The sequence below is a fragment of the Fodinibius salipaludis genome, assembly GCF_002287075.1.
Taxonomy (GTDB): domain Bacteria; phylum Bacteroidota; class Rhodothermia; order Balneolales; family Balneolaceae; genus Fodinibius; species Fodinibius salipaludis.
The window spans coordinates 173,015-288,357 of record NZ_NSKE01000006.1; the positions used below are offsets into that span (position 1 = coordinate 173,015).

The 115,343-nt window shown below is 41.6% G+C and carries 105 protein-coding genes, 1 tRNA gene and 1 pseudogene (2 of these 107 running past the window's edge); 24 read left to right on the forward strand and 83 right to left on the reverse strand.

All coding sequences use genetic code 11. From position 1 onward, the window contains the following. From CK503_RS09660 to CK503_RS09700, 9 genes are all read right to left on the reverse strand, one after another. On the reverse strand, window positions 1–308 hold the start of the coding sequence (locus CK503_RS09660) for a GMC family oxidoreductase (RefSeq protein ID WP_095606606.1). It extends 1,405 nt beyond the left edge of the window; the window shows 308 of its 1,713 coding nt (coding positions 1–308); the start codon lies at window positions 306–308; its stop codon lies off the left edge, out of view. Window positions 309–355: 47 nt separating this feature from the next. Further along, window positions 356–1,153 (reverse strand): 3-keto-disaccharide hydrolase, encoded by a 798-nt coding sequence (locus tag CK503_RS09665; RefSeq protein WP_095606607.1) that lies wholly within the window; start codon window positions 1,151–1,153, stop codon window positions 356–358. A gap of 21 nt (window positions 1,154–1,174) precedes the next feature. Beyond that, window positions 1,175–2,671, reverse strand: a complete 1,497-nt coding sequence (locus CK503_RS09670; protein WP_095606714.1) for a glycoside 3-dehydrogenase — start codon at window positions 2,669–2,671, stop codon at window positions 1,175–1,177. 179 nt (window positions 2,672–2,850) lie between these two features. Then, on the reverse strand, window positions 2,851–3,798 hold the full coding sequence (locus CK503_RS09675; protein ID WP_095606608.1) for a sugar phosphate isomerase/epimerase family protein: 948 nt from the start codon (window positions 3,796–3,798) through the stop codon (window positions 2,851–2,853). A gap of 19 nt (window positions 3,799–3,817) precedes the next feature. Then, complete coding sequence (locus tag CK503_RS09680; protein WP_217988392.1) at window positions 3,818–4,981, reverse strand: Gfo/Idh/MocA family protein; 1,164 nt, start codon at window positions 4,979–4,981, stop codon at window positions 3,818–3,820. A gap of 231 nt (window positions 4,982–5,212) precedes the next feature. Further along, window positions 5,213–6,001, reverse strand: coding sequence for a carboxylesterase family protein (locus CK503_RS09685; RefSeq protein ID WP_095606610.1), 789 nt, complete (start codon window positions 5,999–6,001; stop codon window positions 5,213–5,215). A 26-nt stretch (window positions 6,002–6,027) separates the two neighbouring features. Beyond that, window positions 6,028–9,522 carry a methylmalonyl-CoA mutase family protein gene (locus CK503_RS09690; RefSeq protein ID WP_095606611.1) on the reverse strand — a complete coding sequence of 1,165 codons (3,495 nt, stop codon included), beginning with the start codon at window positions 9,520–9,522 and terminating at the stop codon, window positions 6,028–6,030. An 88-nt stretch (window positions 9,523–9,610) separates the two neighbouring features. After that, window positions 9,611–12,163: a bifunctional lysylphosphatidylglycerol flippase/synthetase MprF gene (mprF, locus tag CK503_RS09695; RefSeq protein WP_095606612.1), complete on the reverse strand. Its 2,553-nt coding sequence runs from the start codon at window positions 12,161–12,163 to the stop codon at window positions 9,611–9,613. Between the two features lie 26 nt (window positions 12,164–12,189). After that, window positions 12,190–13,812: an Ig-like domain-containing protein gene (locus CK503_RS09700; protein WP_141239915.1), complete on the reverse strand. Its 1,623-nt coding sequence runs from the start codon at window positions 13,810–13,812 to the stop codon at window positions 12,190–12,192. Window positions 13,813–14,068: 256 nt separating this feature from the next. Here CK503_RS09700 and CK503_RS09705 point away from each other — a divergent pair, with 256 nt between their 5' ends. From CK503_RS09705 to CK503_RS09715, 3 genes are read left to right on the forward strand one after another with little or no spacing between them, the layout of a single operon-like run. Then, window positions 14,069–15,505 carry a nicotinate phosphoribosyltransferase gene (locus CK503_RS09705; RefSeq protein WP_176466278.1) on the forward strand — a complete coding sequence of 479 codons (1,437 nt, stop codon included), beginning with the start codon at window positions 14,069–14,071 and terminating at the stop codon, window positions 15,503–15,505. Window positions 15,506–15,515: 10 nt separating this feature from the next. After that, window positions 15,516–16,130 (forward strand): bifunctional nicotinamidase/pyrazinamidase, encoded by a 615-nt coding sequence (gene pncA / locus CK503_RS09710; RefSeq protein ID WP_095606614.1) that lies wholly within the window; start codon window positions 15,516–15,518, stop codon window positions 16,128–16,130. Between the two features lie 2 nt (window positions 16,131–16,132). Then, window positions 16,133–17,224, forward strand: coding sequence for an NAD(P)/FAD-dependent oxidoreductase (locus tag CK503_RS09715; protein WP_095606615.1), 1,092 nt, complete (start codon window positions 16,133–16,135; stop codon window positions 17,222–17,224). Between the two features lie 19 nt (window positions 17,225–17,243). On the opposite strand, the gene CK503_RS09720 is transcribed toward CK503_RS09715, so the two are convergent. The 9 genes from CK503_RS09720 to CK503_RS09760 form a co-directional block, all read right to left on the reverse strand. Further along, window positions 17,244–18,734, reverse strand: a complete 1,491-nt coding sequence (locus CK503_RS09720) for a DUF5723 family protein (RefSeq protein WP_095606616.1) — start codon at window positions 18,732–18,734, stop codon at window positions 17,244–17,246. Between the two features lie 19 nt (window positions 18,735–18,753). Beyond that, the gene (locus CK503_RS09725) at window positions 18,754–20,457 is read right to left on the reverse strand and encodes a hypothetical protein (protein ID WP_095606617.1); all 1,704 of its coding nucleotides are present in this window, start codon (window positions 20,455–20,457) and stop codon (window positions 18,754–18,756) included. 748 nt (window positions 20,458–21,205) lie between these two features. Further along, window positions 21,206–21,293 (reverse strand) — tRNA-Ser (locus tag CK503_RS09730). A gap of 45 nt (window positions 21,294–21,338) precedes the next feature. Then, window positions 21,339–22,022 carry an energy transducer TonB gene (locus tag CK503_RS09735; protein WP_095606618.1) on the reverse strand — a complete coding sequence of 228 codons (684 nt, stop codon included), beginning with the start codon at window positions 22,020–22,022 and terminating at the stop codon, window positions 21,339–21,341. A gap of 96 nt (window positions 22,023–22,118) precedes the next feature. Continuing rightward, complete coding sequence (gene murQ / locus CK503_RS09740; protein ID WP_095606619.1) at window positions 22,119–23,048, reverse strand: N-acetylmuramic acid 6-phosphate etherase; 930 nt, start codon at window positions 23,046–23,048, stop codon at window positions 22,119–22,121. A 97-nt stretch (window positions 23,049–23,145) separates the two neighbouring features. Further along, window positions 23,146–23,502 (reverse strand): DUF4260 domain-containing protein, encoded by a 357-nt coding sequence (locus CK503_RS09745; protein ID WP_217988393.1) that lies wholly within the window; start codon window positions 23,500–23,502, stop codon window positions 23,146–23,148. Next, entirely contained in the window at window positions 23,499–25,010 is a 1,512-nt protein-coding gene (gene accC, locus CK503_RS09750) for an acetyl-CoA carboxylase biotin carboxylase subunit (protein ID WP_095606620.1), read from the reverse strand. The genes CK503_RS09745 and accC overlap by 4 nt, the downstream gene beginning before the upstream one ends. An 8-nt stretch (window positions 25,011–25,018) precedes the next feature. Continuing rightward, window positions 25,019–25,729 (reverse strand): alpha/beta hydrolase-fold protein, encoded by a 711-nt coding sequence (locus tag CK503_RS09755; protein ID WP_095606621.1) that lies wholly within the window; start codon window positions 25,727–25,729, stop codon window positions 25,019–25,021. Between the two features lie 99 nt (window positions 25,730–25,828). Continuing rightward, window positions 25,829–26,806 carry a phytoene/squalene synthase family protein gene (locus tag CK503_RS09760; protein ID WP_095606622.1) on the reverse strand — a complete coding sequence of 326 codons (978 nt, stop codon included), beginning with the start codon at window positions 26,804–26,806 and terminating at the stop codon, window positions 25,829–25,831. A gap of 171 nt (window positions 26,807–26,977) precedes the next feature. Here CK503_RS09760 and CK503_RS09765 point away from each other — a divergent pair, with 171 nt between their 5' ends. Continuing rightward, window positions 26,978–27,946, forward strand: a complete 969-nt coding sequence (locus CK503_RS09765) for a phosphoribosylaminoimidazolesuccinocarboxamide synthase (protein ID WP_255233376.1) — start codon at window positions 26,978–26,980, stop codon at window positions 27,944–27,946. Window positions 27,947–28,149: 203 nt separating this feature from the next. Here the strand turns inward: CK503_RS09765 and CK503_RS09770 are convergent. From CK503_RS09770 to rimP, 14 genes are all read right to left on the reverse strand, one after another. Further along, window positions 28,150–29,222, reverse strand: a protein-coding gene (locus tag CK503_RS09770; RefSeq protein WP_095606623.1) for an IS3 family transposase whose coding sequence is annotated in 2 segments (ribosomal slippage) — window positions 28,150–28,961 and window positions 28,961–29,222 — 1,074 coding nt in all. Because the reading frame shifts where the segments join, the coding sequence is not laid out codon by codon here. Window positions 29,223–29,387: 165 nt separating this feature from the next. Further along, window positions 29,388–29,600: an anti-sigma factor gene (locus tag CK503_RS09775; protein ID WP_095606624.1), complete on the reverse strand. Its 213-nt coding sequence runs from the start codon at window positions 29,598–29,600 to the stop codon at window positions 29,388–29,390. A gap of 61 nt (window positions 29,601–29,661) precedes the next feature. After that, window positions 29,662–30,276, reverse strand: coding sequence for a sigma-70 family RNA polymerase sigma factor (locus tag CK503_RS09780; RefSeq protein WP_217988394.1), 615 nt, complete (start codon window positions 30,274–30,276; stop codon window positions 29,662–29,664). A 78-nt stretch (window positions 30,277–30,354) separates the two neighbouring features. Next, the gene (gene holA, locus CK503_RS09785) at window positions 30,355–31,413 is read right to left on the reverse strand and encodes a DNA polymerase III subunit delta (protein ID WP_095606625.1); all 1,059 of its coding nucleotides are present in this window, start codon (window positions 31,411–31,413) and stop codon (window positions 30,355–30,357) included. 66 nt (window positions 31,414–31,479) lie between these two features. Beyond that, window positions 31,480–32,976: an amino acid--tRNA ligase-related protein gene (locus CK503_RS09790; RefSeq protein WP_095606626.1), complete on the reverse strand. Its 1,497-nt coding sequence runs from the start codon at window positions 32,974–32,976 to the stop codon at window positions 31,480–31,482. 87 nt (window positions 32,977–33,063) lie between these two features. Continuing rightward, complete coding sequence (locus CK503_RS09795) at window positions 33,064–34,323, reverse strand: M16 family metallopeptidase (protein WP_095606627.1); 1,260 nt, start codon at window positions 34,321–34,323, stop codon at window positions 33,064–33,066. A 185-nt stretch (window positions 34,324–34,508) separates the two neighbouring features. Further along, window positions 34,509–36,629, reverse strand: coding sequence for a polyribonucleotide nucleotidyltransferase (pnp, locus tag CK503_RS09800; protein WP_095606628.1), 2,121 nt, complete (start codon window positions 36,627–36,629; stop codon window positions 34,509–34,511). 149 nt (window positions 36,630–36,778) lie between these two features. After that, window positions 36,779–37,048: a 30S ribosomal protein S15 gene (gene rpsO / locus CK503_RS09805; RefSeq protein WP_095606629.1), complete on the reverse strand. Its 270-nt coding sequence runs from the start codon at window positions 37,046–37,048 to the stop codon at window positions 36,779–36,781. Between the two features lie 96 nt (window positions 37,049–37,144). Further along, window positions 37,145–38,080 carry a bifunctional riboflavin kinase/FAD synthetase gene (locus CK503_RS09810; protein ID WP_095606630.1) on the reverse strand — a complete coding sequence of 312 codons (936 nt, stop codon included), beginning with the start codon at window positions 38,078–38,080 and terminating at the stop codon, window positions 37,145–37,147. Between the two features lie 27 nt (window positions 38,081–38,107). After that, window positions 38,108–38,869, reverse strand: coding sequence for a tRNA pseudouridine(55) synthase TruB (truB, locus tag CK503_RS09815; RefSeq protein ID WP_095606631.1), 762 nt, complete (start codon window positions 38,867–38,869; stop codon window positions 38,108–38,110). An 8-nt stretch (window positions 38,870–38,877) separates the two neighbouring features. Then, window positions 38,878–39,258 (reverse strand): 30S ribosome-binding factor RbfA, encoded by a 381-nt coding sequence (gene rbfA / locus CK503_RS09820; protein ID WP_095606632.1) that lies wholly within the window; start codon window positions 39,256–39,258, stop codon window positions 38,878–38,880. Window positions 39,259–39,280: 22 nt separating this feature from the next. Next, window positions 39,281–42,229 carry a translation initiation factor IF-2 gene (gene infB, locus CK503_RS09825; RefSeq protein ID WP_095606633.1) on the reverse strand — a complete coding sequence of 983 codons (2,949 nt, stop codon included), beginning with the start codon at window positions 42,227–42,229 and terminating at the stop codon, window positions 39,281–39,283. 101 nt (window positions 42,230–42,330) lie between these two features. Further along, a complete protein-coding gene (gene nusA, locus CK503_RS09830; RefSeq protein ID WP_095606634.1) occupies window positions 42,331–43,584 on the reverse strand; it encodes a transcription termination factor NusA in 1,254 nt (417 codons plus the stop codon). Window positions 43,585–43,608: 24 nt separating this feature from the next. Continuing rightward, window positions 43,609–44,073, reverse strand: a complete 465-nt coding sequence (gene rimP, locus CK503_RS09835) for a ribosome maturation factor RimP (RefSeq protein WP_095606719.1) — start codon at window positions 44,071–44,073, stop codon at window positions 43,609–43,611. Window positions 44,074–44,291: 218 nt separating this feature from the next. Between rimP and CK503_RS09840 the strand changes: the two genes are divergently transcribed. Further along, window positions 44,292–44,774, forward strand: coding sequence for a DUF192 domain-containing protein (locus CK503_RS09840; protein ID WP_095606635.1), 483 nt, complete (start codon window positions 44,292–44,294; stop codon window positions 44,772–44,774). A 56-nt stretch (window positions 44,775–44,830) separates the two neighbouring features. Here the strand turns inward: CK503_RS09840 and fbp are convergent, their stop codons facing one another. The 4 genes from fbp to CK503_RS09860 all read right to left on the reverse strand — a co-directional run bounded on the left by fbp (window position 44,831) and on the right by CK503_RS09860 (window position 47,906). Further along, window positions 44,831–45,862 carry a class 1 fructose-bisphosphatase gene (gene fbp / locus CK503_RS09845; RefSeq protein ID WP_095606636.1) on the reverse strand — a complete coding sequence of 344 codons (1,032 nt, stop codon included), beginning with the start codon at window positions 45,860–45,862 and terminating at the stop codon, window positions 44,831–44,833. Between the two features lie 35 nt (window positions 45,863–45,897). Further along, entirely contained in the window at window positions 45,898–46,500 is a 603-nt protein-coding gene (gene coaE, locus CK503_RS09850; protein ID WP_095606637.1) for a dephospho-CoA kinase, read from the reverse strand. Further along, window positions 46,500–47,619, reverse strand: a protein-coding gene (prfB, locus tag CK503_RS09855; RefSeq protein WP_141239917.1) for a peptide chain release factor 2 whose coding sequence is annotated in 2 segments (ribosomal slippage) — window positions 46,500–47,558 and window positions 47,560–47,619 — 1,119 coding nt in all. Because the reading frame shifts where the segments join, the coding sequence is not laid out codon by codon here. The genes coaE and prfB overlap by 1 nt, the downstream gene beginning before the upstream one ends. 56 nt (window positions 47,620–47,675) lie before the next feature. Continuing rightward, a complete protein-coding gene (locus tag CK503_RS09860; protein ID WP_095606639.1) occupies window positions 47,676–47,906 on the reverse strand; it encodes a hypothetical protein in 231 nt (76 codons plus the stop codon). Between the two features lie 146 nt (window positions 47,907–48,052). On the opposite strand from CK503_RS09860, the gene CK503_RS09865 reads away from it, so the two are divergent. The 9 genes and pseudogenes from CK503_RS09865 (at window position 48,053) to galE (ending at window position 55,303) form a co-directional block, all read left to right on the forward strand. Next, the gene (locus CK503_RS09865; protein WP_095606640.1) at window positions 48,053–49,219 is read left to right on the forward strand and encodes a BtaA family protein; all 1,167 of its coding nucleotides are present in this window, start codon (window positions 48,053–48,055) and stop codon (window positions 49,217–49,219) included. After that, window positions 49,216–49,851 (forward strand): class I SAM-dependent methyltransferase, encoded by a 636-nt coding sequence (locus CK503_RS09870; RefSeq protein WP_095606641.1) that lies wholly within the window; start codon window positions 49,216–49,218, stop codon window positions 49,849–49,851. Before CK503_RS09865 ends, CK503_RS09870 begins: the two co-directional genes overlap by 4 nt. 38 nt (window positions 49,852–49,889) lie before the next feature. After that, window positions 49,890–50,528, forward strand: a pseudogene (locus CK503_RS16540) (tetratricopeptide repeat protein); the annotation flags it as partial. A gap of 281 nt (window positions 50,529–50,809) precedes the next feature. Further along, window positions 50,810–51,043, forward strand: coding sequence for a hypothetical protein (locus CK503_RS09880; RefSeq protein ID WP_095606643.1), 234 nt, complete (start codon window positions 50,810–50,812; stop codon window positions 51,041–51,043). A gap of 122 nt (window positions 51,044–51,165) precedes the next feature. Then, a complete protein-coding gene (locus CK503_RS09885; RefSeq protein WP_095606644.1) occupies window positions 51,166–51,447 on the forward strand; it encodes a VOC family protein in 282 nt (93 codons plus the stop codon). A 116-nt stretch (window positions 51,448–51,563) separates the two neighbouring features. Next, entirely contained in the window at window positions 51,564–53,210 is a 1,647-nt protein-coding gene (locus CK503_RS09890; RefSeq protein WP_095606645.1) for a PDZ domain-containing protein, read from the forward strand. A 150-nt stretch (window positions 53,211–53,360) separates the two neighbouring features. After that, complete coding sequence (locus CK503_RS09895) at window positions 53,361–53,729, forward strand: acyl-CoA thioesterase (protein ID WP_095606646.1); 369 nt, start codon at window positions 53,361–53,363, stop codon at window positions 53,727–53,729. A gap of 140 nt (window positions 53,730–53,869) precedes the next feature. Beyond that, the gene (locus tag CK503_RS09900) at window positions 53,870–54,223 is read left to right on the forward strand and encodes a taurine dioxygenase (RefSeq protein ID WP_255233378.1); all 354 of its coding nucleotides are present in this window, start codon (window positions 53,870–53,872) and stop codon (window positions 54,221–54,223) included. A gap of 72 nt (window positions 54,224–54,295) precedes the next feature. After that, window positions 54,296–55,303: a UDP-glucose 4-epimerase GalE gene (gene galE, locus CK503_RS09905; protein ID WP_095606647.1), complete on the forward strand. Its 1,008-nt coding sequence runs from the start codon at window positions 54,296–54,298 to the stop codon at window positions 55,301–55,303. 4 nt (window positions 55,304–55,307) lie between these two features. Here galE and CK503_RS09910 read toward each other — a convergent pair whose 3' ends face one another. From CK503_RS09910 to CK503_RS10020, 23 genes are all read right to left on the reverse strand, one after another. Beyond that, window positions 55,308–56,123, reverse strand: coding sequence for a methyltransferase domain-containing protein (locus CK503_RS09910; RefSeq protein ID WP_095606648.1), 816 nt, complete (start codon window positions 56,121–56,123; stop codon window positions 55,308–55,310). Window positions 56,124–56,148: 25 nt separating this feature from the next. Beyond that, on the reverse strand, window positions 56,149–57,264 hold the full coding sequence (locus CK503_RS09915; protein ID WP_095606649.1) for a DUF4837 family protein: 1,116 nt from the start codon (window positions 57,262–57,264) through the stop codon (window positions 56,149–56,151). A gap of 24 nt (window positions 57,265–57,288) precedes the next feature. Further along, the gene (trpA, locus tag CK503_RS09920) at window positions 57,289–58,101 is read right to left on the reverse strand and encodes a tryptophan synthase subunit alpha (protein ID WP_095606650.1); all 813 of its coding nucleotides are present in this window, start codon (window positions 58,099–58,101) and stop codon (window positions 57,289–57,291) included. A 41-nt stretch (window positions 58,102–58,142) separates the two neighbouring features. Next, window positions 58,143–59,330: a tryptophan synthase subunit beta gene (gene trpB / locus CK503_RS09925; protein WP_095606651.1), complete on the reverse strand. Its 1,188-nt coding sequence runs from the start codon at window positions 59,328–59,330 to the stop codon at window positions 58,143–58,145. A gap of 106 nt (window positions 59,331–59,436) precedes the next feature. Continuing rightward, entirely contained in the window at window positions 59,437–60,111 is a 675-nt protein-coding gene (locus CK503_RS09930) for a phosphoribosylanthranilate isomerase (RefSeq protein WP_095606652.1), read from the reverse strand. Between the two features lie 18 nt (window positions 60,112–60,129). Next, on the reverse strand, window positions 60,130–60,927 hold the full coding sequence (gene trpC, locus CK503_RS09935) for an indole-3-glycerol phosphate synthase TrpC (RefSeq protein ID WP_095606653.1): 798 nt from the start codon (window positions 60,925–60,927) through the stop codon (window positions 60,130–60,132). A 9-nt stretch (window positions 60,928–60,936) separates the two neighbouring features. Continuing rightward, on the reverse strand, window positions 60,937–61,977 hold the full coding sequence (gene trpD, locus CK503_RS09940; RefSeq protein ID WP_095606654.1) for an anthranilate phosphoribosyltransferase: 1,041 nt from the start codon (window positions 61,975–61,977) through the stop codon (window positions 60,937–60,939). Window positions 61,978–62,041: 64 nt separating this feature from the next. Further along, window positions 62,042–62,623, reverse strand: coding sequence for an anthranilate synthase component II (locus tag CK503_RS09945; protein WP_095606655.1), 582 nt, complete (start codon window positions 62,621–62,623; stop codon window positions 62,042–62,044). After that, entirely contained in the window at window positions 62,620–63,681 is a 1,062-nt protein-coding gene (trpS, locus tag CK503_RS09950; RefSeq protein ID WP_095606656.1) for a tryptophan--tRNA ligase, read from the reverse strand. The genes CK503_RS09945 and trpS overlap by 4 nt, the downstream gene beginning before the upstream one ends. A gap of 146 nt (window positions 63,682–63,827) precedes the next feature. Then, window positions 63,828–65,300: an anthranilate synthase component I gene (gene trpE, locus CK503_RS09955; RefSeq protein ID WP_095606657.1), complete on the reverse strand. Its 1,473-nt coding sequence runs from the start codon at window positions 65,298–65,300 to the stop codon at window positions 63,828–63,830. 307 nt (window positions 65,301–65,607) lie between these two features. After that, entirely contained in the window at window positions 65,608–66,438 is an 831-nt protein-coding gene (gene pssA / locus CK503_RS09960; protein WP_095606658.1) for a CDP-diacylglycerol--serine O-phosphatidyltransferase, read from the reverse strand. A 1-nt stretch (window position 66,439) separates the two neighbouring features. Further along, window positions 66,440–67,093 (reverse strand): phosphatidylserine decarboxylase family protein, encoded by a 654-nt coding sequence (locus CK503_RS09965; RefSeq protein WP_095606659.1) that lies wholly within the window; start codon window positions 67,091–67,093, stop codon window positions 66,440–66,442. A gap of 15 nt (window positions 67,094–67,108) precedes the next feature. Then, complete coding sequence (gene rseP / locus CK503_RS09970) at window positions 67,109–68,443, reverse strand: RIP metalloprotease RseP (protein ID WP_095606660.1); 1,335 nt, start codon at window positions 68,441–68,443, stop codon at window positions 67,109–67,111. 15 nt (window positions 68,444–68,458) lie between these two features. Next, on the reverse strand, window positions 68,459–69,610 hold the full coding sequence (locus CK503_RS09975) for a 1-deoxy-D-xylulose-5-phosphate reductoisomerase (RefSeq protein WP_255233379.1): 1,152 nt from the start codon (window positions 69,608–69,610) through the stop codon (window positions 68,459–68,461). Window positions 69,611–69,688: 78 nt separating this feature from the next. Further along, window positions 69,689–70,528 carry a histone deacetylase family protein gene (locus tag CK503_RS09980; protein WP_176466279.1) on the reverse strand — a complete coding sequence of 280 codons (840 nt, stop codon included), beginning with the start codon at window positions 70,526–70,528 and terminating at the stop codon, window positions 69,689–69,691. Between the two features lie 72 nt (window positions 70,529–70,600). Beyond that, window positions 70,601–71,365, reverse strand: a complete 765-nt coding sequence (gene pgeF, locus CK503_RS09985) for a peptidoglycan editing factor PgeF (protein ID WP_095606663.1) — start codon at window positions 71,363–71,365, stop codon at window positions 70,601–70,603. Beyond that, window positions 71,346–72,248: a shikimate dehydrogenase gene (locus tag CK503_RS09990; protein WP_255233380.1), complete on the reverse strand. Its 903-nt coding sequence runs from the start codon at window positions 72,246–72,248 to the stop codon at window positions 71,346–71,348. The genes pgeF and CK503_RS09990 overlap by 20 nt, the downstream gene beginning before the upstream one ends. 27 nt (window positions 72,249–72,275) lie before the next feature. Next, on the reverse strand, window positions 72,276–72,794 hold the full coding sequence (locus CK503_RS09995) for an SRPBCC family protein (RefSeq protein WP_095606664.1): 519 nt from the start codon (window positions 72,792–72,794) through the stop codon (window positions 72,276–72,278). 280 nt (window positions 72,795–73,074) lie between these two features. After that, the gene (gene tmk / locus CK503_RS10000) at window positions 73,075–73,680 is read right to left on the reverse strand and encodes a dTMP kinase (protein WP_095606665.1); all 606 of its coding nucleotides are present in this window, start codon (window positions 73,678–73,680) and stop codon (window positions 73,075–73,077) included. A 103-nt stretch (window positions 73,681–73,783) separates the two neighbouring features. Beyond that, window positions 73,784–74,494 (reverse strand): PspC domain-containing protein, encoded by a 711-nt coding sequence (locus CK503_RS16340; RefSeq protein WP_255233381.1) that lies wholly within the window; start codon window positions 74,492–74,494, stop codon window positions 73,784–73,786. Between the two features lie 81 nt (window positions 74,495–74,575). Beyond that, a complete protein-coding gene (locus tag CK503_RS10010) occupies window positions 74,576–75,151 on the reverse strand; it encodes a 5-formyltetrahydrofolate cyclo-ligase (protein ID WP_176466280.1) in 576 nt (191 codons plus the stop codon). A gap of 2 nt (window positions 75,152–75,153) precedes the next feature. Further along, a complete protein-coding gene (gene bshC, locus CK503_RS10015; RefSeq protein ID WP_176466281.1) occupies window positions 75,154–76,746 on the reverse strand; it encodes a bacillithiol biosynthesis cysteine-adding enzyme BshC in 1,593 nt (530 codons plus the stop codon). A gap of 29 nt (window positions 76,747–76,775) precedes the next feature. Beyond that, window positions 76,776–77,348, reverse strand: a complete 573-nt coding sequence (locus CK503_RS10020; RefSeq protein WP_095606668.1) for a bifunctional nuclease family protein — start codon at window positions 77,346–77,348, stop codon at window positions 76,776–76,778. 156 nt (window positions 77,349–77,504) lie between these two features. Between CK503_RS10020 and CK503_RS10025 the strand changes: the two genes are divergently transcribed. The 9 genes from CK503_RS10025 (at window position 77,505) to nuoH (ending at window position 85,505) form a co-directional block, all read left to right on the forward strand. Further along, window positions 77,505–77,879: an Mth938-like domain-containing protein gene (locus tag CK503_RS10025; protein WP_095606669.1), complete on the forward strand. Its 375-nt coding sequence runs from the start codon at window positions 77,505–77,507 to the stop codon at window positions 77,877–77,879. A gap of 176 nt (window positions 77,880–78,055) precedes the next feature. Further along, window positions 78,056–78,433: an NADH-quinone oxidoreductase subunit A gene (locus CK503_RS10030; protein ID WP_095606670.1), complete on the forward strand. Its 378-nt coding sequence runs from the start codon at window positions 78,056–78,058 to the stop codon at window positions 78,431–78,433. Window positions 78,434–78,454: 21 nt separating this feature from the next. Beyond that, window positions 78,455–78,937 (forward strand): NADH-quinone oxidoreductase subunit B, encoded by a 483-nt coding sequence (locus CK503_RS10035; protein WP_095606671.1) that lies wholly within the window; start codon window positions 78,455–78,457, stop codon window positions 78,935–78,937. A 5-nt stretch (window positions 78,938–78,942) separates the two neighbouring features. Next, the gene (locus CK503_RS10040) at window positions 78,943–79,449 is read left to right on the forward strand and encodes an NADH-quinone oxidoreductase subunit C (RefSeq protein ID WP_255233383.1); all 507 of its coding nucleotides are present in this window, start codon (window positions 78,943–78,945) and stop codon (window positions 79,447–79,449) included. 9 nt (window positions 79,450–79,458) lie between these two features. Beyond that, the gene (gene nuoD, locus CK503_RS10045; RefSeq protein ID WP_095606673.1) at window positions 79,459–80,748 is read left to right on the forward strand and encodes an NADH dehydrogenase (quinone) subunit D; all 1,290 of its coding nucleotides are present in this window, start codon (window positions 79,459–79,461) and stop codon (window positions 80,746–80,748) included. A 70-nt stretch (window positions 80,749–80,818) separates the two neighbouring features. After that, on the forward strand, window positions 80,819–81,370 hold the full coding sequence (locus CK503_RS10050; RefSeq protein ID WP_095606674.1) for an NADH-quinone oxidoreductase subunit NuoE family protein: 552 nt from the start codon (window positions 80,819–80,821) through the stop codon (window positions 81,368–81,370). Then, window positions 81,370–82,659 carry an NADH-quinone oxidoreductase subunit NuoF gene (nuoF, locus tag CK503_RS10055; protein WP_095606675.1) on the forward strand — a complete coding sequence of 430 codons (1,290 nt, stop codon included), beginning with the start codon at window positions 81,370–81,372 and terminating at the stop codon, window positions 82,657–82,659. Before CK503_RS10050 ends, nuoF begins: the two co-directional genes overlap by 1 nt. Before the next feature lie 85 nt (window positions 82,660–82,744). Next, complete coding sequence (locus CK503_RS10060) at window positions 82,745–84,484, forward strand: NADH-quinone oxidoreductase subunit G (protein ID WP_095606676.1); 1,740 nt, start codon at window positions 82,745–82,747, stop codon at window positions 84,482–84,484. 10 nt (window positions 84,485–84,494) lie between these two features. Further along, the gene (gene nuoH / locus CK503_RS10065; RefSeq protein ID WP_095606677.1) at window positions 84,495–85,505 is read left to right on the forward strand and encodes an NADH-quinone oxidoreductase subunit NuoH; all 1,011 of its coding nucleotides are present in this window, start codon (window positions 84,495–84,497) and stop codon (window positions 85,503–85,505) included. 67 nt (window positions 85,506–85,572) lie between these two features. Here nuoH and CK503_RS10070 read toward each other — a convergent pair whose 3' ends face one another. The 18 genes from CK503_RS10070 to CK503_RS10155 all read right to left on the reverse strand — a co-directional run bounded on the left by CK503_RS10070 (window position 85,573) and on the right by CK503_RS10155 (window position 108,177). Beyond that, window positions 85,573–86,682, reverse strand: a complete 1,110-nt coding sequence (locus CK503_RS10070) for an NAD-dependent epimerase (protein WP_095606678.1) — start codon at window positions 86,680–86,682, stop codon at window positions 85,573–85,575. A 203-nt stretch (window positions 86,683–86,885) separates the two neighbouring features. Then, on the reverse strand, window positions 86,886–88,070 hold the full coding sequence (rffA, locus tag CK503_RS10075) for a dTDP-4-amino-4,6-dideoxygalactose transaminase (RefSeq protein WP_095606679.1): 1,185 nt from the start codon (window positions 88,068–88,070) through the stop codon (window positions 86,886–86,888). A gap of 40 nt (window positions 88,071–88,110) precedes the next feature. Beyond that, the gene (rfbA, locus tag CK503_RS10080; RefSeq protein ID WP_095606680.1) at window positions 88,111–89,049 is read right to left on the reverse strand and encodes a glucose-1-phosphate thymidylyltransferase RfbA; all 939 of its coding nucleotides are present in this window, start codon (window positions 89,047–89,049) and stop codon (window positions 88,111–88,113) included. Next, window positions 89,046–90,239 (reverse strand): TDP-N-acetylfucosamine:lipid II N-acetylfucosaminyltransferase family protein, encoded by a 1,194-nt coding sequence (locus CK503_RS10085; protein ID WP_095606681.1) that lies wholly within the window; start codon window positions 90,237–90,239, stop codon window positions 89,046–89,048. The genes rfbA and CK503_RS10085 overlap by 4 nt, the downstream gene beginning before the upstream one ends. Then, window positions 90,236–90,937 (reverse strand): WbqC family protein, encoded by a 702-nt coding sequence (locus tag CK503_RS10090; protein ID WP_095606682.1) that lies wholly within the window; start codon window positions 90,935–90,937, stop codon window positions 90,236–90,238. Before CK503_RS10090 ends, CK503_RS10085 begins: the two co-directional genes overlap by 4 nt. 25 nt (window positions 90,938–90,962) lie before the next feature. Next, the gene (locus CK503_RS10095) at window positions 90,963–91,649 is read right to left on the reverse strand and encodes a NeuD/PglB/VioB family sugar acetyltransferase (RefSeq protein WP_095606683.1); all 687 of its coding nucleotides are present in this window, start codon (window positions 91,647–91,649) and stop codon (window positions 90,963–90,965) included. Window positions 91,650–92,097: 448 nt separating this feature from the next. Next, window positions 92,098–92,907 carry a nucleotidyltransferase family protein gene (locus tag CK503_RS10100; protein ID WP_095606684.1) on the reverse strand — a complete coding sequence of 270 codons (810 nt, stop codon included), beginning with the start codon at window positions 92,905–92,907 and terminating at the stop codon, window positions 92,098–92,100. Then, on the reverse strand, window positions 92,900–95,089 hold the full coding sequence (locus tag CK503_RS10105; protein ID WP_095606685.1) for a non-ribosomal peptide synthetase: 2,190 nt from the start codon (window positions 95,087–95,089) through the stop codon (window positions 92,900–92,902). The genes CK503_RS10100 and CK503_RS10105 overlap by 8 nt, the downstream gene beginning before the upstream one ends. Then, window positions 95,037–95,687, reverse strand: coding sequence for an AMP-binding protein (locus CK503_RS10110; RefSeq protein WP_095606686.1), 651 nt, complete (start codon window positions 95,685–95,687; stop codon window positions 95,037–95,039). The genes CK503_RS10105 and CK503_RS10110 overlap by 53 nt, the downstream gene beginning before the upstream one ends. A gap of 35 nt (window positions 95,688–95,722) precedes the next feature. Beyond that, window positions 95,723–97,030 carry an NAD(P)H-dependent oxidoreductase gene (locus CK503_RS10115; RefSeq protein ID WP_095606687.1) on the reverse strand — a complete coding sequence of 436 codons (1,308 nt, stop codon included), beginning with the start codon at window positions 97,028–97,030 and terminating at the stop codon, window positions 95,723–95,725. 24 nt (window positions 97,031–97,054) lie between these two features. Further along, window positions 97,055–97,597, reverse strand: coding sequence for a dTDP-4-dehydrorhamnose 3,5-epimerase (rfbC, locus tag CK503_RS10120; RefSeq protein WP_095606688.1), 543 nt, complete (start codon window positions 97,595–97,597; stop codon window positions 97,055–97,057). 60 nt (window positions 97,598–97,657) lie between these two features. Continuing rightward, entirely contained in the window at window positions 97,658–98,869 is a 1,212-nt protein-coding gene (lhgO, locus tag CK503_RS10125; RefSeq protein ID WP_095606689.1) for an L-2-hydroxyglutarate oxidase, read from the reverse strand. Window positions 98,870–98,882: 13 nt separating this feature from the next. Continuing rightward, window positions 98,883–99,683, reverse strand: coding sequence for a glucose-1-phosphate cytidylyltransferase (gene rfbF / locus CK503_RS10130; protein ID WP_095606690.1), 801 nt, complete (start codon window positions 99,681–99,683; stop codon window positions 98,883–98,885). 253 nt (window positions 99,684–99,936) lie between these two features. Next, window positions 99,937–101,655: an ABC transporter ATP-binding protein gene (locus CK503_RS10135; protein ID WP_095606691.1), complete on the reverse strand. Its 1,719-nt coding sequence runs from the start codon at window positions 101,653–101,655 to the stop codon at window positions 99,937–99,939. 120 nt (window positions 101,656–101,775) lie between these two features. Then, a complete protein-coding gene (locus CK503_RS10140; RefSeq protein ID WP_095606692.1) occupies window positions 101,776–102,303 on the reverse strand; it encodes a hypothetical protein in 528 nt (175 codons plus the stop codon). Between the two features lie 72 nt (window positions 102,304–102,375). Beyond that, window positions 102,376–104,721, reverse strand: coding sequence for a GumC family protein (locus tag CK503_RS10145; RefSeq protein ID WP_095606693.1), 2,346 nt, complete (start codon window positions 104,719–104,721; stop codon window positions 102,376–102,378). A 53-nt stretch (window positions 104,722–104,774) separates the two neighbouring features. Beyond that, on the reverse strand, window positions 104,775–106,658 hold the full coding sequence (locus tag CK503_RS10150) for a polysaccharide biosynthesis protein (RefSeq protein WP_176466283.1): 1,884 nt from the start codon (window positions 106,656–106,658) through the stop codon (window positions 104,775–104,777). A gap of 280 nt (window positions 106,659–106,938) precedes the next feature. After that, window positions 106,939–108,177 (reverse strand): DegT/DnrJ/EryC1/StrS family aminotransferase, encoded by a 1,239-nt coding sequence (locus CK503_RS10155; RefSeq protein WP_095606695.1) that lies wholly within the window; start codon window positions 108,175–108,177, stop codon window positions 106,939–106,941. 599 nt (window positions 108,178–108,776) lie between these two features. Between CK503_RS10155 and CK503_RS10160 the strand changes: the two genes are divergently transcribed. After that, window positions 108,777–109,508 carry an outer membrane beta-barrel protein gene (locus tag CK503_RS10160; protein WP_095606696.1) on the forward strand — a complete coding sequence of 244 codons (732 nt, stop codon included), beginning with the start codon at window positions 108,777–108,779 and terminating at the stop codon, window positions 109,506–109,508. 438 nt (window positions 109,509–109,946) lie between these two features. On the opposite strand, the gene CK503_RS10165 is transcribed toward CK503_RS10160, so the two are convergent. The 6 genes from CK503_RS10165 to CK503_RS10190 all read right to left on the reverse strand — a co-directional run. Next, window positions 109,947–110,585, reverse strand: coding sequence for an acetyltransferase (locus tag CK503_RS10165; RefSeq protein WP_095606697.1), 639 nt, complete (start codon window positions 110,583–110,585; stop codon window positions 109,947–109,949). Continuing rightward, entirely contained in the window at window positions 110,585–111,205 is a 621-nt protein-coding gene (locus tag CK503_RS10170; RefSeq protein WP_284697547.1) for a sugar transferase, read from the reverse strand. Before CK503_RS10170 ends, CK503_RS10165 begins: the two co-directional genes overlap by 1 nt. Beyond that, window positions 111,183–112,205, reverse strand: coding sequence for a sugar-transfer associated ATP-grasp domain-containing protein (locus CK503_RS10175; RefSeq protein WP_095606699.1), 1,023 nt, complete (start codon window positions 112,203–112,205; stop codon window positions 111,183–111,185). Before CK503_RS10175 ends, CK503_RS10170 begins: the two co-directional genes overlap by 23 nt. Before the next feature lie 221 nt (window positions 112,206–112,426). Next, window positions 112,427–113,566 (reverse strand): hypothetical protein, encoded by a 1,140-nt coding sequence (locus CK503_RS10180; RefSeq protein WP_095606700.1) that lies wholly within the window; start codon window positions 113,564–113,566, stop codon window positions 112,427–112,429. A gap of 15 nt (window positions 113,567–113,581) precedes the next feature. After that, entirely contained in the window at window positions 113,582–114,466 is an 885-nt protein-coding gene (locus tag CK503_RS10185) for a polysaccharide deacetylase family protein (protein WP_095606701.1), read from the reverse strand. Further along, window positions 114,463–115,343, reverse strand: partial view of a carboxylate--amine ligase gene (locus tag CK503_RS10190; RefSeq protein ID WP_095606702.1) — the 3' portion only. Its footprint extends 328 nt past the window's final position; 881 of the gene's 1,209 nt are visible here — the last part of the coding sequence; the start codon falls outside the window, past its right edge — the gene reads right to left on this strand; its stop codon occupies window positions 114,463–114,465. Before CK503_RS10190 ends, CK503_RS10185 begins: the two co-directional genes overlap by 4 nt.

The window sequence follows — 115,343 nt, forward strand, 5'->3', positions numbered from 1 at the left end:
AGCATGCGCCCGCGAAACCAGTCGAAGTTCGTATTTTCGGTTGTCGTATACGGTTCACCATCAATATTCCACCCGCCAAAGCAGGCATCGAATTCACCGAAGGGTTGACGCTCAGTGCCGGCACCACGTCTGGGAGACTCGTAAGGCCATGTAAACATCGCAAAGTCTTCCGAGTCGAACCATCCACCGGCCTCCAACATCAAAACATTTGCTCCGGCCTTTGTAAGCTCATGGGCAGCCATCCCACCACCGGCTCCCGATCCAACGATACAAACGTCATACTTCTCTTGGCTTTCAATGATCTGCATAAAAATAATTCTAAATCAAAAGGTTATTTTGGGAAAGAGTTGGATGTTCAATTCTCCATCTCCTTAATTTTAATATTTCGAAACCAGACATCATTACCGTGATCCTGCAAGCCTATATATCCCTCTTTGGCTACATCAGCAAATCCTTCATAATCGGCGAACTTACTGTTTTCTACCATTTCTTTCCAGTCATCAGTCCATAGATGATATTCCAGTATCTGCTCTCCATTCTGGAAGTGAACAACCGTTCCCTGGTACACCAAGATTCGCGCTTCGTTCCATTTGCCGTGCGGCTTAGTGTTTTGCGGATCAGCAGGCATCATATCATAAAGCGCACCCGCCTTACGATTTCCATCTTCGCCAAGTCGGGCATCAGGATGATTTTCGTTATCCAAGATCTGCATTTCTGGGGCTGACTTCCAGATAGGTTCGCCATTTTCACCGCATTGTTCTTCGGCCAGATAGAGGATACCACTGTTTCCTCCCTTTTCAACCTTCCACTCGAGCTTTAGCTCAAAGGCACTATATTTTTTCTTGGTGATGATATCCCCACCACCACCGGCTTCACCAGCTCCAGATCCGATCACCTTTAATGCATTATTCTCTACCGTCCATCCACTATCGGGGAAAGCTTCCTTACAATATCCGCGCCACTGCTCACCTGGATTTTCTCCATCAAATAACAGCTGCCAACCATCTTCCTTTTCTGCTTCTGTCAAGGTATTAACCGCCGCTTCTTTTTCATTTTCTTGACTCATCTGATCATTTTCTTCTTCTGAAGATTGGCAACTGCTTAACAATAGTCCCAATCCAATTATAACTATTAACAGTTTATTCGTTGTCATGACAATATTTTTAATTTAAAGTTAATAATTCCATCCTTTGCGATACGAACGTTTGATATAACTCCTTGCCGCTTCTTGAGCATTTATCGTGTCATAGGAAGTTTCAAACTTGGGATCTCCATCTACGACTTCAAACTGATCACTGCTTACCACGCTAATTTCATCATCCTTGCCGATATTGGTAATTTCCATATTTTCACCATCCCATTGCAATGTACGTTTTAGGTCCTGCAATCGCACGGCCAAGTTCCCCATTAAAACAACTTCTGTAAGCGGCCCTGCGTATTCAAAATTTGAACTCGGCATCGTCCTGTCACCCTCTGGTTCCTTACATGCACGAACCCAGTCCATTTCATGGCCGCCCTCCATTGCATCGGGGATACGCCGAAACTGTTTTGAAACTTTGGGAGGATCATTTTCACGTCCAATTATGTAGGGGTCCAATGCATAGGTGCTGCAAATAAGCGTTCCTTTGGAGCCGACAAACATAGCTCCGCCCCCATTATCGCCCATTGTTTTACCATCAGGAATACCATCGGGACGTTCAGGCATCAGTCCACCATCATACCAAGTAAATTCAACCGGGGGCATCTCGATATTACCTTTCCCTGGCCGACGCGGGAATTGATAGATTACTTTTTCGGCCCGTGGGGCGCTCTCAGTATTGATCTGCGTAGAGCTGCCCTCAATTGTTCCGGGAGCTCCTAACTGCAATGCCTTAAATACCGGATCAATAATGTGACATCCCATATCACCCAAGGCACCTGTTCCATAATCCCACCAAGCACGCCAGTTCCAGGGCGTATACGATGGATGATAGGGTCGCCACGGTGCGGGTCCCACAAACAAATCCCAATCCAAAGTTGGAGGAGTCGAGGGTGTCTCTGTTGGCCGCTCCAGTCCTTGCGGCCAAATGGGACGGTTAGTCCATGCATGAACCTCTTCAACCTCCCCAATTTCTCCGTTCCAAATCCACTCACAGATTTTTCGGATGCCGTCGGCTGAATTGCCCTGATTTCCCATTTGAGTAACAACACCAGTTTCGCGAGCTATCTCAGTCAGTTTACGAGACTCGTATACAGAATGTGTCAACGGCTTCTGCACAAAAACGTGCTTGCCACGCCGCATAGCCTCTGCCGCAGCCACATAGTGCGTATGATCCGGAGTAGCAACCACAACAGCATCAATATCATCCCCCATGTCATCAAACATGCGGCGGAAGTCTTTAAATTTCTGTGCATCCGGAAAATCATTAAAGGTATTGGCCGCATAATCCCAATCTACATCACACAGAGCTACGATATTTTCGCTGCTCATACTATTAAGATTACCCCTTCCAATTCCGCCAACGCCAATACCGGCAATATTGAGTTTATCGCTGGGTGCTTTACCTCCTATTCCCGAAACAATTGAACTGGGTAAAATAGTAAACCCGGCAGCTAAAGTACCGGATGTTTTTAAGAAATCTTGCCTTGAAATACCGTTATTTCCCGAATGATCATTATTATTCTGATCCATAAGTAATAAATAAATTGTCTTATCATTGAATTTTCCCATCACCTATCTACTGATAGGTCCTCAATTTTGGAATAATATATCCGGGGGGGGATCAGTACTTAAAAAATATTGCCGCAAGATTCAATTAATAATAAGTCTTGAAAAATAATTTTATCACAGATAAATAACTGAACAGAAAATTACTGAGAGAGTTTTTTACCAACTTTCACTAATAAGTCTTTTGTCGCTTTAATGCCCTCGAACTCACTGAGTTTACTGCCCTCATATTCAATACCAAAATGTGCAGTGTAATCAGCATCGCGGATAATTCGGCCCATCTTCATAAAATTGATGGTAGTCTCTCGTCCCGTCTCATCAAAATCATAACTTTTGGCACTAACTGCCTTGGCAAAAGGCACCATTTCCTTAACCCCATTGTATCGATTGTACTCTTCAATGCACGGGGCATCCCCTCCCTTTCCATCTTTTCTCTGGATACAAAAATTACCAAAGTCAGGAAGCGTACCACAGTTTTTCATTCCAACCTCTCTCATCACATCAACCAGCCATTTCCCATCAGAGGAATATCCGCCGTGATTTTCCACGAGAATATTAATATCAAAGTCTTTCGCAAATTCGGATAATCGTCCCAAGCTATCGACGGCAGCTCGTTTTTGGTCAGCACGGTTTCCGTCCCCAAAGAGGTTCACGCGGATAGAATGACACCCAAGATGTTGTGCCGCCCTAACCCATTTGTAATGTTTTTCAACCGCACTTCGGCGCTCCTTTTTGTTGGTACCGGCAAGATCCCCCTCACCGTCAACCATTATCAATAACTGATCAACCCCCAAATCAGAACAGCGGGAGTTCATCTCATTAAGATATGAGATATCCTCAGCCTTATCGGCAAAAAACTGGTTTACATACTCCACCGCACTAATTCCAAACTCCTTTTTAGCCACGACAGGAAATTCCAAGTGATCTATTTTCCCAGCTCTCAGTGTACGATGCAGGCTCCACTCGGCCAGCGAAATATTAAAGAATAGATCAGTTTCAGCTGTAGTTTCATAAATCGAATGCACCAACCCCGGAATACCAACCGATGCTGATGCAAAACTGCAATATTTTAGAAATTGTAACCTATTCATGTTATCCCCTTTATTTAGTTCAAGCTACATGATCATCTATTTTTACCCAAACGCCCTTTTTTCCACTTTCAATAGCTTTGCGGATAAAGCGTACCCCCTCCAAACCATCATAAACGGTCGGAAAATCGTAGGCATCCAAATTCACCTCATCACCATCTTCTCGACCAACAATTGCATCAGCTACAGCAGAATAAATATTCGCAAATGTTCCGATAAGTCCTTCGGGGTGTCCCGGCGGAATACGTGTATTATTTTTAGATAATGCTGATAAATACAGATTCCCCTTTTTATAGATTTCTTCGGGCTTGTCGGGGTATTTCATCCGCAGATAATTGGGATTTTCTTGTTTCCATTCCAGTGATGCTTCATTACCATAGATTCGAATATTTAAATTATTCTCTTCCCCCACGGATACCTGCGACGAAATAAGAACTCCGCGAACGCCCTCTTCGTAGTGCACCAGCATGTTCGCATCATCCTCGAGGGGACGTCCTTCTACAAAGGTATTAATATCGGCATAAAGTTCTTCGATCTGCAGCCCCGTAATATATTCCACGAGGTGTTCAGCATGCGACCCAATATCTGCAACCGTAGATGAAATGCCTGCCCGATCGGGATCGGTGCGCCACGAAGCCTGCTTATTCCCCTCCTCTTCAACTTTTTGGGACAACCATCCCTGTGAATATTCCACGACCACTTTTCGGAGATTCCCCAACTTGCCGGAATTAACCAAGCTTTTTGCTTCTTTCACCATGGGATAGCCAGAATAGTTATGCGTCAATGCAAAGATAGTATTGTTTTTTTCAACAAGGCGGCAAAGTTCTTCGGCCTCCTCCATGGTATTCGTCATCGGCTTGTCACAAACGACATGAATTCCAGCTTTGATAAATGATCTGCATACATCAAAATGGAGATGATTCGGCGTTACGACCACTACAAAATCAATGCGTTTCTCCTCGGGAAGATCCGCTTCCTTTTCGGCCATCTTCTGATAGGAATCATAAAGGCGGTCTTCTGATAGTTGCAACTCACTTCCAAATGCAACCGACTTCTGAGAATCGGATGAAAAGACTCCACTGACAAGTTCTATATTTCCATCCAAACGAGCAGCCATGCGGTGAACTTCTCCAATAAGAGCATTCGGTCCACCGCCGACCATGCCATAGCGAATTTTGCCTTCCATAAATATTTATCTTAGCTCATCTATTGTATGTTGAGCCTTGAAATAAATATGATTTTAATACTTTTCAAATTTTAAATACGATCTAATCAAAATTTGTACGATAATCGTAAAGGTTGACTTGAATTTAGTCCTACATAGATCACAAGTTTTTTGGATTTTATAATGCTCCAAGAGTTATACAATTGAGAAACTTTAGGGAGTATAAAACCAAGAAAATGGTTCCTATAAAAATTAATTATCAGAATCTCTCTCTTTGTTAAATAACCATTCATAAAGGTGTGGGTTGCTGTAAGCTTGAACCCAAGCTCCTACATGTCCCTCGTCTGGATATTCCGTATAACCAGGAGAACCACCCGCGATACGAATTGCCTCAACCATTGACCTCGAAAACTTTGGATGTACAACCTCATCCTCTGTCCCATGGAATACCCACAAGGGAATATCGACAAGCATAAAAGCACGGGACAAATCCCCTCCTCCACAAATGGGTACAGCCGCAGCAAACTTATTTGGGAATCGCTGTATCAGGTCAAACGTACCAAACCCTCCCATCGAAATTCCGGTTACATAAAGACGATCAGAATTTATGGAATACTTATTCTGAAGTTTTTTTAACAATCCAATCGTCAACCTCATTGGCTCGGTTGGAGTTTCACCCATCGAAGCCGTAAAAGTGGTAGTATCACGAGTTGTAATAAGCTGGGACCAAACCTCACCCTCCTGCATTTGCGGGGCAACAACAAAAGCAGGGTATCGCTCTCTGAATTTAGGCTCCGCAAAATGTGAAACGCCCCATTTTAGTTGACTGTAGTTATCATTGCCTCGTTCACCGGCGCCATGCAGAAATAAAACAAGCGGATAACTTTTTGTACTGTCATAATTAGCGGGTTTTAACATCCTATACTGTAATTCCTGTTCAGTACTATCGGTAAATGTTCTGGGCTCAAAATCAGTAATCTGAGCATTCGCAATACTGATAGACAGAAATAGAAATCCTATTACAACTACTATTCTCTTCATTTGTATTATCTGTAATTAGAAATGATTTACATATTTCGACGATATTGACCGCCCACTTCATAAAGCGCATCAGATATCTGTCCCAATGAAGCAACTTTTACCGTCTCCATCAGCTCTTCAAAAATATTACCGTTATTACGAGCCACTTCTTTCAGGTGTTGAATTGCTTCCTCAGCTTCATCCTCATTACGCTCCCAGAAAGCTTCAACTCCTTGAATCTGCTGCTCTTTTTCCTCTTTGGTGGAACGGATTAAATCGACCTCTTTTTCATCTTCCACACTTTCAGAATCTTCATTTTTAAAGGTGTTAACACCAATAATTGGCATTTCACCACTGTGTTTTTTGGATTCATAGTAAAGACTTTCATCCTGAATCTTACCCCGCTGATACATATTCTCCATTGCACCGAGTACGCCGCCCCGTTCCGTTAGACGATCAAATTCAGAAAGAATAGCCTCTTCTACCAAATCGGTCAATTCTTCAATAAAGTAGGAGCCTTGATTAATATTTTCGTTTTTAGCGGGTCCCATTTCCTTGTTGATGATCAACTGAATAGCCAAAGCTCGACGTACGGATTCTTCGGTCGGTGTAGTAATGGCCTCATCATAAGCATTCGTATGTAGCGAATTACAGTTGTCATAAATAGCCATCAACGCCTGCAGCGTCGTACGTATGTCATTAAACTGGATTTCCTGCGCATGCAGCGAACGCCCACTGGTTTGAATATGATACTTCAGCTTCTGCGATCGTTCACTTGCACCATATTTTTCTCGCATTGCTACCGCCCAAATGCGTCGTGCTACCCGACCAATTACCGCATATTCGGGATCGAGTCCATTGCTAAAGAAGAACGACAGATTATGAGCAAACTCATCTACATCCATGCCGCGTGATAAATAATATTCTACATACGTAAATCCGTTAGCCAGCGTAAAAGCGGCCTGTGTAATCGGATTGGCTCCTGCTTCGGCGATATGGTATCCCGATATAGAAACCGAGTAGTAATTGCGCACCTCATGTTCAGTAAAATACTGCTGGATATCGCCCATCATCTTCAACGCAAATTCGGTAGAGAAAATACAGGTATTTTGCGCCTGATCTTCTTTAAGGATATCGGCCTGAACGGTGCCGCGAACAACCGAAAGGGCTTCTTCTTTTATCTCCTCATATACTTCATCATCTATCAACTTATCACCGGTTATTCCCAGAAGTCCGAGGCCAAAGCCATCGTTGGTATCCGGTAACTCATTATGATATTCGGGAGCCTCTACATCACGTTCTTCAAAATACTCTTCTATTTTTTGCTGCGCCTCTTCCCACTTGTCATTTTCTTTAAGATAACGCTCCACCTCCTGATCGATCGCCGTATTCATAAACATTGCTAAAATCATCGGGGCCGGACCGTTAATCGTCATCGAAACCGACGTTTTGGGGGATGTAAGCTCAAAACCGGAATACAGTTTCTTCATATCATCCAGTGTACAAATACTCACCCCTGAGTTCCCAACCTTGCCATATATATCAGGGCGATGATCAGGATCTTCTCCATACAGTGTCACCGAATCAAAAGCCGTTGACAACCGGGCTGCAGGCATGCCTTCACTCAAATAATGAAAACGCTTATTGGTCCGTTCGGGGGTACCTTCACCGGCAAACATACGAGTCGGATCTTCTCCTTCCCGCTTGAACTCAAACACTCCGGCCGTAAAGGGATAGTAGCCGGGCAAATTCTCTTTAAGAGCAAACTTAAGTTGTTCCCCTTGGTGTTTCGTTTTCGGTAGCGCTACACGCGGAATTTCAAGTCCGCTCAGCGACTCGCGATACATTTTATTTTTGAATGTCTTATCACGAACCTGTACTTCTACATAATCCTGCTGATATTCCTCATAGAGATCATCCCATTGCTCAAGAATCTTCTTACAACGAGAGTCTAACTTGCTGAGCCAATGCTCCCGCATCGATTTTAGCTTCACTTTCAGCTCATCTTTCTCATCAGGATCCCACCGTTCAATCTGTTCGATGGTACCGGTTACATTTTCCAGTTTACTGGCAATATCCACCTGTTGTTCTGCCCAACTGTGATAATCACGAATTGTTTCCGAAATATCGGACAGATAGCGCTGACGCTTACCCGGAATAATCGCCTGTGTTTGAATATCTTCGGCCGGCTCGGGATTATTATATAGCTTTGTCTCCCAGCTGATGCTATAATAATTATTCACTTTATCAACAATGGCCTTAAACAACCTATTTACGCCCTCATCATTAAACTGGGCCGCAATGGTGGGATATACCGGCATTGCTTCGGGATCAAGATTCCAAGCGCCCCTGTTGCGTTTCATCTGCTTACGCACATCCCGAAGGGCATCGAGTGAACCTTTCTTTTCGAATTTATTTAAAACTACCAGTTCGGCCAGATCCAGCATATTAATTTTTTCGAGCTGCGTAGCCGCTCCATATTCGCTGGTCATCACATACAGCGGAATATCAGAGATATTTACAATTTCAGTATCACTTTGACCAATTCCGCTGGTTTCCACAATCACCAGATCGAAGCCGGCTGTTTTGCAGATCTCAATAGCTCCTTTAATGGCTTCACTGGTCGTTCTATTACTAGCCCGAGTTGCCAGGCTGCGCATATACACGCGCTCAGGATCAAGGCTGTTCATTCGGATGCGATCACCCAGCAAAGCTCCCCCCGTACGTATTTTAGAGGGATCAATAGAAATGACAGCAATATTAATATCTTCAAATTCCGTTAAAAAACGTCTGACAAGCTCATCTGTAAGTGAACTTTTACCTGCCCCCCCGGTTCCGGTAATCCCTATCAACGGAATAGGATTACCATTTTTCTGGGCAGGAATCATATTGCCTTTACCATCAAAGAGCTTATCGTCTTTAAATGTGATAATATCTTCGTGTTCGTTCTCCAGCGCTGAAATACAACGAGCAATGGCTTTAGGATCTTTTTGAGTAATATCCTGGGCATCAACTTCTTCAATTTTAGCAGTATCGTAATCACATTTTTCGAGCATATAGTTGATCATACCCTGCAGCCCCATTTCGCTGCCATCTTCAACAGAAAATATTCTGCAGACCCCGGCCTCGTGCAGTTCCTCTATTTCTTCTCCCACAATTACACCGCCACCGCCGCCAAATACATTAATGTGTGAAGCTCCACGTTCTTCAAGCAGCTCCACCATATATTTGAAGTACTCCATATGTCCGCCCTGGTACGAGCTAACGGCAATGCCCTGTACATCTTCCTGGATGGCGCAATCAACAATCTCTTGCACAGAACGATTATGTCCTAAGTGGATTACCTCTGCCCCACTGCTCTGCAAAATACGGCGCATAATGTTAATACTGGCATCATGACCGTCAAAGAGGCTGGCAGCCGTTACAAAACGAACATTATGATCAGCCTGATAAACTTCCGGCTGACTATTATCCTTCGTCTCTGAATGCTCTTTAGAATTGGTTTCTGTTACTTGATCTGAGGTCACGGTGTCTTCAGACATAATATTACTCATTTTCTGTTCGATGGGTTAGACGGAAAGGTAAGAAATTTAAGGAACATTATTTATTCCTTGATACCCCAAAGTTCGTCTACTTTTCACTCATGATACTATTGAATCCGCCGGAAACAATATTTGTCAGATTGGAAAGCGCACGCGGCATCGACCATCCCCCGGGACCCACCAGAAATTTAGGCTCCCAAGTGGGATTAAACTGGCTTTTATATCTCCTGACTTTTTTAAAGCCATAGATATTCTCACCGTAGGTATATACAAAATCTGCCAACTTATTCCATCCCGGGGAAAAGTCATGCTCATCCATTCCCGATAGCGGAGCCATTCCTAAATTGAACCATTCAAAATTCTCCTGTTTTCCCCAAAGCATCGTATGGATTAACATATAATCAATAATACCTGCTGGTGATTCCGGTCGATAACGAAGTAAATCGGTCGTTAACTCATGCTTGTGAGCCCCTTGCAGAATATTAGCAAATGCCAGCAGGTTTCCCCCCTTTTTAACAACTGCTATCGGAAACTGACTTAGGTATCCCTTATCAAAATAGCCCACCGAAAAGCCGCGTTCTTTTTGATCCCTGGCACTAAGGCTGGCATCTGAAATAGCCTTAAGTTCGGGTAAATATGCTGCAACTGATTCTTGTGGAATAATTTCAAAGCTATAATCCTGTTTTTCCAGCTCTCGATAGCCCGACCAAACCTTATTATGGATAGATTTTTCCGGATCAAAATTGGGCAGACTAATACGGGCTTCCTCTCCCAATTTATATAGCGTAAGTCCTAAATCAACATATTGTTCTAAATACTCCTCTCCCACCTGATAAAATAGCGGTCCATATCCCTGTTTAGAACATTCATCATAAAACTCCCAAATGAGTTCCTCCGCCTCATCGGCAGGCCCGACCGGATCGCCAAAAGTAACCCAATTTTGTCCTTCTCGAGTGAACATTATGAATGAAGAGTTCGCCTCATTTATTAATACCTCTTTATCTCCCAACAATACCAGGTTGGAATCCGAACTTGGGGACCTGCTGCTAATATCTTTTGCAATCAGAAGTTCCTTTTTACCGGGTTCTTTTGTCTCTTTATTCTTAGGACGAATTAACTTTAAAAGCCCCACAATAACAGCAAAACCTAATACAGCAACCATTGCCCGCATATATCGTGGCCCATCCCCCATCAAAGAAAACTGCCACCAAAGATCTTTCTGATATTCTACGTGTCCGTACGAAAACATGCCAAGCCAAATAGCACTGGCCAGCACCATCAGAATTAATGTAAACCAGCGGGCTGAAAAAAACTGATCCATCAATGATGTTTTACGGTGAAACTCATCACGGCAGGGTATCAACGCAATAAGCATTACTGATAATATCGACGCCTCCTCATAATCAGCTCCCTTCAACAGGGAAAACAAAATGCCAAACACAAGCAGCCCAATTGTTAAATGATACGCCCCATCACTTCGTCGCTGCAATCCACTGGCCAATACCAGCAACGCGGCCCCCACCAAGCTGGCCAAAAAGTGCGACATCTCGATAACCGGGAGCGGAATAAAATGTTGTAACCATTCCATGCGAGGCACTTCTGAGGGAACAGCTCCCGAAAAAAGAAGAATAGCACCACCTATAAAAACAGAAAAACTCATGACCTGTGGCACAACGCGCGGCACCCAATTGGCGGCCTTACGCTGCAATACTTTAACCTTGCGTCGGTTGACAATATACTCTTGATAGCCCAATACAATTAATGCCCCGAGCAGTGGCAGGATATAATATATGATGCGATATACCACCAGGATTCCCAACACTTGTGAGCCGGGCATAAAGTTGGTCAGATACATCAGCATGATAGATTCAAAAACACCAAGTCCACCCGGTACCTGACTAAATAATCCCACAATTTGTGCCAATAAAAACGCTCCTACAAAACTGAAGAAACTGATTCCCAGATCCGGCAGTAATACATACAGTACAGATGCTGCCAATAACCAATCTACCGATGCTATTGCTACTTGCTGGAATGCCAGTTTTGAACTGGGAAATTGAAATGACCAACTTTTAAAGGTGATCTCTTTTTTAAACTTATAACTCGCTACAATATAGGCCAGCACCATTACCAATAATATTGCTCCTAAAATGCGGAGTGATACAAACGGAAGTACTACATCGTTTGGCAATTCGGGCGTAGCAAAAAGCAGTGCCATACCGGCTACAGCACAAAAACCTATCCAGAGTGTAAATGCACTAAATGCGACAATCTGTGTAACCTGCATGCCCGTAAATCCCCATACCGAATAGATGCGATACCGAATAGAGCCGCCGGTGATTAAAGCCATCCCCATATTATGACTAAATGCATACCCTACGTAGCCCGCGCGGATAATCTTTCCGGCTCCCAGATCCTCACCGATATACCGTACACCGAGCCCATCATATCCCGTTAGTAAAAGATAGCTTAAAAAGGAAAGTACCAGCGAAAAAAGAATATACTGGTTGGGAATGTCCGACAACTGCGTCATCACTTCCGACATCTCGTACTGCTGCAGCTCTTGATCAATGAACCACAACGCAAAAGCGAAGAAAATGATGCTTATGAACGGCGTTAGTTTTTTGAGCTTCTTCTTCATCAAACAGAGAGACTACTAATTCTGATCTAATTGGGAAATTCGATGGTAAGATCGCCGGTCAGTCCTTTTTCTACCGGCACCTGTTTTCTAATATAATAAGGTTCGGGCTTTACGTACGGTTCAACCTGTCCGTAATCCCAGCGTCCGTTGGTGTTTTCATCGTGATAAACCATTATTTTATAACTGAGCGGTGGTAAATTATCGATTTCTATCTGGTCTGTAAACAAAGTATCCCTTTCAAAACCCGACTCCTCATTCTCAATACGCAATCGAACATTCTTCAGCGTAGAATCTTCCATCATGATATTCAACGATCCCATTTGTGAGGAATGCCAAATTTTCGGATCAAACTTGCGATAGTCTTCCACTCCGGGATCCCAAACCCGAACTTCATATGCCACCCCGTCTTTCCATTGGTCATCCGGATTAATACGCAATATATTTTGTTCGGTATCCACATTTGGCCACGATTCAATAAGGGAATCACCTTCGACAATTTTAAGCGAATCAGTAATTACGGATTCATCAATAGGTTTGGCATACGTAACTTCAAACGGTTCGCCGGGGTAATATCCGGAAACCGTATTTCTCTTTATGATCCTTTGTCGGGTCGTATCTTCTTGTGCAGAGCCGGTAAAAGAATCCGTGTAATCGGCAATGGAATTTTCCGATCCGTCAAAGATGCCTGTCGTAGTTAGGCTGTAACTCGATTCCGGCGCCAACGAATCATTGCTGTGAGCAAATAAAATATAGGGTTCGTTGGGTTGTACATATAGTGGCCAAACCTGACTGTATTCATTCCCAAGCGTATCTGTTATTACAATATTAGCGCTGTCAGACAGCGTAATATCCTCACTAAATCGCATTCTCATACGGTTTGAAGAAAATAAACCAACTCCTTGTATGGTCGGCTTTGTGGTATCTACAGAGGTAGAAAATAGCGTTCCAAGTGAATCTTTCCCTCCTTTCTCCAGCGTTATAAACTCTTTTTTAAAGGGTTGTGCTCTTTCCTGCTGCCGATCCCAAATTTTATTTCTGTTGCGGTCATCCACCCAAAAAAGTTTAAATTTCCCCTGAGGCAGATATGAGAATTGAAAGTGTCCCGATGTATCAGTAGAAGCAATATAATCGGCCTTTTTTGTTAAATCATAAGGCTCGCGATAGAGCAAAATACGCTTACCTTCTGACCTTTCTCCCGTCGCTGCATCAATGACATTACCGACAATCTCTCCTTTGTCGATTTCAGAGCCTGTGGAAACGGCAATCTTTTTAGGAGAAGACATTCCGTTATTGTTTGTATCGGTTAAATCAGTATCAATGGTTAATATAAGTGTCGTTGAATCAGGGATTTGACTATCGAATTCCACTTCAGCTGATTTCCGTCCCCAGTCAATATTATAAGAAATACCGATATCCGGCTCGATTACGATAGCTTGATTGAGAGAAGAGCGCTCCACAAACTCAGAAAAATGAAGCGTAATACTTTCTCCCCTGAAATTAGTAGTACCGGTTTCAGGTTCGGTCCGTATAATTTCGGGACCCTTTTCATCGGGAGGTCCCCCTGTGGGCGATGTTGGCGTTGCACAACTTGCCATCACAATCCCCACTAAAACCAATAAGGCGATAATCCAACCGCTGTTATAATTCACAAATATCAATGCTTACAGTTAGTAAAATTTCGGTGCAAAGATACAAATTTTCACTGCCTTTACAGATATAAAATCTTTGATCGTATTCCACCATAAATTAATCTATAAAGAAGCTGAAGAACAATATATACGACAATACAATATCAATGATCAACCAACTACAATATTAAGCAATCGGTTAATCAACTAAATTGTTACACCTTCTATATTCTATTAGTTATCTTTAGTTGGTTTTAATTGTAACTGTAAAAATATTATGACTTTAGTCAAAACCGACCATTCGACACTGCTTGAACGTCCTGCGCTATATACCGATTATTATGAGCTTACAATGGCTCAGGGATATCTTCTGGCAGGCAGACAAGATGAAAGAGCCAGCTTTGATTACTTTTTTCGTGACATCCCTTTTGAAGGAGGATATGTTATTTTTGCCGGTATTGCCGACCTACTTAAGACCTTGCAAAACTTTCGCTTTCACGAAGATGAAATAGCATACCTGGCTAACCAGGGGTTTCATAAAGAGTTTCTCAATTACCTCCGTAACTTTGAGCTCACCGCCGATATTTATGCAGCAAAAGAGGGAGAAATTGTTTTCCCCCGTGAGCCTATAGTCCGCATAGAAGGAAGTATAATTGAAGCTCAAATTTTAGAAACGCTATTATTAAATTTTCTAAACTTTGAGTCGCTGATTGCCACAAAGGCTTCTCGAATGAAATATGCCGCAGGGAATCGTAAAGTGCTTGATTTTGGTCTCAGGCGGGCACAGGGATACGGTGGGATCCAAGCAAGCAAAGCAGCTTATATTGGTGGCGTAGAAGCCACCTCAAACGTCTATAGCTCTTTTAGAGATAATATCCCTGCAAGTGGTACGATGGCACACTCCTGGATACAATCATTTGATGATGAGCTGACCGCTTTTCGCAAATATGCCGAATATTATCCGGATGATTGCATTCTTTTGGTTGATACCTATGATACTCTCAATATTGGAGTCCCCAATGCCATTAAAGTAGGTAAAGAGCTGGAAAAAAGGGGACATAAATTAAAAGGCATCCGATTGGATAGTGGAGACTTGGCTTACTTTTCTCGTCAGGCACGCAAACAGCTTGATGAAGCCGGATTGGAATACGTTAAAATAGCAGCATCGAACCAACTCGACGAGCGACTTATCAAGAGTTTGATAAGCCAGGAAGCCCCTATTGATCTTTTTGGCGTTGGCACCCGGCTTGTCACCGGTCAAAACAGTCCCGCTTTGGATGGCGTTTATAAACTAGCCTCTGTCAATGATGAACCAAAGCTAAAAATCTCTGAAAATATTGAGAAAATTACGCTCCCGGGACGCAAAAAAGTCATCCGATACAGCGGAGACGACGGCACCTTTTACGGCGATGGCATTGTTCTTGAAGATGAGGAAAATGTTGAAACGATATACCATCCCTACTACCCTGCCAAGCATGCAACAGTAACCACTTTCAATGCAGAATATCTGTTAAGTAAGGTAATGCAGGATGGGGAACTTACCATTGATATCCCTACTCCAAAAGAAAGTGCCACGTATGCTAAAAAGCGTTTAGCTAAATTAATTCCAGAGCACAAACGTTTTGATAACCCCCACATTTATAAAGTGGGCATTAGCAAAAAATTGATGGATTTACGTGATAATCTAACTCAAAAAATGAAAAATAAAAGGTAACAATCGAACTATGGAAGCACTTTTGATAATTGATGTTCAAAATGATTTTTGCCCGGGCGGTGCCCTTGAAGTTCCAAACGGTGAACAAATTATCCCAACAATTAACAAACTTTCCAGAGAATTTGATATCGTTATCCAAACTCAGGACTGGCATCCCAAAGGCCATTCCTCTTTTGCCTCATCCCACCAAGGAAAAGAACCATTTGAAATCATTGAAATGCCTTACGGTGAGCAAGTTCTATGGCCCGATCACTGTGTACAAAGCAGTCCGGGGGCTAATTTCCATCCCGACCTTGAAACCAAAAGATCTCAGCTGATTATCCGTAAAGGATTTCGAAAAGATATCGATTCCTACTCGGCCTTCTACGAAAATGATGATGAAACTACAACCGGACTTACCGGTTACCTGAAAGATCGTGATATCGATACACTCTGTGCCGTGGGATTAGCAACTGATTTCTGTGTGAAATGGTCGGTCATCGATGGCATCAAAGAAGACTTTAATCTTTATGTTGTCGAAGATGCTGTGAAAGGTATCGATATTGATGGATCAGTGGATCAAGCCTGGCAAGAAATGCTTGACAAGGGAGCCCAAAAAATTAGCTCCCAAAAATTGCTTAACTAAATATGCCCCACCAAACAGACTATTGTATCCTCGGAGCTGGTATTGCAGGACTTTCCCTGGCTGATGCTTTATCAGCACACGACCTAAACTGTGTTGTCGTTGAAAAAAATACCCCCGGCTCGGGCGCTTCGGGTACGACCGGAGGATTGGTTAATCCCGCAACCGGCCGAAGAGCTAAAAAAACATGGAAGGCTGAGCAATGCTACGATGCTATTGCTGCTAACCTGGAGAAAGTTCAAGCATATTCGGATACTAATTTTTATCAGAATAACGGCTTACTGCGCCCCGCCCTGCTGGAAAAAATGGCGCGAAAAATGAAAGAACAACACGAAAACACTACTTGGCCTGAGGGCTGGTGTCAATGGAAATGCAAGGACGAAATTCAGGAGATCCATCCGGGCATAAAGTGTGTCGACGGAGGGTTATGGCTGCCCATCGGTTTAACAGTAGATATTGGATCTTATATAAAAGCGTACGGCCGTTACTTAAAGGATAATGGACTAAGTATAATTTGCGGAGAACAACCTTACCCCATATTAGAAGATGATTACTGGCTTCTTGAACTCGAAGAGATCACGATAAAAGCTGATCATCTTGTTTTTGCTACCGGACATACAATTGCCACCTCTCCGTTTTGGGATTGGATACCTCTCGAACTTATAAAGGGTCAAGTTGCCAAGTTTAAAAAAGAAAGTGGCCACCTCTCTTTTTCCCACTCGATTTCGAGCCTGGGATATATTGCCCGTTTAGATGAAGAAGGTACATTTATTCAGGGCAGCACCTACGAACATGATTTTAATCACCTAAATCCCGATGAAGAAGGGGAATCGTATCTTAGAAAACGAATGCGGCGTACGCTTCCTCAACTCGAAGAACAATCCACACTCGTTGATCAATGGGCCGGGGTTCGTACTTCTACGCCCAACTATAAACCTATTTTAGGGGTACACCCTGCCTATTCTAATCTTCATCTGTTCTCAGGGTTGGGTTCAAAGGGATTGCTTTTCGGGAAGTTTCTTGCAGAACATTATGCGGACCATCTTATCAATGGTACCCCCTTATATCCTGAGGTAGATATCAATCGGTTCACCTAAAACAAGTACCTTGCGAGTTTTAAAATCGAATTACTAAACCACTCCAGGCTCCACCAATACCCGAGCCCCGGCTTTCGGAGTTAGGCACTGTTAAACCGGCCACCGTAAATTCGAAATTACGCAGCTCAATTCCCGTACCAACAGTAATACTTGATGAAGTTAACCCTCCTGTTCGATATCCTGCTCGCAACGGAATAGCATTAAACAGCTTGTATTCAGCTCCAAGCCCTATAGCCAATCGGGAACTATTCATTCCTGTTTCGTATAATCCCTTCTGTACATCAAAAGCAAATCCCAGCTTGCCGGCTTGTAACTGTGCCCCAAAATTGAGCTTAGTAGGGAGCTTTTCAGTAATTTCCTTGTTCCCGGACGGTTCATAATTCTGATAAATTTCTTTCCTTACACTATCGGCAAAGTTGTCAGATAGCCCATCCTCAATGTCGATTCCATCCCAGGTAAATGTTTCATTGGCCGAAAATTGACCGGCATTACTGTCATAAGTAATACTTCCGATATCTGTGATCGAAAGACCAACGCGCAGTTTCTTTGCGCCACCAATCCAGGAAAAAGCACTTTTTAACGGTCCGGCTAAATCCATTTCTACCGTTCCGCCAACATCCACTCCAAAACCGGAACCCTGCGTTTCGGTAAAGCTTGTTCCATCCGGATCTACAAAATCACCAATTTCGCCTTCAAAGTTAGGATCTTGTCGGGCTTGATAGTAATCCTCAAATTGACCGGTCAACTCTCCTACCGTGGTAAATGTATAGGAGAAGTCGTGTATTACTTCGCTATTGGTAACTTGTAATGTAGAGTTAAAATCAATGCTTGAAGTATAATGCGGAACAAGATACTTGGGAGCCACACCCGCAAATACTTTTACATTTTTACCAATCCCCGGAAGCGAAGGAAGTTCTAACAGCTGCAAAGAAAGTCCAGCCGAAAGTTCGCTAAACGCTACCCCCTTGCTGCTAAAATTAACGGGTTCGGGCTCAGAAAAACGCTCTTGACTTATTCCCCTAAGCAGTATTTCAGAAAATCCCCTGTTTATAGATCCTGAAAAAAGTGCCCGATTCCGAAAGGCCAGACTGAAAGCCACTTTTTCACCGCGCCATGCTCCGGCAAGTGGTATCACATCAATTTCCAAGCCCATAGCTCTGCTATTCCCCATGGCCGAGCCGAACCACTCATCAAGTGCTTCGGATCCTACAACATTGCCTGAAGTAAAGTGTCTGTTATATACCGAAATATTCATCAACGGTCCCCCTGCTGTTGCAGACAGACCTCCCAACAAGCCAATAGAAGTTGAGGGTTTGGTATCCGCATTGAGCATGAGGTTAGCGGGATTCACAAAATTGGCGTGATAGGTGTCGAGATATGCGGTACCGGTACCTCCCAAACCCAAGCTTTTCGCGGAATAATGTCCCGACTGTGCTTGCGCTAATGATCCCCAACCGATAATTACTCCTGCTACAACAAGAACTGACAATAATTTTTTGAAAAACTTCATAATACAGATCCCTTTTCCTTTAATTAATTGTTGAGGTTATGCCAGCTCTCACTCTCACTTTAAAGGAAACGGCGTCGTTCTCCCTTATACTCACTGACTCTTGCTGGGGGGTATTAATTGTGATATCCAACACCATAAATCTGGTGCGGTGTAAATCACTCATTTCACTCTCAGAAAAGCTGATCTCATGTTCGCTTTGGGCTCCATCAGAAGCAAAACCATCCTCATCAGTTGAAGCCCCATTTACGGCAATATCATTTTTAGATGTAATTTCATTTCCATTCGCATCCAACATCCTCACATTAAGAGTTAAATCAAGCGGCAGGCCATTTGTATAGTTGATCGTAATCGCTGCTTCAGAAAGTTTGCGATCTTCATCCTCCTCAGGTAGATCACTTAAGTCAGCATCCACTGTATCCTGATAAGTAGCATTATCAGCCGAGAAGTTAAATGGTATTTCTACTCCTAATGAAGGATCAAAAATAACCGGATTTACGATTGTCCCTTCCACTTGCTGTTCATTTATGCGCGCAACTCCAACAAATCGAATAGAAGTAGGCAGATTACTAAAGAATGCCGGCGTGTTGGCATTGTTGGCATTAAACTCATTGCTTCCTTCTTCTCCCTCACTTGGACTTGGATCTTCTACAGCATCGAGAGAAAACTTAATGACCTGATCTGCGGTTGCCGGTTCCCCATTAACCGTAAGGGCATCCGGAATTTCCGAACTTGTTACCTGTTTATCCGAGTTTTCATTTCCTTTTAAATAAACAGGCTCGCCATTCGATTTGGTGCCGGCAATTACAGCATAAATGGTTGTATTTACTCCCAGGTTTGAATTATACAGGGTGCCTAAAATGGGGTTGGAAAAAGCAATATTAGAAATATGATCAGAGATCTCACTTATCCCATCGATATTAGTAATTTCTGCTTCATTATCATTAAAAATATCCAACTCACCATCGCCAGTAGCATCCGCATTAAGCAGTACATTTTTAGGAACAATATATCCCTCTGCCCTGCTGATGCCTAAACTTTCAAATCCTATTTCGGTTGAAATATCACCACCTTGCGCCGAAGAACTATTGGTAGATACGGTAATTTCAAAATCAATCGCGTTATCTGTCCCGGCATAGATCCGATGATCTGCTAAACTAACAGCATTCGAAATACTCTCACCCGGTAAAATATTATCAATAGTAATAGCCAAAGAACTTCCATTAGGATCTTGAACTTCAGGAAAAGTAACTTCCAGGTCAATAGAAACATCAGTATCGTTAGTAATCCCTACTGTTAATTCCCCACCATTCATTCCAACAAAATGGTTGGCATCCCAGAATTCAAAAGCGCTATTATCAATAGACGAACTCCCATTGGCAGTCACCGTGTGGGATCCTGCAGTTGGAGGAACAGTTAAATTAACAACTTCTATTGACGGTACATTAACTACCGGAATGGCATTGTTCAGGTCCCCAAAGTTAAAACTCTGTTCTTTAACCACACTTACCAATCCATCTTCATCAGTGTCGAATATATTTTCAAAGTCTTCTGAAGTAGTATCAATCAACGCTTCATCAGCTCCCAAAAACGGGTACGTTTTTTCCATTGTTAATGGAACTTCGAACTGATTGTTAACCTGGAAATCAGGAGATTTTGGTTGTTCACAGGACCAAATAGAAAATGCCAATAATAAAATAAGTGCAATGGGAAACGAATTTTTCATCTGTCCTAACCTTCTGTTAAATGATATAAATTATAATATGCCGCCCTGTTAAATCGAGATACCCCAATTCCCCGGTATAACGCTGAATAATCAAACTTTAGCTCGTAGAAAGGCTACCAACAATATCACGAATGCTGAACCTAATCCCAACATTATATTTGACTATTTATTATCTGTGATAAACAACATTTATTACAGCGCTTCCTAACTCCATAGGACAATTCCAAAACACACTCAGCGCCATTGCTAAAGATAGCAAAGTAAAGATGCTTCACTGATACAGTATTATCGTCCTATTCAGCAATAGTCTTAAATACAATTATCATCCAAAGACTATTTTTAATTGTTACTTTTCCTGGCTATTCAAAGTATGTTTGGTAAATTTAATAGCAAGCTTTCAGAACTTATCGTAGGAAGATTGTTTTCTTTTGAACCAACCTAATAGATTATCGTAATGATTTACCTCCACACGAGAAGAAAACTGCTCATTTTTACATAGCGCAAAACTAAATTCTTACGTCAACAACAAGTGCAGCTAACCATACATTAATTAAAATTATACTCCCTCATGTTAGGCACCCGATTCCAAAATTAGAACAGCGAACTACAAAACTAACGTATCGAATACATAGAAATGTGTTTCCCAATTCATTAACTTTTTTGAAATAATTCCTGTATAAGCCGAGATAGGATAAAATGGGGAATTAAAGAAGATTTTGCCCTCCATTGTTCATGAAAAGCAAAAATGCGGAGAGGGAGGGATTCGAACCCTCGGTACGCGCTAGACGCACACACGCTTTCCAAGCGTGCGCCTTCGACCGCTCGGCCACCTCTCCAATAAAGAGTCGCAAATATAGGTTAATTTTTGTCTGATATCAATGTTAAAATCCAAAGGTAAAAATTTGTTTGGAGTATGCCTTTACGGGCTGTCCGTTATTTTTTGCCGGACGAAATCTCCACTCCAAAGCAGCGGTAAGCGTCGCCTCTGTAAGTCCATAGTTAATGCGATCAACCGTTCTCTTTTCTCCCGTCTCTTGATCATGCACCACAATTTCAGTAATACTGGCTTCTTCAACTTTTCCCTCCGTATCTACTAAAAAGTTCACCCATATTTCAGCTTTAATATCTGCTTTTTTTGCGGCTTCGGGAACCGTCGGTTCGACAATATGAATAACCTGTGGTGCTACCTGCGGACTTGATACCGGCTCATCGGCATCACCCTCGCTGCCAATCATCTCAACAGAAAGAGAATCAGAATATTTGCTGACGTTCAAGTCCCCTAATTCAATGGGATCCTCTTCTATTACTTCATCTGTGGGTTCGGGTATGGGAGTTTGCGGCTTGGGTGGAGGCGGCGGACTGTTTTGTTGTTCCGTCCGTACAACATCTTCAAGAGCAATGGCCTCATCCGAAAAATCAACTTGCTGGTTTGATGTACTCGACTCACTGACCGGCCAAAGATTGAAAACCGCAATAGCTAACAGCTCTACAACAACTATTGCCGTCAAAATACGAATCCGATATCCGTTTTCACTGTCTTCGATATATTTTTTAAAGTCAGACAAATTTTTTGCGGATATCTATACTATTTATAACGGTAAGAGTTGTTTGTGTTAACGAATAAACATAGTGTTACCATTCATTCATCATTCCAATATCAGTCACATTTTCCCCTCTTCTAATGCCTTTCGGATGAAGCCATTATGATCTTCCAACTTCTTTTCTGCTTTCTTTTTATTCAATCCTCCCAATGCCATAACCAATGCTGTTTTAACGTGTCCGTCCGCCGAATGCAGTAGTTTTTCCGTTTCTTTATAATCCAGATCGGTAAACATCATAATAATCCGCTTTGATCGCTCATGTAATTTCTGATTGGAAAGCTGTAAATCGACCATCACATTTTCATACACTTTGCCCCTCCGGATATTTGCACCTGTAGTAATCATATTCAGCACCATCTTTTGAGCGGTAGCACTTTTCATGCGGGTGCTTCCCATAATTACTTCGGGACCAACGGGCACGTCAATTAGCACATCCACATCGAGAGAAATCTGAGAACCCGGTACCGTCGTCACAAATATAGTGTGGCAACCTTCTTCGCGAGCAGCTTTTAGCGCACCATGCACATACGGCGTACGTCCGCTGGCAGCCAATCCACAAACAATATCAGTTGATTTTACATTTATATCTACCAACGCCTTGCGACCATTTTCCTCGTAATCCTCGGCTCCTTCCTGGGCCTCAAAAACAGCTTCTTCACCGCCGGCAATCAATCCAATAACCTGCTCCGGATCTGATCCAAAAGTAGGTGGACATTCGGCGGCATCCAGTATTCCCAATCGTCCGCTGGTGCCGGCTCCTGCGTAGATCAAGCGTCCACCTTTATCAAAAGCTTGTTTTACCAGATCTATAGCCCGAGCAATTTGCGGTAACTTCTTTTCAACTTCATTCGCTACCTTCTTATCCTCGGCATTAATGAGGCGAGCTATTTCCAGCGAATCCGCAACATCTATTTTACCGGTATTGGGATTCCGCTGCTCCGTATCCAACTTTTTTAACTGATCAAAAAGCTCTTGGTCTTCTTCTTTCACGCTGTAATTATTGTTTTAAAATGATTGCTAAACTATAACCCGCTTAAGTTAAGTGGATTTGGGGATAACAGAAAAAGACTTTATCACCTGTATAAATTTATGATCTACCTATTTTGCCAAGATGAGTATCTCGAAAAGAGTTGATATGCTTTAATCCATAACCAAAAAGGCGATCCATCGAGGAGTGAGCAAATAGTATAATCCCCGCTAATTCTGTAGCTGGGGATTCCATAACAAAACCAACGATATAAACCAGCAGAGCCAGTCCTTTATGATGGGCAAGATTGTAAAAATATGCACCGATTTTGTTATTGATTGCATATCCAATCATACTTATATCAGGTACTAATAACAAAGCAGGAAACCACCACCAAGCAAAATCAGTATTCCAAAATAAAAAACCGGCGAATAGAAACATCACCAGCTCTTCACTCTTAACAAGTGATTTCATCATCTCTTCTTGCTGCGGTGTTTCCACCATTTTGAGTAAACCCCATTTGGGGAGTTGCTTTTAAGCTTCTGCTCCTCTTCCTGACCACTGTCTTCCATTTTAAGCAGTGCGGCAGCCAGCGCTTTTACTTCGCTCTCATCAGTAATTGCAGCATCGATCTTTTCCCTGCTGAAATAATCCGGCACGAAGTGCGTATCGTAATCACCGGAAGTAAACGACTCGTGATTAAGCACATATTTACAAAACGGTATTGTTGTTCTACAGCCTGCAATCTCATATTCATCAAGAGCACGAAGCATTCGCTTGATAGCATGATCCCGATCGTTACCATACGTACACAGCTTAGATATCATGGGATCATAATTAATCGTGATCTTCTGCCCTTCTTCTACTCCGGAATCTACGCGTACTCCATTTCCTGATGGAATACGATGTTTGCTGAGTGTACCCGTACTCGGCAAAAAGTTATCACGCGGATCTTCAGCATAAATTCGGCATTCAACAGCATGCCCATTCATTTGTATCTCATCTTGTGTCATAGGAAGCTCTTTCCCTTCGGCTACTAATATCTGCAGTGCTACCAGATCCAAGCCCGTAATTAATTCGGTTACCGGATGCTCTACCTGTAGACGCGTATTCATTTCAAGGAAATAGAAATTACGCTCGGCATCTACCAGAAACTCAATTGTCCCCGCTCCCACATAGTCCACAGCTTCGGCAGCAGCAATGGCGGCTTCGGCCATTTCTGATCGTAATTCGGGCGTTAAAATAGAGCACGGTGCTTCTTCAATCACTTTCTGATGGCGGCGCTGAATCGAACACTCCCGATCAAAAACATGAAACGTATTTCCATGTTCGTCAGCAATGATCTGAAACTCAACATGCCGGGGCTCAACCAAATACTTTTCAATATATACGCGATCGTCTCCAAAGGAATTACGTGCCTCCGACTTCGCAGCTTTAATACCAGATCGAAATTCATTCTTATTATTCACAATACGCATTCCTTTACCCCCACCGCCGGCCGCAGCTTTCACTAACACGGGATACCCAATGTCATCAGCAATTTTCTCGGCTTCCTCAACATCTTCGAGCTCTTTTTTTGTGCCGGGAGGAAAAGGAACATCCGCCTTACTCATAATTTCACGAGCTTCGGTTTTATCCCCCATCAAACGAATAGCCTTTGGCTTAGGACCAATAAAAATGATCCCTTCTTCTTGACATCGTCTGGAAAAATCAGCGTTCTCACTCAAAAATCCATAGCCGGGATGGATGGCATCGGCCCCGGTATCTTTCGCCACCTGGATTATTTTATCAATAACCAAGTAACTTTCGGATGAAGCAGCAGGACCAATATGTACCGATTCATCGGCTTGTAATACATGCGGTGCATCAGCATCAGGCGTCGAATAGACCGCTACCGTCTCTTTGCCTAACTCTTTACAGGTTCGAATTACACGTAAAGCAATTTCGCCGCGATTAGCGACCAATATTTTGTTAATCTCTGCCATAATTATCTTTAAATGATGTGCGTTTTTAACATTTGTGGCCACAAATTCCATTCGTCTCCTCCATCGGACCAAACATCGAGGTCGTGATCTAAAAACTTCATCCGCATCACGTTATCCATACGTACTGCATCGTTGATCCGTTTATCCCCCTCATAACTTACCAACCGAAAATCGATATCCTGAACTTTATCAAGAAGAGACTTTTTATTCAGATTGGGCACAAAGTCCATCGGATTACTGTAGTAAACATCGTCATCATAATAATCATCCATAAAGGGGCTAATATCATAAATGCCGCTTATCCCAATAGATTTCCCAAATACTTCTGGATATTTAAGTGCGGTAGTAATGGCATGGTATCCGCCAAAATCCACACCGGCGATAATTATAAATTCTATGCTGTTTTGGTCCTTGATAAAAGGCACCACTTCCTCAACAATAAATGATTCATACTGCTGTTGGCGAATAATACGCTGTTCAGGAGATGCATCTTTATTTAACAGAGCTTCATTATCAATTGAGGATAATACGAACAGCTGATTAAATCCGTTTTTCAACTGATATGAGATGGAATCAGTCATTCCAAATTTTTCCCATTGTCTGCAAGTAGCCCCTCTTGTTGGAATCCCTATTACCGGAGTTCCTGAGTCTCCATAAACAGCCATCTCCATGTCCTTCCCCAGACTGGGACTCCTCCATTTCTCGATTTTAGCTTCCATTCGTCTCTATTTTGATTAGCTCGGCAATAAAATTCGAATGGAATATAACAGTTCCTATTGATTAGTGTAAACGCAGATGCCCCTAATTTTTAAAACGAATTAAGATTGAGCTATTTTCATCTGGTAATAAGCTTTGGGTAGAATAGAAAACTTTTCTGTGGCATTCAGATACGCTCGTTTATTGAATACATCATAGTTATTCTGCTCAATTTTATCGAGAATACGGGCGTAATTTTGACGTGCTAAATAAACGGGAAGCCGACTGTCACTGCTTAACAGGTCTATCCCCTTTTCTGATCGCTGATAATACCTGCGCGTTCGCTGAATCTGAAAGTCCAGCAAATCGATGACGTTTTCTGTCTGCTGATAATCAAACAATTCTTCTTCCGACACATTAAAACGATCCAGATCTTCTTGTGGCAAGTAGATCCTGTTTCGGCGAAGATCTTCTCCAACATCCCGCAAAATATTCGTCAACTGCATCGCAATACCCAAGTCTACCGCATAGCCTAAAGCTTCTCGCGATTGATATCCAAAAACCTCACTGGTCATCAATCCCACAATAGATGCAACTTTGAACGAATAATCGTATAGTTCATCAAAGGTCTCATATCTATTCTTGAAAAGGTCCATACATACCCCTTCCATGAGCTCAAAAGGCATTTCTATCGGGATATGATGTCGACGAAGTACATCAGAAAATGCGACAAGAATATCATGGTCATGAGCTCTCCCTTCGTAAGTATCCTTCAGCTTTTGTTTCCAGAGCTCTAATTTTTGGCGAATATCTTCTTCACTTAATTCTTTTTTTTCCAACAGATCTTCAGCCTCATCCACTAAATCATCGATATACCGGCACAAGCTGTAAATTGCAAAAATTCCCCGTTGCTTATGATTCGGTAAAAAGCGTGTCGCCATATAAAAGGTTTTGGCATGGTGACGCGTAATTGCCCGACACTGACTATAAGCCTCCTTTAACCGTTTATCATCAAGCTCATCTATAACGGACTTGTGGAAAGAAGTCCGCTCATAGATTGGCTTAATTAAGGTGTACGGTATGCTAAAAATATCTCTCATCTTTTGTGCAATAACATTTATCGATACACTACCTTAAATGTCAATTTAGGCCTAAATAGTTCCTGATTTTTTTATAGCATAAAATTTAAAATGATCTAATAATTACATTTCTATTCTTCTCAAGTTTTTATGATTTTCTACTGATCTCTTTTATTAAAAATTATTATACCCGTGGATAATACTTCTCAAATCAATTCGAAAGCACTAAGAAACTGTATCACCAAAACTGATGTCCCCGACTATCCTGAACCCTATCGCGGCAAAGTGCGCGATGTGTACGAACTTGGGGATAAAAAGCTTGGCATCGTAGCCAGCGACCGTATTTCGGCCTTCGATCACATCATGAAACAAGCCATCCCCTACAAAGGACAAATTCTTAACTCACTGGCCGCCTTCGCTTTTGACAAAGTGGATGAGTTAGTTGCCACTCATGTCATTGACGTACCACATCCCAATGTCACGATCGCAAAAAAATGTGATCCTATTCCCATTGAAGTTGTGATTCGGGCATGCCTAACTGGACATGCTGCCCGCGTTTATAAATCGGGGAAACGAACGTTGTGCGGTGTTGTACTACCCGACGGTATGGCAGAAAACCAAAAATTTGGGGAACCTATATTAACTCCTGCAACCAAAGCCGAAGAAGGTCACGACGAAGATATTTCAGAGAAAGAAATATTAGAACAAGGGATTGTTGATGAGAATATCTGGCAAGAAGTACGAGAAAAAGCTTTTAAGGTTTTTGAACGCGGTCAACAGATAGCCAATAAGCAGGGACTCATTCTTGTGGATACCAAGTATGAATTTGGACTCTATAACGGGGAAGTTACCCTTATTGATGAAGTACATACTGCCGATTCCTCGCGGTACTTTTATCGGGATGGATATGAGGAGCGACTTAAAAAAGGGGAGCCGCAAAAACAACTTTCCAAGGAGTTTCTAAGGGAATGGTTGATGGATCATGATTTCCAAGGCAAAAAGGGCGAAACACTTCCTGATCTTCCTGATGAGTTTCGTATCAAAGTATATAACCGCTATACCGAACTATATGAAAAGCTTACCGGCAAATCATTCAAGCCAACTCCTATTGATATGGAAAAGTTTAATGGAGAACTAAAGAAAATCCTTGATCGGTATTGATAGCAGTTACCCTCTCGAATGGAATTGAAATAGTGCCGATGAAACCAAAGAGTTCTTTTTTTTGTAAGTAAAATATAGATCTCTTTCGACGTTTGCTAACTATAGCTTTGGGTATAATCTGGGACAAGATAGAAACCCAATACTGTTTTAAGCATCTGTAAGCTTCCCCATTTTTCGGACCATTCTAAAGTAGAGAGTTTCGGTTAAGTTAACACTTCTATTGGTGTTTGGTACCCCAGCGATTTGTGGGGTCGGTTGTGGTTATAGTCGTATTTCCATTGGGCCACTTTCTGGCGTACTTCGCCCAGCGTTTTAAAAATGTAGGCGTTCAGCAGCTCCGTCCGAATACTGCCATTAAGTCGTTCGACATAGGCATTTTGCGTTGGTTTGCCAGGCTGGATAAAGGCCAGGGTTACGTTGTTATCTTTACACCAGTTATCTAATTTTTGGGAGATAAACTCCGGCCCGTTGTCTACCCGGATCATCTCGGGCAGCCCACGGGAGTCTTTAAGGTTTTCCAGCACGCGGATGACGCGCAAGGCTGGCAATGAGGTGTCGGTTTCGATCCAGAGCACCTGTCGGTTATAATCGTCGATTACGTTCAGCATGCGAAAGGTACGCCCGTTCCAGAGACTATCATGCATAAAGTCTAGGCTCCATACTTGGTTGGGCTCCTCTGGTTGGAACAGCTGCTGTTTGGCCCGTGCCGGCAATCGCTTCTTAGCTCGGCGCCGAATATTGAGCCGAAGAGCTGTATAAACCCGATATACCCGCTTGTGGTTCCAGCGGTGGCCCATCGCCCGCAGGCGGTAGTAACACTGCCAGAAGCCAATGGCCGGATGCTTCTCGGTTAACCCAAGCAGGGCGTCGATGATCGGCTGATCATTCTTCGGCTTTCGCTTATAGCTATAGGTGCTGCGGGGAATTCCAACGGCTTTGCAGCTCTGACGTATGCTTACCTTGTGACGCTGACGCATATAGGTAACCATTTCCCGCCTAACGACAGAGCTTACAGCTTTTTTTCTACGGCATCTTTCAGGGCAGTATGCACCAGACTTAGGTCGGCATACATACGCTTCAGACGAGCGTTTTCGGTCTCCAGTTCTTTAATTCGAGCCAACTCACTTACGCTAAGACCGCCGTATTTGGCTTTCCAGTTATAAAAGGTGGCGCTACTGATCCCATGCTCCCGGCAAATGGCTCCCACTTTTAGCCCTTGTTCTTGTTTGTTGAGGATCGAGATGATTTGGGATTCGCTAAAACGTGATTTTTTCATGATAGAAAGTAGTGAATTTTCTCTACTTTCAAACGGTCAACTTTCAGGGAAGCTTACACATCACCTAAGAAACAATATTAATTGTTAGGATAACCAAAAATGGTCTGCAGCAAAGCTGCAGATCGAGATGGTATTCCAAAAATACCGCTAAAATGTTCTTCCGAGTTACGCGGTTATTGAGGGTATAGTAATTTTATCCGCAAAACGAGCCAAGGCTTTTTTTCCTTTCATTGCCTTCTGGACAAATTGTCTCTCATCTTTATTTTGAACAAGATAGTCCTCAAAAGACTGTTGCTCTGCCTTATTTAAGTTACCATCCAGATAATCGGTTAAAAAATCAGTGAGTACGGCGTCATTATCAAATGCTGTGGGTTTCATAGTAAAAGGGTAATAGATTATTGTACAAGTTTAATACCTTATCTATTACCCTCTTACTGTATTATGCAGAAATTGTTTCCGGATAGACGTAATTTTCTAATAATTCTTGCAATTGTGCCCTTCCGCGGTTAATACGAGACTTTACCGTACCCATGGGTAGATCTGCAATTTCGGAGATCTCTTCATACGATAACTGCTGAATATCCCGAAGGATAACAACTTCTTTAAAGTCATCACTGAGTTCTTCTAACGCCTTTTCAAGCTGATCCATACACATTTTTTCGTGCAGCGAATCATCCGGTAAAATATTAGTATCCTCCAATTTCATGGGGCGATCTTCTGAGTCATCCGGATCCTTGTGGATTGTCACCTTGGTCATACGCTTTTTCTTTTTATACAAGCTTTTAGCCAAGTTTATAGCAATCGTGTACATCCAGGTAGAAAATTTTGCAATCCGCTCATACGAATGACGGCTGCGAAATACGCGAAAAAAAGTCTCCTGCACTAAATCTTCACAATCCTGATGGTCATGAGTATAGCGATATAAGAAATTATGAAGACGATCCTGGTATCGGTCTACTAAAATATTGAATGCCTGTTCATACCCGGATTGAAACTTTTCCATTAAATCCTCGTCCGACATCTTGCGAAATTCGGCTCTTGAAACAGCTTGCATAATAAACCCCAAATTTTGTTGCAGTTAATAATTGCGGGGATCATCAGTGTTCCGCTAAGCGGAATAATAAATAAAGTACTAACCGATGATCCGTTTGATCATCAGGAGAAGTATTGTCGAGGGGTCCATCTTGGTAAAGCCTTTCGAAGCCCTATCGGCATCCAGAAGTGCTTCAAATATTCTTGGCATATCGGCCAGTTTAAAAGCTGAAGCGTCTTTCCAAAGCTTGTTGAAGTACCAACTGTTGTTGATACCTAAGGTATTTTGAACTTGTTTTTTGGAATTACCCTGTCCAGTTAAACGCCGAATTTGCCAGATGTTTGAAAACACATTGTAAAAGAACCCCACGGAACGAATAATTTCTCCCGTGTTCGCTTTAGAGTGTTGCAACATCTGTTCCGCAATGAACAGGGACTCTTCTAAATTTCGCTGGAATATGGCGTCTTTAAGCTCAAACACCGAATATTCACGATAAAGGCCGATTATTTTTTTAATATCACTCTCTGTGATGGTATCGGAAGTGTCCACAAAAGTGCACACTTTATCTATTTCTGTGGACAGTAACTGCAAACTGTTACCCACATACTGCGCCAGCATCTGGGCTGCCGGCGGCTCTATCTTTTTGTTATGGTGTTTTTTAGCCCAACTTATAATCCAGTCAGGTAGGCGGTAGTCGGGTACTTCTTCAAATTCATGGAATCCGGCGTGCTTCTTAAAAGCTTTGCCAATTTTTGAATGGCCGTGTGGCTTTTTCGTATCTATGCAAACGAAAAGAGTTGTAGGATTGGGTTGTTCCAAATATGGGATCAAATCATTGATCTCCCCTTGGTACCCTTCGGCTTGTGCCCCATAACCACCCAGTTCTTTAAAATTTCGCAGTATAACTACGCGCTGCTCGGCCATCATGGGATAGCTTCGAATGATGGACAACACCTTTTCAGGCGTAACATCGCGTCCATAGAGCAGGTCAAAGTTAAAGTCTTTTTGATCATCCGGAATTAATCCTTCGACCACTTCCTGCAGCTTATCCAGAAAGAACTCTTCTTCCCCATAGAAAAAATACACGGGCTTCCTGTCCTCGGATTTCAACTCCTGGAGGATCTCGGAATAGAGTTCTATACTGGTCTTTTTAGCCAATTTGTTTTTAGTTATTTGTTATTAGTTAAAAGGAAACCCTAATCCCCAATAACGATTAACAATGCACTACGGAGTAAGTCGTCCCATCATTCGTGGGAAAGGAATGGTTTCTCGCACGTGATCCAAACCACAGAGCCATGCAACGGTTCGTTCTAATCCCAAGCCAAAACCGGAGTGCGGCACCGATCCGTATTGGCGCAGATCCAAGTACCACTGGAAAACATCTTCCGAAAGTCCGTGCTCGGCAATACGTTTTTTGAGTGTTTCCAGATCTTCTTCTCGTTTACTTCCGCCTATAATTTCACCGTATCCTTCAGGGGCCAGCATATCACAAGCCATCGCCAATTTCTCATCCTCGGGATCGCGTTTCATATAAAATGCCTTAATTTCCGCAGGATAGCGATGTACTAAAATAGGCGTATCATATTTCATCGTCAGCAAGGTTTCGTCACTGCCGCCAAAATCTTCTCCCCATTCAAAATTAAGTGCTGATTCTCTCCAATCGGGAATATTTCGCAAGTCTTCTTCAATCTCATCGAGTCGTTTTCCGATCTCAATAACCCGTTGATCGATCTGGGCTTTACGCCATTTTTTAGCTTGTCCGCGCTCTTTTTCAATCTCATCACGCTCTTCTTTCAGATCTTCTGCCTCCTGCTTGCGATCTTCAACCATTTGATCAAGCATAGCGGCCATATCGTCGCTCTTAAGCTCCTCAACAGCTTCAGTATAGGATATTCTCGGGAAGCCGTTTTCTGCCGTTTTGCGAAGCTTAGAGGTATCACGCTCCAAGATTTCAAGTTCTTTCGGACGACGATCCAATACACGCTTAACGATGAATTGAACAAAATCTTCAGCCAGATCCATATTCATATTCAGATCATAAAACGCCATCTCCGGCTCAATCATCCAAAACTCGGTCAGGTGACGACGCGTTTTACTTTTTTCGGCTCTAAATGTCGGACCAAAGGTATAAATCAATCCGTGTGCCATTGCCATCGCTTCACCATAAAGCTGACCGGATTGTGTCAGATATGCCTCATCGTCAAAATATTCAGTTTCAAAAAGGTTGGTTGTGCCCTCTGCCGCATTCCCGGTAAAAATCGGGGCATCCATCTGCACAAAACCACGCTCCTGGAAAAAAGTATGAATGGCATAAATAATTTCATTGCGCACACGCATAGCTGCCCACTGCTTTTGACTGCGCAACCAGAGGTGACGATTTTCCATCAAAAATTCAACACCGTGCTCTTTGGGTGTGATAGGATAATCTTCTGCAACTTGGTAAATATTGAGATCAGTAACCTGCAGCTCATGTCCCCCAATACTGCGCTCATCCTCGACCACTTTTCCCGTTATTTCAAGAGACGTCTCTTGACGGAGTGCTTCAGTTTGTTCCCATGCTTCTTCACTAACGGCATCTTGCGCCACTACGCATTGACATATGCCGGAACCGTCTCGCATTTCAACAAAATAGAGACTTCCACTGCTTCGGTAGTTATACACCCATCCTTTGAGCGTTACTTCTTCATCAACGTGTTCAGACAAATTGTTGATATAAACCATGTTTCAACGAATAATTTTGTTAATACTTTCGGATAAAATAGTGCCCTCGAAACTAATCATTTCTAATCAGACTCGAAACGAAAATTCCTATACCTCAGGCAACAGAAGTGCCTCAGAAAATAAATTATTATCAAAGAAATCTTGGGCAAAATCCTGAACCTGATCGGCCTCAACGGCATCAATCTTTTCCTGAAGCTCATCAAGGGTAACAAAACGATCAAAATAGATTTCGCTTTTTGCCAGCCGGGACATACGGTTACTCATACTTTCAACCGAGAGCATAAGCTTGCCTTTAAGCTGTGCCTTTGCTTCAGACAATTCTTTTTGGGGGATGGGATCCTGTTTTAATTTATCTAATTCTGCTTCAATCAGTTCTCGAACATGATCCACATAATCTTTATCCGTCCCCACATAAATGCCATATAATCCGGTATCGCTATACGATTGATTAAACGAAGTAATCGTATAACAGTAACCGTATTTCTCTCGCACATTTTGATGCAATCGAGAGCTCATTCCACCGCCTAACACCGTGTTAGCAAGCAACAGCCTAAATTTATCATCATGATCATAATGCAAACCTCGACGTCCGGTAATTAAATGCGTTTGCTCAATCGGCTTGGTTAACTCCAAATAACCAGCTTCATAATCAGGGAGCGGTGGATTTTCATCAACGGTGTTTTTCGGCTCTACTTCGCTGAAATAATCCTGAACAAGTTCGACCACCCTATCGTGATCCACATTCCCAGCCACAGAAACCAGCAGATTGTCGGGCTGATAACGCTCATCCATATAGTCGTAAAGATCCTGTCGCTCAAAAGCAGAAACCGTATCCTCAAACCCAAGCGTAGAATTTCCCAACGGATGTCCCTTAAAAACCTGTCCGCTAAACTGCTCAAACAAATAATCATTGGGGCTGTCACGATACATTTTCATCTCTTCTATAACAACCTTCTTCTCCTTTTCTATCTCATCTTCCGGAAATGAAGGATGTAGAACCATATCCGAAAGCACATCCAGTGCACGCTCGAGCTGTGTATTGAGGCACCGGGAATAATAGCAGGTATATTCTGATGAGGTGAAAGCGTTCAAATATCCGCCAACTGACTCCATGCTCATAGCAATATCCAGCGATGAACGATTATCAGTTCCCTTAAAAAGCATGTGCTCTAAAAAATGAGTCACACCAGCCATATTATGGGTTTCATTTCTACTGCCGGTCTTTGCCCAAATGCCAACCGCAACACTTTTCACACTGTCGACATGTTCAGTGACAATTTTAAGTCCATTCTCTAACGTTGTCTTATTTACAAAATCAATTTCTTTCATATTCTGTGTTGAACTCATATAAACAAATCCATTAATAAATTATCTTGATCCTTAGCCCTGATGCAGATCGTAATTTTGTTGATTGGACCCAAAGCAGAGCATCAGGGCCGGATAGTATGCTTGAAACTGCTAATAAAACAAAACGCCATCCCGAAAATCGAGATGGCGCAAATGTACAATTTATTTATAAAGAACTGAGGTGATTAATTCTCATTTCCGTCCTTAGGAATCAACGCCTTTCGTGAGAGACGAAGCTTTCCACCGTGCTCAACTTTGAGCAGCTTAACTTCGAGCTCATCACCTACAGAAAGTACATCACTTACATTGTCAACATGTGAGTGATTGATTTCTGAGACATGGAGTAATCCATCTTTTCCGGGCACGATTTCAACGAAAGCACCATAATCTTTAATGGCTTTCACCGTACCCTGGTAAGTGGCTCCTTCATCGAGGTGACCGACAATACCTTGAATACGTTTTTTCGCTTCCTCGGCATTCGACAACTTATCAGCGCTGATAGTAATTTTTCCTTTACCGCGCTCTTCATCCTCTTCAACCCAGATTTCAGTATTGGTTTCTTTTTGAAGAGTTTGGATAACTTTTCCTCCTGGTCCAATAACAGAACCGATATCATCTGCTTCGATCTCCATCTTAACAAATTGGGGAGCGAATTCAGAAATCTGTTCTCTGGGCTCAGAAATAGTTTCTTCCATTTTATCAAGAATGTGAAGACGCCCTTTTCGAGCCTGCTCAAGTGCCTCTTCAAGCTTTTCAAAAGAAATTCCACTTACCTTCATATCCATCTGGCAAGCCGTGATACCATCTCGGCTCCCGGCTGTTTTGAAGTCCATGTCGCCCATGAAATCTTCTTCACCACGGATGTCAGAAAGGACAACTTCGTTGTCTTCACCCACGATCATTCCCATTGCAATTCCGGCAACGGGCTTTTTAAGGGGGACACCTGCATCCATAAGCGCCATTGATCCACCGCAAACAGACGCCATGGAAGAAGATCCGTTCGATTCTGTGATATCTGAAATTACTCGGATCACATAACCAAACTCATCAAAAGAAGGCATCAATTTACTGATTGCACTTTCAGCCAAGTGGCCGTGTCCTTTTTCTCGTCGACCGGGTCCTCGCATAAATCCAGCCTCACCAACACTAAAGTTGGGGAAGTTGTAATGAAGGAAGAATTTCTTATCCTCTTCAGTCAGAAGAGTATCAACAGCCTGCGCATCTTTTTGTGTACCGAGTGTTACAGAAACAAGTGCCTGTGTTTCACCACGGGTAAAGATGGCCGATCCGTGCGTACGAGCCAAGTAATCTACCTGTGTCCAAATATCACGAATATCTTCCGGAGAACGTCCGTCAATACGTTTCTTTTTCTCAAGAATCATATTGCGAAGCTCTTCCTTCTCAATCTTGCTTAGGATATCTTTAATCGTACCGCCTTCGTCAGCGTATTCTTCTGTTTCCGTAAGCTCTTCAACTACACTATCTTTAATTTCTTGAAGGCCTTCGCTGTACTTCTCTTTACCGAGTCCAACATTAACATGCTCTCGAATACGTTCTTCGGCCAGTTCATGAACCTTGTTTTTAAGATCTTCATCAACAGGTTCGGGCTCAAATTCACGCTTTTCTTTACCGAATTCTTCGCGAAGTTCTTCCTGAAACTCACAGAGCTTCTGGATAGATTTGTGAGCTTCTTTTATTGCCGCGAGCATATCTTCTTCTGAGATCTCTTCCATCTCACCTTCCATCATGATGACGCTCTCTGCAGTACCACCGATAATCATATCGATGTCGCTGTCTTTCATCTCACTGATGGTAGGATTAATAATAAATTCACCATCAACGCGACCTACGCGAACTTCAGCAATAGGTCCGGCAAAAGGAACATCAGAAATATGCAGTGCAGCAGACGCCCCAACTCCACCGAGCACATCTCCGTCGTGCTCTCCGTCAGAAGAAAGTACTTTACAAACAATCTGAGTATCGAAATTATATCCATCAGGGAAAAGCGGTCGAAGACTGCGATCAATCAAGCGACTTGAAAGCACTTCCTTATCATTTGGTCGCCCCTCCCGTTTGATAAATCCTCCTGGGAATTTACCGCCTGCAGAAAAACTTTCTCGCAGATCAACGGTCAATGGAAAAAACGGTTTATCAGTAGGTTCCTTTGAACTTACTGCTGTACATAAAACCATGGTATCGCCCATGCGAACTACAACTGCACCATCGGCCTGCTTTGCAATACGACCGGTTTCAATAGATAACGTTTTGCCCGGTGCAAATTCTACACTTTTAAAATCTTCTTTCATCGTAATACGGTATTCAATTCAAATTTAAAGTAATAAACAAAGCTTTGCGTAATGGTTTCAAAAACTTTGTATTTGCTTAGGAGGGAGAATACCTGCACAATTATGCAGGTATTGTAAAAAAGCACGTTTTAACAACGTGCCTTGCAGCATTACTTACGAATTCCTAAATCACTAATAAGCTCTCGATAAGTTTCAATTTCGTTATCTTTAAGATAGTCGAGTAGCTTTCGTCGTTTCCCTACCAATTTTAACAACCCTCTTCGAGAGTGGTGGTCTTGCGTATTTTCCTGAATGTGATCAGTAAGATCATTAATACGCTCAGTTAATATTGCAATCTGAGCTTCGGTAGATCCGGTATTCTCCTTTGATCCACCATATTTCTTAACAAGTTCCTCTTTTCGCTCTTTTGTTATCGCCATGTGTTAATTAAATTCTTTTTGTCTTTTCTACAACTGTGTATAACGTTCTTATATTAGCAAGCAAAGATAAGCGTTCAAACCGTATTTTGCAATATTTTAATGCTTGCCAAGCAGTTCCTGTGCCCGATTTTTATCAGATTTTAGCTGCCCAATTAATTCTTCCTTACCACTAAACTTTTTCTCATCCCTGATACGGTTAAAAAATCGTACCTGTACTTCTTTACCATAGATATCCTCATCAAAATCAAACAGATGAACTTCCAGCGTCTGCTGTTCTCCATCAAATGTAGGGCGGGTACCAATATTCATCATTCCATCAAACCAGTCACCGTTAATACGAACTTTTACAGCATATACCCCATCTTTGGGGATAATCTTATTAGCATGTTCCGGCTTTATGTTCGCGGTAGGAAAACCAATTTTCTTACCTCTCTTATCACCATGCACCACAGTACCATTAAGACGATACGGGCGCTGTAGAAATTCTATGGCCTGCTCTACATTTCCATCTTCACTTATCGAATTCCGGATAGCGGTGCTGCTTACTGTTTTTTCTCCTACTTCGTGTTTGGACACTACATAAGAATCGAAATCAAGTTTAGCACCGAGCCTTTCAATGGTTCCGATTGTTCCCTCTCTATTCCGTCCGAAATGATGATCATACCCGATCACAAATTCACTTACTCCAATTTTTTTGTAGATAATATCACGAATAAACTCTTCAGAGCTCAGTAAAGAAAAGTCGCGATCAAAGGGAATAACAACCATCCGATCAATACCCAACTCCTCAAGAATTTCGCAACGCTCTTCCAAGGTTGTCAAAATCTTGATACCATCATCCCCAGGATTAATTATATTTCTCGGATGGGGATCAAATGTAACCAAAATGCTACGGGCATCCTTTTCTTTAGCCTTAGCTACAACAGTATCAATAATAGCCCGGTGGCCAGCATGAACTCCGTCGAATGTTCCTACCGTTAGAACTGTATTTTCTTCGCGTTCAACGTTATCTAAAAAAACAAGTTCGGACATTGTTGTTATAAATTTGATAACTTTATGTTAATGGAGATCAATATTTGATGCATAATTGTTAACCGAAAAAATTCCTTCCATTTTTTCAACCGTTAGTGCGTCTTCATTCTTATACTTACCGATAGCTATTCGTCGCAATCCGGTCAAATGTCCAGCTGTATCCAATGAGTTTGCCAAATCATCGGCAAGTGTTCGAATATACGTTCCTTTACTACACTTTACATGTAACTGTAACCGGGGTAAATTACATTCCAATATTTTCATCTCTTCAATAATTACTTGCCTCGGTTTCCGCTTAACCTCTTTCCCTTTTCGAGCCAGTTTATAAAGCGGGTCTCCCTCATGCTTCAGTGCAGAGTACATGGGTGGTATCTGGACAATCAATCCCGAAAAATTCTTATCTAACGATTCCTTAATGCTCTTTCTCGATAGATGATTAAAAGATGCACGGACGTCAGGTGTTGTTTCTGCATCAAGACTTGGTGTTGATGAGCCGAATGTTATTTCAGCTATATACTCTTTATCAGCTTCCTGGAAAGATGAAACCGTTCGCGTACCATCACCGCAGCATAAAATAAGTAAGCCTGTTGCCATTGGATCAAGCGTACCGGCATGACCTATTTTGCGGATATCCGTGCACTTACGCAAAAATTTAACAACCTGAAAGCTACTCCATCTTTTAGGTTTTTTGATGAGAAAGGCAGCCCCTTGGTTATAATCAAAATTGGGATCAGGTAAATTGTGATTGGAAAATATTGGCAACTCTTCGACGGGAATCGCTTTTGGCATGAACGGGCCTACTCCTCATCGTCTTCATTAGTCTCCCGCTGCTTTCGCTCTTTACGGATTTTTTGAAACAGCTTTTCCATCTTCTCAACATGTTCGGCTGTTTTATCATTGATGAAGTGTAATTCAGGAATCCGACGTACCTGATGACGAATTTTAGAAGCTAACTCTTTGCGTATGGCCGCATTTTGTTCTTCCAGATAGGCAAAAATAGCATCCTCATCTTTACCGGGCGCATACACACTCAGCAGTACCTTGGCAATAAGGAGATCAGGAGTAACATCCACTTTTGTGACTGTTATAAACGATCCACTCTGTTGATAATTCTTCTGTATAATCTTGCCAAGATCGCGCTTTATTACAGCGCTCAGCCGTTCTGTACGAATACTCATAATCCAAAATTAAGTTAATGCGTTAACTGTCATCACTTTTTACATCTTCGAGACTTCGGCGTTCCTCAACAACCTCATAGTTCTCGATAACGTCACCAACTTTAATATCATTATAATTTACAATACTGATACCACATTCGTACCCACTCTTCACTTCTTTGACATCGTCTTTAAAGCGTTTCAGGGCATCAATTTCACCGTCGTAGATCACAACGCCGTCGCGTACCACACGAACCGGATTATTGCGATTAATCTTACCGTCAGTAACATAACATCCGGCAATGGTTCCTACGCTGGAAACTTTGAATATTTCTCTTACTTCGGCATTACCGTAAAGTCGCTCACTAATTTCGGGTGAAAGCATACCCTCCATCGCATCTTTAACTTCATCAACGGCATCATAAATAACGCTGAAGAGTCGAATGTCAATTTCTTCCTCTTCGGCCACTTTACGTGCATTGGAAGTCGGGCGCACCTGGAAGCCAATGATAATTGCTTCGGATGCCGAGGCAAGCAATACATCGGATTCGGTAATGGCTCCGGCCCCGGTATGAATTACATTAACAGAAACCTCCTCGTTGCTTAGCTTCTGCAGCGCACCAGAAAGTGCTTCAATCGAGCCATCAACATCAGCTTTAATGATGAGGTTAAGATCTTCAATCTCACCAAGAGCGAGACGACGTGAAAGGTCATCAAGACTCATATGCTTAGATTGACGCAGTTCCTGCTCGCGTTTAATCTGTTGTCGCTGATTGGCAATCTCCTTAGCCTTCTTCTCATCATCAAGGGCAACAACCTTGTCACCGGCTTGTGGGATATCATCAAATCCGGTTAACTGTAGTGGAGTAGAAGGTCCTGCTGATTCAATTCGTTCTCCATGCTCATTTTCCATTGCACGAACCCGACCAAAACATGGTCCGGCTACAAATGGATCGCCAACTTCAAGCGTACCATTTTGTACAAGAATATTTGAAACAATTCCTTTTCCTTTATCAACACGAGCTTCAAGAACAACTCCATCAGCATTTCTATTGGGGTTAGCTTTCAGCTCCATCAATTCAGCCTCAATAAGAACCTTATCCAATAGATCAGGTATTCCGTCTCCAGTCATAGCTGATACCTCTGCAACCTGGTTCGTGCCGCCGTATTCTTCAACAAGCACATCGTGTTCAGCCAGCTGCTGCTTAATTTTATCCGGATCAGCTCCGGGCTTATCCATCTTGTTAATTGCCACAATGATAGATACTCCAGCTGCTTTCGCGTGATTAATCGCCTCAATCGTCTGGGGCATCACCGCATCATCAGCAGCGACCACAAGAATTACGATATCCGTGGCCTGTGCACCTCGAGAACGCATAGCAGTAAAGGCTTCGTGACCCGGTGTATCAAGGAACGTAATGGGGCGTCCATCGTCGGTTGTTACTTCATAAGCACCAACGTGCTGTGTAATACCACCGGCCTCACCTTCGGCAACCTGCGACTTGCGAATATAATCAAGCAAAGAGGTTTTACCGTGATCAACGTGACCCATTACCGTAATAATAGGAGCACGAGGTTCAAGATCTTCGGGATCATCTTCTTCTAATTCAATTTCTTCAATTGCATCATCGGCGTCGACAAATTCAACCTCATAACCGTATTCCTCAGCAACAAGCTCAATCGTGCTGGCATCCAATCGCTGATTGATCGACACCATCATGCCAAGATCCATGCAGGTCGTAATCACATCATTGGATTTTACGTCCATCAGCTCAGCTAAATCACTGACCGTGATAAACTCAGTAGCTTCAATAACCTGATCTTCAAGCTCCTCGAGCTCCTGCTGTAACTGTTCTTCTTCCTCGCGTTCCTCTTTACGCTGGCGACGGCGCTTCTGACGTTTACTACCAACCGTTTCGGACGACTGCATTTTTCGCAGCGTCTCTTTCATTTTCTGTTCTACATCTTCCTCATCAACACGGCTTCCACGCTTACGACGCTTCTTCTTACCTTTCTTTTTACTTTTCTTCTTATTGCGTTTGCCAGACTTTTTATTTGAATCGTCATCATCTTCCTGACGATCTTTTTTGCGCTTACGCTTTTTACGACGCTTGGGCTTACTGTCATCAATCTTAACTTTACCGACGACCTTCGTTCCTTTTAATCGTCCGGCATGCCCCCGAATTACACCACGCTCCTCTTCATCGTCATCTTCTTCGTCGTCCTCATCCTCTTCCTCATCTTCAGTATCTTCATCCTCGTCCTGATCTTCTATCTCTTCATCTTCTTCAGTCTCTTCTTCTTTGTCCCCCTCTTCATCATCAAAATCTTCATCTTCGGGCTCCTCTTCTGAAGTATCTTCTTCGTCTTCAATATCTTCATCAGACTCAGCTACTTCTTCAACCTGCTCTTCTTCTGTATCTGATTCTTCAACTTCTTCTGTTTTAGTCTTCGAAGCCTCTGGCGCAGGAGATCCTTCATCGACCTGATCTTCCTCCTCGGAATCATCTTCTTCAACCTCAGCATCAACTTTTACATCTTCTTCCTCATCAGCCTCTTCTTCAGCCTGGTCTTCTTCTTCAGATTCTGATGCTTCAACTTTTTCAGGTTCTTCCTCAGTTTCCTCTTCTTGAGGAGGCTCTTCGTCCTTAGGTTTGATTCCTTCTATTTCTTCCTCTTCCTGAGGCTCAATTGGCAAGTCGTCATCTTCAAGGGGTTCCAGATAGTCCTCAACAGAAATACTTTGATTGCGACTGGCACGAATTTGATTTCGACGATTCTCATACTCCTCTTTCGCCTTCTCGTGCTCCTTACTTTTCGCTTTGTCAACACCATAAACCTCTTCCAGCGCCTCGTACATTTCGGGCGTTATCTTGGAATTTGGTTTATTGTCAACATCAAAGCCCTCATCTGATAACGAGTCTACTATAGAGGTGGTAGAGACATTAAATTCAGATGCTACTTTGAATAATCTTCTTGTCTTCTTGGACATATATATTTGTTTCTGAAAAAGTACGTTCGTTATTATCTGTTACACTAATCGGGAACCCTGTAGTATAAGGTAAAACAGGATTCTTGGAAATGTAAGTTCAATTATTCTTCATCTTCGAATTCATACGCAATAATATCGATGATGCGCTCGGCTTCATCTTCGGTAATCTTACCTTCCGTCCGCCGAACAATTTCTTCCTCATCCAACTCTAATACTTGTCTTGCCGTATCACAACCAATCTCGTGGAGCGTTTCAATAACTTCGGGACCAAAATCGATTTCAAACTCTCCGAGATCGATATCGTCCTCTTCTTCCACTTCGCGATACACATCAATCTCACAATTGGTAAGTTTTGAAGCCAGTCGAATATTCACACCGCCTTTACCGATAGCTTTTGAAACTTCATCCGCCGGTACCAAAACTTTTGCATGTTCACCGTCATCACTCAATTCAACGCTTAACACTTTCGCCGGCTGCAGTGCTCGCTTAATAAACTCATGCTTGTCATCGGTGTAATTGATGACATCAATATTTTCGTTCTGGAGCTCACGCACAATAGCATGAATTCGAACTCCTTTCATACCCACACATGCACCAACAGGATCAACACGCTCATCGTGCGAAACCACAGCTACTTTTGATCGGTCACCGGGTTCACGAGCAATGCGTTCCAAATCAATAATTCCATCAAAAACCTCGGGAATTTCATTTTCGAACAACCGCTCTAAAAATAGTGGCGAAGTTCGGGAAATAATGACCGAGGGATTTCCATGATAACGTTTAACCTCTTTTACAACAGCACGGATGGTATCCCCTTTGTGATAACGATCTTTATAGATCTGTTCATCTTTGGGAAGAGTAAGTTCTACGCCATTGTGATTCACCAACATTTCATGGTTTCGAATCTGGTAGACATCTCCCAGAACTATTTCTCCTACACGATCAGAATACTCTTCAAACACATTATCCTTTTCGATCTCACGGATGCGTTGAGCCAGTTGCTGTCGGGCCATCATTACTGCGCGCCGTCCGAAATCGCGAATGTCAAGCTCCTGAGCGTATTCATCATACAACTCAAGATCGGGATCTTGTTTCTGGGCTTCCTCCAGCGTAATCTCCTGTACTTCATCTGTAAGTTCTTCTTCAGGTACCACTTCACGGATATGGAGAATCTGAACTTCGCCGCGATCGGCATTCAAAATAACTTCAAAAGCTTCATCAGAACCATACTTCTTGCGAATCATGGTTCGAAAAACATCTTCAAGGATTGAAAGAAGAAGATCCTTATCAATATCTTTGTCTTTGGCAATCTCAGCAAAAGATTGAATAATCTGTTTTGAAATATCGTTTGACATCAGTTAGCTCCTGTCTGCTTAAAATTATTTAAATGAAGGAATTATTTTTGTTTCTACCAGGTCGTCAAATAAAATTTTCTTCGTTGACTCATCATCATCTATACCAACTATAACATGGTCATCGTCAACCTCTTTCAAAATACCTTCAACCTTGTTGTATTCACCGTCTTTTTTAAACTTAAACTTTGCTTTACGTCCTACATTTTTAGGATATTGACGACGATCAACCAGCGGCCGACTTAATCCCGGTGATGAAACATTAATGCGATATCTGCCAGAAAATACATCGTGTGCGTCCATCAAAAAACTGAGCTCATTACTCACTTCCGCACATTCGTCCATGTTCACACCGCGATCTTCGGCATCTATCGACACCCAAACTTCGGGTGTATCTCCGCCTTTGATCTCAACATCAACAAGAAAGAAATCAGTTGTTGATAAAACTGATTCTGCAAGTTCTGAAATCCTATTTGTAACTTCGTTTTGCACGATTTTCTTAATTTTAGGTACAAAAAAAAGTGAGGACCTCTCGGCGCTCACTTTTAACCAAACAAAGATACCGTTAATACGTCTAAAAAACAACTAGCCTGGGAACTCTTTTCCCATCATTTCATCTATTGCAAAGTAACCGTTAACTTTTTTCTAACGCATTGATCAAACTTTACTATACTTATAACCACAAATAATTACAGCAAATTTTTACTGAAATGAGAATCATATTTACACTGATAACCGTTCTGTCTTTATCCCTTATATTTTCCAGCTGTTCGGAACAAGAAAAAACAGAGGACAACAGCCAAAATAAGGGGCGCACACTTACTTATGGAAAATCGGTTTCCTTTTTAGATACCAAGGCAGATACCCTGACAACCATTGAGGTTGCAATAGCAGATAGCGATAAAGAACGCAATCAAGGCTTAATGGATGTTCGAGACCTCCCCTCGGATAAAGGGATGCTATTTATTTTTGATGAAAACCAACCCCGTAGTTTCTGGATGGCTAACACTCCCCTTTCGTTAGATATTATGTTTGTAAATGCAGACTTTGAAATTGTACGCATCCATCAAAATGCCGAACCGTTTTCAGAAAAAAGTTTTGAGTCCGAAGAGCCTGCAAAATATGTTATAGAAACAAACGGCGGGTTTTCTGTTTCACATGACATTCAAGAAGGGACAAAAGTAAGCTTTTAATATATAATCCCAGCAGTTGTTCCGGGATCATATATTATTTAAATCATTATATCAGCTTACGCTTTAATCGTTTCTTGCTTGTACTCATCAAGAAACTCTTTCACTTTCAAAACATTCTCTTTTGATCCGATAAAAATGGGGGTCCTTTGATGGAGACTCTCAGGCTCAATTTCTAAAATTCGCCCGTTACAATCGATAGCCATTCCTCCCGCCTGCTCTATCACAAAACTTAACGGATTGCATTCATACATCAGCCGTAGTTTCCCATTCGGATATTGACTGCTGTTGGGATAGATAAAAATACCGCCCGTTATCAAGGTTCGGTGTACATCGGCCACCATCGATCCAATATATCGCGCTTTGTAAGGCCTACTCGTCTCTGAATCCTCAACCTGACAATACTTTATATACTGTTTGAGTCCCTCTTCCCAAGAATGATAACTACCCTCATTCACACTATATATAGTACCATAATCAGGAATTTTTACGTCATCATCTGACAAAATAAACTCACCGATACTGGGATCGAGTGTAAACACCGAAACTCCTAATCCAGTTGTATATGCCATCAATGTGCTTGATCCATACAATACATAACCCGCCGCCACCTGCTGTACTCCGGATTGCAAAGCATCTTCCTCACTCAGTTTATTGGTATCAGGATTCTTCCGCATATAAATGGAAAAAATACTTCCTATCGAAACATTCACATCGATATTTGAAGATCCATCCAGAGGATCCAGATAAACAATATATTTCCCCCCGTCATTATCGAGCTCAACAATCCCGTCATTTTCTTCGGAGATAACCATACAGGTAATTTCCGATCGGTTTAACGCCGAAATAAGTTGCTTGTCAGCAAACATGTCCAGCTTTTTTACCGTTTCACCATGAATATTAGTCGATCCTTCCTCTCCCAATATATTTGTAATTCCTGCCTTATTAACCTCTCTTGATATTATTTTCGCTGCAAGGCCAATGTCGCGCAGGAGTTGAGATAGTTCTCCCGTAGCTCCCGGAAATTTATTCTGTGCTTGAATAATATATTCTTCCAGGGTAATGACACGATTTGTTTTTCGGTCTACCATTCCTTCCCTCTTTTGCTGATCATTATTTATGATTTTTATGCTTCACGCTCAGTTAAAAAACTCTGGTATACAATTTCGGCTTTCTTTTCCAGTTCCTCAAGTGTTCCATTGTTACGGATAACATAGTCCACCCGCTCAGTCGATTTCTCGAAGTTTCGCTGTTTTTTTATTCGCTGTTTTATTTCTACCTCAGAGCTGTTATCCCGCTGTTTTACACGCTCAATTCGATGATCTTCATCAGCTAATACCAGCACAGTATAGTCCAGCGAACCAGGCTCTAAATTTTCCAGCAACAAAGCGGCTTCATAGACAAAAACTTCGTATCCCTGTGCTTCAGCTTCCTCCATCTTTTGGGAAGCAGCTGCCGGTAATTTCGGATGAACAATAGCATTCAATTCTTGAACACGTCCTTTTTCAAACGCTTCATTCGCCAAATGTTCGGTATTCAATTCTCCATCGTCCAAAAAAGATTCTGATCCAAAACGATCGACTAACTGCTGCTTTACTTCGGCATTGGTTACCATCACCTGTTTGGCAAGGTCATCGGCATTGAGAACATAAGCACCCAGCTGTGCCCATATATCACATACAGTTGACTTCCCACTGCCAATACCTCCGGTAACGCCTACAGTAATCATTATTCCGTTTTATCCGATGCCGAAATAGAGAGCAGATACTCGTTAATAAACTCATCGAGCTCGCCATCCATTACTGCATCAGTATTAGAAGTTTCGTGATCGGTACGATGATCCTTTACCATATTGTAGGGATGAAATACATACGAACGTATCTGCGATCCCCACTCAATATCCTTTTTTGAATTTTCGAGTTTCTCCTTTTTACGCTCTTTAATCTGCTTTTCAAGTTCGTAAATTTTCGATTTCAGCAACGTCATTGCTTTTTCGCGATTCTGTTTCTGGGATCGCTCCTGCTGACATTCTGCAACTACACGCTGCTCAGTTCCATCAGAAAGTTCTCCTTCCCAAATAAGTCGAACAGCGGTTTCTGTTTTATTCACATGCTGACCACCCGCGCCGCTGGCACGAAAGCGCTGCAATTCAACTTTACTTTCATCAATATCAACCTCAATAGTATCATCCACTAAAGGAGACACAAACATTGAACAAAATGAGGTGTGTCGACGAGAATTACTATCAAAGGGAGAGATACGAACCAGCCGATGGACCCCACTTTCAGCTTTTAAAAACCCATAAGCGAACTCTCCTTCAACTTGTATCGTGGCACTTTTTAATCCCGCGACATCACCCTGCTGATATTCCAATACAGAAATATCATAATCGTGTTTCTTTGCCCACCGGGTATACATGCGATACAACATTTCGGCCCAATCCTGGCTCTCCGTACCGCCGGCTCCCGGATTAAAGGTGAGTACGGCGTCACGATGATCATCATCACCACGCAACATGTTTCGCAGTTCGAGTTCTTCAATACCTTTTTCCAGCTTTTTGACCTCTTGCTGCAGCTCATCGCCTATATCTTCACCCTCATCCAAAAATTCCTGATAGACCTTGATACTCTCGCGCAGCTCATCCAGACGATCCCAACTTTTAACCATACTCTTCTCATGGTCCAGCTTCTTCATAATCCGACGGGCTTCATCGGGATCATTCCAAAAATTAGGATTCTGTGTCTGCTCTTGCAGTTCTATGATATTTACTTTTCGCTGATCATAGTCAAAGATACCCCCTGAGCGCATCTACGCGCTCAAATAATTCAGCCAGATGATCCGAATTAATCGTTGTTGTATTCACAATAATCCTTTTTTACGTCCAAATTTAAAGTTTTACTATAATTACTTTCGTCCCAATTTACTCAGGATATATCCTAAAGCAATACCGCCTACAAAACCAATAAGCACCCCTTCTTCGGGATGGGATCGAACATAACGCCGGGCCTCACGATAATCTCTGTTTATCTCGTCTTCAAGCTCTGCTCGCTCTTTCTTCAATCGATCAATCAATTTTTCGTAGCCTTTAATTTTTTCGCGTTTATTCTCTTCCGATTTCTCTTTGTTATCAGCCATAATTGTGATCTTTATTATAAGTTTACTCAAAGATACAAATTCTGCATCGAATCACATTTTTAAATTGTATTTTCTAAATCTACCTAAAACTCATTACATAGTGATTCATACAATTTACATATGGAACTTATAGTTTTAGTAATTCCATGAAATCCATAACTAACATTGTACAAGAGCTACAGCGCCGTTTTTTCGATACCGTAACCTCCGATAACCTGGTGTATAATACCTGCTGGGAAGATCCCCGGATCGATCGAGCACTGTTAGATCTCAATTCCAAGAGCAGAGTACTTATGTTGACCAGTGCCGGTGATAACGCGTTGGATTATCTGCTTGATGATGTTCAACATATACAATGTGTTGATATTAATCCTACTCAAAATGCGTTATTGGAACTTAAAAAAGCTCTTTTCAAGAATGGCAACTATACTCTTTTGTGGAACTTTTTTGGGGAAGGACAAAAAGCCGGAGCTAAACTCATCTATCATCAACAATTAAGGTCATTATTATCAAAACAGGCACAGCAATTCTGGGATAACCATATCCAAAACTTTAGCCCCAAGTCAAATAGTGACAGCTTTTATTTTAGCGGTACCTCAGGAAAAATTGCTCGTACTGTCTATAACCAAATTCAGCGGAAAAGGTTAACATTAGCTGTTGAAAACCTTTTGTCGTCCAACAGTTTAGAAGAACAAGCATATTATTTTCGCGAAATTGAGCCACAGCTCTGGAATCCCTTTTCAGAATGGCTTATTGGTCGCCACGCTACCATGACTATGCTTGGCGTCCCGGCCAGTCAACGCAAGATGATTGAACAGCAATACGAAGATGGTCTGCCGGAATTTATTCGCCAATCTCTGCGACAAGTATTCACAGAACTTCCCATCGGGGAGAACTATTTTTGGCGGGTTTATCTTACGGGACACTATGCCCCGGACTGCTGTCCCAACTATTTGCTTGAAAAACACTTCAGGGCTTTACAAAAACGTATCCACCGGATTGAAACACATACCTCTTCCCTGCTGCATGCCCTGCAAAAAAGCAACGAAACCTACTCTCATTTTGTGTTGTTGGATCATCAGGACTGGATGGCATTTACACAACCTGATCAACTTGCCAACCAATGGAGACTAATATTAGACCACGCCCAAAATGGCGCCCGTATCTTATTTCGATCGGCCAGACCTGAGCCTGACTTCCTGCCAGATTTCGTCTTTGGTAAGGTTAGCTTCCATCCAGACCTAACAGAACCTCTGCACAAAAAAGATCGTGTGGGAACCTACGAATCAACACATCTTGCTACCGTATTATGAGCAATACATCAGAAAACCCCATCACAGAGGTACATACAAAAAATATTGCTCAATATTATCGGTTTCATTCCCATATTTATGATGCTACCCGTTGGAGTTTTTTATTCGGACGAAAGACATTGGTTGAGGAGATTCCTTCTTTGCCGACCAATGCACGCATTTTAGAAGTTGGATGCGGAACGGGCGACAATCTTATCCAACTAAAACAGCGATTTCCTAACACACAAATTACCGGTATCGACATCTCCACTGATATGCTCGGAAAAGCTCGGACAAAGATTACAGATCCTGCTATCAGCTTAAAAAGAAGGCGTTATGGAGCTATAAATCTAAATGAAGAACCGTATGATCTTATTTTACTCTCTTACTCACTGACCATGATGGGAGCAGGATATCCACAGATAATAACAGAACTAAAAAATGATCTCAGCAAAAATGGATATCTTGCCATCGTCGATTTTCATACTTCTCCCCTTCCCTGGTTTAGAAAATGGATGAAAATAAATCATGCGGACTTTTCCGGTGAGCTGTATCCCCTTTTAAAAGAAAGCTTTTCGTCAGTACAAACAAGTTTTCATAACGCCTACCTTGGGCTTTGGAACTATTTCCTGTTTATAGGAACACAAAATTAAGTACTATTTAAGAATGAGTTCATCTAAAGCTTTTCTTATCTTTGTCGGCTATGAATAAAATTGAACAACAGATCGCACAAATAAAAGAAGAGCTGGCAGAATCGCCCAATGACGGCGAACTGCTTAACGAATTGGGCATTGGATATCACATGCTTGGGGATTATGATGAGGCCATAGACTATTATCAACAGGCTCTTAATCAAAGACCGAAAGCTGTCAAGATTCATTTTAACCTTGCCAATACCTTTTATGAGAAAAAGGATATTGAAAAAGCGATCAACCACTATCTAAATGCGCTGGATATTAAGCCCGATTACGTACCGGCGCTGAATAATCTTGCTGATATTTACGAGTTGGCAAATGAGGATGAAAAAGCCCAAGAATTATTTGAGCATATTACTGAAATAAATCCCGACGATCCCATGGGATATTTCAATTTGGGTAATCATCATTTGCGAAATAATGATAGCTTGGAAGCGGGACGCTGCTATAAAAAGGCAATAGAACTGGATCCCGAATTTCACGAGGCCTATAACAATATTGGCTTTTTGCTGAAACATCTTGAGCAGTACGAAGAGGCTATTTCCTATTTTGAGCAATGTCTGGAAATTGAACCCAATTATGAACCGGCAAAAAAAGATTTAGAAGCCTGCAAAAAAGTGCTGAAAAATTCCTGAGTTGGAACAATATAGCTCATCCCTTCTATAAGAATAACGTTACTAAATTATTCTCTTTATGTTTTATAACATTATTAATTACTACCACTGCTTTTGCACAAAACCGACCTACTGACAGCAGTTTTGGGCTTCAAGCATCGTTACAGGGAAATCAAACCAATCTACAGGTTCCCATCTGGTTAAACGACAATGTTACCATTGCCCCTATTTTTGGGATCAATCATCAGCAAGATAATTTCACTTCTCTCAACCTGGGTGTAGCACCGCGCTTTTATCAAGATATGGGATCTGACTTCGCCACTTATCTTGGTTCACGTGGTATTCTGCAGCGCACATCACCCGAAGTGGGTCCCGAAGACACTGATTTTTTACTTGGCGCAACCGGCGGTGGGGAATATTTCCTCGGCAATCATTTCAGCCTTGGAGTCGAAGCACAACTCAATTTTTTGGTCAATGATAACGGCGGTGACCGCCTCTCAACCGGTGCTGCCTTTATGGGGACCTACTACTTCTAACCAGATCTGACTTCGACATCGAAAAGCCGCCTATTTTGGGGCGGCTTTTTTTATTTTGGATACATTAGATGTTAGCATAGAATAAATTTGAACCTTCCTACATTATTTAACTCTTTATCATCATGAAAAAAGTTATTGGCATCGGTGGTATATTTTTCAAATCAGAAAACCCTACTAAACTTGCGGCATGGTATAAAAAACACCTTGGTCTGCCGATTGATGAAAGTTACGGCGGTTATACCTTTGACTGGAAAGATGATGATTTACGAGCGTTGATAAAGGTTTTGAAATCAGAAGGCATTCAAATATCAGGAAAAATTGAAGATACGGAGTTTGGTCTTTTTGGCTGGATTATCGATCCTGAAGGAAATAAGGTTGAGCTTTGGGAGCCAGTGAAAGAATAATACATCTTGGTATTTCTAAATCTATTCTCACCTTCTCATAAGTACATAGACTTTGCAGCTTTGGTTGTTTGTTACTTAGTTACTGCAAATCGCTTACAACTTAATTTTAGCATTCCATGAAGAAACTTTCCGTTCCCTTTCTTTGGATAACCATTACTTTTTTAACCCTCACCCCAGTTGCGGATGCTTTTGGCCAAGATGACGACACTCGTCTTTTAAGAGAGCCAACCATCAGCGAAGATCGCATTGTTGCGGCGGATATCCCTGAAGCGGATTACGCAGGTCTCCTTTCCGGTCCGGAAAATCATGTATTCTATCAGCAGGAAGGTACACTGCAACGATATAACGTGCAGGAAGAAAAATCTGAGGAATTTATCTCTTCTATCCAGGAGGCCAAAATTTCGCACGATCGGAAAAATCTGCTATATCGCAGTGGTGAAACCTGGGGCATTGTATCTACCGTGGGCAGTCCACAAAAACCGGGCGACGGACAAATTGATGTCAGTGATGTTCAGGTACGTGTTAATCCACAAGACGAATGGCAGCAAATTTTTCGTGAAGGATGGCGATTCCAACGCGACTTTTTATACGTGGATAACGAACACGGTGCGCCCTGGCAAAAAATCTATGAGTGGTACAAACCTTGGGTTGATCACATTCGACATCGTTCGAATATGAGTTACCTTATCGATATTCTCGGCGGCGAAATATCGGTTGGCCACTCGTATACTTACGGCGGTGATTATCCCGATCTTGATCAAGTTTCCATAGGATTACTTGGAGCTGATTTGGAAAGGCATGAAGGGCGTTACCGCATCAAAAAGATATATAGCGATGAGAACTGGAATCCCAACTTACACGCTCCTCTTGCCCAACCCGGAATTGATGTGCAAGAAGGCGACTATATTCTCGCTGTAAATGGCCGTGATCTTCAGGCGCCTTCCAACCCCTTTCGACTGTTTGAAGAAACAGCAGAGCGGAATACGATTTTGACTGTAAGCAGTTCTCCAAATATGGAGGATACACGAAACGTATCAGTTAAACCAGTCTCTGACGAGAGTGACCTTCGTCTCCGTAACTGGATAGAAAGCAACCGTAGAAAAGTTGATGAAATGTCTGACGGCAAACTTGCCTATGTGTGGCTTCCAAACACCGGCCAAGGTGGTTTTGAAGCATTTAACCGCTATTATTTTGCACAACAAGATAAAGACGGTGTGGTCATTGACGAGCGTAATAACGGCGGCGGTTCTGCAGCAGATTATATGATCGATGTTATGAATCGAGAGTTATTAGGATATTTCAACAGTAAGGTTGGTGATAAATATCCTCCCTTCACAACTCCTATGGCCGGCCTGTGGGGACCAAAAGTTATGTTGATCAATGAACGTGCTGGTTCAGGTGGTGATTTGTTGCCATATATGTTTCGAGAAAAAGAAATCGGTCCTCTTATTGGCACGCGTACCTGGGGCGGTTTAGTTGGCACATGGGATACGCCGCAATTTATTGACGGAGGTGGCATGATTGCACCACGCGGGGGGTTTTTCAATACAGACGGTGAGTGGGATGTAGAGGATGAAGGCATTAGTCCCGATATTCAGGTTATGCAAAAGCCAGCCGCTGTAATAAACGGAGGAGATCCCCAACTACGACGCTCGGTTAATGAAGCCTTGAATTTGCTAAAAGATCACAATGTCGAACTAAAAGAGGAGCCTGCACCACCTAACAAATGGAGACGAGCAGACAAAACTGAGGGATGGAATTGATGCTTGTCACTAAATAAATTAAAAGCCCGGCTGATTGCCGGGCTTTCTTATTGAAATTTATTACTCCGCAAATCAGCAAGCTCTATAAGCATTAGTAACTGTAATTTCCTACCTTTACCTTTCATTATTATTGAAGTAAATAACTTAACTATGCAATTTTTTAGTCGAAAACTAATTAAACCCGAAGACTTAAACGCCCATGGAACGCTTTTCGGCGGGTCGGTACTAAGCTGGGTTGATGAGGAATCAGCGATATTTGTTACCTGTCAGCTCGATAAGGGTAACATTGTCACCAAATATATGTCCGAAATTGATTTTGTGAGTTCGGCCGGACTCGGTGATATCATCGAAATTGGTATGGAAACAGTAAAGTTCGGAACGAGCTCAATAACAGTCCGTTGCGAAGTGCGTCACAAATTTACAAAAGAAACCATTATCAAAATTGATAAAATCGTATTTGTGCATCTTGTGGATGGAAAACCAACACCACATGGAGTCAATGAAGCTCAAAATGAATAGCTTGGTTATATTTCTCTAAATGAAAATGTGATAATATTTCAGCTTATCTGATTTCATTTTGTTAATTTTCGGATCACTATTATACAAACAGTATAAAATACGTTAGTAAAAGCATTATCATCTAAGACAGGAAATTGTACATGAATTATAAGTTTATCGATCCCGATAAAATTAGCAATATGCTTTTTAATGACTCAGAATATGTCGCCGAGTTTTGCGAAGCCGGGGTTACTTCTTTTAATGAGTTTATTGAAAACTATTGCACCCATTTGTTAGATCGAAACATGGCCGATCTCCGAAAGGCTGGTCACAAGATTAAACCCGGTGCTCAGATGATGGGAGCCGATGAGGTCGTAGACGAATATGAGCGTGCCAAAATCCTGCTCAACGATAATGCTGGCGATGAAGAGCTCGAGGAATCAGTTAACAAAATGAGTGATATTTGTTCAACTATTAAAAAGGAATTAACCCACCTTGCTGATGCACAGACATGATATTTTTTGCTTAAGAGTATCGATATTTCAGGCAGAGCATTCTAATTTTTAAAACTCAAACCTAACTACATAGTGAGTATTTTAGTTACCGGCGGTGCTGGATTTATAGGCAGCCATACCGTTGTCGAATTGTTGAATAATAACGAAGACGTCATCGTTGTTGATAACCTTAGCAATAGTAAGAAGGAAGCTCTTAATCGGGTCGAGGAAATTACTGGTAAATCACTCACTTTTTATAAGACCGATCTTCTTGATAAAGAGGGCTTAGAGAGTATTTTTAGTGACCATGAAATTGATTCGGTCATCCATTTCGCCGGTTTTAAAGCCGTAGGAGAATCGGTAGAAAAACCACTGATGTATTATGACAACAATATCACGGGCACTATTTATCTCTGCGAGGTAATGAGAGAGCATAACGTAAACAATATTGTCTTTAGCTCTTCATCAACTGTTTACGGTGATCCCGAAGAAGTGCCCGTAAAGGAGCATTTTCCCGTTTCAGCCACCAATCCATACGGACGCACCAAGCTTTTTATTGAGGAAATTTTGCGTGATCTACATACTGCTAATAACAGCTGGAATGTAGCCCTACTACGGTATTTTAATCCTGTAGGAGCTCATCCCAGCGGAAAAATTGGTGAAGATCCTAACGATATTCCCAATAATCTAATGCCATATATAACACAAGTTGCTGTAGGAAAACTCGAGAAACTTTCTGTTTTCGGCGATGATTATTCCACACCCGATGGTACCGGCGTCCGCGATTATATTCATGTCGTAGATCTGGCAAAAGGACACCTAAGTGCGCTTAAAAAGCTGAAAGAAAATCCCGGAGTGGTCACCTACAATCTGGGGACCGGAACCGGTTACAGCGTGTTAGATGTCGTAAAAGCTTTTGAAAAAGCTTCAGGAAAAGATATTCCCTACGAAATAACCGACCGGCGGGCCGGCGATATTGCCATAAATTTTGCCGATCCATCCAAAGCCGAAAAAGAGTTGGGGTGGAAAGCTGAATACGACTTAGTAGATATGTGTCGCGACTCGTGGCGCTGGCAATCGCAAAATCCTGATGGATATTAATTCATTAGGAATCGAAATCTCTTTTAACCGCCAGAAAGATGACGTGATAATCCACCGAAATCTTTCCTTCTGTTGAAGAATCCCAATGCTCAACAAGGAGTGACATCTCTTTTGATGTCAACTGTCGCCCCTGTTTCAGGGTATCCATTCCCAACTTTTTAAATTCACCAAAAAAGTCTTTAGCACTTTCATACTCACGGGTAATGGTATCCTCATAATAATCAACCTGCGCGGGGCCAACAGACATTTTGATGACCATCTCTTCCACATCAGGTAACTCGTTAGCTGTGAACGGCAACCCCAGCTTCTGACAAAATTTTCTCCATTTGGGGAAGCTCTCATTACCGGGAAAAGAAGCTAATAACAATCCGCCCGGTTTCGTAATTTCCAACCATTTTGCCAATGTTTGAGCCGGATGATCAAACCAGTGAGCCGTAAATCCACTTATTGTTAACCCATAGTGCGGCTCATCAAATTCAGGAACCTGCTCCGCATCCGCTACTTTAAACGTTAGATTCTCATAGTCAGCAAATTTGTTGCTGCAAAACTCGATCATCCCCTCCGACAGATCTGTAACTTCAATTACTCTATCAGGATATAAATCAATTACTCCCTTCGTTACAAATCCTGTTCCGGCACCCAATTCGATAATCGGTCCTGCGGGAATAATATCTCTCCACGGCTCTAATGAGGCAATAAGGCGCTCTGCCACCTCCTTTTGCACGTATGCATGTTCATCATAATACGAAGCGGCGTTACTGAATGAATCAGCTATTTCTCGTTTAACGTCGTTATCAGTTACTGCACGTTGGTCATCCATATACTAACTTCTACTACTAAAAATCTTATTCCTCTGATGCTATATTTTCCTGATCTTGGTGCCAGGTCGAGTCGCTTTGGAAGGTGCGAATCATAGCCCTGAACTGCCGTACAAAGTTACGTTTATCATATTTGGGAGCAAATTGGGCAAACTCAAGCATAAACAAACGGTCCGACTCTTCATCATATACCGTCAAATTAACAAACGGTCCGGCCATGGCATCATTAGTCATCGTCCACACTCCCAACGTTTCAAATGCTAAATCATCATTATACATAAACTGCTCCGTTTCATGAGGACGGTTATATGCAGTCGTAACATACGATTCTTCGCGTGACCCGCGAACCCATTGTTCATTCAGGGAATCTCTTTTGGCATTAATCCAATCTTCATCAATATGGCTTGCATCATCAATCTCTCGCCACCAACTCCAAAACCAGCGATCATTTTCAGGCAACGGACGCCGCATCGTCATAAAGTGCTGTTGAACACCATTCTCCGTATAAGTGGTATCAATATTTTTAATCCAATCGTGCTGAATACGAATCTGCCATCCCTCATGCTCCCACAAGCTATCAGCAAGAGCAACCTGTTCACCACGATCATAAATCTCCTCGGTGTACCGCTGTATCTCCTTATCAATTAAATTATCCGTTAATGTTTCTTCGGAATTTCGTATCTGCTCTGCAAGAGTTGAATCTGACTGACCGGATAAAAGCATAAGCCACTGATCGCGATACCAGTGATTCTTCAATGGAAAGGCAAATGACTCACCCTCCCGCACTTGACGTTCAATTTCATCACTTAGTAACGCACGAATTAATTCTCCGGTATTCGTAGTGTCATCAATAGGAGCAGCTACAATCAAATTACGATATCGTTTAAGCTGTTCTAACTGTTGATTCGAATTAAAATCCTGAAAACGAAGGTCAAAGCGAGGAGGTTTTCCGGGAATCGTCTGAATCCATCCACCAAACGTTTCACGCAAAGCTTCCGCCGTCTCACTTTCATACTGCGTCGAATCCATTATTACGACGACTTCACCAAAACTGCCGCGAGCTTTTTGCCTATAATCGCCCTCACAGCCGACCCAAACGGCCACAAGAAGAATAAGTACTGATAGTTTTAATATTGATTTCATAGCCTCAATAATGACATTAAAATTTTACTCTTTACCATACTTTAACCTTCTAACAAATGCAAACACCTCATCCTTCCATCCTTCTTCCGGATAATGTTCCCGGATAGTATCAATTAATGCGCTCCCAACAATAAAACCGTCCATATCGGCCGCTATACGCTGGGCATCTTCATGCGATTTAATCCCAAAACCAACCATTTTGGGATTTTTGGTTACATTCTTCTTCACGCGATCAATAAACTTCTGGACAGACTTCGCTACCTCATCGCCCTCACGTGCTCCTGTAACGCCTGTTACCGACACACAGTATACAAATCCCTGCGATTGTTGATCAATCTTTCGCATACGCTCATCAGAAGTATTCGGAGCAACCAAATAGATTATCGGCAATCCCTTTTTCTCGGCTTCCTCTTTCAAAATACCCGACTCTTCTATCGGAATATCCGGGATGATCAACCCATCTACTCCAACATTAGCGGCATCCCTACAAAAAGCTTCTACGCCATATCGCAAAACCGGATTGATATACCCCATCAAAATAATGGGAATCTGTGATTTCTCCCGCACTTGCTCTACAATATGCAGGATTTTCTTCATCGTGATCCCCTGCTCAATCGCAACATTGCTTGAATATTGAATAGTGGGTCCGTCGGCCAAAGGATCACTGAACGGCATACCCAGCTCAACTAAGTCCACTCCGTTTTCTTCAAATCCCAAAATAAGATCAACAGTGGCTTGTGGATCGGGATAGCCTGCCGTTAGAAAAAGGCTCATGATCTTTTCAGAGCCATCGTGACGTTCAAAAAGTTGTGCTATTCTGTTTTCTGTCTGAATCATTAAGAACCTATGTTTATAGCTAATTCCGGGTTATCTGTGTTCTAAATATTTCTTGAGATAGTGCCCATATCTTTATCACCGCGACCGGAGCAGTTCAATACTACAATTTCATCTTTGGATGTCTTAGGCATCAGCTCTTCTAAATACGCTATCGCGTGAGCCGTTTCGAGTGCCGGAATAATGCCTTCGGTTTCAGAAAGGAGTTTAACTCCCTCCATCGCCTGATCATCTGTGATGGCTTTATACTTCACGCGCTTGGTTTTATGCAAATACGAGTGCTCGGGACCAATGCCCGGATAATCGAGTCCGGCTGATATCGAGTGAGCCAGCTGAATTTGTCCTTCAGAATTATGCAACAGATAGCTCATAGATCCATGCAGAACACCGGGTTGGCCAATGGTAAGCGTTGCAGCCGTTTTATCCGTATCGGCACCTAATCCAGCGGCTTCAAGTCCATACATTTGCACCGATTCATCTTCGATATAGGGATAAAAAATGCCTATCGCATTCGATCCTCCTCCCACGCAGGCCAGCAGATAATCCGGGGCTTCCCGTCCTTCGGCCTCGGCCAACTGCTTGCGGGTTTCATCCCCTATCACGCGGTGAAAGTTGCGCACCATCTTAGGATACGGATGAGGTCCCACGACCGATCCAATAATATAAAATGTATCTTCAACATTGGTCACCCAGTCACGAATGGCTTCGTTGGTGGCATCCTTCAGGGTCTGTGAACCACTGGTAACAGGACGTACTTCAGTGCCAAGCAATCGCATTCGCTCAACATTCAATTTTTGACGCTCCATATCCTCGGCTCCCATATACACGATACAATCCACACCAAACTTAGCACAGGCTGTGGCGGTAGCCACCCCATGCTGCCCGGCCCCTGTCTCGGCAATAATGCGATCCTTACCCATACGCTGTGCCAGCAGAATCTGCCCGATAGCATTATTGATCTTATGCGCCCCGGTATGACACAGATCTTCTCGCTTGAGATAAATCTTTGCTTTCCCATAATGATCAGTCAATCTATTGGCATAAGTCAGCTTTGTGGGACGCCCCACGTATTCATTTAGTAGCTGATGGTATTCTTTCTGGAAGATGTCATCATTCCAGGCGTCCTCGTAGGCTGCTTCCAATTCCTCTAACACAGGAATCAAAATTTCCGGGACAAACTTGCCTCCAAAATCACCGTAATACCCTTCCTTCGTCGGTAAATCGTACTTCATTGCTTCCTTATGTTTTTTAGATCCTGAAACAAGTTCAGGATGACACTTTCTGTTAAATTTCTGTTCTCACTCAATACTCATCACTCACTACTCACACTACTCAATACTACAATTCTCCAACCTCCTGCTTTTCCCAGATATCTCGCATCTCTTCCATAAACGCATCCACCTTGTCAAAATCTTTAACTCCGGCTTTAGCTTCCAATCCGCTCGAAACATCCACTGCATACGGATGAACCTGCTTGCAAGCCGATCGAATATTTTCAGGATTCAACCCCCCGGCCAAAAAATACGGCACGCCCCGGGAAACCTCATCCAAAATAGACCAGTCAAACGCCTGTCCCGTTCCACCCCACTTTCCATCCACTTTCGTATCAAAAAGCAAATATTCAACATGATCCAAAAAAGGCTCAATACGCTTATTCAAATCCGAGCTTGTATCTCCCTCCTCCACGTGAATAGCTTTAATCACCGACTTATCTACCAATGAGCAATAATCAGGATTTTCGTCACCATGCAACTGTACAAAATCGATGCCCGTCTGACGTGCAATCATATTGACATCGTCCAGCGGCTGATTAACAAAAACACCTACGCACTCAAGCCCGTGCAACCAGTTAATCATCGCACCCGCCTTTGCAGGCGAAACATAGCGGGGGCTATCTCCATAGAACACAAACCCCATATAATGTGCCAGTGCCCCCGAAACAAATCGGGCATCTTCCAGCGTGGTAATTCCACAAATTTTTACTTTCGTTCGTTCTTCCGGATCTGCAAACATTTACTCAACGTTTTTATCTTAAATTAATTTCTGTAATTCCGATTTCATATTCTTGACCGCTTTGCCGGGATCAGGTTGACGCATAAAGTACTCCCCAATCAGTGCTGCATGGATACCCTCAGCAAAAAGTAGATTTAAATTTTCCGGGCTGCTTAACCCACTCTCAGAGACAAGTACCATATCCTCGGGAGCCTTATGCAGAAGTTCAATACCGCGATGCAAATCTACTTCAAAAGATCTCAAATCACGATTATTGACGCCTAAAATATCAACATGCTCAAAGTTAACATATTCGATATCTTCTTCAGAATAACATTCGACCAAGGCCTGTAAGCCAAACTCTTTTGTGGCGTGTAAAAGTTCGTCAAGCTGACTTCCCTCCGTAATCGTTGCAATCAATAACACCGCATCCGCGCCATAAGCCTTTGCTTCTTTTACCTGATAGGGATCAACAATAAAATCCTTTCTTAGTAGTGGAATGGACACTTCTTCAGAAGCAATTTTCAAGTATTTAAGACTCCCTTTGAACGCAGGCTCGTCAGTCAACACAGAGATAGCCGAAGCCCCTCCCTCCTGGTATTGCCCCGCTATTTTTTGCGGATCAAAATCGGGACGAATCAATCCTTTCGAGGGAGATGCTTTTTTAATTTCTGCTATAATAGCCACATCATTTTCGATCTGCAGCGCCTCCCCGAAATTTCGGGGAGGCTGCTCAAAAAGCTCCATATCTCCAAGATCATTAAAACTTACCTTATCCTTTCGTTTTTTAAGATCAATTTTCGTCTGTTCAACGATTTCTTCTAAAATATTGGGCATAATATATACTTATTTCGCAGCGTCATTAGAAGCTTCAACATATCTGTCCAGTGCTTTTTTTGCTTTGCCGGATCGCAGACTTTCTTCCGCCAGTTTACGTGCTTCGGTCAGGTGATTCACTTTACCGGAGGCGTGAATTCCAAACGTAGCATTCAACAGAATAACATCCCGCTGGGGATCGGTGGATTTATTATCTAAAATATTACGAATAATATTCGCATTGTATTTAGCATCACCGCCCTGCAAGGATTCTAAATCCGTCCACTCAAAATCAAGCGATTTAGGATCGAAGGTCGTCGACTCTTTCACCATATTGTGATTGAGCTCGTAAATCTCCGACTGAGAGGCCAAACTCACTTCATCCAAGCCATCATGGGCATTTACCGTATAGGCAAAGTCAGTATCCAGATTTGCAAGGATGTGGGCGATTTCCCGGGCCACCTCCCTGCTGTAAGCACCGATCATCTGACGCTTTACTCCGGCCGGATTTAGCAACGGTCCCAGAATATTGAAAAAGGTTCGAATGCCCATCGTGCGACGGGCCGGCATCACGTGCTTCATGGCAGGATGGAAATTGGGAGCAAACATAAATACGAGTCCCGCCTCTCCAAACACTTGTTCAACCTGCTTTTTATCTAAATCGATTACCGCGCCGAGTTCTTCCAAAACATCAGCACTACCACTTTTGCTCGAAACACTTCGATTGCCATGTTTGAGAACCGGAACGTCGGCACCGGCCACCACAAACATCGAGGCCGTAGAAATATTGAACGTTCCGGAACTGTCTCCGCCGGTTCCACAAAGATCGACCGCACCATCTACATTTACCTCCGGCTTTATAGCTGCTTCACGCATCACACGCACAAAAGCAGTAAGCTCTTGAGTGGTTTCACCCTTGCTCCGCATAGCGGTTAAAAAAGCGGCCACTTGCTCATTGGGAACCCCTCCCCTTACAATTCTTTGAAGTGCACTTTTGGCCTCATTTGAATCGAGATTTTCCCGACGAATTAACTTATTTAATATTGAGCTGAATTCTATAACCTTCTGCATTTCAAATATTTAATGAATTTATCTTAACACAGTTAACTTTTAATTAGCAATATCCTTTAAGAGATTATTTTGCTATTTCATATTTCAATGCAAGCCAGTTTTTGATGATATTGGGTCCTTCTGTTGTAAGGATGCTTTCGGGATGAAACTGGATTCCTTCAAGTGGATATTCACGGTGTCGCAGTCCCATAATCACTTGATCATCACTATGAGCTGAAATTTCCAACTCACACGGTATACTATCGGGATCGAGCACCAATGAATGGTAGCGAGTAGCAGTGAAATTATCCGGGATATTCCCAAATACTGATTTACCATCGTGCTTAATGGCGGATGTCTTTCCATGCATCAATTTTGGAGCGTGAATAACCTTGCCGCCAAACACTTCTCCAATCGCCTGGTGACCAAGACAAACGCCTAAAATCGGCGTCTCATGCCCCAACTCTTTAATGATCGGCTCCGTAATCCCTGCATCAGCAGGACGTCCAGGACCAGGCGAAATGAGTATCCTGTCGGGATTTAACTCTTTTACTTGCTCCACGGTGAGATCATCATTACGGATCACTCGGTAGTCATCCGTGTACTCCGCCACGATATGCACCAGGTTATAAGTAAAGGAATCGTAATTGTCGATGATTAAAATCATTGTAAAGCTTCTTTAAGCTTAATTTTATCAATCCTACTAGATAATTTATCTATCCTCGCTTTATGACTATTTGTTGTGAAATAATGTCCCCTAAATAAACCAACAGCTTCACGTACTGGTCCCATAACCTTTTCAGCTCTTTTTCTTGCTTTTCTTCCACCTTCAACTAGAATTTCAACTACCGTATCCAAATCCTGTTCCAGTTCTTTACGCCGTTCTCTGGCTTCCGCGAAATATTCTTCAATCATACCCAACAACTCTTTCTTAGCATGACCGTACCCATACCCCCCGGCCCGATACTTCTCAGCGATCTCATTCTGTTTCTCTTCATCGGCAAACAGTTTGATCAACGCAAACACATTACAACTTTCCGGATCTTTGGGTTCATCCAACGGCGTGGAATCAGTCTCTATCGACATCACTTTTTTCTTTAGCTCTTTGCCCTCATCAAAAATACCAATGGTATTGCCGTAGGACTTGCTCATCTTCTGTCCGTCTATACCGGGCACCACCGCCACAGATTCCAAAATGTATGGTTCCGGCAGCTTCAAATATTCATCGCCATAATTGTGATTGAACTTACCGGCCAAATCGCGACAAATTTCAATATTCTGCTTCTGATCCTGTCCCACAGGCACCAAGTCAGCATTGTACATTAAAATATCTGCTGCCTGCAGGATCGGATAGGTAAACAAACCTATATTCGGTTTCAGTCCCTGTGCTACCTTATCTTTATATGCTACACCTTTCTCCATCAGACTAACGGGACAAAAAGTGCCTAAAATCCAGGCCAATTCCGCATGCTGAGGTACATCACTCTGGGCAAAAAATGTCGCTTTATCAGGATCCAATCCCAATGCCAGGTAATCGAGTGCTACATCGATCGTATTCTGATAAATTTCTTCACCGTCATTGATGGATGTCAATGAGTGATAGTTCGCAATAAAATAAAAGGCATCGCCCTCTTCCTGCATCTGTATATGCTGACGCAGGGCTCCAAAGTAGTTGCCTAAATGAAGTTTTCCTGACGATTGTATACCTGATAATATTGTTTTCATTGGTGTTTCGTTTTCTAACTTTATTATTAATTCTTTTAAAGTTTCGTGTCATCCTGAATTCATTTCAGGATCTATCAATATTATTCTTTCAAATGCTGAAACCCCGATTAGTCGGGACGCGGCAAGTTCAGCATGACATTTTTAAATTAATCCGTTATCGACAAGGCCACGCTTAATGCCTCTACCAGCGCATCGGCCTTATTTTGGGTTTCCACATATTCTTTTTCGGGATCACTGTCGGCCACAATACCAGCCCCCGCCTGAATATACACTTTTGAATCGGTAACAAGCATGGTACGAATCACAATACAGGTATCCATATTGCCCGAAAAATCAAAATAACCCACGGCTCCCGCATAAGGACCGCGTTTTGTTGGTTCCAGTTCATCAATGATTTCCATAGCACGAATTTTCGGTGCCCCACTGACCGTGCCCGCCGGGAAGCAGTGTTTAAGTGCATCCACTGCTGTTTTTTTATCAGCCAATTCGCCCTTCACATCCGATACAATATGCATCACATGCGAATATCGCTCGATCACCTGCTCGCGGACCGGCTTGACGGTAGCAGGTTTACACACGCGCGATAAGTCATTACGTCCCAAATCAACCAGCATTACGTGCTCGGCAATTTCCTTGGGATCGTTCTTAAGATCTTGCTCAAGTTCCAAATCCTCTTCAGGAGTTTTCCCACGCGGACGTGTACCGGCAATAGGTAGGAGTTGAGCCGTCTCATCCTGCACGCGGACCAAAACCTCAGGCGACGATCCGATCAATCCAAAATCATCAAAATCCAAAAAGAACAAATACGGCGAAGGGTTCACCATTCGCAGGGCGCGATACAACATAAAGCGATCTCCACTGAAATCCGTTTCAAATCGCTGCGATAACACCACCTGGAATATATCTCCTTCATAAATATATTCTTTGGCCTTCTCAACCATGGCCTCAAATTCATGCTGTTCGATATTGCTGGTCAGTTTATCCAGATTAATTGAAAAGGAAAAGGAATCCTCCGATCGTCCCGGCTTATAGACTAACTCCTCCATCCGATCAAGTGACTGCTGCGCTTCATCATATAATTCACCAACTGATTTATCTGGCTCATCCGTGAACACCGTTTTGATGATGATCACCTGCTGCTTAACGTGATCGAAGGCGTAGACTTCATCATAAAACGCCCAGATGGCTTCAGGAATATTTAAATCGTCGGGGGGCGTTTCTCCGAGCTCCTCTACTTCACGAACTGTATCATAGGAAGAAAATCCGACGGCTCCACCGGTTAAACGAGGCAAGTCAGGCAACTTGGGTTCGCTATGCTGCGTCGTTAGTTCTTTAAGTGCTTCAAAATACGGTTGGTCGAGGACTTTTTTGTGAGCATCTCTCTGCAAGGTTACCTGTTCCCCGTCGTACTCCAAAACTTGGTAGGGATTGCGACCCAAAAAGGAATACCGTGCAACTTGCTCCCCTCCTTCTACTGACTCCAACAAAAAAGGATACTCAGCACCTTTTCGCAGTGATAAAAAGAGGGAAACTGGCGTCAGAACATCAGCCATCAGTCGCCGATAAACAGGCACAGCTGTGTAATCTTTTGTTAATTTTTTAAACTTTTCTAAATCCATTTTAGATTATTTTATATCCTGAAACCCCGATTAGTCGGAACACGGCAAGTTCAGGATGACATGAAATTCATAACACTATCTAAAAAACAAAAAAGCCCACTCCAGTTTCCTGCAGTGGGCTCTATAAAATTCTTTTCCTCAATCTAACTCATAAAAATGCCACTGCCTGCGTATGTTGCTTAACAGGCCACCACCAACTGATATTTTTATGAGCAGATTTTTTCATAACGATCTGAAGATAGTATCCGACGAGGCGAAAATCAACAAGTTTATTTGGGAAGCGTAACATCTATAAAACATAACTGAATTAGTTTATGTTCTCCTCTAAAAACTCATCATCCCCAAAGGCCTCTTTCCAAAACAGGTAGGCCCCTACTAAAATGCCTTTCAGAACAAAGATAGAAAACACAATCATTAATCCGACTTCCTGAAAGAGCAGAATTAGTATCCCATAAACAATAAAAAGAGAAAACTTTATTTTATGTTTCCGAACTGACTGTTTGTCAAAACTTGGCATTTTATCAAAGGGAATGGTGCTAACCATCAAAAAGGAAAGCAGTACAATCAGTGGGATTAAAATAGCGTTAATTCCGTATTCAAATCCTTCAAATAACTCAAGTTGATTATAGAAGGTGAGGTAAAAGGCAGCGATCATTATCGCCTGTCCCGGTATGGGAAGCCCTTTAAAAAAGTCTTCCTGACTTTCCTGTACATCCACGTTGTATCGGGCCAGTCGTACCGCACCACACAGGGGCGGCAAAGCACTAAGAATAATGCCCACAAATGGAAGCTCAGCCAATCCAAATGAGTACAACAGAAATCCCGGCGCTACGCCGAATGAGACTACATCACTGATAGAGTCGAGCTCAATACCAAATTGGCTTGTAGCATTAGAAAGGCGTGCCATAAATCCGTCGAGAGCATCAAAAAGTCCCGCAAAAACAATAAGCCAGGCTCCAAAAAACAGGCGCCCTTCGGCAATACTGATGATCGCCAAAAAACCACAGAACAGATTCATCAAGGTAAAGAAACTGGGGATCACTGTGCGGGGAATCTGTTTCCTCGACCGACCATTTTTTCTTTTTTTACGCTTTCGGCGACGGCGAAATCGCTTCCATTTCTGTATAGGGTATTTCATCTTATGGATTAATAGTAGCTAAAATTGTTTTTCCCGCCACGGCTTTTTCTCCTTCCGAGACATTTACCTCTACCTCCGGCGGAACAAGTATATCCATTCTGGAACCAAACTTCATCATCCCAAATCGCTTTCCAATCTCGAGCTTATCCCCTTTTTCAATATGATAAACAATTCTTCGTGCCAGAAGCCCGGTAATTTGCCGAAAAAATATTTTTGTCCCGGAGGGATGTTTAACTCCAAAGTCAGCACGCTCGTTCAATTCTGAAGCACGATGATCATAAGCGGCAAGAAACATTCCCGGCTCGTATTCAAGATATTCCAACATTCCGGCTACCGGTATTCGGTTTACATGGACATTAAGGGGCGACAGAAAAATACTTATCTGGGTAGCGGAGCCTTTTATATATCGATCTTCATCAACTTTTTTAATTTGTACAATATTCCCGTCGGCGGGAGAAAGTACCACATTTTCATCTGCAGTAATTTCGCGATCAGGATCACGAAAGAAGTATAAGATAAAAGCTACCAGCAGTGCCATTGCTGTATACAGCAGGTAGGCCGTCCAGTGGGGCTCGATATATCGAGCGATACCACTTACGATAAGAGCAAAAATAAGGGTTACGAATATACTTGTATATCCCTCGCGTGCAAACATATATAAATAATTTAATTAGCCGAACTGTCGCAGAATATCGTTAAAGGTAACAAAAATAAAGAGGGCTATAATCAGCAGAAAACCGATTTGTTGAAGTGCCATTCGTACTTTGGGTGATGGTTCGCGCCGGGTAATTCCCTCATAGATTAAAAACACCAAATGACCGCCATCAAGTACGGGTATTGGTAAAATATTCATAATCGCCAGTGTTATACTCAAGAAGGCCGTAATATTCCAAAACCCAACAAAACCACCGGCGTCCGTCGCCTGTTTTGTGACGCTGGCAATAGCAACCGGACCACCCAAATTGTCACGCACCGAAATATCACCTGAAAACATCTTGGAGAATCCCCCGAAAATTCCAGAAACTGTTTCATTCGTTCGATCAACACCTACATCAAGAGATGCCAATAAACCGTAATTAAATCGATCAACCTCAAAGACATCCATTGAAGGTGCATATATTCCCAACTTATTATCAGTACCAGGTTGGATGGCAAATTCTAATTTCTGGCCTGAGCGGTCAACAAGAAGTGATACCGTATCTTTTGAGGAGGATATTTCCTGAACCAAGTGAGACCAATGCGAAACCTTTTCTCCATTAATCTGTATGATGCGATCCCCAGCCTGTAATCCTGCCTTATCAGCAGGTGTCCCTTCTGCAACTTGACTAATCTGGCTGGGATAAACATTAGCAAATGTAATTAAACCCTGTTGTCCAATCTCATCAAGTAAGCTATCGACCACAGCAATATTAACCTGTTCTCCATCTCTCATAACCGTGTAGCTAAGCGAAGATGACATCATTCTATCTGGAGAAAACAGATCCTGAAAATAAGGTACTTCTTCCCCATTCACGCCTACCAGCTTGTCACCAGATTGAAACCCCACTTGAGCTGCCAAAGAGTTTTCCGCAACGTAAATACTGTCTACGCTATCAAGCTTAACCTTCGTTTCCCCATTCGAAAAAGCCAACCCTGCATAAATTAGCACACCCAAAATCATATTAAAAATGACTCCCGCCGTAATTACAATCATCCGTTGCCACACCGGCTTACTCCGGTATTCCCAGGGCTTGGGTTCCTCATCCAGGTAGTCATCGTCCATGCTTTCATCGATCATGCCCGAAATTTTTACATATCCGCCCAACGGAGTAGCACCTATGCAGTAATCGGTCTCCCCTTTTTGGAAACCCCAAATACGAGGCGGAAATCCGAGCGAGAATCGCTCTACACGCATCCCAAATAATTTCGCCGCCAAAAAGTGTCCCAATTCATGAAAGAACACCAAAATTAAAAGAGCTGCGGCAAAAATTCCCAGCGTTGACAATAAACTTATAATCCATTCCATGAAACAAAGTAGTTCTTAAACAGTTAATGCCAGTTTTCTGGCTTGTTGATCTATATTTTTCAGTGATTCTAACGTAACAGATCCCGAATTATTTAATTGATCCAAACACGATTCAATGACTCTCGGGATATCAATATACGTAATTTCTTTATTCAGAAAGCGCTCTACTGCTATCTCGTTGGCCGCATTCAATATGGCCGGGGCCAATCCGCCCTCTTCGATAGCTTCGATAGCTAAACGTAAGCAGGGAAACCGATCATAGTCAACCGGTTCAAATGTCAAATCAAAGGCTGACTGCCAGTCCAATCGCGGAGCATCAAGAGCTACACGTTCCGGATACGTAAGCGCATACAAAATAGGAACCTTCATTGTTGGTGGCCCCATCTGTGCTTTGCTTGATCCATCCGTAAATGTTACAACCGAATGGATTACACTCTGTGGATGCACAACCGCTTCAATTTTATCCAGCGGCATGTCAAACATCCAGTGTGCTTCAATTATTTCGAGTCCCTTATTCATCATTGTGGCCGAATCGATGGTTATTTTTGCCCCCATCGACCAGTTGGGATGATCGAGCGCATCATCCACCGTAATATCCCGCATCTGTTTTTTTGACCATGTGCGGAATGGTCCGCCACTGGCCGTAATAACCAGCTTTTCTATTTTGTCAAGCGGTTCGCCCACCAAGCACTGCAACATCGCACTATGTTCAGAATCTACCGGGATGAGCTGGCTCCTGTCATCTTTAATAAGCTCATTGATGATTTCTCCGCCAACCACGAGTGATTCTTTATTGGCCAGGGCCACTTTCTTTCCTGCCTTTAAGGCCTCAATAGTAGGCTCAAAACCTGAATATCCTACCAAGCTATTTAGAATCACATCGGCATCATCAAGTGTAGCAAGGTCAAGCAGCTGCTCATACCCAACAAGCAATTCTGTTTCTGAGGGCATTCTTTTATCTAATTCATCAGCATATTGCTCGTTGGCAACCAGCGCATATCGGGGGTGAAATTCCCGAACCTGTTCTAACAGCTTTTGCCAGCTGCTGTTACAGCTAATCCCCAGCACATTGAAGCGATCCGGATGCTCCCGAACTATTTGCAATGCCTGTTCACCGATCGATCCGGTGGAGCCCAATATGACAATATTCTTCTGTTTCAAAAGCACTAATTCAGTTTCAAAATAGCTCTGAAGATAGATAAAATGAGATAGAACTCAGAATCATTTATCCCGTAAAAAATTCAGTCAATACTCCATTTCTTTGGCCGTTCTATACATCAACGCATGGGCCAAAACAGTCTCTTCAAGAGTAGGGGCATAACCTCCCGAAAGTAGCAAAACAAGAGGCAGGTCCTGGGCCACCACTTTTTGAATCACTATTCGGTCGCGACGTTGCAGTCCTTTCTTTGATAAAGACAGCCGGCCAAAATGATCGGTTTCCAGCGGATCAATTCCACCCAAATAAAATACCAAATCGGGATTAAAATCGTCAAAAATGGTATCTAAAGCATCCCCCAACGTTTTTAGGTATTGGTCGTCCTTGGTGTTATCGGGTAACCCAATATCAAGCGTTGAGGGTGGCTTCTTGAACGGGTAGTTCTTTTCGCCATGCAGTGAAAATGTAAACACATGAGGATTATCGTTAAAAATAGCGGCCGTTCCGTTCCCCTGATGCACATCACAATCGATAACTAAAATATTTTTGGCCCACATTGATTGCTGCAACACCTCGATCGCTACGGCAACATCGTTAAAAACACAGAATCCTTCTCCGAAATCAGTCATTGCATGATGAGTACCACCAGCCAGATTTCCAGCTATTCCATCCTGTAAAGCCATTATCGCTGCATTGATCGTGCCCTGTACTGCCAATCGCGATCGAATCGCTAATCGTTTTGACCACGGTAATCCTAATTGACGTAATTTCTTTTTTCCAAGATCTCCATTCATAATTCCATTCGCATAATCCCGGGTGTGCACCATCTGTAAATTAGCCATATCCACCATCGACGGGGAAACGACCTCGGAGGAATCAATAATATTTTCTTCCAACAGATAGCGATGCAAACCCTTAAATTTTTTCATTGGAAAAATATGTTCCTCAGGAAGAGGTGCATAATATCCCGGTGCGTAAGAAACTCTCAATATTCTACGGTATTACTCTGAAATTTGTATTAAAGCTAACATTCGTCCGCTTTTATTTCCTTCTCGACGATAGGAATAAAATTTTTCGGCTTCACCGATAGTGCATTCCTCACATATTTCTATCTGATTACCGGGTATGCCCTTATCCAAAAGCTGATGCCTTATAAAGCTTTTCAAATCCACATGGGGTTTTTCAAAATCGGTATTGTTCACAAACTGATCAGGAAACTGATCGGCAACTTCGATCCCAACCTCAAAATTTTTTAACGATAAACAGGGACTTACAAATGATTTTATTTTTGATGCTTCCGCTCCCTGTTCTTTCATTTTTTTAATTCCTCGAGGAATAATATCTCCCACAGCACCGCGCCAACCGGCATGAAGTGCTGCTATCACCTTATTTTCGGCATCCCACAATAATACCGCAGCACAATCCGCCACCTGTATGGCCAGTGTTAAGCCCGGTACCTTAGTTACCAACCCATCCGTCGAAGGATATGTTCCTCCCTCGGTAACAAATTGTACCCTATTACTATGCACCTGGTCAGCATAGGCCACCCAATCGGAATCAATATCTAAGCTACTGAGTAAAGCTAACCTGTTCCGGGCAACTTGCTCTTTATTCTCCGGAGTATTAAAACCCAGATTCAATCCTGCAATGGCTTGACCCGGGCGTTCGAACTCTTGGTTTTTAAGCGTAAACCAAGCTCGTATATCTTTTTCATCTCGAAGAATCCGGGGAACAATAACAGAGAAATCAGTTTTCAAGTTTTTCATAAAGCGTATCTCTCACAATATTAATGGGAAACGGATAACCGGTCCACAGTTTAAAAGACTCGCTGCCCTGTTGGATTAACATCTCCAGTCCATCAATCATTTGGGCACCGGCCTCAGAAGCTTGTTTTAAGAATTTAGTCTCAACAGGATTATACACAATATCGTAACATATTTTAGCTTCAAGATATTGCTTCTCCTCATCGCGAACCGGAGATGAATCAATTTTGGGATCCATCCCAAGGGGCGTGGTATTTACAATTAACAATGCCTCCTCTGCAAATGAAGTCCAATTTTCGTAGGATACAATTTGTACCCGGCGATTATCACGGTACGAAGTAATGCGGTTAGGTGACCGCGATACCAAAAACATTTCTTCCAGCCCCATTTCTGTTAATCCATATACAATAGCCCGAGCTGCGCCTCCTGTTCCAAAAACTACAGCTGATGCCCCCTCCAGTTCAAATTCATAAGGTTGCAGCGGTTCTGTGAAACCGGCATAATCTGTATTGTATCCCTCAAGCTGATAATCATTTTTAACAATCGTATTTACAGCACCAATTTTTTGAGCCGAAACATCAATAGAATCCAAATAATTGGCAATCGATTGTTTATAGGGTATAGTAACATTGGCTCCCAAAAAAGAATCCCTATTAAAAAAAGAAGCTAAATCAATAAGCTCTTTGCTTTGTACATCTATTGCATGATACTCTGCCTCTATATCATAGTGCTGTAAAGCAATATTATGCATTAATGGCGACCAGCTGTGCTCCACCGGATGGCCAAGGAGTACATAATTCGGATGATTACTTTTTGGACTCTGGATAAATTGAGAAAGGGTCATATATTTTATAGACAAAAAAAATGCGCACTTTTCAGTGCGCATCTAACAAGTTATTAAATATGTAACTAATTATGCTGCCGCTTCTTCTTCAGCTTCTTCTGCTTTAGCCTCAGCTTCTGCTTCCTCCTCTTCAATTTTTGCAAGAGTATCATCAGCTTTTTGCTTAAAAGTACCATCCTCAGCCTCATCCTTAAATCGCTGGAGATCTTTTTTCATCTGAGCGGGAAGCCCCTTAATAAAGTTGGCTAATTCTTCATCAGGCTCTCCATAAAACGTTCGGTAATCGAGACTAAAATCAACTCGTGTACGTTCTCCATTATCAAGCGGTGTAAAACGAATTGTTCCGGTTTGGTTCAGATTACCATTAATTGTAATCCAAGCGAAACGGGTATTTCGTAAATCATCAATGATGTTGGTTGTCCATTCGAAATTTTCACCACCGAGAGTTGTAGAAAGTTCGAATGTTTGAGAATTTATCTTGTTGACGTTTTCAATTCGTTCAAAGAAGTGAGGAAAGTAAGCTGGATCACTTAAGTATTCATAGACTTTGGCTAGAGGCAGGTCAACTTCAATTCTTTCGTGCGCCATAATTTATACTTCGGAGTTGGTTAAAATTAAAAATTGAAAGATTTTTCTAAGGAGATTTTCAATTTTGTAGTAAGGTTAATCCACAATGCGATAAAGATAAGCATTTTATCCGTTTTCAGCAATAATTTTCGTCTTTAAGTTTGATTATTAATTTCTAACATGGATAATATTTTCTGCATTGAGAGTCTCTGCACCCCAAAAATTATTCAAGGGAGAGGACTTCGTAGCAAAAAATAGATTCTTTCCCCTTGAAATTAAAAACCCCGCGAAGAGTCTATTGCTAAGAATAATACCTTCCATTCAAACATTGCCAAATTTGCTCATGTACCTCAGATACGGTTTCAGTTGCATCAACCGTAAAAAAACGATCTTCATGTTCTGCCAGCTTATCATATCCCCTAATCACTTTTTCGAAGAAATCATCTCCCGCCAGCTCCATTCTATCTTTTGTTTCAGCCATTCTTTTCTTGGCATCAGTCAGCGACAATTTCATATATATAGTTAGGTCGGGCTTACGTTTATGGCTGGCAATATCATTAAGCTTATATATCTCTTGAAGAGGTATTGACTCTCTTCCATGCCCTTGGTAAGCCGTTGTTGAATCAAAAAAACGATCTAAGATTATAACTTTACCCTCTTTGAGTCCCGGCATTACATTTTCTGCCATCAATTGGGAGCGAGCTGCAGAAAATAACAACAGCTCTGTTACAGAATCGATTTGGAAATCGGGATTAAGCAAAATCTCCCTGATCCGTTCCGACACAATGGGGCCACCAGGATCTCGGTACACCTCGACGCGGGCACCTTTTTTTTCAAGTCGATGCCTTAATTTCTCTATCTGAGTAGATTTACCGCTTCCATCAATCCCCTCGAAGGTTATAAACACGTCATCTCATTTTATATTCGAAAAATGTTTCCTAAATATAAGAATCATCTAAGTTTCAACGAATTTGTTTTGATAATATCAGGATATATACTCCGAAGAAATACTAAAACTCAAAGTCATCCATCATTTCAGGAGGCTCTTTGTCCAACGCTATAGCAAGTGCAATATAGATAAGCAGCGAGGTTCCTCCCCCTGCAAACAACGTGATGATAAACAACGCTCGTATTACTCCGGCACTAATACCAAAGTATTTACCCAATCCACCGCAAACACCTGCTATCTTTTTGTTCGTTCGGGATTTGTACAGCTTTTTAGTTTGTTTGAAAGCATAACTATCAAATTGAGACTTGCTTCCTGAAGAGGTGCCTTTCTTTTTCCCTTTACGCCTGCTCTCCGATCCCAAATCATTATTTAAAGTAAAATCTTCTTCTGAATCCTGATCATCTGATGCCCCAAAGTCATAATCAAAATCATAGTTTTCAGAAGACTGCTGCTTCTTTTTTGACTTCTTTTTATCTCCAACAAAATAACCGAATCCCACCATTGTGACAATAACCCCTCCTATAAGAGGCAATATTTCAATAAGTCCGGATAAGTCAGGACCAATAGACAGCCCTATTGTTTGGATAATAAAGATCATCCCTACAAAGAACATGGCAATACCTACAATTGTTGAAAAATTCCAGATATTTGTATTTGACTTCTTCTCATCTTCGAGAAATTCATGCATTGTGGCCTGAAGTTCATGAGACTCAAAGTCCATCAAAGAATCAGAATACTGTTGCTTCGTCCGCTGTTTCATATGATCTGCCATAAGTTAATGCCCATTATTATGTTGTTAACAGCAAGCATTACGTAAGAATATGGGTATGTGTTACATCTATTAGCAAGCTATTTAATTCGGAGTCAATATACGTTTTTCTGTAATAATTTTATCCAACGGAATATCAAAATTCTCAGTCGGAAGCTGTTCCACGATATTGATATCAAACAAGAGTCCTATTTTGAGGCAATCAACATCTTTTAGAAAGCGGTCATAAAAACCTTCTCCATATCCAATGCGATTACACTGCTCATCTCCTCCTACCATGGGAACGATCACAAGATCAATAGCTTCCGGAGTAACCTCCTCCCCCTGGGTTGGCTCCATAACACCCCATTTGTTTTCTTTGAGATCAGAATATGAGTCTAACCGAATATGCGTAAGAGTACCACTTTCAAAATTTGTTACCGGTACTACCACATCCCGGCCTCGTGCAATCATCTCTTTAATGAGGACCCGGGTTTCGACTTCTCGGCGCTTATTCATCGACACATAACAATGAATAGTTTCAGCATCTTGGTACTCTTTCCGCTCTTTTAATTCCTCGATGATATCAGCAGAAGCACCATAAAATTCAGGCTCAGGAATAGATTCCCTTTGTTGTAATAGATGCTGTCGTAATTCTTCTTTCTTTTTATTCTTAGCCAAAATTATAGATACACTAATTTGTGATGATCAAAATCCTCATCCGGATCAAGGGTATTCAAAAGTTTATCCCAGATATCAATACCGTATTTATTCATAAAGAAAATTCCGGCAATTGTTCGCTCTTGCAATCCATCCCCCGGAAACAGATTGGCCTTAATTCTTCGGATTCGATTCAGCTGTGTTTGATCTTGCTTCTTAACCGAGCGATAAACCTTCCCTTTTAGCTTATTAAGCTCATTTATATACACAGACGTTGCTTTTTCGGCTGCTGCCTCCAATGTGGGATCAATATCTGCGATATCTTTCTTTTTATTATCCGATATCTCCTCAACCTGTGCTTGCCAGTCTTCAAAAATAGCTTCAATATCGTGCTTATCAGTTCTATCTACATAATCGGATTCAAGATCCTCAATACGGTTGCCATATTCATGAAATTCAAACGGAAGTTCTCCGATAATACGATCGATAGCCGGTTCAACCAGTGTCGCACTCAATCGCGGAAAGATAATCGGCATATCCATATCAAAACATTGGTACATGCTTTTCATTTGGCCGTAATAGGCGGTTTCTCCGGGCCCTGCCACATACCCAACCGTTGGCAACAGAGCATCCTGCAAGATAGGTCTTAAAAAAACATTGGGGGAAAAACGATCCGGATGGGCATCAATTTCATCGATAAGCTGAGCCGTACTCCACTCAATATTTCCATCGGTTTTCCAGCCATTACCATTGCGGGTTATCTTGGCCCGTCCTGTTTCGTCATCTAAATAAAAAAGGTTGGAGTCGTACAAGGTAACTTGCTGGTGATACTCTTCGGCAAGATCCGCACTTTTTTCTTCAAGCTGATCTCGAATTGTATCGGACTTCTCTATGGAGGCTTTTAGATATCCACCTGTGGCTTCTTTTACATCGGGATGATTACTGCCGGCCAATACCAACCCATGCTTTGAAAACAGACGACTGATAAATAATCCGAATGCTTCAAAAAAAGAACGGTCTTTTTGAAAGGATTCATCCAGCAACGTCCAAAGATCATCTGAAAAATCGGTATTATATAATGACTCTTTTAGCTGATCTCGCATGTCCGATATTTCATCAGGTAATGGTAAATTAGCAACGGTAGGAAGATGGTTGTTTTTGGGTGAAAGAGAAAAGGTTTTAGGTTCGTCCTCTTCGATAATAGTGAGCTTACGAACCTCATCATAATCATGATCTTCATCCGCCAACCAGAACACAGGCACAATCGGTCGGTCAAACTCCTTTTCAAGTTTTTGAGTGATATGGATAGTACTTATCGTTTTCAACACCGTATATAATGGTCCGCCGTATACTCCCAACTGCTGACCGGTAACTATGGCCAAAGCATTTTCTTTTTCAAGACGTTTAATATTGCGGAGTGCCGCCTCATGAACATCAAACTGTTTATTTAAAGCAGATAAAATTGATGCTGTCTGCTTGCGGTTCCCTTTAAATGCAAATTCATCAATTTTTTTTGAAACGGCATTGGGGTCAAACGGATCAGTCTCAAAAAAATCACTTACCTCATCAAAATTATGGACATAGGTTTTAAAAAGCTCCGAAAATGGAAGATGCACAAAAGAGTAATTAGTAACCTGCAATGCTCCTATCCCTTAAGTTTTTGGATTTCGTCCCGAAGCCTGGCGGCCTTTTCATAATTTTCAGTATCAATAGCGGTTTGCAGTTCATTCTCAAGACGTTCTAACTTGCTCATTTCTTTAGTCTGATCCTGAGATTGAGAACTGGTCGTTAAATCGCCACTCGACTCTCCCTCCGAGACAATACCGGCTTCTTCCAATATTTCACTGGCCACATATATAGATGCATCAAAACGAACCGCCAAAGCAATAGCATCACTGGGACGCGCATCCTGCTCCATTTTCTGACCATTATCTTTATAAATAATTTTTGCAAAGAAAGTACCTTCACTTAAATCATTTATAAAAACCTGTTCCACATTCGATCCAAAGTTCTGGATCATACTTTTTAATAAATCATGTGTCATAGGCCGCGGCGGCTTTATATGTTCCAATTCCAGGGCAATAGCCTGTGCCTCGAACGTCCCAATAATTATTGGCAAGCGTCGGTTTCCCTCTACTTCGTTTAATATTAACGCATAAGCTCCACCGCTGCTTGGGCTTGTCGACAGCCCTAATATGTCCATCTTGACTTTATCCAATGGTAAATCGTTTTCTTTTAATTATTAGATAGTGAAAATATTGCAAGTAAATTTACTGATTTTTACGGTACCCGTAAACTTTAGCACCAAGTTTAATAAACGTATTTTTCGATCTAAATGTTTAATTAAATGAAGATTAACTGATCCAACTTTGTTATGGCTACTAAAAAAGAATCTCCGAAAATTAATTCCATTAAATGGGGTAATATTAAAACGAGTGACGGGAATGTCTATAAAGATGCAAAACTATTCCCGGGCGGGTCACGCGAATGGGACTGGAATGAAACCGGAACCCACCATACCCCCGGTATTCAACCCGCTGATGTTGAAGAACTGATAACAAAAGGAGCCCAGACTGTCGTTCTTTCAAAAGGATTTTATAAGCGACTGGGAGTATGCGAAGAAACAACCGATTTTCTCAAAGAAAAAGGAGTAAACTTTTATATATTAGAGACTGAAAAAGCCGTTGAAAAGTACAATGGCATCCATAAGGAAAAACCGACAGGCGCGCTCATACATTCTACGTGTTGAGATGACTTAACAAAGACTTAAAATAACCAACTATATATACTCATTTTAAATAAGAATGGCTCTGAAAATTTATATCTTTTCAAAGTTAGATGTCCTATATTCTTTGCCTTAATTTCATTGACATTACGAGCCATTGCTACTAATTTCCGACTGACTTAAAACAATATAATAACGCGATGTTTGAGAACTATTTACCGATTGCAATTTTGGCCGGTGTTGCTGTTGTTCTGGCTATTCTTTTGATGACATTATCTCGTGTGCTGGGTCCATATCGTCCGAACAAAACTAAGCTTGATCCCTATGAAAGCGGGATGGACCCCGTTGGTGATGCGGCCAATCGATATTCGATAAGTTTTTATCTGGTAGCTATTGCTTTTATTGTTTTTGATGTTGAGGTCGTCTTTGTTTATCCATGGGCGGTCAGTTATCTTGACTTTGGACCCGGAACACTTGTATCAATGATTATCTTTATTTTAGAGCTTTATGTCGGATTGATTTATCTGATAAAGAAAGGAGCTCTCGACTGGGATTTAAAAAAAGGAATGTTTAATTAAATAATTGAAGCCTATAACTCTATGGGTATTGAAAATTCACTTGGTGACGGTTTTTTAACCACTAAAGTTGATTCACTGACAAATTGGGCTCGATCTAATGCGGCTTGGCCAATGCCAATGGGGCTGGCCTGCTGTGCTATTGAAATGATGGCATTTGCAGCTCCAAAATATGATGCTGCTCGCTTTGGGTCCGAGGTAATGCGTTTCTCTCCGCGACAGAGTGACCTAATGATTGTTGCAGGTTGGGTCAACTATAAAATGGCTCATGCTGTCCGTAGAATTTGGGATCAAATGCCAGACCCCAAATGGTGCATTGCCATGGGCGCCTGCGCTTCTACCGGTGGAATGCACCGCTGCTATGGCGTAGTGCAAGGTTGTGACAACTTCTTGCCGGTTGATGCCTACGTATCCGGTTGCCCACCGCGTCCCGATGCCCTTCTTCATGCTTTAATGAAGATTCAGGATAAAATTCGAACGGAACATTCTACTAAGCTCGATACCTAATTAATATGGAATTGTCAGAAACCCTTCAATCGGTCGTTGATGACCTCTCCGAAAATTATTCGGAGCATTTGATTGATGTTTACCAATCGACCGGTGATACTTTTATCCGCCTTCAACCGGATTCCATTGTTGAAGTTTGCAAATATATAAAGAACGAGCACCATTTTATTTACTTGGCAGACATTTTAGGTGCTGATCGTTTTACTTCGGAAGAACGTTTTGAAGTTATTTATAACATTGTATCGCTTCGCGATCGAGAGCGGTTATTTCTTAAGGTTTGGCTTGAGGAAGAAGAACCTACGGTTGATTCCATAACTGATGTATGGCAATCTGCCAGCTGGCATGAACGTCAAGTATACGATATGTTCGGGGTTCGTTTTAACAATCACCCCGATATGCGGCGTATTTACATGCCCGAAGATTTCGATTATTATCCGCTTCGCAAGGAATTTCCATTGTTGGGTATTCCAGGCTCAATTGAATTACCGAGTTCAACTCCCGACACCGAATAACAAGTTTTTATGGATACTAAGCATATAAAAAACGATGTAGATCCTAAGTTTCTCAAGAAGCATCAGGAATCGCTATATGATGCTTTAGAGGACAAGCATACGACCGTGGAGATCTTGGACGAGGATCCCCTCAATACCAAAATGGTATTGAATATGGGACCACAACACCCGGCCACTCACGGTGTATTGCGACTTATTCTTCAACTCAACGGCGAGCTCATTGAAAAAGCCAAGTTAGATATTGGCTATCTGCACCGGGGCATTGAAAAGATTGCTGAGAACAAGACGTACCAGGAGTTCATGCCCTATACCGATCGTACGGACTACCTATCGCCCTACAGTAATAATGTGGCGTTTTGTACCGCAGTTGAAAAAATTGCTAATGTCGAAGTTCCTGAAAGAGCTCACTACATCCGCATGATTGGAAGTGAGTTATCACGAATCTCATCACATCTATTGTGGTTGGGAACTATGGTACAGGATACAGGAGCTGTTTCGTTCTTTCTGTGGACCTTCCGTGAGCGTGAAAAAATTTATGATATTTTTGATCACATTGGCGGACACCGTTTTACTATTTCTCACGCTCGTATTGGCGGGGTTGCAAATGACCTTACTGATGATGCCTTAGCAATGATTAAGGATTTTGTCAATGAGTTTCCGCAAGAACTTAAAGACTTTCACGGTCTGTTAGACCGTAACCGAATTTTCTTCGATCGTAATCGTGGAGTCGGCGTACTGCCTACCGAACGAGCGCTCGAAATTGGAGCCACCGGCCCTACCCTGCGGGGATCCGGATATGCATATGATATTCGTGATTTTGAACCTTATGCTCGTTACGACGAAGTGGAGTTTGAAATACCTACTCGTCTCGAAGGTGATAATTTAGCACGTTATTATGTGCGGATGGAAGAGATGCACGAAAGCATTCGTATTATTCGCCAGTGCCTCGACAAACTTCCAAAAGGCCCTGTGCGTACGGACAATGCCAAACAGGCATACCCATCCAAAGATGAAGTTTATTACTCGATGGAGGGTATGATTCATGATTTTATGATGACCGATACCGGAATTTGTCCGCCCGAAGGAAGTGAATCCTTCCATTCGATTGAAGCACCCAAAGGCGAACTGGGATATTTTATCCAAAGTAATGGCACCGGTCACCCTTGGCGACTTGGTATCAAATCACCTTCTTATGCCAACCTCCAGGCACTCGAAGACATGCTTGATGGTGAGATGGTAGCAGATACAGTAATTATGATTGGAGGCGTCGACCCCGTTATGGGAGATTCCGACAAATAAAAAGATTAACAAACGAGTATTCGAGTAGCAGCGTGCTACTCTTTACTCCTTACTAAGCATTTATTGATTAATGGCTGACTTGTCATTTACAGAAGAAGAACTTGAAGAAATAGAACGCCTTAAGGATAAATTTCCGACGGCAAAAGCGGCTACATTACGTGTATTATGGCTGGCACAGAATAAGTATGGCCATGTAAAAGATGAAGTACAGAGATTAGTAGCCGAAACACTTGATTTACCCAAAGCTCATGTGCATGGCGTTGCTCGCTTTTATACACAGTATTACAAAGAGGAAAAAGGTAAATTTGTTCTTGATGTTTGTACCTGCCTCAGCTGTCAGCTTTGCGGGGGCTACGATATCTTACATCATTTAGAAGATGAACTGGATATAGAAGCCGGAGAAACAACCGATGACGGGATGTTCACCATTAATGAAGTCGAATGCCTTGGGGCCTGTGGATACGCTCCTATGCTTCAGGTAACAAATGGTGTTTACGTCAATAATCTAACCAAGGAAAAGGTTGATAAACTGATCAAAAATCTTAGAAACGGTAATATGCCAGAGTTTGAATCCATGGCAATGCCGGAACTGGAAAAACGAAATCAAGCTGCCTCAGAATAATGGCTCAAGACTGGAAATCATTCGAACCACTACTCATTCCTGATATTCCCAATCTCGAAAAGATTGACGTTTATGAGGAAAATGGTGGCTATGACGCGTTAAAGGAAATACTAAATGACCAGGAAACATGGTCGCGAAAAAGTGTTGTTGAAGAAGTAAAACAAGCTAATATTCGCGGTCGTGGCGGGGCCGGCTTTAATGCCGGATTGAAGTGGAGCTTTATGCCCGATCCCGACGGAGGTCCTCGCTATCTGGCTTGTAATGGCGATGAATCTGAGCCTGGGACCTTTAAGGATCGCAAGATTTTTGAATATAATCCGCACCTCTTTATTGAAGGGGCTTTGATTGCTTCTTATGCCATGACGGTTGATACCATCTATGTATACATCCGCGGGGAGTATCTCTCTTGGGTCGAAATGCTTCAAGATGCAGTTGATGATGCCTATGAAAAAGGGTATTTAGGTGATGATATTTTGGGCACTGATGTATCTATTGACATGGAATTGACTTATGGTGCCGGAGCTTATATCTGTGGTGAAGAAACGGCCATGCTCGAATCTCTTGAAGGCAAACGTGGATATCCACGGACCAAGCCCCCCTTCCCTGCTCAAAATGGCCTATGGGGACGTCCGACAACGATCAATAATATTGAAACTTTAGCTAATGTTCCGTTAGTCATCAATAACGGGGCCGACTGGTATGGTGATATTGGCGCCGAAGAACATCCCGGACCGGTACTCTATGGAATTTCAGGACACGTGAATCGTCCGGGAGTATATGAATATCCCACTGGCGTGCCCGTTATGGATTTAATTAATGATGTGGCTGGTGGAATTCGAGGAGGCAAAGATCTTAAGGCCATTATTCCCGGAGGATCTTCTACTCCTCCATTAAGAGCTGATCAGCTCGATGGCGTTACCATGAACTCTGATTCTCTTAAAGACGTAGGATCAATGATGGGTACGGCTGGAATGGTAGTGATGGATGAAGATACAGATATGGTAGAAGTACTCTGGAGAATTGCTCACTTTTACAGTCATGAATCCTGCGGCCAGTGTACTCCATGCCGAGACGGTACCGGATGGCTCGAAAAAGTATTGAAGAAAATAAAAGACGGTGAAGGAGAAATGAAGGATCTTGATCTCCTGCTGGATATCGGGAACCAAATGGAGGGCCGCACGATCTGTGCTCTCGCTGATGCCGCAGTATGGCCGGTACGACACACCATCAACCGTTTTAGAGACGAATTTGAAGAACGTTGCAAGAAATCTGTTCACGCAGTTGCGTGATCTAAATAACAAATCACAGAAAAATTGTGGTAAGTAAGTAATTCGCTGTCACAATTGCTTTGTGAATTGAAATTTATTCAACATTATGCCAGAAGTATTTATAGACGGTAAACGTTACGAATATGATGAAGAAAAGGATGAGATGTTGCTCCAGTTTATCATGGATCAAGGTCTTGAAGTTCCTTTCTTCTGTTACCATCCTTCTATGTCTATTCCGGCGAATTGCCGCCAGTGCATGGTCAAGGTTGGGACCCCAGTCAAAGATCGAGAAACGGGTGAGTTTGAACTTGATGAAGATGGAGAGCGGAAAATTCGATGGTTCCCAAAATTCCAAACGTCCTGCTCTACGCGTCTTCAAGATGGAATGGTGGTTCTTACGCAAGAATCATCTGAGGAAGTAGCACGAGCACAAAAAGACAACTTGGAATTTATTCTTATCAATCACCCGCTGGATTGCCCAATTTGTGATCAGGCCGGTGAATGTCCGCTACAGATTCAGACCTACAAATATGGTCCGGAAGGAAGTCGATTTGAGGTAAAAAAAGTTCATAAACCTAAACATGTTGACTTAGGTCCTCGGGTTACATTAGATGCCGAGCGTTGCATTAATTGTACACGTTGCGTGCGCTTTACCGAAGAAATTAGTGAAACCCATCAACTTACCATTGTTGATCGCGGGGACAGCAACTACCCGACTACAGGACCCGGTGAAACTTTTGATGATCCGTATTCATTAAATACCGTTGATATCTGTCCGGTTGGTGCTCTTACCTCTACAGATTTTCGATTCAAAGCCCGCGTTTGGGAAATGAATCAAACCCCAAGTATTGATATTACCAACGGCAAAGGTTGTAATGTTGATCTGTGGACTCGTGATAATGAGGTATTGCGAATCACTCCTCGACAAAATGAGGAAGTTAATGATTATTGGATGCCAGATGTCGGACGTACCGCATATGAGCGATTCAACGAAAATCGTGTTGACCGCCCCTCAATAAAGCTTGATGGTGATAATCAATCGAATACATCATGGAATAATGCGATTGAAACATTTGCTGAAATATTGGAAGCTCACGATTCAAGTGATATAACAATTATTGGAAGTCCCCATGCTTCTGTTGAGGAAAACTATGTCTTCAACAAATTCTTTAACCTGTTGGGCACATCCAATGCCAAGTTCACACCGCATATTATCCCGGGATCAGGCGACGGCTTTTTGATAACGGATGATCAGGCGCCAAATACCAATGGTTGTCGCGTTATCAATCTTGATGAAACTGATAACGATACGATAAAGGCTACAGTCTCTGGAGCAAAAGTGGTCATTATTTTATCTGATGATTTAATCGGACGAGAGGTTCTTTCTTCCTCAGATCTGAATGACTCTTATACCATTTCATTTGCCACCAACAACACAGATACCACAAAGGCTTCTGACCTTGTAATACCAATAACCTGTGTTGCCGAACATACGGCAAGCTATGTAAACGTAGACGGACGTATCCAGCGCTCCTACCCTGCCAAAGAAACGAAATACACGAACCGCCGACTCAATTTAGAGATGTCGGAAGGACGTTTGGATCGCTTTGGTACAAACTTCGATAACTGGGTGAGCGAGGAAAATAAAGTAGACTGTCTGCCGGTTTGGGATTTCCTTAATAAGCTTGGCGACCGCTTAGGACTTGATTTCGAATACAATCACTCACGTGAAATTTTTAGTGAGCTGAGCGACTCTTTAGATATTCTCAATGATGTATCCTACGAGCGTATGGATAACGAGAAAGGCGTTCAGTTACCGATCAAACAAGAAGAAGTTAAAGCATAATACTTTTTAAATGGAACCAGTAACAACAACTTCATATATCGTATTAGGGATTGCCCTTTTTATGCTGCTAAACTCAGCAGCCCTTGCTGTGTATGCCGAAAGACGGGTTGCCGCATTTATTCAAAATCGCTGGGGGCCTAATCGTGTTGGACCTTATGGATTATTTCAGCCCATTGCCGACGTTGTTAAACTTCTCCTAAAAGAGGACGTTACTCCGGCTCGTGGTTTTAAGACCATCCATGCTATTGCTCCTATGATTCCGGTTTTTACTGCTCTGATGACAGTTGCGGTGATTCCTTTCGGTGATGGACTCTATGCAACTGATATTAATTCCGGAGTGCTCTATATCCTCGCTATTAACTCACTTGGAGTATACGGGATTACCTTGGGAGGATGGGCCTCAAACAGTAAATACTCACTCTTAGGTGGATTACGTGCTGCAGCACAAATGATAAGCTACGAATTACCGATGGGGCTGGCTGTCGCTTCTTGTATTTTATTTGCCGGATCACTTAGCTTCATAGATGTGGTTAATTCACAAGAAGTTTGGTGGAATGTGATACGCAATCCCATTGCAGCAGTCATTTTTATTGTTACAGCATTTGCTGAAGCAAATAGAACACCCTTTGATTTGCCCGAAGCTGAACACGAGCTTGTAGGTGGCTATCATACGGAATACAGTAGTATGAAATTTGGTATGTTTTTCCTTGCTGAATACATGCACGTTGTTGTCGGCAGTATGTTAATTACCACCTTCTTCTTTGGAGGTTATCACCTTCCCTTCGCAGGCCTATGGTTGCCGGAAATGGGAGTAACAGCTAAAGCTATATTGGATGTCTCAGTCTTTGTACTTAAAACCGTCTTTTTTGCCTTCTTGTTTATCTGGGTGCGATGGACCATTCCACGGTTTAAATATAACCAGGTGATGAAATTAGGTTGGAAACGCTTATTACCTATAAGTATTTTCAACTTTTTGGGTCTGGCCGTAATTGTATATTTCTGGCATCATTACATCGCCTAACAAATTTCTCACTACCTGATTTTAAAAGAAAAAGGGAGAAGAACATTGATTTCTTCTCCCTTTTTTGTTAGCCGTTGATTGAAGCTGTATTAACAGCATCTACTGATGCTCTCTCCTTACTTTGTGGGATCAAGTAATAATCTTTGTACCAATTTATAAACTTTTCAATCCCTTTCTTATACCCAATTTGCGGATGGAAGTTGATATACTCGAACAGATCTTCAACGTCAGCCCACGTCTTAGCAACATCTCCCGGTTGCATGGGTAACAAGTTCTTTTCAGCTCTAAACCCAAGCTGTTGCTCAATTTCATCAACAAAATCCATGAGTTTAACCGGGTTACTATTCCCAATATTAAAAATACGATACGGTGCAAAACTCGTTGATGGATCCGGATTATCACCAGACCAGTCTTCATTCGGTGTAGGCGGTTCAGGAATTAGTCGGTGAATACTTTCAACAATATCATCGATATAAGTGAAATCACGCTCCATTTTTCCATAGTTAAAAATATCTATAGGCTCTCCCTTTATAATCGCCTCCGTAAATAAAAATAACGCCATATCCGGGCGTCCCCATGGACCATAAACCGTGAAAAAGCGCAGTCCTGTAGTCGGTATATCAAAAAGATTCGAATAGGTGTGAGCCATCAGCTCATTCGACTTTTTAGTAGCAGCATACAAACTCATGGGATGATCAATATTGTGTTTTGTAGAGAACGGCATTTGAGTATTTGCTCCATAAACAGAACTTGATGAAGCATAAATTAAATGCTGTAATGAAGAATGCCGTGCTGCCTCCAGAATATTTAAGAACCCGGTAACATTACTATCTATATATTGGTGCGGATTTTTGAGGCTGTGACGTACTCCAGCTTGTGCCGCCAAATTAACTACTACATCAAATCCTTCCTCAGCAAATAATTCATTTATAGCATCTGCATTCTCAAGATCCGTTTTGATAAAACGGAAATTCTGATTTGTAGTACTTTCTACAACCGTTTCATCCGTAATGGATTCTTTAATTAATCCCAGTTGTGCCAGTCGGGCGAACTTAAGATCTGTTGAGTAATAGTCATTGATGTTATCCAATCCAACAACATCGTACCCCTCTGATATTAACCGCCTTGACAAATGAAACCCTATAAATCCTGCCGCACCTGTAACTAAAATTTTCATAGTATTCTACTCTCTAACTAACATTATTTTTTACAATAGTGTGGTATATCTCAAAAAACGTGCCATCTCAGACAATAAATATGTTAGACCCTTTTTAAGCTATACAAGAAAGAAAAAAGCAGTTTTTGGAGATGGAGTATTATTGTTACATACAGTAATTGAGTAAATATTACTCCTACATATTTTATTGATTTCACAATCTCTCAAGCATTTGAATCAGCAGTTACTTTTTTATCCATTCCATTCGAAGAAACCGGTTGGAGCCTAATACTTTTAAGAGCTTCTATAATTCGTTGCTGATCTTCTTTACTCAGTTCATAGTACAAAGGTAGACGAAGCAAACAATCTGTATAACGGTCACTCATTGGGAACGTCCGATCTATCTCATAGTTCTTACTCCTATAGTATTTACTGTCATGAAGACTCAGATAATGAGATACCGCTTGGATATCGAGATCTTTTAACTGCTCAATCACTCGTTGCCTTTGCAACAGGCTTTCAAAACAGAGGTAGTACATATGAGCATTATTCCCAGCATAAGACGGTATTTGGGGCTGTTTGATGTCGTTATGATTTGCCCAGGATTGCAGCTTGCTGTGATAAGTATTCCAAATCGCTTTTCTTTTAGCTTGAATATCTTCTAAATTTTCTAACTGCGCCCATAAAAAGGCGGCTGTAATTTCCGAAGGTAAAAATGACGATCCCGTATCAATCCACTCATATTTATTAACCTCTCCCCTGAAGAATTCAGCCCTGTTTGTCCCCTTCTCCCAGATGATTTCTGATCGGTCAATAAATCGATCATCATTAATAGCCAACAGGCCTCCTTCTCCTGATATGACATTTTTTGTCTCATGAAATGAAAACGCTGCCAGATGGCCGATACTTCCCAGCGGTCTGCCTTTATAATTTGCCTCAATAGCCTGGGCAGCATCTTCAACCACTATAAGATTGTACCGCTTAGCCAGCGCCATCACCTTATCCATATCACAGGCTATACCAGCGTAATGAACAGGCACTATCGCCTTTGTTCGAGGAGTAATTAGTTCTTCAAGAGTTTTTTCATCCATTCCGGGATGATCCTCTCTACTATCAGCAAACACGATTTTTGCCCCCTGCCGCGCAAATGCCAAAGCAGTAGAAACAAACGTATATGACGGTACAATGACTTCATCACCGGGTTTAATATCAATAAGTAGAGCACACATTTCTAACGCATCCGTACAAGAGGTGGTTAGCAGAGCTTTTTTTATACCATATCGATTTTGAAAGTACTTCTGGCACTTTTGAGTATAGACCCCATTACCTGAAATCTTGCCAGAATATACCGCCTGGTACATATAGTGCATCTCTTTTCCGGTCAAATATGGTTTATTGAATGGAATCATAGGTATTCCCTTTCATCAAATATTTGTATTTATATGCCCCTTAGGCTACTTTTATCGGATTTACCGATTCAATGAGACTCGATCTATTTTTCTTAGTACTCTCATTCTCCAGCAACGAATGCAGATATTCGCCATAGCCATTATTACTCATATCACTGGCTAATCCCAATAGATGCATATCATCAATCCATTTCCTCCGCCACGCAATTTCTTCAGGACATGATATTTTTAATCCCTGTCGCTTTTCGATAATTTCAACAAATTGTGAGGCTTCCTGCATAGCTGTATGAGTCCCCGTATCCAGCCACGCAAACCCTCTCCCTAATATTTCTGCACATAATTCTCCCCGGTCCAGATACATCTGGTTAACTGAAGTGATTTCAAGCTCACCACGCGCAGATGGTTTTACCCGTTTTGCAAAGTCAACCACCTGGTTATCGTAGAAATATAGACCCGTTACGGCAATATTGCTTTTCGGTTCATTGGGCTTTTCCTCAATGCTAATCACTTTATCACATTCATCTACCTCTACCACCCCAAACTGTCCGGGATCACTAACTCGGTAGCCAAAAATTCGGGCTCCCTCTATATTATCAACTACATCTTCCAGGAGTGGACGAAAACCGTGTCCATAAAAAATATTATCTCCCAATATTAAGCATACATTGTCATCACCAATAAAATCTTCACCAATTAAAAAGGCCTGGGCCAATCCTTTCGGACAGGGTTGTACCTCATAGCTAATAGAAATACCCCATTCGTAACCATCCCCCAACAACCGCTCAAAGCTGGCTTTATCTTCCGGTGTAGTAATAATTAGAATATCTCTGATGCCCGCAAGCATAAGTACCGACAACGGATAATAGATCATCGGTTTATCATAAATGGGTATCAACTGTTTTGATATTCCTCTCGTGACCGGATATAAGCGCGTTCCCGATCCTCCTGCAAGAATAATTCCTTTCGTATTATTGCTCATGATATTACCTCTCTACTACTTTTTCTTATTCCAAATAGTTGGTCAAACGAGTGCCGTAATTCCTCCACTAAAACATCCATTGATAATGTATTCTTTAATATCTTTCTGTTTTCCCGCACCTGTTTCTGGGTAAGCAAAACAAGAGTTTCTTCGGATGAGGTGAGATCTTTTTCTATTAAATAGATATTACACCCTAACTGTTTAAAGTACCGATAGATATCAGTATCATTTAAAAACACCTTGGCCCCCAAATACAGTGAAGCAATAATATTCCCCATCGCCTGTGGTCGGTAGTGATTCATAATCACAATACCACATCCACTGATGACTTTATTGTATTCTTCAATTGGTAAAAAGTTAGTGAGCGGCGAGAAATGATCTGGCAATAACTGTTTACCTTCCTTTATTATTTCTTTTGCATATTTGGGACTACCATAGCTAAGTGGAGCTACCACTTTTCTATCGCCTAAATCTAAATTCTGCAACAGCTCTAAAGCTTCAAGATGGTTGTTCGTTGCCGATGACGAATTGCCTAACAAGATATTTTGGCCATCGGCTCTTAACTCCTCATTTTTGATGATAACTTCGATAGGATAATAGGTAAACGGTATCCGCTGAATAGAAGAATTATAAAGATCTTCGTTAATGTGATGTTCGTACGAGTAGCCCGGCAACGAACCAAAATACTTTATTTCATATAATACACCTCGAAAATCCACTTCATAATCATCCCCAATATTGCTATATCTAATTTTACGATATAGCTTTTTTACAAAACCGTAAAAAGTAGTTTGCTCAGTCTGCTCAGCCAGTACCTTTGTTTTCGGTCCAAACAGTGTATTATTCAAAATTCCACTGTTATAAATTTCGGCTCCGTGTACGATGGCCATAAACCGTTCTTTATGTGAGGATTCAGAAAATATGATCGTATTTATTTTGTTGAGGCCGTGCAGTATCGTAATCTCATGATCATTACTTATTTTCAACAAGCGTTTTATGATACCCGGTGATTTAACCTCGAACTGTGCATTTATGACAAGTTCTGTATTTAAAAAACGAATAGGGGGATCGGCAGCCGGTTTAACAATTACAAATCTGTTTAGCCCCGGGAAAGCGTTTTCAAATAAGTGATAAGCGCCATCAATGAATTTTTCATCTGTGGCAATATGCACGATACGAGGCTTGCTCATCTCATAACCTCCTTGTTCATCATCATATAGTCGGTGGCCCGTGGACCGGTGTTAAATATTAAATCGATGATAGAAACAGCATGCACGAAATCACCATCCTGCTGCGGATATGGTGGGTAGCCATCATAGTTCATCCATTCTACAGCGATACCAGCATTCTCAAAAATATCTACATCCAAATAAACTTTAGCAGCCGGGCCACTTACATAAACGTCAGCACCAAGCTGCCTGCAGATAGAAAGCAACCGCTCTGATTTATCTCCCCGAGATGGATATTCAGTACTTTGACTCAATGGAGTTTTTATTCCCAGAAGCGCATTTATACTCGATAAAAAATGATAATTAATTTCACTTAAAAACTGTTGGTTAGCCTCTTGATACAGCGACTCAAAAATTTCACCGTAATGATTAAAATACGGCGCCTTATTATATACATTACGAATCGTTTTCCAATGCTGTGTATTCCAGTCGGGATCAGCAATTTCCACTTCGCTAATAATATCAAATTGATGTGCCGAAACGGGGATGGTAAGCCATTTTATTCCCTGTGGGGTTTTAATCCTGTTTCTATTGCGCCAGTCGCGCTTGGTATATTGGACTTCATCATAAAGCACAAATTCATCCACTTGATTAATCATGTCAAAATAGCCCTTCCAGGGGATGTAATTGGATTGACATATTGCAATTTTTTTAGCCATAGAATTAACTGTTAGTGATCAAAATTTAGTTTGATAGATTTCCCATATTTTTATTAGTCTCTTTCTTAGTATGAATAGGTTTGGCGGGAATACCTGCTACCGTAGTATTATCGGGTACACTTTTAGTAACTACTGCCCCCATCCCAACAACACAATTTTTACCAACAGTTACATTATCTCTAATTAGCGCCCTGGCACCTATAAATGTTTTCTCTCCAATTGATACTCCGCCCATAATAGCCACACCGGGCGCTACAAAACATAAGTCTCCAATTTCAGTTTCATGACTGATAATAGACTGGACTCGTATTAGTACATTTCTTCCAATATTCACATTAGTTCCTATGAATACTCCCGGAGATATACAAGAACCTTCTCCCACTGAAACAGTCTCATGATCAATATTAGGAGGCTCTGGGAATACCAGTGTACAAAGCTTAGCATTATACTTTGACAATTTATTAGCCACTACTTCCATGTTATCTGTTGAAGACGCTACATTATTAAAAAAGTAATACCCCTGCTTAATGAACTTAGGTATCGATTGTTCATTACCTACAACGGGATAGCCAAAATATTCATCGACTTTCCCAAACTTTACATCATCGATATAGCCGACAACCTCCCATTGTTGATCCCGGTTTGTATTCCAATACTTTATCATGCTTGGCATGGAGGGATACCCACATCCATAAATCAATAGTTTGCCCATTATTCCTTTCTTTATTTATAAGATATCAGACAACTTCACCTTTCACTTTCTTTTCTGATCGGTATTAAATCGTTATCACAGACAGTTATTTATTTGTCTTAATGTTTTAACAAGCAATCATTAAAAGTCTGCCTGAATTTCTCGGCACAGATTATCATACCTCTCTCCAATTGATTATTGCACTAAGAGCTTCTTTTACTACTTATATTACAATACTTATGCCATTTTCAGCACTTTCTTACTGTGGTAATCTCAAAAAAGAAAAAGAAGCTTTTTAAGCTGTCACAGGTACATTAGTTTCACCAAAAGAAATGCTTTATTTATTTAGCAGCGAATAGCCTTAACTAATGTGCAATTAGTGGGTTATTTTTTAATTTGTGACGAGTAATTTTTACTCTGTCTTTTATAAGATATAAAGACGTGTAGAGTGTTAAGAAGAGCTATAAACTCAGACCTCAAGGATACCTTTGAAGTTTGTATCTGAATAGAACTGAGTCATCCAATTTTCATCCTTCACCTTCTCCAATTCAGCCGGAGTACCGATATCAATAAATGCCCCTTCATCAAATTTAACATACGCCATACTCAGTCCGTCATAAATAGCTTTTTTTACAATATCTCCAAGGTATAATTCCTTTTGAGAAGTGTGGGATCTCCGTTCATCTTGTACATAAGAATGAATATATCGAGAGAATGCAGGCGTCCATGCGGCCATGATCCACGTATAAAGAAGACCAGTTTTTTTGGGCTTTATCAAAATCTCATTAATGTTTCCATGGGCATCAAACCCTATCATATCAGCCTTCTCCGGCTTATCCGTTTTAAACAATCCTAAAACAAGGTCTGCCCCTGAACTGCGCTGACAATCAAGTATTTTTTGGTAAGCATTTACTGGTTTAAAAATGATATCCGGGAAACCCAATAACACTCTACTTTCCTTTACAAATGGATATGCTTTATCTATCGTAAACGGCACCCCCTGGGTGGCTTCACTTACAATGTACGCAAGGTCCATTTCGGATTGATAACCATTGCTAAAATATTCGGGAATATCCCATTTCCCACGACGGAGAATAAAATAGGTCTTTTTGACATTGGCATATTGCAGGGCTTCTAATAAAAAAGATGAAACCACCCGCGAGCTGCCATCAGGCAGAGTGACTGATTGCATTTCTTTGCTGCATGAAAGCATCGGAGCAATGCGGGTTGCAAAACCTGCTGCAGGTATTAAGCCTATTACATCGCTGGAATCAATCATCTCCAAACATCTTTTTTCTAATAATTTGATGTGCACTGCTTCTCTTGAGTACATCGTTATGTTGACCGCCTATTATATGCGCATCAAATTGGCCTGTACACATCTCTCGAAACCCAAAGAAAATATCATCCCACCATCCCTGGAGTCCCATCGAGCGGCCATAGACTACATTTGATTTTAGATAAAGAATATCTCCTTCATAAATGGTTTTCTCATGCTTTTTAATGGCAGCTAACTGAGAGATAGCACTATATCGATGCCGGTCCTCAGCAGGAATCTTTATTGAAAGTTTTTCATATAGAGATATTTTCAATAACTGCAACTTATCCTCAAGTTTTAATACCATTCCACCCAATTTAAAATAGAAAGGCATATATTTTGCCAACAAAGGATAACGCCTCATTGAATGATCATCTTTTTTGACATCTTTATTTTGTGGCTTTCTTCCTTTTTGAATATCAGTTCCATTTGGAGCTTCAGCTATTTCCAAATCTAACTTATCACTCATCTTCTTAAAAGCTACTTTATCTGAGTTCGCAGATTCCGGTTCATCAGCACAATAATATTGAGAATGTAAATTAGGGGCATCCGAAACTAATATAGGATCCAAGATCTCAGCCCCTTCTTCTTTTAGCAGTTTTGCTATTTCAATAGCGATAATACCTCCCACACAGTGTCCTCCTAATCTATATGGACCGACAGGGAAAGCTTCACGAAGCTCTTTTTTATAGAACTTTGCCATCTCAATAATATCATCCTCCCCTTTAAAACCATCCCATCCCGGCCATTGAAATGCGTAAACAGGCTGATCACCGGGCAATCCCTTAGCTAAATCATTAAACATCAGTACATTACCAGCACCGCCGTGAACCATAAACAGGGGCACTTTATCGGGCTTCCCAAGTTGGATTACCTGCAAAGATCTGAACCTACCAAAATCTATAGCCTCATTACTTCCATCGATTATTTTCGAAAGATCTTTAATAGTTGAAGCCTGAGTAAGAGTTGAAAGAGGAAGATACTTATCAAACTCCTCTTCAATTTTCATAAACAGTGTAACTGCATTCAGTGAATCTCCCCCCAGATTAAAGAAATCAGAAGATCGAGATATGCTTTGAAACCCTAATAAATCACGCCAAATTTTAGCGAGGCGAGACTCAGTATCAGATTGGTAGTCTATTTTTCCTTCGGCATCGGATACTTGCTTATCTGGTGTTGGTAACGATTTAAAATCCACTTTGCCACTTGGTGTATAGGGGATATTTTCAATTTTCATAACGAAAGCAGGCATCATATAGTCCGGCAACTGTTCATCCAGATAAGCTTTAAATTTTTCTTCATTAATTTCACCGGCTTTTTGTGGAACATAATATATCACCAGTTGTGGATGGCTTTCCTGATCATGCACTGCATGGGTAATACACTGGACAATACCCGGATATCGTGCTCCTACTATATTTATTTCACCGGGCTCTACTCGGTATCCTCGAATTTTTATTTGATGATCGGCCCGACCTAAAAATTCAATATCCCCGTCTTTATTATAGAATCCCAGATCACCGGTCTTATATAAAATTGGATGATCGGATTTATCTAAGGGATTAGGGATAAATACATTATCTGTTAATTCCTTTCTTCCTATATATCCATGGGCCAGGTTCTGACCGGCAAGATATAGTTCCCCGGTCTCTCCTTTATTTACCGGTTCTAAACTCTCATCCAGAATATAAATATCAGTATTTTTTATGGGCTTACCTATAGGAGGAAGATCAGACCATGTTGAAGGATCCTGATCTAACAAATAAGCTGATACCACATGTGTCTCGGAAGGACCATACTGGTTTTCAAGCACCGAATGGGACAGTTTCGTGAAGAACTGTCGTAAACCAGCATCAACACGCAGTTGTTCACCGGCTGTAATCACTTCTTTTAATGAGCCGGGTATTCTGTCTGTTGTAATTGCTACTTCAATCAAACTCCGAAGTGCTACAAACGGAATAAATAAACGCTCTATTTCAAGATCGCTCAGGATCTTTAGCAAAATTCGAGGATCTCGCCGCTCATTATCATTTATTAAAAATAACGTCTCTCCTGATGCAATAGTCGTAGCAATTTCTTGAAATGAAACATCAAAACTTATACTGGAATACTTTAGCCTCTCTCTTAAAATATTCCCGTCCAAGCTGCCAATCTATTAGATTTGATAAAGCGCGATGTGGCATCTCAATCCCTTTGGGACGTTCGGTAGAGCCAGACGTAAAAATGACATAAGCTACATCCTCTCCACTGATATCCACCGAGGGAGACAAATCAGAATATTTGCCTAATTCTCTCTCTATTTTCTCCCAGAAAAAAACCTGATCCGAATTTATTTCAAATCGATCGGAGAATTTTTTATGAGCAATCAGTAGGCTCAATCCGGCATCTTCCCTCATTATTTGGAGCCGGTCAATCAGATAGTGCGGATCCAAAGGTACATATGCAGCCCCTGCTTTAAGAATACCGATAATGCTTGCTATCATTTCAGGAGATCGATCCAAGCTTATTCCAATACGATCTCCTTTACCTATTCCTTGAGCAATAAGATAGTGCGCAATAGTATTCGACAGTTTATAAAGCTCTTCGTAGGTTAACCCCTCATTCCCAAAATGTAGAGCAATAGATGTTTTGTGCTCTTCAAATCCCCTATTTAGCCACTCTGTTATAGTTTTAAAAAATATAGCAGGATTAGCCTTTCCATTACTGCTAACTATTTCCAGATCAAATTTATTTAATGCCATTATGTAGTTTACCCCGTACTTTTTTAACCCTTTTTCTATACCTCCTGCAACACACCAAAATGTTCTTTCTGTTCTTTGCGAAGCTGATCGATCAGTCGTCCTTCCGGCACCTCCACATCATCATACGTCAGGGCGGCATCTTTTTTAATATCTCTTTTTAAAACACATCCCTCTGCAACCCCTAACGGTAAAAGGTTTTCTGCATCGGCAATGTCTGCATTCTCACACACACCATAGGTCATATAATGACCGATCCCATCAATCTCTTCGCCAGCTTTCAAATCTTTCTTGGCTATAGTCACAACCTCTACGACTGGAGCCCCCAAAGGTGCAATTGTGGCGTCATCAAACAATACGGCCCGAGCCACAGTATTTGGAACTTCAAAATGACAAAGGTGATAAGGGGTGTAGAAACAGTAATACGGTCCTTCTCCAAGTTTATACAAATTCAGGTAATGTTGCTGCTGGGGATGATCGTGAGTGCCGATAACAAATACACCCGGAGCCGGAGTAGCGCCCACTATATAGTCCACTGCGCCCTCTTCTATATTCAGAAGTTCATCGGGATATTCTTTAATGGCTTCTTCTAACGGAGTTCCCGTTTCTACAGTTGGACCGTACATTCCCCGTTTACCCACTTTCATGCCGGTTGCATTAGCCACTATAGCTTGCTCAAATGAAATTTTACTACCATCTGCAAATGAGGTAACCTTGGAAGGTTTCTGCCCCCATTTTTTGGCAAACCCTTCTTGTGTTGTGGGGTTTCGATACTCATCCTGCAAACCTTTAATGTTTCCACATAATACGGGCTCAACACCAATTCCTTTTACAAAACGATACAAGTTCATGATAACGCCGGGTTGATCTCCATCAACATTCGTAATAATCACGTCATTCTGATCTGCATAAACTTTTAACATGGCCCCTACTGTGCCATCCAATTCAGCATTCATTAACACCACATGCTTTTTATTACGGATTGCAGCTAAAACCACTTCCGCACTGAACTGTACAGCTCCGGTTACTTCGATAATAATATCAATTTCTTTAGATTCACATAATAATAAGGGGTCAGTTGTTACGGCTGCTTTCTCTTGTTTTATGGCCTCGTCCAGTGCCCCTTGTGAATTTACTTCGGTAACGGCTTCTATCCCTGACTTTTCATAAGCCGCAGTTGCCTTATCCAGTGTTCGATTTGAAATTGCCACTAATCTCATCCCTTTCGCAGCAGTTTGAAACTGCAAGGCTATTCCTTTTCCCATAAATCCAGCTCCAACCATGGCCACCTTGATCGGATTATTCTCTTTTTCTCTTTTTTCTAATGCTTTATCTACGATGATCATGATATATACTCCCCTAAATACAGTTTATGTTCTCATTATTTTTTTGAAATCCGACCAGCTCTTATCCTTTTCTGACATAATTTTAGGATCAGCCGGCCAGTCAATATTGAAAGATTGGTCATCCCATCGAATCCCCTTTTCAGCCCCCGGCGTATAAAATTCCGAAACCTGATATGTTACCTCTGTTTCATCTTCAAGTGTGATAAACCCATGAGCAAATCCCTCAGGAATATACAGCATGCGATAGTTCTGCTCGGTAAGCTCAACGCCAATCCACTGCATGTAGGTTGATGAATCGGGCCTCACATCAATAATAGCATCCCAGATCGCTCCCCTTGTACATCGTACCAGCTTTGCTTCTCCATAGGGCTCTTCCTGATAATGCATTCCCCGGAGTGTATGCTTATAACGATTATACGAGACGTTGGCCTGGGCAACAGAGAATTCGATTCCCTGCTCCTTAAATTCATTTACGCAAAACGCTCGTGCAAAAAATCCCCGTTCATCTCCCAGCTTTTTAAGGTCGATAACGAAAGCATCGTTTAATTCCGTTTCATTAAAAATCATAGTGTTACCCCGTATCGATAAATGTTAATTATCAAGTAATCTTGTGAATATTCCAGAAAATTACGCGGTCAATACTTTGCTCGATTTATGATCCATTACATATTCAGCTATGGAATCACCAATTTCGAGTGAAGCTGTGGCTGCCGGAGAGGGAGCATTACAAACATGAATACTTCTCCCGTGGTACTTTATTAAAAAGTCATCAACCAGGGTTCCATCCGGGTTCAGCGCCTGGGCACGTACACCGGCAGGAGATGGAACTAAATCTTCAGCCCGAACCTCCGGAATCAATTTCTGGAGACTTTTAACAAATTCAGCTTTAGAAAATGATCGGTAAAGCTCTCTGAACCCCTCTTGCCAGTGTTGTCCGGCAAGTTTCCAAAGCCCAGGATAGCTCAATGATTTCCAAGCCTCCGATGCATCAAATGAAAACTTCGAATATCCCTCTCTCTTGAGGCTAAGTACTGCATTAGGACCAGCGTGAATACTGCCATCGATCATTCGAGTAAAATGGACCCCCAAAAAAGGAAACGAGGGATTGGGAACCGGATATATCAGATTTTTTACCAAATGGCGCCGCTCCTCGGTAAGTTCGTAGTATTCTCCTCTGAATGGAATGATACGATGCTGGATATCAACACCCGCTTTTGATGCAAGGGTATCACTGTACAGACCCGCACAGTTTATTACATAATCGCATTCAAAAGATGCACCTTTTGTTTCAACATAGCATTGATTGTCAACTGTTTTAATTGACGTAACATGCTGGTTTAAAGAAATTTCTACACCCCGTTGTTTTAATTCTTCAACCAGTGCCTCGGCAACTTTTTTATAGTTTACAATTCCAGCTTCTGGCACATGCAGGGCCGCAATTCCATTCACATGGGGTTCCAGCTCATTAAGCTCACTCTTTGATATTTTCTGAACCTTTAGTCCATTCTTTGTTCCTCTTTTGGCCAAGATATCCAGATATGGCAACTCCTCTTTACTGGTAGCAACAATGACTTTACCGCATTGATCATATTCTATGCCAAATTCTCGGCAAAAGCTCATCATTCTGTTACTGCCACGCGTACAGAGCTCAGCCTTTTTACTTCCCGGTTCATAATATACTCCGGAATGAATTACCCCGCTGTTTCTGCCGGTCTGATGTGATGCCACCTCTTTTTCTTTTTCAAGAATAAGAATAGATGACTCAGGATTTGCCTTTTTAATGGCGTATGCTGTCGCCAGCCCAACGATCCCTCCGCCAACAATTATAAAATTATTCATGTGGCAATTTTTATTAGACTTCGACATGTGTTGATTCGTTTTCCCAAACGCGCCATGGACACTCATCAGCTTTCCATAAATCCTCTAAGTGATTTTTATCCCGTAAAGTATCCATGGGATGCCAGAATGAATTATGGCGAAAGGCACAGAGCTCTCCGATGTTTGCCAATTGTTCCATCGGCTCCCGTTCCCAAACCGTTTCATCCCCTTCTATATAATCAATAACCTCTGGTTCCAATACAAAGAACCCGCCATTAATCCAGGCATTGTCCTCCCGGGGTTTCTCTTTAAAGGAATCAATTTTACTCTCTTCATGTCCCAGTTTGAACGTACCAAAACGTCCCTCCGGCTGTACTGCCGTAAGTGTTGCAAGAGTATCCTGGGCTCGGTGAAAATCAATCAGATTAGATATATTGATGTTGCTAACGCCATCCCCGTATGTTAGACAAAAAGTTTCGTGGTCTACATAATCTTTGACTCTTTTTAATCGGCCCCCGGTCATCGTTCCATCTCCGGTATCAATCAGTGTAACATTCCAGGGTTCAACCCCATTTTGTAACACCCTCATCTCATTATTTCTCAGATCGAATGAAACATCTGATCGATGAAGAAAATAATTTGAAAAATATCCTTTGATCACATAGCCCTTGTATCCACAGCAGACGATAAAGTCATTAATACCGTAGTGCGAATAGATTTTCATAATATGCCATAAAATAGGTTTCCCTCCTATTTCTACCATGGGTTTTGGACGAACACTTGTTTCCTCACTTAGCCTTGTTCCATACCCACCTGCTAATATCACAGCTTTCATATTCTGCTCCCTTTTTAGTTTATATTATTTTTTTGATACCCAGTGCCATTAAGCTATCTCTACTACTCTTTACTCTTTCAAATAATGTGCCAGAGCCCACATATCAATCTATTTTTCGCTACAAATTTAGATACCCCTCTCTGAACTTATAAAAATATATTAGGTGCTTATTTAGGCCTTTTTTATAAATTGTGAAAGAGTAAATATTACTCCCCCACACTAAATCTTACCCAATACTAATAGTCATCAGATTTTAGGCTTCAAGTGCCATCTCCCGAAATCTAATATTTGTATCTACCAGATCTTCATAGGTTCCCTCTTGTATGATTTTGCCTTCTTCCATGAAGTATAGCTTATCACAATTTTTAACGGTGGTAAGACGGTGAGCAATCATAATTAACGTTCGCTCCCCTTTCAATGACTCTATTGCCTCCGTTATCAATTTTTCCGTAATATTATCCAGTGCAGATGTGGCCTCATCCATTACCAATACATCGGGTTCATGGTATAAAGCACGGGCAATCCCCACCCGCTGGCGTTGTCCGCCGGATAACCGAGTGCCGTGTTCTCCAATTTCGGCATCCAACCCTTCGGGTAGCCCTTGCACCATGGTATCAAGCTGGGCAAGCTCAACCGCATTTTGAATTTTTTCTTCATCAATGTCATCTTTTGGTAATCCGAAAGCGATATTTGCACGTAGTGTCTCATCAGCCAAATAAATAGATTGCGGTATATAGCCGATATTTTTTTGCCATGCCGAGAGGTTGTTACTGATATCAGTACCATCAACAAGTATTTGTCCCTGCTTAGGATCAAGTAACCCCAAAATAAGGTCCACCATAGTCGTTTTGCCAGCCCCCGATGCTCCCACAAAAGCTATTGCCTGTCCCTTGGGAATTGTAATTGAAATATCGCTTAATGCCTCTATTTCACTGCCGGGATAAGAATAGCTCACATCATTTATCACAATTTCCTTTCTGAGCTGAAGCTTATGAGTACTGTCCCGATCCTTTACAAACTGAGTATTATGCTCAGAAAGCTCTTTGAGATCATTATAAATGGGGTCAAGTGACACAATATTATATCGCAACTGGGTGTACATCGTTACCAACTGTTGTACCGATGGCATAAGACGAACCGTGGCCATAGCAAAGAGTGTAAGTATGGGAATAATAGCCTCGATAGGCCGACCTTGCCATACCATTAAAACAGCAATAAGCAGCATTCCCAGTACGGCTGTTGTTTCTACCACCGGTCGGGGAATCTGCTGGATAAATCTCAGGTGGGCCATCAGACGGGTGCTTCGGTAAGCCTCGAAACGGAACTTTTCGATAAATTCATTTTCCCGATTTAGTACCCGCGCATCCTTTATTCCACCTAAACCCTGATTTACGGCTTTAATCATTTCCATTCGCCGGAGTTGCTCCTCTTCACCATACTCTTTCATTTTCTTTTTGTTGAGTGCAATAAAAGTACCTGCTCCAAATCCTGAAAGGGAAATTACGAGAAGGGTAATAAGCGGCTCCATGGTAAAAAGAAATATCAATATAGCCAGGGCAACAACACCCTCCCGGCCCATCTTTAAAATAGTGGTGATTACATTATTAGTTAATACATTGATCTCTTGACTGATATTCCGCAACAGTTCAGCAGTATTTCGGCGGAGATGAAATATATATGGCGCCTGCATATATGATCGCATCAACCTAAAGCAAATAGTATAGCGACGGTTAAAGATAAAGCGCGCTTCAAAGTAATTAAAAGTGATTATATAAGCTCCTTTAATAATAAAAATACCAACTAATGCTGATGATCCCCATATTAAAAGACCTTTAGAATCTGTAATATCGAGCATAGCCAACAGAGGTTGCAGCCATTCTACATCTAATACCCGATCGGGGTCGGCAACAATAGCTACGAAAGCGGGAATCATCCCGATTCCGGCTACCTCCAGTACTGCTGCTACAAGCATTAGTATAAAAAGTACAGAAAGTTTTATTGGGTCTCCTGCGGGCAGAACATAAAATATTTTTTTGAGCGTTTTATACACCTTTTGTCACCATAAAATGAGTTTAAATTATTGTATTTGTCATTAGTTTCCCCTGAGGTTTTCAAAAAGTAGAAATGAGGTAGCAATAACACTCACCACCGGGGCTACAACACCTACATAATCTGTAAACGAAGGTTTGCGCCTTACCTGCACGCTAACCAAGTCGTTATTCTGGAGATCAAACTCAAACATTTCAACGGGTTCCGGATCGTGATATCGATATCTGAAAAAAGCGACGTCAACTAATTTTCGATCTTCGTTATAGCGAGATACTTTAATTTCGATCTGCGTTTTTGACCAATCGATATTTGAATCCCTCCCGCGCAGCTGCGTATATCCGAAACTATACGATATCAGCTCTGGAAGAGTAGTTTCCTCAGGTATAATATATCGACCCGAACTCCCCACATCCCCCCAAACATTAACAGAGTCGGCCAGTTGCCCAATTTCCGCTACACGAATATACCGGTCCCCCATCCCTTCTTCGAGCTGTAGCTGCGCTTGTACAATAAGTGGAGAACAAACTCCTATAATCGTAAGAAGTGTTATATAGATAAGATTTCGTTTCATAATAGGTTGATAAAGGTGAACAAATAATGGTAATAGTCTTAGTTGATATACTTTTAAATGGCTTTCTTTCGGTTATTCCACATACGCCTCGTAATTACTGTACAATGATTGATAATATCCCGGCCCATAGAAATTGGATGTTTCCTTACTGGGGTCAAACCCATTCAGGACAACATTTACAACATTGGCCTGGATTTGCTCCAACTCCTCAAGAGTTCGCACCAACATACCTTTGTTTGTTTTTCGATATTTTGCTACTACAACCGTTGCCTCAGCCCCTTTCAGTATTGAGGCTGAGTCGCTGATAATACCGAAGGGAGGAGTATCCAGAATAATCACATCATACATTTTTTCCAGCTTCTTGAGAAGTTGTTTGAAAAGCATGCTGCTGCCCAAAATCTCGGGCGTTTCTGTATTTTTACCGGCAAGTATAACCTTCAGATTTTTTTGATCCGTATCCCGAATAAGTCGTTCAAGAGCAAGTTGCCCGTCGAGATAATCTGATAATCCCTTTTGGGCATTAATTCCAAAATAATTGCCAAGCTTGGGACGTCGGAAATCAGTCCCAATTATTAAGGTATGGTATCCCTCCTCGGCAAAAGCAATGCCCAAGTTGGAAACAATCGTCGATTTCCCATCTCCTTTTTCTGCACTGGTAACCGCAATGGTTTTGGGAGGCGTATCTCCATTTTGATAGATAATATTGTTTTTGAGCCGCCTAATAGCTTCTGAAGCAAGACTTGAACGATCTTGCAGCAACACTATTTCTGAAGGAATTTTACCCGCCCCTACAGTATATTTCTTTCGTTTCCGTCTCGATACTTTCTCAAATTTGGGGACAACGGTTACAGAGGGTAAATACATAGTTTTGAGTTGCCCTACATTACTAACACTGTTATCACCAAATTCTCTTATGAAAATAAATCCGGCTGAAAGCACTCCGCCGAGCATGATACCCAGCAGCAGCAGTATCTTTTTGTTGGGACTTACCGGGGTACTCGGTAGCTGACCAGAATCAATAATACGACCAAACCCAAATTGAGACTGTTTCCAAACCGACATATCCGCAAATTTCTTGGATATAGACATATAAAGTTCTTCATTTAATTGGACGTCACGCTTAAGTTTGGCCAACCTTACCATGCCTTCGGGGAGCGAGTTCATATCACCCTCCATTTCATTTTTATACTGAAGAAGGGCCTTTTTTTGTGATTGATTCTGATTTTGCTGGATTCGAAGCTCCATCAGTTTAGCCTGTATATTGGATACCATCTCCGCACGGTCTTCACTATCCATTCCCATAAATTCTTCATCTTTAGTGAATAGCTGATCGGAAAGGGTTTTAATCTCTTTTTTCAACCGCGCTATTTGTTTGTCTAAATATTGAAGTCGCTGTGGAAGCGGTTCTCTTTCTAATACCCCTGGATTCTTTGAAATGATAAGCGTACGCTCCCTTTCAAAACGAGCCAGATCTTCTTGTGCTTTTCTAATTTTTGGACCGACTGCATCTGTAAATTGATCCGAAAGGCCTGGCTTAATTCTTTCAAGTTGACTTTCATAGTTTTCAATGGTCTTTTCTATGGTCTGTAATTCCAAATTTATGCGCTGCAGTTCGAGTTCAGTATCAGTACCCTGCTTAATCATTCCGCTGGCTTGCTCATTAACCTGAACAATGCCTGTTTCGTCCATAAACTGCTTAAGCTTTTGTTCAGATTCTTCAAGCTTTTGCTTTACCTCTGCCTTCTCTTTTTCCAGAAATTGTGCCGTAGATGTTGCAGCCTCCCTATTTTGTTTTGTTGAATTTTCTACATAAGCCTGCATTGCAAGATTAACAATTTTTGTAGCCTCAACAGGCGAAGTACTTTGAAACCTTACTTCAACTACATCTGACTTTCGTTCTTCGGGTTGCATAAAGTTCAGATTCTTTCGAATCCGTGAAGCCACTACATTTTCTCCAGCCTTATATACCTCTCCATTTTCTTCTTCCATCCACATGATCGGAAACTCTTCAACATTTTCCAGATCTTCAGAAAATAGCTCTGTGGCTATTTTTTCAGCAAAGGTTCTGGAACGAAGTACCTGTAGCTCATTTTCAAGCGTAGAACTGGTGCCGAAACCCGTTGTCTGAGATATTATTTGTGACAACTCATTGTTGGCTTCTCCTCCTGCCGGACTTATTAAAAGCGAACCCTTGCTTTCATATACTGGATCAATAGTATCGGCATAAAACCAAGCTCCCGTGGCACCGGCAATCAGAAAAAACATTACCAGCCACTTATATCGTAAAAGGAGCCCTATAATTTTTTGAGGATCAAGTCCATTATTTGTCTGAGATGGCTCAGAATAATGAGGAACATAATCGAATTTTGCCAGCCCCTTTTGTGGCTGATCATCATTTTTTTGAAGTGAATCGGACATTGCTATTACTCTGTGTTAAAATATTTAAACCATATTAATTAATGCTGCTGATGCTAACCTATTAGTAATGATTCATCAGGCTTTTTTGCTCGTTTCAGGATGGGTTCTTTCTTGGATTCGTTATAAGTGTAAGTGGGTACTAAAATTTTCAGGAGCGATCGTAGAGATTCTGAATCCTCATCATCTTCAAGCAAAGTAAAAAGCTGATTAATTCTTGATTCCAATACTGAAGACGATAACTTACTGCTGCAAACAGCTTTATAAATCTCTTCATGTTCTGTTTCAGTTACACCTTCCTCGGAATTCAAAAGTTCTTCGAACAATTTTTCGCCGGGTCGCAGCCCTGTAATCTTTATCTGGATATCTCTGTACGGAATCAACCCATGCAACCGGATAAGGTCTTTAGCCATATCCAATATTTTTACGGGTTCTCCCATATCAAGCACAAACACTTCGCCCCCACTCCCCATCGATCCAGCCTGCATAACCAGCAGCACGGCTTCGGGAATAGTCATAAAATACCTCATCATTTCAGGATCTGTAACTGTTATAGGGCCGCCGTTCTTAATCTGATCAATAAATATCGGTACTACTGATCCGCGGGATCCCAGCACATTTCCAAAACGCACCGAAATAAACTTGGTAGTACAAGTCCCGTTATAGGCCATACAAACTTCTTCTGCCACACGCTTGGTTGCTCCCATAACATTAGCCGGGTTTACAGCCTTATCGGTAGAAACCATGATAAATTTATTCACCTCATGTTTACATGCCAGTGAGGCCAACAATCGGGTACCCCCAATATTTACTTTTACCGCCTCTTCAGGAAAGCTCTCCATCATAGGTACATGCTTATATGCTGCCGCATGGAAAATAATACTGGGCTTATAATGACCGAGTATTTTATCAATCTTCTGCTTGTCAGTAACACTTGCGACGCAAGGAATTACGTTGGCATCTGTTTTTTTGAATTCATTTTCGATATAAAACAATTCCGTCTCGTCAATATCCAGAGCAATCAATTTATCCGGCTTAAGATTAGCACATTGCCGCACCAGTTCACCCCCGATCGATCCACCTGCTCCGGTAATAAGTACTGTTTTATCGGTTATACTCGCTTTGATAGTTTGTAAATCAATATTTACCGGCTTACGACCCAAAATATCCTCAATACTTACCTCACGGATATGTTCAACCCCAACCGGATTATCCGTCAACGAATGGAAAGAAGGCAGTACTTTAATATCCATTTCCGGACGTATTTCCTTAACCTTATCAATAATTACTTTTAAATCTTTCTTTGGATATTGTGGAAAAGCTACGATAAGTTGATCAACAGGATTGTTCTTAATGTATTCAATCATCGCTTTTTTACCACCCAAAATACGAACGCCATGTAGCAACAGACCAGGAGTCACCCGGTCATCAAAAATACCATGCACCGATATATTCCAGTGATCATTAGTTAGTATATCACGAAGTATCTGCTCTCCCTCATTTTCGCCCCCAAATATTATGGCGTGTTTGTTCTTTCCTTTCTGTGATTTAATTATCCCATAGTACATCCGCTTGCTGATTCTAAAACCACCCACGGTAATAACTCCGTTTGTCAGCACAAGGGCCGTAAAAGTGGCCTCATAACTCCCCATGCCAATAAAATAGTGAGCAAGGCCAAGGGATATTCCACCTCCAACTGTAATCCCGAGCACAAGTCTGCCCAAGTCATTCAAACTTGTATATCGCCAATTGACCATATACATTTTGAAAAACATTAGAGCTATCAGTACCGACCCAACAATAATAGTAGTATGGGCAATTGGAAAGGGCTTTTCTGCGATACTAAGTGATGATAAAATCGAATAAATTATGATAGCAGAGAATAACAGCGATAGCGTATCTCCAATAAAAAGGAATATCCCTCTTGTGAATCTGTTCATATATTTTTTACTATTTTGATAAAATCCATTTTTCATACCTATCCCTCCTATTAACTCTTTGATGTCTTGCACGTTAAAGAGTAAGTACAATAGTTATGCCAATTTGTATTTTTTGTTCAAACATTATAGCCGTAGGCAAAAAGCATTTACAGTTTTATTATAACCCCCCTTTGAAAACAAAATCGACTTAAGAAAAGCAATAAAGAAAAACATACCACAACTCCCAGCCCAGAATAAATGTGTTATTTTTATCATTTGTCGAGTAATTATTACGCGAGATTTAGAACCCTGATAGCCTGTCTTTTTTTAGATAATGAAGGTTTTTAGGCTGTAGTACTTTTGATATAGCCTCAACAACACGACTTCGGTCAGCATCCGTTAAATTACTCCCCGAAGGTAGGCAAAGTCCATACTCAAATAACCAATCAGAGACTCCGGCACCATAGTGGGGATATTCTTTATAGAGCGGCTGCTGGTGCATCGGTTTCCAAAGCGGACGACATTCAATATTCTCTTTTTCCAGTGCCACTCTTATTTCTTCGGCCTTAACACCACCGGTCTCATCCGGTTTTATGAGAACCGTAGTCAACCATCGATTACTGAAATAGCCCTCGGGTTCCGGTAAGAAATAAATACCTGAGTTTGAAGTATCATTAACCTGCCACTCGGAATCCAACGAATCGTGTTCAAGCCAGGAACCCTGCAGTGCATCAAAGTAAAAATTAAAATTTTTTCTTCGTGCTGCTATTCTATCATCCAAAACTTTCATCTGTCCACGTCCAATGCCTGCCAAAACATTGCTCATTCTATAGTTATACCCCAGCTCAGAATGTTCATAATGAGGAGCATCATCACGAGCCTGTGTTGCCAAAAAACGAGCTTTTTCGATAAGTTCTTGCTGATCGCTCAACAAGGCACCACCGCCCGAAGTGGTTATAATTTTGTTGCCGTTAAACGACAGCACTGAAAGCAACCCAAAGGTACCACATTGTTGTCCGTCAATTGATGATCCCAAAGCCTCGGCCGCATCCTCAATAACAGGGATATCGTATTTCTCTGAAATCCTTATAATCGCCTCCATCTTAGCTGGCATTCCATATAAATCTACAACGATAATAGCCTTGGGTTTCCCTTTTTTCTGGATGCGATCCCATATTGCTTTCTCCAGTAATTCGGGGTCCATGTTCCAGGTCTCTGCTTCAGAATCCACAAAAACCGGCGTCGCCCCCTGATATAAAATCGGGTTGGCAGAAGCAGTAAACGTCATCGACTGACAAATGACCTCGTCGCCAGATTCAACACCACACAACATTAAAGCCAAGTGCAATGCAGCAGTACCGGAGGTTACAACAGCAGCATGTTCTATACCCGTAAAATCCTGCAATTCTGTTTCAAATCCATCTACGTTCGCACCCAGCGGAGCAATCCAGTTTTTTTCAAATGCATCATGGACATAATACAACTCATCACCCCCCATATGGGGAGAAGATAGATAAATACGAGTATTGGCATTATTCATATATCACGTTTTAAAATATCACATTGGTAAACCACCAACTGTTACTATGTGAAGTACAGTGATACAATAGTTATGCCAACTCTAAATACTATCAGTATAGCCCTCCCAATAAGACCAGAGCTCCTTCCAAATCAATGAATAGTTACTATTCTAATAAAATCGGGCAAATAAAATTAAGAGCCTTAAGTGTTACTTTTATGCAGATATGTGAGTAAAATTTACTTGTGAATTCACTTTTTTATACTAATCTGGCACTCTCTCTTCTTATTAAGGTTAATTCACTCTTATTCTCTATCTCTCCCAATTAATACTAACTCTTATTGATTTTTACTAATCTATCCGTCAACAACAGGTAGTCATTCCTCACAGGTAAAGCTTAACCAAAAGACAATAAAATCTGATCATTAGAATAATTTTGGACCTATTATTGCATAATCTAACTATCTAAACAAATTGCAGCTGAAGGGAGGTCGATCTTGTTGGTAGATCAAAGCTATAGAAATTTACCAAGAGAATATCTCTTTTAATCAAACACAAAATCTGTTTGGCGGCTATGCTGATTGAAAAATCAACCTACATTTTAACTTCGCAAAACAACAATGCGTAATATCCGAATCTTATCTATTCTCGCAACTATAACATTTTTTATCATACCCGGTATTTTCAATGCCACAAAAGCCCAATCTATTGATTGGGGCATCACCGGGGGAATGTCTGTAAGTTCACACCTCAATAATTTTTCGTACATAGAAGATGATATAAACCTACAATTAAAGCCCGATTTTACTGTGGGATACAATGTTGGTTTTGTCGCCCGAACCAAGCTTTCCCGAATAGTGCGACTACAAGCCGAACCGTCACTGATTCTCCTTGGCGCCAAATATGATGATACCTTCACACTTCGAGGTACGGTATTTCAGACAGAAAGCAGAACAGCCCTCACCTACCTTCAACTCCCGCTGTTGCTACAACTCACCACAGCACCCAAAGAACAAACGATATATGGCCGTAAAAGAGCCAAAACGACCTTTCATCTAAGTGGAGGTCTTTATAGCGCGTATCTATTGAATGCCGAATTTAAAGGAACAAACACGGGGGCTCCAGTAGGAATTCAGTTTGAAGGGGAATTCTCTAATGATGTGGCACCACAATTTTCTACATTCGATGCCGGAGCTGTTTTCGGATTCGGATTTGAGCACGGTCACTATCGCAAACTGGGATTTGAAACTCGTGCCATGTTATCCGCCATAAATTCCGGTGATGATCCCAATAATCCTTCTTTTGAATACCGCAATATGGCTGTCACATTTTCTATTTATTTTCTGTGGTAGATAACAACAAAACTTCTAAAGTTATTCCAACAACACAATTCTTTGTAGGCTTTCCTGAAATTTGACTGTTTGAAAGTAGAGAAAACTACTTGAGCCCCTCCTGCCGCTATACTTGAGGTAAAAGCAACATGACACATATTAATTTCAGTAATTTTAGGGAACTCCCGAATATCTTCTCGTAATCAACCGTAAATATGCTGATTAATTCACACTCAAACTGATTGCAATAGTCTTCAAAGCCTGCTTCAAAAGCTCCACAAGTTCTGGCTCATTAATTTATCGACCGAACGATGTATTGCCGGTAACTCAGGGGGGGGGCAACATTTGCCATAATATAATTCACACGCTCAGCATGAGTCCTTCGCTCTAATTCACCAATCAAAATAGAGTATTTTGCAGGTTATATTTCAGTTCAGTATATGCTTAGTAGGCATTAATTTATTTACTTTTATTTAGCAATTTAGCTGGTATACCTACTACGGTCGATTCAGCTTTTACATCCGAAATGACCATTGCCTGTCCTCCAACAATACTATTTGAGCCAATGCATGTACCTTGTAAAGTAGATGCCCCTATACCTATATCTGTTCCCTCCTCTACTATGGAATGCCCTCCCGTATTTACTCCTGGAGCAAAACTGGAATAGCGTCCAACAAAAGTATGATGACCAAGTGAACAATTCATATTAATACAAACAAAGTCATTTATTTCCGAACCATAATTAATTGTTGTGCCCGGATAAATAATACATCCTTTTCCTATTGATACCCCCTTTGATATCCATGCTTTTGGGTGTATAAGTGTTGGAAATTTAAGCGTCTGGTTAACGGATAGTAATTCTATTATCTTTCGTTTAAGTTTTGGAAAAGCTATGCCTATCAACACATTGGCATTTTTGAGTTTCAATAAATCTTTTACAGTTCCAAGCACCTCAATTCCAAACTGTGTTTTTCCAACTTTTTGAAGATCGTCATCAAAAAATCCGGCAACTTTATATTCATCGGAATACCCAACAATATTATGAGCGATATGTCCGCCTACACTGCCAGCCCCAACAATAAAAAGTTCTTTCTTCATTAATTATCACCATCAAATGGCTGCATAGGACGTATTTCTGATTGATTCACTCCCTCCCGCTGCAACACTTTTAATATTGTTAACCCTACTATCTTTAAATCTAACAAAAATGATTGATGTTTTACATAATAAAGGTCATGCTCAAACTTTTGGGTCCAACTAATAGAGTTTCGTCCATTCACCTGGGCCCAGCCCGTTATACCCGGTTTAACGTCATGCCGGTGATGCTGCCGCTTAGAATAAAGAGGCAAATATTTAGGTAACAGCGGACGCGGACCGATTAAACTCATTTCTCCTTTCAATACATTTATAAGCTGCGGCAGTTCATCCAGCGATAAGTGTCTTATCCACTCTCCAAAACGGGTGAGGCGTTCCATATCGGGAAGCAAATTTCCCTCCTGATCTTTTTCATCAGTCATCGTCTTAAACTTGATGATCTCAAAAACTTTTTCCTTGTATCCAATACGCTGCTGATAAAAAAAAACCTTGCCCTTATTTTGAAGAAGCAATACCAGTGAGATACCCAAAAAAACGGGCGATATCATCACAAAAATTGCCAATGTGCCAATAATATCTCCAATCCTTTTTATGTAGCGTTTATAAACCATGACTATGGGCATAATCTTTTAACATCGACTTTAACCCCCTTTTAACCGGAAGCTGCCAAAGTAATTTGCACCAATCATGGTTCCCTTCAATAAGTCCCGGCCCTTTATTTGTAATGACCACATCCCACCCAATAGATCTATTTTGCGGATGCCGTAATGCTGCCTCTTTTACCATTTGGAGTGTTTTCTTCCAAAATGGAATCTGGAATCCCGGTATTTCTACATTCGTAACGGGATGGTCATTCTGATCAGGCTTGGTAATATCACTGTATACCCCCGGCCCGCTAACAATACCTGTATCCTCATCAATAGGCGCCGCCATATTTCCGGCCGCCATATTATCAACAGGCGAATTTACTGAGATTCGCAAACGACAACCCAAAATATCAACTCCTCCCTCCTCATTGAGTTGTGTAATAATCCGCACCGTATTTACCGCTGATGATGATAGCTGATTCATTTTGGTATGCTGAACTATAAACTCCTCCACTAGCCCCAAATCATGATCTTCCATAAATTCAATCATCCCAAACCGGTCAAACTCACTGCTATTTTTAATTACAACCTGTGCCCCACATTTGCCATCTGCTGGCTTAAATACCACCTTACCCGAGGAATTATTTAGGATTTGTTCGGCTTTATCAGAATTCTGCCGAAGATCAGCAATACTTGCAACGGTATGCCCAAAGAAATTTTCGTATTGCTTATAAAAGAGTGTTTTATCATCAAGAATATGACGATGGTTTTTGGGATTCATCGCTAATTGATACTCATACATATAACCGGTTCCCGCCCACAACGCTCGTTCTTCTTTTGGAAGATCATAAAAACGGAACTGAAAATACTCCAGAATAGAGATGTTATACTCAAAGACTGAAGTAATGATATCTTTAATAATTGATGACTTCCTTTGCCCCTCTTGTTTTGAAATGTAATTGAGAAATATGTTAAACTTATCACGGTCTAACTCTTTTAAATAATAGCCAAGATATAAACTTCTTTTCACTTTCATTTTATGTAGGTCAGTTATAAATCAGATCCCCACACTTATTATCTACAATACCTATGCCATTCTTATTAGTTATCAAGAATTCAAAGGCATAAATGAGTTTTAGGCTGGTTTTGTTCTCTCTGACTTTTCCTTCAGATCAAAAACGCAAAAGTTAAAATAGAAAAGCGTTAATTTTATTCACGTATTAAGTAAAAAATACTCAACTACAAAAATTATTAAGTTTATTTCTTAGTCTCTAATATTAAATCTCCCAATTCATTTGCAGCTATAAATTCTACATCAGGCCAGCGTTCCGTAATCTTCTTTAATAACTCACTTAAAGCGTTAATACCCTTTTCTCTATTTTTCTCATCAATATGGCCACAAAAATTAACCCGATGCGAACTAATAATAGCGGGACGATTCCATCGAAAAGCCGCTTCAATTTGTTTAAGTGTATATTTTACCCAATCCACGCCTCTATCATCTGTAGGTTCAAAAACAACATTACGCACCATTGACAAGAGGCTGGCGGCCATTTCTTTACCAGTGTAGTTAAATTTTCTTTTGTATTTACCGTGCCCTTGATGCTCATTTGCAATCATGGCAGTATCGATAAAAGTTATCCCCTCCCTTTTCAAGGTCTTATATAAAACGGGATGAGCATTATAAACAGGAGGGGTGAAATTTCGGGCACGATAACCAAAAACCTTTTCAAACTGATCAAGACCGTCTTCAATAATCCAATGAAGACGGTCATTCTCTTCAAATGACCAAAAATCTAAAGCTGCCATCGGAGAAATAGTCTCGTAACTATTACCCGTAATACTAGTGAAGGATCTATTTTGCAGGCAGGTCATCAAATCATGATCCTTTACTAAAAGTTTTTCATTGAATACTTTCAAATTAAGATGCTCTCTACCGTGAAACTGCGGCACCAATAGACCTTTCTCAATGCCCTCTTGCCATAATTCCCATGTCCCGCCGTATGCAGTTACATCTAATGCAGATAATTTTTGGAATGTTTGCGGTAGGCGTTCGTAGTGATACTCTTCATATCCGGTTTCCGCTACCTTGTCAAAGTTAATATTGCAAGGAAGCGCATATGCAGTAAAAACAGCAGAGTTCCCGTGTTTATCCTTTACGGATGTCAACACCTTAAAAAGAGATTCAAGATCTGTTCTGGTTTCAAGGGCATCAAATTTATCAAACCGGTTATGAGCCGGCAGTCCCGCCTGATCCAACTTTTCTCTGGCTTCTTTTGAATGTAACCGAACATTCCCGTAGTCATCGACGGCAAATACAACAATCTTTCGCTTTGTTCGCCAGCCGACCAAGTTTTTGGCGTTTAAAAGAAAGTCATTTTTAAAATCTCTCATCATAGGAGTTAGCCAAATCTAAAATACCTTAGTACCTGTTATCTGGTGATCATTGTTAACTAAATTAATGACCGTGCCGAATTCATAATTTTGCAATAGTCGTGCCAGCTTGGGATATACCGATTTTCGGTTAAACCACATTGATTTCATTTTATACCTTGTTAGCAGATCTACCTTGTTCAGTTGGTCAAAATAGTAGTCTGGATAATCTTGAGTATCCAGTTCATAGGGATGCATATACAGGACCACAGGTCGTTCCTTTTGGATTTTTTCAAAAGCTGCCCTGGTTAAAGCGTAGGGAAAGAGCCTCAAATATCCTCCTCCACAAACTGGTATATCTTTCCAAAATACTTTTACAGTAGATAACGGTACTTCTATGAGATTCATGCCGGAGGGAGTTTTAAGTTCATGGATGTCTTTCGGAAAACCTGACCAACCATAACGCATACCACTACCCGGCATAATACTACTGTCATACTTAAAGCCTGCTTCGGCAATAACGTCCAGTCCCCACTCGGTTTTAGGTGTAATTGAGAAAGCAGGTGCTCTATGGCCAAAAACTTCATGGCCTGTAAGATCCTCAATCAGCTTTTTGGCTTTTGTAAGCTCCTCAAAAGCCTGCTTACGTGTCATCCTAAAAAACTGATAATGGTTATAGCCGTGAACGCCTAACTCGTGTCCCTCTTGGGCAATTTTTTTTACAAGTTGGGGGAACTTTTCAGCAACCTGCCCCAAAACAAAAAAAGTACCTTGCGTTTGATATCGAGCCAGCAGATCCAAAATTTTCTCCGTTAAACTAACAACTCTATCAGTTTGTCTTGACTCAACGGAAAAAATATCTCGCATGGCAATACTGATGCCATCTTCTACATCTACCGTAAATGCTGCCTTTGTAGGTTTCAAGATGTTTTGACTTTACTTTTTAGTTTTGAGTTAGTTTGAACCCCAAGTTTCTTGTTTAGCAAATCCAAATTAGCATATTTCATAATGTATCCTAATATAAATCCAATTAGGGGAGCAGGATCATCCATCCGAAAAGATTGATAGTGCACCTTTCTACCAAAAAATTGTGAAAAACCAGGGTAGGTAATGCGCTTTTGTTCCCATGAAGAAAACAAGAACCATAGTACATCAAGAAGCAAATTCCTCATGACTATGTCCTCTTCATGACTGGAATATTTGGCCAACTTTTTTCCCTCTGCCAAACTCAATAACATTTTTGCTAAGTCAATACCAGCCATAAATGCTATTTTTGCCGTTGCACCAATCCGAGGATTGATTTCAATTACCTTTGGCATACCATCTCTTGGATCAAATACAAAATCGATGTTAGCTACACCTACCCAATTTAGAGTTTTGAGTAATTTTTCAACGATTAAAACCACCGCAGGGTGGTCCACCAAAAAGTTACAACTGCTGGTTCCACCGCTCACTGGAAAAAATCGAGTTTTTTCTGAGACTACACAGGCTTTTAGATCACTATTTTCGTCACAAAACGCTTCAACCGTAAATTGTTTTTTATTAGGGATATACTCCTGAATTAGTAATTTGCCGTGTTTTTCTTTCAATTCAGGAAGTTGCTCAAATAAGCTCTCCTGATCTTCTAAAATCGTAAATCCGACGGCCCCAACTCCCTTCCTGGGTTTCAAAACAAGAGGAAACTTTAGATTCATTTTGTAATCATCATCTTCTAATTCGTCGACAGCATAAGAAACTGGACATGGTATATTATGCTCCATACACAGTTTCATGGTTAAATATTTATCAGCCGCTACAGAAT

Excerpts from the sequence above, each read along its gene's own strand:
- CK503_RS09665 (WP_095606607.1), bottom strand. The coding sequence starts at position 1,153 with ATGACAACGAATAAACTGTTAATAGTTATAATTGGATTGGGACTATTG.
- CK503_RS09670 (WP_095606714.1), bottom strand. The coding sequence starts at position 2,671 with ATGGATCAGAATAATAATGATCATTCGGGAAATAACGGTATTTCAAGG.
- CK503_RS09675 (WP_095606608.1), bottom strand. The coding sequence starts at position 3,798 with ATGAATAGGTTACAATTTCTAAAATATTGCAGTTTTGCATCAGCATCG.
- CK503_RS09680 (WP_217988392.1), bottom strand. The coding sequence starts at position 4,981 with ATGGAAGGCAAAATTCGCTATGGCATGGTCGGCGGTGGACCGAATGCT.
- CK503_RS09685 (WP_095606610.1), bottom strand. The coding sequence starts at position 6,001 with ATGAAGAGAATAGTAGTTGTAATAGGATTTCTATTTCTGTCTATCAGT.
- CK503_RS09690 (WP_095606611.1), bottom strand. The coding sequence starts at position 9,522 with ATGTCTGAAGACACCGTGACCTCAGATCAAGTAACAGAAACCAATTCT.
- mprF (WP_095606612.1), bottom strand. The coding sequence starts at position 12,163 with ATGAAGAAGAAGCTCAAAAAACTAACGCCGTTCATAAGCATCATTTTC.
- CK503_RS09705 (WP_176466278.1), top strand. The coding sequence starts at position 14,069 with ATGACTTTAGTCAAAACCGACCATTCGACACTGCTTGAACGTCCTGCG.
- pncA (WP_095606614.1), top strand. The coding sequence starts at position 15,516 with ATGGAAGCACTTTTGATAATTGATGTTCAAAATGATTTTTGCCCGGGC.
- CK503_RS09715 (WP_095606615.1), top strand. The coding sequence starts at position 16,133 with ATGCCCCACCAAACAGACTATTGTATCCTCGGAGCTGGTATTGCAGGA.
- CK503_RS09720 (WP_095606616.1), bottom strand. The coding sequence starts at position 18,734 with ATGAAGTTTTTCAAAAAATTATTGTCAGTTCTTGTTGTAGCAGGAGTA.
- CK503_RS09725 (WP_095606617.1), bottom strand. The coding sequence starts at position 20,457 with ATGAAAAATTCGTTTCCCATTGCACTTATTTTATTATTGGCATTTTCT.
- CK503_RS09745 (WP_217988393.1), bottom strand. The coding sequence starts at position 23,502 with ATGATGAAATCACTTGTTAAGAGTGAAGAGCTGGTGATGTTTCTATTC.
- accC (WP_095606620.1), bottom strand. The coding sequence starts at position 25,010 with ATGGCAGAGATTAACAAAATATTGGTCGCTAATCGCGGCGAAATTGCT.
- CK503_RS09755 (WP_095606621.1), bottom strand. The coding sequence starts at position 25,729 with ATGGAAGCTAAAATCGAGAAATGGAGGAGTCCCAGTCTGGGGAAGGAC.
- CK503_RS09760 (WP_095606622.1), bottom strand. The coding sequence starts at position 26,806 with ATGAGAGATATTTTTAGCATACCGTACACCTTAATTAAGCCAATCTAT.
- CK503_RS09775 (WP_095606624.1), bottom strand. The coding sequence starts at position 29,600 with ATGAAACCCACAGCATTTGATAATGACGCCGTACTCACTGATTTTTTA.
- CK503_RS09780 (WP_217988394.1), bottom strand. The coding sequence starts at position 30,276 with ATGCAAGCTGTTTCAAGAGCCGAATTTCGCAAGATGTCGGACGAGGAT.
- CK503_RS09790 (WP_095606626.1), bottom strand. The coding sequence starts at position 32,976 with ATGGTTTATATCAACAATTTGTCTGAACACGTTGATGAAGAAGTAACG.
- CK503_RS09795 (WP_095606627.1), bottom strand. The coding sequence starts at position 34,323 with ATGAGTTCAACACAGAATATGAAAGAAATTGATTTTGTAAATAAGACA.
- pnp (WP_095606628.1), bottom strand. The coding sequence starts at position 36,629 with ATGAAAGAAGATTTTAAAAGTGTAGAATTTGCACCGGGCAAAACGTTA.
- rpsO (WP_095606629.1), bottom strand. The coding sequence starts at position 37,048 with ATGGCGATAACAAAAGAGCGAAAAGAGGAACTTGTTAAGAAATATGGT.
- CK503_RS09810 (WP_095606630.1), bottom strand. The coding sequence starts at position 38,080 with ATGTCCGAACTTGTTTTTTTAGATAACGTTGAACGCGAAGAAAATACA.
- truB (WP_095606631.1), bottom strand. The coding sequence starts at position 38,869 with ATGCCAAAAGCGATTCCCGTCGAAGAGTTGCCAATATTTTCCAATCAC.
- rbfA (WP_095606632.1), bottom strand. The coding sequence starts at position 39,258 with ATGAGTATTCGTACAGAACGGCTGAGCGCTGTAATAAAGCGCGATCTT.
- infB (WP_095606633.1), bottom strand. The coding sequence starts at position 42,229 with ATGTCCAAGAAGACAAGAAGATTATTCAAAGTAGCATCTGAATTTAAT.
- nusA (WP_095606634.1), bottom strand. The coding sequence starts at position 43,584 with ATGTCAAACGATATTTCAAAACAGATTATTCAATCTTTTGCTGAGATT.
- CK503_RS09840 (WP_095606635.1), top strand. The coding sequence starts at position 44,292 with ATGAGAATCATATTTACACTGATAACCGTTCTGTCTTTATCCCTTATA.
- fbp (WP_095606636.1), bottom strand. The coding sequence starts at position 45,862 with ATGGTAGACCGAAAAACAAATCGTGTCATTACCCTGGAAGAATATATT.
- coaE (WP_095606637.1), bottom strand. The coding sequence starts at position 46,500 with ATGATTACTGTAGGCGTTACCGGAGGTATTGGCAGTGGGAAGTCAACT.
- CK503_RS09860 (WP_095606639.1), bottom strand. The coding sequence starts at position 47,906 with ATGGCTGATAACAAAGAGAAATCGGAAGAGAATAAACGCGAAAAAATT.
- CK503_RS09865 (WP_095606640.1), top strand. The coding sequence starts at position 48,053 with ATGAAATCCATAACTAACATTGTACAAGAGCTACAGCGCCGTTTTTTC.
- CK503_RS09870 (WP_095606641.1), top strand. The coding sequence starts at position 49,216 with ATGAGCAATACATCAGAAAACCCCATCACAGAGGTACATACAAAAAAT.
- CK503_RS09880 (WP_095606643.1), top strand. The coding sequence starts at position 50,810 with ATGGGATCTGACTTCGCCACTTATCTTGGTTCACGTGGTATTCTGCAG.
- CK503_RS09885 (WP_095606644.1), top strand. The coding sequence starts at position 51,166 with ATGAAAAAAGTTATTGGCATCGGTGGTATATTTTTCAAATCAGAAAAC.
- CK503_RS09890 (WP_095606645.1), top strand. The coding sequence starts at position 51,564 with ATGAAGAAACTTTCCGTTCCCTTTCTTTGGATAACCATTACTTTTTTA.
- CK503_RS09895 (WP_095606646.1), top strand. The coding sequence starts at position 53,361 with ATGCAATTTTTTAGTCGAAAACTAATTAAACCCGAAGACTTAAACGCC.
- CK503_RS09900 (WP_255233378.1), top strand. The coding sequence starts at position 53,870 with ATGAATTATAAGTTTATCGATCCCGATAAAATTAGCAATATGCTTTTT.
- CK503_RS09910 (WP_095606648.1), bottom strand. The coding sequence starts at position 56,123 with ATGGATGACCAACGTGCAGTAACTGATAACGACGTTAAACGAGAAATA.
- CK503_RS09915 (WP_095606649.1), bottom strand. The coding sequence starts at position 57,264 with ATGAAATCAATATTAAAACTATCAGTACTTATTCTTCTTGTGGCCGTT.
- trpA (WP_095606650.1), bottom strand. The coding sequence starts at position 58,101 with ATGATTCAGACAGAAAACAGAATAGCACAACTTTTTGAACGTCACGAT.
- trpB (WP_095606651.1), bottom strand. The coding sequence starts at position 59,330 with ATGAAGTACGATTTACCGACGAAGGAAGGGTATTACGGTGATTTTGGA.
- CK503_RS09930 (WP_095606652.1), bottom strand. The coding sequence starts at position 60,111 with ATGTTTGCAGATCCGGAAGAACGAACGAAAGTAAAAATTTGTGGAATT.
- trpC (WP_095606653.1), bottom strand. The coding sequence starts at position 60,927 with ATGCCCAATATTTTAGAAGAAATCGTTGAACAGACGAAAATTGATCTT.
- trpD (WP_095606654.1), bottom strand. The coding sequence starts at position 61,977 with ATGCAGAAGGTTATAGAATTCAGCTCAATATTAAATAAGTTAATTCGT.
- CK503_RS09945 (WP_095606655.1), bottom strand. The coding sequence starts at position 62,623 with ATGATTTTAATCATCGACAATTACGATTCCTTTACTTATAACCTGGTG.
- trpS (WP_095606656.1), bottom strand. The coding sequence starts at position 63,681 with ATGAAAACAATATTATCAGGTATACAATCGTCAGGAAAACTTCATTTA.
- trpE (WP_095606657.1), bottom strand. The coding sequence starts at position 65,300 with ATGGATTTAGAAAAGTTTAAAAAATTAACAAAAGATTACACAGCTGTG.
- pssA (WP_095606658.1), bottom strand. The coding sequence starts at position 66,438 with ATGAAATACCCTATACAGAAATGGAAGCGATTTCGCCGTCGCCGAAAG.
- CK503_RS09965 (WP_095606659.1), bottom strand. The coding sequence starts at position 67,093 with ATGTTTGCACGCGAGGGATATACAAGTATATTCGTAACCCTTATTTTT.
- rseP (WP_095606660.1), bottom strand. The coding sequence starts at position 68,443 with ATGGAATGGATTATAAGTTTATTGTCAACGCTGGGAATTTTTGCCGCA.
- CK503_RS09980 (WP_176466279.1), bottom strand. The coding sequence starts at position 70,528 with ATGAAAAAATTTAAGGGTTTGCATCGCTATCTGTTGGAAGAAAATATT.
- pgeF (WP_095606663.1), bottom strand. The coding sequence starts at position 71,365 with ATGAAAAACTTGAAAACTGATTTCTCTGTTATTGTTCCCCGGATTCTT.
- CK503_RS09990 (WP_255233380.1), bottom strand. The coding sequence starts at position 72,248 with ATGCGCACTGAAAAGTGCGCATTTTTTTTGTCTATAAAATATATGACC.
- CK503_RS09995 (WP_095606664.1), bottom strand. The coding sequence starts at position 72,794 with ATGGCGCACGAAAGAATTGAAGTTGACCTGCCTCTAGCCAAAGTCTAT.
- CK503_RS16340 (WP_255233381.1), bottom strand. The coding sequence starts at position 74,494 with ATGGCAGATCATATGAAACAGCGGACGAAGCAACAGTATTCTGATTCT.
- CK503_RS10025 (WP_095606669.1), top strand. The coding sequence starts at position 77,505 with ATGGCTACTAAAAAAGAATCTCCGAAAATTAATTCCATTAAATGGGGT.
- CK503_RS10030 (WP_095606670.1), top strand. The coding sequence starts at position 78,056 with ATGTTTGAGAACTATTTACCGATTGCAATTTTGGCCGGTGTTGCTGTT.
- CK503_RS10035 (WP_095606671.1), top strand. The coding sequence starts at position 78,455 with ATGGGTATTGAAAATTCACTTGGTGACGGTTTTTTAACCACTAAAGTT.
- CK503_RS10040 (WP_255233383.1), top strand. The coding sequence starts at position 78,943 with ATGGAATTGTCAGAAACCCTTCAATCGGTCGTTGATGACCTCTCCGAA.
- nuoD (WP_095606673.1), top strand. The coding sequence starts at position 79,459 with ATGGATACTAAGCATATAAAAAACGATGTAGATCCTAAGTTTCTCAAG.
- CK503_RS10050 (WP_095606674.1), top strand. The coding sequence starts at position 80,819 with ATGGCTGACTTGTCATTTACAGAAGAAGAACTTGAAGAAATAGAACGC.
- nuoF (WP_095606675.1), top strand. The coding sequence starts at position 81,370 with ATGGCTCAAGACTGGAAATCATTCGAACCACTACTCATTCCTGATATT.
- CK503_RS10060 (WP_095606676.1), top strand. The coding sequence starts at position 82,745 with ATGCCAGAAGTATTTATAGACGGTAAACGTTACGAATATGATGAAGAA.
- nuoH (WP_095606677.1), top strand. The coding sequence starts at position 84,495 with ATGGAACCAGTAACAACAACTTCATATATCGTATTAGGGATTGCCCTT.
- CK503_RS10070 (WP_095606678.1), bottom strand. The coding sequence starts at position 86,682 with ATGAAAATTTTAGTTACAGGTGCGGCAGGATTTATAGGGTTTCATTTG.
- rffA (WP_095606679.1), bottom strand. The coding sequence starts at position 88,070 with ATGATTCCATTCAATAAACCATATTTGACCGGAAAAGAGATGCACTAT.
- rfbA (WP_095606680.1), bottom strand. The coding sequence starts at position 89,049 with ATGAGCAATAATACGAAAGGAATTATTCTTGCAGGAGGATCGGGAACG.
- CK503_RS10085 (WP_095606681.1), bottom strand. The coding sequence starts at position 90,239 with ATGAGCAAGCCTCGTATCGTGCATATTGCCACAGATGAAAAATTCATT.
- CK503_RS10090 (WP_095606682.1), bottom strand. The coding sequence starts at position 90,937 with ATGGCTAAAAAAATTGCAATATGTCAATCCAATTACATCCCCTGGAAG.
- CK503_RS10095 (WP_095606683.1), bottom strand. The coding sequence starts at position 91,649 with ATGGGCAAACTATTGATTTATGGATGTGGGTATCCCTCCATGCCAAGC.
- CK503_RS10100 (WP_095606684.1), bottom strand. The coding sequence starts at position 92,907 with ATGATTGATTCCAGCGATGTAATAGGCTTAATACCTGCAGCAGGTTTT.
- CK503_RS10110 (WP_095606686.1), bottom strand. The coding sequence starts at position 95,687 with ATGGCATTAAATAAATTTGATCTGGAAATAGTTAGCAGTAATGGAAAG.
- CK503_RS10115 (WP_095606687.1), bottom strand. The coding sequence starts at position 97,030 with ATGATCATCGTAGATAAAGCATTAGAAAAAAGAGAAAAAGAGAATAAT.
- rfbC (WP_095606688.1), bottom strand. The coding sequence starts at position 97,597 with ATGATTTTTAATGAAACGGAATTAAACGATGCTTTCGTTATCGACCTT.
- lhgO (WP_095606689.1), bottom strand. The coding sequence starts at position 98,869 with ATGAATAATTTTATAATTGTTGGCGGAGGGATCGTTGGGCTGGCGACA.
- rfbF (WP_095606690.1), bottom strand. The coding sequence starts at position 99,683 with ATGAAAGCTGTGATATTAGCAGGTGGGTATGGAACAAGGCTAAGTGAG.
- CK503_RS10135 (WP_095606691.1), bottom strand. The coding sequence starts at position 101,655 with ATGCTTGTAGCAGCAGTACTGGAGGTAGCCGGAATCGGGATGATTCCC.
- CK503_RS10140 (WP_095606692.1), bottom strand. The coding sequence starts at position 102,303 with ATGAAACGAAATCTTATCTATATAACACTTCTTACGATTATAGGAGTT.
- CK503_RS10145 (WP_095606693.1), bottom strand. The coding sequence starts at position 104,721 with ATGTCCGATTCACTTCAAAAAAATGATGATCAGCCACAAAAGGGGCTG.
- CK503_RS10150 (WP_176466283.1), bottom strand. The coding sequence starts at position 106,658 with ATGAACAGATTCACAAGAGGGATATTCCTTTTTATTGGAGATACGCTA.
- CK503_RS10155 (WP_095606695.1), bottom strand. The coding sequence starts at position 108,177 with ATGAATAATGCCAATACTCGTATTTATCTATCTTCTCCCCATATGGGG.
- CK503_RS10160 (WP_095606696.1), top strand. The coding sequence starts at position 108,777 with ATGCGTAATATCCGAATCTTATCTATTCTCGCAACTATAACATTTTTT.
- CK503_RS10165 (WP_095606697.1), bottom strand. The coding sequence starts at position 110,585 with ATGAAGAAAGAACTTTTTATTGTTGGGGCTGGCAGTGTAGGCGGACAT.
- CK503_RS10170 (WP_284697547.1), bottom strand. The coding sequence starts at position 111,205 with ATGCCCATAGTCATGGTTTATAAACGCTACATAAAAAGGATTGGAGAT.
- CK503_RS10175 (WP_095606699.1), bottom strand. The coding sequence starts at position 112,205 with ATGAAAGTGAAAAGAAGTTTATATCTTGGCTATTATTTAAAAGAGTTA.
- CK503_RS10180 (WP_095606700.1), bottom strand. The coding sequence starts at position 113,566 with ATGATGAGAGATTTTAAAAATGACTTTCTTTTAAACGCCAAAAACTTG.